The following is a 92,320-nucleotide window of genomic DNA, read 5'->3' as shown; positions in this document are numbered from 1 at the left end:
CGCCGACGACGCACCGCGCGCCCTGGCACCCGACGCGGGCTGGGCATCGCAGGAAGAACCTCCCTCAGGCCTGACGCTTCCCGAACCCGTCGCGGGCTGGTCCGCAACAGACGACGCCCCCCGCGTCCTCGCACCTGAGCAGGATGCCGTGGACGCCGACGGTCCAGCCGTCCGCACCAGCGCGGACGGGGCGCCGGGAGCCGAGGACACGCCCTCGGCTCCCGGCGCTGTGGCCGAGGGGTGGGCGGCCGACGACGACGCGCCGCGCGTGTTGAACATGTCCGCGACGAAGACGACATCCCCGACCGTGCCGGGCACTGGTTGGGCGGCGAACGCGGAACCGCCGTCGGCCTTGGCCGGTCCCGACGCGGCCCCGGGCTGGTCCGCAGCGGACGATGCTCCTCGCGTTTTCGCGCCCGGGCATGACGCCGGGGAAGTAGACGGCCCCGCCGCAACGAGCAGCGCGGGTGCCGCTTGGGGTGAGGAGGACGCACCGTCGGCTCTTGGTGCTGTGGCCGAGGGGTGGGCGAGCAACGAGGACGCGCCGCGCGTGCTGGACATGTCCGCGACGGAGCCGTATTCCATGATTGCGACCGGTTCCGGCTGGACGGCGGCGGAGGATCCACCGTCAGGGTTGGCTACCCCCGCATCAGTCCCGGGTTGGTCCGCAGACGACGACGTGCCTCGCGTCCTCGCACCCGCACACAGGCCTCCGGGCGGATCCGAACGCCCCAACCCGCCAGGTCAGGACGGGCCCCTCGACACCCGCACTACAGCCCAGACGAATGGTCGTGCGGCCGCTGGGACTCCCCGCGCCGCGGCGCGCAGCCCCCGCACCACCGGCAGCCAGGGGACGGACGCGGACGCACGCGGTGACCCAGACGCACCTACCCGCTCCACCGCGCCCGGGACTGCCGGCGACGACATCCCCGAACGCAGCATCCCCTCAACTCGCCCGGCGTCACCTGACGTTGCCGCAGCAGGCACTCCGCCGAGAGAAGGGGCGCAGGGGGAGGCCCCATCCGCGCTCGGGGAACCGCCTCAGCATCCCTTGGCGGATGAGAGTGGCGAGACGCCTTTCGCCTCGGACACCGAGCTGGATGGGCAGGGCGCCGCGCCGAAGCAGCAAGCCGATGCCCACCAGGCGCAGCACACCACCCCCGTGGCCACCGGCCCCGGGGAGGGGAACGACGTGCCCTCAGCTCTGGGCCAGGAGCCGGAAGACCTCGACCACGAAGGTCACATCGCAGCTCTCATGGACGTAGCCGACCGGGCCTTCCAGTACGCGGACGAGGCAGCCAACAGGGCGCAGCGAGCCGCGGCACGGGCCTCGCTGCGGAACGAGGAGCGTCTGGAGGCGGTCATGCACGCCGCCCACGCTCACTGGCTCGACGCTGAACGTCATCACGGCGGGGCGCGGCAGGCGCACGCCGACGGAGAGAAGTCGCGACTGGAGTACCACGCGTCCCAGGTGATCAGTGCAGCGGTGGAGACCCAGCGGGCGGCTGGCGTCTCCACGACCGCGGATGCCCTGCAGGAGGTTCTCGAAGGGCTCAAGCCGGCTACAGAGCGAGCCCGGCAGGCGGCGGCGCGTGAACAGCTGGAGGCGGAACTCGCCGAGCTGAATGCGGAGCGCGACAGGGAACTGACCGCTGTGACACGTATGGACGCTGCCAACCGTGAACGGCTGCAGCACGCCCGGTGGCGTGCCGAGAGCGCGGTGCCCGAACTGGGCTGGTGGCCGGCACTCGCCGCGGACATGGCGCATGCGTACCAGGGTCGCTTGTGGCTGGACGAGACCGGCACCCCGCGTCTGCTGAAGAAGACCGCTGACGATCGCGCCCCGGCGGGGCGGAAGGTGAATGCTGAGCGGGTTGCGATGCTGCGCGCGGCCGGGTTCCTGGTGACCCGTACGGACAGTGCGACCTCGACGCCCTTGCGCCCCTCGGACATGGGGCGAGAGGCGTTGTACCTCGCGACGCTGTACCCGGAGGGGCTGCACGCGGACGAACGCGCCGCCTATGAGGCCCGGTACCAGGCGTCGCGTCGGCCGCGGATGAACAACGAGGACCGCAAGTCAGCGGCGCGGCGGCTGCCGCCGCTGGACCCCTACACGATACGGGCCGTGCGTGAGAAGCCGGTGCTGCTGGAGGACGACCACCTCCCCCAGATCAGCACGGAGGATGTCGCCCGGGATGCTGACATGGAGGAATTGGCGCAGCGGCTCTGGCGCTGGGCGGCGATGAGCCACGGCGAGAGGCCCGACGTCATCCCATCCCCGGGCACGGCTGGGGTCCAGAAGCCAGAAGCGCTGGCCGGTGAATTGGGGCGCGACGTCGGCGGCGAGCGTGCAGCTGCGGCGTCCTCGAGTGAACCGTCGCCGGCGCAGGCCCAGAACGTCCCACTGGCGGGCACAGCCTCTTCCACCACGCCTCCCGATGGGGCGAGCGAAGACACCAGCGGCCTGCCCGCCGCCGACGTGACGCCCACGCAACCCCTCACCCAGGAGCCCGGCGAGGAACCCGTCGAGCCGGAGGGATGGTCGGCCGACGCCCCCTCCGCCCTGGCAGAGGCGTCCTCGGTGGCGTCCTGGCACGATGACGAGGCTCCCGCGGCGCTCCTTGAAACGCCCGGGACGCAGGACGATCCCGCCACCGCCACCGCCACACCGCAGCCCAACGTCCGGGAACAGACCGAGCTGTTCTCCGTGCCGACACCGGCTCCGACGCCGACCCAGGAGGGCACGGCAACTGAGGCGACCGCGGCCGAGCCGGAGGCAGAACTCCCGCGCTTCTCCCAGGCGCGCAAGCAGATCCTTGACGAGATTGTGCGCGGCAACATCAGCGAAGTCGACGGCCGGTTCATGCAGCGAGTCCCCCGGCGCTCGGAGCGCCCCGTCGGCTCCCCGCAGCGCATCATCGCCGTGCTGGACGAGGGGCTGGCCGAGCGCACAGGTGAGCAGATTCAGCTCACCGAGCGCGGATTCGCCTGGTACGCCCATCACAAGTGCCCCCTGCCCGCCGTCCCCCGGGACGTCGCGACCGTCGAACAGGCACCCCTCCCGCCGATCGACTACGCGCCCCTGCATGCCCTTCCCACGATCGAGGAGAGCGGTGAGGCCCCGCAACCGCCCGCCCCGGTACCCCTGCCCGACGACTGGTACAGGAGCGGGGGGCGCCCCAGCGAGGAGAGCATCCGGGGCGCCTACGCCATGGGCGCGGAGGCCGCTGAACGAGCTGCACGTTCGACGGCCCGCGACGTCGCGAGCATGGCGGCAGGCCCCGACCACAGATCCTGGACACACCAGCATCCGCTGGCCCAGTACGACGAGAACGCCGCCGCGGCACTGGAATCCCTCGCCGATCCTGTCACCCTCACGTACGCGGCCCGCGCCGTCCGGAACCTGCGCGGCGCGCTCGAGGAGGCAGGCAAGGAGGCGGCTGACCACTACGTGCAGAACGTGCGCAGCCCGCAGTGGAAGACCGGCGAGGGCTCGCAGTCGGATGACGTCCACCGGGACCGCGTCCGCGGCATCGTCATCACCTATTGCCTCGCGGTCCGCGACCACGCCACGGCGTACGGTCTCGATACCTACTCCATCGTCAACGTGCTGGAGGACGCTGCCGGCTGGACGGGCAGGTTCCGCCCGCTGGGCAACAAGGCGGTCGAATACCCGTATCTGCCTGCGGCGGAGAACGTGGCGGAGGCCGCCCAGTACGTAGCCAACGCCCTGCGCCTGTACGCGCTGGGCAGGACCGACATGGTCGACGCCTCGGCCGACCGCCGCAGCACCTGGCGCACCGTCGAGCCCCGCCCGGTCCCCGCCCCACCCACTGCCGTCGAAGAAGCCGAGCGGCACAGCGCCGACGTCGCCTCGGCCGCCAGTGCGGGCGCCCAGGACGACCCCGCTGCCGCGCCCGCACCTGCGCAGGCGGGGGATGACGCGCCACGCGGCCCGGCGGCCGTCGGGCCGCAAGCACCGGGTGCCGACGGCGCTCCTGCGGAGGCGAGCCCGTCCGCCGATGGCGCACCGGGCGCCGAGAGCGCAACACCTGCCCCTACTGCGGCGGACGACACCACGCGCATGCAGCAGGGTGACCGTCAGGGCCCGGACCAGGACCAGGGCCAGGAACGAGGCGAGCAGGCCCGATCCGGCGCGGGCGAGCGGGCCGTGGAAGCGCCCCAGCAGATGAGCCGCGAGGACGACGGCCCAAGGATCCTCCCCGCGGCATCAGCCGTTCCGATCACGGCAGAGGGCGCCACCTCCGTGGCCGCCCCCGGTGAGCCGATCCCGGCCGTCCCCGGGCTCCGGGACGGCGACAGCGAACCGGCGGACGGGGGGCTCGGCGCCCCCGTCCCGCCGGCCGAAGCCGCACCCGCGCCCACCGGCCCGGCCGAAGACCGCCAGGAGACCAGCACCGGCCCGGACATACGGGCAGCGAAGGTTGCCGCCGACGGCAACCGGCCGCAGAACGCCCTCCCTGTTTCCCAGATCCGCCCGCAACCCCGACCGGCCGACGTACGTGAGGAGGGCACCGTGGCCACCAGTGCTCCGCCGAGCGCGGCCTCAGCCGAAGAACCCGCCGCCCCCAACCAAACCATTCCGCGCGCCCCACAGTTGGCCCCGGAGACCGCTGCACCCTACCCGGACGCGGGCGCGTACGCCGCTGCCCACGAGGCCTTGCTGGCAGAGCTCGACCAGCACGAACAGTGGCTGGTGCTCACCCCGGTAGCGGCGGAAGCAGCAACCACCCTGGCAGACACCGGCGACCTCGGCGTTCCCGGACTCGCCGCCCTGCTCGCCCTGCAGGCCGCGCTCGGCGAGAGCCCGGACGAGGACGGCCGGCGCGCGCACCTCGCGCAGCGGCTGGGCCACCACCTCCGGTGCGGGCAAATGACCATGGCGAAGATCTTCTTTGCCCGGGCCGCGCGCACCAGCAGCACGGACGTGCTGCGCGATCTGTACGAACGGGCCGCTGAGGGCCGCTTCCTCGCCTTCGGCCAGCAGACCGAGGACGGCCGACTGGAGCTCGGCCAGTACATCCCGGTCCGCGCCCAGCAGATCACTCAGCAATCCGACGGCGCGGAGGACCCTACCGAGCCGACACCCCAGGCGGCACAGGAGGCCACCACGATGGCTGCGGACCCGGACGACGAGATCCAACTGCCCGTCCTCGAACTTTCCGGCGAGGTCCCCCGCTTGACCGCCGAGGAAGCCGCTCCACGCCTGCTCGCCCGCGCCCAGACCCACCTGGCCGGCGGGCGCCCCGCCGTCGAGGCCTTCGCCCACATCCACGGCCGCCCGGTGTATGCGATGGTCCCCCCGGGCGAGCCACCCGCGCTCTACCTCGGTCTCACCCCGCCCGACACGGATGGTGACACCCGGGCCGTATCCATCAGCGAGGACGAACTGGCGGCGGTCACCGCAGAAACGCTGCTGACGGCTGTGACCGGGTGGCTGAACGGGAACGACACCGGCGCACGCCCACTCCTCGATTACGCGTCCGGCACACCGACACCCACGCCGGACACGGCAGAGCAGGAACATCCGGCCCCCGCCCCCACGCACTCGCCTGCCCCGGCGGCCACGCCCGCCGAGCCAACCAGGGCGAATGACACCGTCGCGAATCCGGGCACCCCACTAGCTTCCGCACCTGGGGCGCCTGCTGAAGGACCGGCGGCCGAGGCCACTCCGGCCGCCACGCCACCGGTGCCGGAGCCCGCTCCTGCCCAACCCTCTGACCATGAGGCCCAAGCGGCGCCTCCGGCCCGGGCGGCAGCCGCCTCCGCTCCGGAGGACTCCTCCCCGAATACGGAAGCCGACGAGCAAGCAAGGGCCGAGGACACCAGTCAGGAGACCATCGCAGCGCCGGCCGCGGATCCGAACCATGCGGCTCAGGCGGACCCCGTCGCCCAGATCACGGCACTGGTCCGCACCGCTCTGTCCGACGGCGGCGTCACGCTGGATGCCACGGCTGTGCTCACCGCCCCGCGCACCGTCACGATCACCCTGGAGACCAGCGGCACCCCCGAGCGCGACCGCGAACTCGCCGACATGCTCCGCACCGCCCTCAACAACTCGCTCCGGCAGCACCCCGAGCAGCAACTGGCCGCCTATCGCATTGACTTCGAGCACACCTCCCAGCCCGGTCAGGGCTCCCTGCCGGAGTCCACGAGCACCACGGTGGTGCCTGTCCCGCGTGACCGGCTGATCGCCGCGACCAACGCGGCAGCCAAGATCTTCGCCGAGCGGCTGCACAGCGACCCGAACGCGGAACTGGCCCGCACCTACCTGACCCAGGAGCGGGAGTTTCCCGCCGAGGTGCAGCAGAAGTGGGGTCTGGGCTACGCCCCGTCCGACCGGAGGGCGAAGCCGAAGCGCTGGGACATCCTGTGCCAGGAGCTCACGGCCCAGGGCTTCACCGAGGACGAACTCCTGCAGGCAGGACTCGCCAGGCGGAGCAGTCGCGGCACGCTCATCGACTACTTCGACGACCGCATCATGTTCCCGATCCACGACGAGAACAGAGAAATCGTTGGTTTCACCGGGCGGCGTATCGACCGTCCCGGCGAGACGGAGGAACAGGCCGAGGAACGCCAGAACAAGAAGTACTACAACACCTCGAACGACGCAGTCCTGTTCAGCAAGGGCGACCTGGTCTTCGGCCTTTACCACCCCGCCCAGACCGAGGCCCTAGCCGGGAGCAGCGGGCCGCGGGTCAGCGTCGAGGGCCCTACGGACGTGCTCGCCGTCGCCGAAGCCAGTGCCACCCTGCCCCTTGAGCAGCGGCCCGTGGTTGGCGCCCCGATGGGCACCGCGTTCACCGAACGCCAGCTCACGGTCCTGCGGGGACTCGACACCGACAACCCGCGCCCTCACATCGCGTTCCTGGACGCGGACGACAGCGGCCGCAAGGTGCTGCTTGACAAGTGGAACCTGCTGGTGAGGGCCGCCGGCCCGACGACGGTGACCACCGCCCCGGACGCCAAGGACGCGGCGAAGCTCTGGAAAGAGGGCATCAAGGCTGACGGCGACGGCGCCGCGCCCGTGCTGCGCGCCCTGGAACAGGGCAAGCCACTCCTCGATGCCGCCGTTGAAGCGGTCCTGCTGAAGCACGCGGACGAAAGCGAGCGCGCCAACCACGCCTTCGACTCCATCAAGGACTTCCCGCGTAGCCGGTTCATCGCCGCCGAGGCCGCGCGCTACATCCACCAGGCGGTGCAGGTCCAAGCGCCCGGCGACACGGCCGCGCTCGAGCAGGCCGCGCTCACCTGGGCGAAGCGGCTCGATCAAGAGTGGGGCATCCGCGGGTTCATGACCGCCACCGCGGTGCTGCTCGGGCCGGGCGAGCACCACGAGGACCACGAGAACGAGGTCTACGAGCAGGCCCTGGACCTGCTCGCAGCCGACCCCGAGGGGTACTTCGCGAACGACTCCCACGTCCGCAGCCGCCAATCCGCCTCCGAGGCACGGGCCATGACGGCATCCGGCGCAGAAGCCGCAGCTGCCCGGCGGCCCGGGCAATGGCCCGCGGGGACACGCGCGAGCGGCCCCATGGCCTCCACCAGTGAGCCCGCCGGCGAACCGGCCCCCAAATCCGGGGAACTGGTGCTGAGCATGGTCCTGCCCTCGCCGGTCGACGGGCAGCCGGTCGAGCACACCGACCGCACCACCGCGGCGTACGCCCTGCACACGGCCGTGCACGAACGCCTCGGCCAGCACACCACCGAGAGCCCCGAACCCGACCGGCTCCCGCAGCCCTTGAAGCTGGGCACCGTCTACGGCGTCGATCTGAGTACGTCAGGGGACGACCAGACCAGCGAGGACCCCACCGTGGTGGTGTGGCTGGGCTCCGCCCGGTCCGACTCATTGCGCATGTCCTACAGCCGCTTCGTCGCGATGACCGGCCCCGAACTCCTGGCCGCCATCGAATGGCGGGCCGCCCAGGCCGCCGGACGGCTCGGCGCCCCCCTGAGCCCGACCTGGCGCACGGCGGTGCGCAGCATCCTCCCACCGCAGTTCCCCGCCCAGCCGACCCCCGCCCAGCTCGCCGACCTCCTCGACACCATCGCCCAGGGCCCCGACGGGACCAAGAACCGAATCCGGCGCCGCGCCGAGCAGGCGGTAGCCCTGTACACCGCAGGACACCCGGACCTGGCTCTCAATGTCCTCGCCGCCGACGACCACATCTGGGTCCTGGGCAACGACGGCTCCTGGATCCAGGAAGAGGCCGTCGACACCGAACTGAGCTGGGAGGAACTCGACAACGGATTCAGCCAGGAAGCAGCCGAGCTCGAGAACATCGCCCAGGCCGCCACCGCCCTCCCGCCCGCCGACGGGACGCCGATGGCGGCCGACCTCACCGTCGCCCACCACAGCGCGCACGAAGCCCTCGCCGCGCTCCGCCCCTACTCCATCGGCCTGCCCGGCACCCTCTACGAGAAGATCACCGACCTCGTGGCCCAGATGGACGCCGGCGAGCCCGCGATGCGCCGGCTGCACGGGCCCGGCGGCGAGCAGCTGATGAACCGGGCCAAGACGTCCTTCGTCCGCATCCTCGAAGGCCTGGCCACCGTCGCCTCCAAGATCCGGCTCACCGGCCTGAGCAACCGCCTGGAACGCACCGTCGCCCGCCTGCGCGGCCAGGACCTGGACACGCTGCCCACCCCGCGCGCCGTGCGGGGCGACCGGCGCATGCAGGACCTCGCCCACATCGAGCGCGACCTCGAGCGCCGCATGGCATCGCCCACCACCGCGCTCGGCGAACGCGGTGAACTCCAAGAGCAGTGGATCATCAACCGGGCCCGCTGGCGCGCCCGCTACGAACAACTGCACGGCCAGCCCCCGGGAACGGACTTCCTGCCCGACAACGGCCTTGTCGCAGGCGCCCCACCCGTCCCGAACCTGATCGCCGCACACGACCTGCTGCTGGACCGACTCGCCGCCCGCGTCGCCGAACTACGCGACACCGACCCGCACACCGGCGAAGACGCCAACCCCTACGAGCCCACCGCCGACCTCCTCAACGGCGTGGCCTGGGCCTACCAGCAGCGCCTGATCGGGATCGTGCCCACCGGAGACGACCCGCAAGGCCCCATTCCACCGGCCCAGTTGCGGCAGGCCGCCCTGATGGTCACCTCCCACCAGAACGCCTCGCCGCTCACGCTGAGGCGCACCATGAACGTCACCGCCGAGCGGGCCGACCGCCTCCTGCACCGCCTGGAGGAGCAGCAGATCCTCGGCCCCTACCGGGCCGATGCACCGCGCACCGTCCTGGCCCGCACCGCTGACATCGACACCCTCCTCGCCCGGCCCGTCACCCCACCCAGCCCCCGCACCCCACCTGCCGCACCTGCCCCCGCGCCCACCGCCAAGAGCCCCGCTGCCGACGCTGCGGAACCTAAGGGAGCGGACGCCGACGAACTCGATACGGCCCGGATCCAAGAGATCGTCAACAAGATCCTCGCCGACAAACAAACGCGCAGCGAGACACACGGCGAGCCGGACCCTGCCGACGGCGCCGCGCCCGCACCCCGCGTGCGCAAGAACCTGCGCAAGACCGCGCACACGGAAGCCGAGGACAACGCCCTCGCCGCAGGTCAGTCCACCTCACTCGCACAAAGCCAGTCCTGACGCGGAGATCGTGATGACGACACCGACCCCAGTCCAGACCGAACCGACACCGCCCATACCGAAGTTGTCCGCCGACGTGACCGCGGGCATGAACGCGGAAGCACTCGAACGCTACGCGCGCTTGGTGAATCTTCAGCGCGGCATGCTCCGTGCCCGGGCACTGGATGCCGCCGATGCTCCCCCCGAGGCGGGCCCCCGCGATCTGGCCGGCCTCGACGCCGCGATGACCACCGCGCAGAACAACCAGGCCTACTACTTCAGCCACCCCGACTGGCATGCCATCGGTAACATCCGTCAGCAGGTCGACGACGTCCTGGCACGCCTGAACGAACAGGCGGAGCTCACCCCCCAGACGGCGATCCAAGCCGCCAAAATCACCTCCCTGGCCGCGAGCCTCATCGCCCGCCATGCCGCCAAGGTCGGCGCCCACCTCGACAAGTGGGAGCAGCGCAGCACACCGGGCGGGCAGGCCATGCGGACCCTCACCCGTGTCGCCGAGGACCACGCGGCCCGGGCTTCCGGGCTCGACTCCGTACAGGCCCTGGACAGTCCGCGTCTGATGATGGCGCATGTCCACAAGCTCAACAGGGAGTTGCGCAGGGCCGAGCCGGACGACCCGGAGACGGACCTGGGTCTGGACGACGTGGACGACCCGGAGCTGGAGAGCGCGCTGTCCACCGGAGCCAAGGCCGACCCGGAGCTGGCCGAGGCATCCCAGCTGATGACCGCCCTGACCGAGATGGCAGGCCGGGCCCGCCGGGCCGGACACCGCCTCACCCTCGACGTGCGCCTGCACGGCATGGTGGAGACCGCTCAGCTCCGCGGCTTCGAGATGATCTCGGGGATCGCGCGGGCCGTCATGCGGCGCTACGACGACCAGGGACAGGGCACCTCCGGGCGCCGCAACATCGCCGCCATGGTCTTCCACTACGCAGAGCAGCGTCTGGAGCGCATGCGCGGCTCCCTCGGCGCGGAGGAGCAGCGGGACTTCGGCCACTACGAGGCGCAGCCGCCCGAGCGGTACATGGACACTCTCTTCGAGGAGTCGCGTACCGTGGGTCAAGAACTGCGCGCGAAGAATCTGCGGCCTCAGGACCGCCCGGAGCTGCAGATCCGCTTCCTTCTCGCTCAGAAGGAGATCGCCGCTGCGGGAGCCGATGGAGACCAGGAGTGGGGCACCCAGGCGGTCTTTCCTCCCAGCGATTTCGTAGCCGGCCTGCAGACCGACAAGCCGGTCGAGACCCGCCTCGCGCTCATCAAGGCGCTGCGCCGCCAGGTGGACAACAACCCCTTCGACCGCAACGCCCAGTTCCTCAACAAGGTCGCCGACCGCCTCGCCCAGGAGATCGCCGGGCCGCCCGAGCTCACCGCTCAGGCCCTGGAAGCGGAGCTCAGCGCCGACCAGGTCCGCGCGGTGGCCGCGCACGTGGTCGAGCAGGGCACGGTTGCCTCGCCGCTCGTGCTGAGTGAGACCGCCGAGCTGAAACTCACCCACGCGCAGGCGGAGCGGGCCCTGACCGTGCTCCAGACCCTCAATGTGGTCGGCCCGCCCAACGGTCTCAAGCCGCGCGAGACCCTCACCGGCTCCCGCAACGATCTGCCCGGCCAGCTGGAGTTGCTCGAGCAGCGCCTGCCGAACCTGCTCGAAATGCAGGAGGGCGCCGCGGCCATCTCCGTATCTTCGGCGCCCGAGGCACAGGCCCCGGCGGTACAGCCCGATGCTGCCGCACCCGCACCCGCACCCGCACCCGCACCGGCAGTCACGGCGCCGGAGCAGGGACTGGCACCGGACGCACCCGCGCCGCCCGCGCCCGCCGAGCCGGCCACGGCGCCGGAGCTGCCGCGCCGGGACCGCTCCGCCGAGCGCCGCCACCCGGGCAACCTGAGCGCCCAGCCCGCTCCCGCGGCGGAGACCCCGGGCGACCAAGAGCTCGCCAAGCTGTTCGAGGGCCAGGAGGACCGGCTTCTGGAAGTGAGCCAGAAGCTGAAAGCCGGGACCGAGGCCCGGGCCGCCGCCCATCCGGCACCCGCCGAGGCCGCGCCTGCCAAGTCCACCACCGTGGACGAGGCGCAGCAGAACGCCCAGCAGGCCCAGCCGACCGTCGGCGTCGGCGTGCGCTGACGCCGACCGGCGCACAACACCACCGGAGAGGACGCACCGAATGCAAGACGAACGGCTCGAGGAGTTCCGGCGGCAGTCCAGGCTGCGCGAGCAGGAAGAAGAACGCCGCAGGAGGAAGGCCGAGTCGGAGCTTCGGCTGCAGCAGCAAGTAGACCAAGCCCAGGACGAGGCGCGCCTGGCCGAGGCGCCTCCCGCAGAGGACCAGCACTACGCGCAGCTGCCCCGCCACTCCTACACCGGCATCCGCTGACAGGGGGCGGCCGGGCAGAACCAGCCGTGGTTCTGCCCGGCCGCCCCCGCGGCCCGTGTTGCCACAGATCAGGCGCGGCCCTGCGACCCCACCCGCACCCAGTGAGCGATGCCCTCATAAGCGTCCAGAATCCGCACGTCGTGCGGGCCAAGCTGCTCGCGCAGATCCTTGGCAAGCTGCTCGTACAGCGCGATCGCCGCGCGGGGATATCCGTTCTTCCCCGTCAGGGCAGCCACCGCCATCCACTGCTCAATGACCTCCGGGTGGCTGGTGGAATCGTGCTGGGACAGCAGCTCCTCCAGACACTGCCGTGCGGCCCGGAGGTCGTCCTCGCTGCCGGACGTCGCTGCAATCTCTGCCTCACCCTCACGGGCGATTTCCACCGGCACGGCCCCGGGGCGGTCCGGGAGCGGGCCGCCCACCGCCGGCTCGCCGGCACCGATCACGGAGCGAGGAGCATCTGTGACCTCGCCCAAGTCGAATGCCGAGCCTGCGGCGATGACGGCTTGAATGCCCTCGACCTCGCTCAGCAGCTGCGTCAGACGGTCGATGACCGGCCCTTCGCGGCGAAGACACCGGACCGTCACACCAGGCCAGTCATCCACGGGAGCGAAGGCCACCTGCGCCGGAGCGCCATCGGCACCGGTGTGGACCACCAGCGGCGACAGGCCCAGGGGCTGGGCACGCAGGAACCGCCGCGCGGCGTCCTCGACGGCCGGCCACCAAGTGGCCCGCTCCGTACGCCGTGGGGCCAACGCCTCGTCCTCCAGCACGCTGGCGTCTGCGAAGACGAGCCGGGGCCAGTAGCGGACCGACTCCCGGGCTTCGTACTGATCGAACCAGACCTGGGTCACCGCGCCGTGCAGCGCGTTGGCATCCAGGACTCCGGTGTCCATACGCAGCGCGGTACACACCGCCTGCAGGAAGTGCGCCGCTGGATCCTGAGCCATGAGAGTTCACCTTTCAAGAGTTGGGAAACAGAAACACGCCCCACACGGGGCCCTGTGCAACAAGGACCCCGTCATGACGTCAACCGAGTCAGCGCCGCCGCTGGGGGAGCGGTCCCGGTATCCATGGGGTGACGGTGGTGGTGCTGCCAGGGTTGCAGGGTGCCTCGATGAGGTGGACGACCGGTGTTCGAGCCCGGCGGGTGCCCGTGCGGCGCTACCCTCGGCAGGCACGGTCCTGGTGGACCGTGCCGTGGGTCTGGGGAGGCGACTGCGGTGGTGTCCGGAACGTCGGCCATGACGACTGTGGACGGCGGCTCGGCCGCTGCCTCCGCCATGACCGCGGTCAAGCCGGGAGAACTCACGGCGTGCGCCGCGCTGTTCGTGCCGTCTGATCCTCCCCGCGCGGGACAGATCGCGTTCTGGCGCCCCGACGGCGTGCCCGTCCCGGCAGCAGCCGATCAGCTGACGGTGGTGCGCCCGCACGGGGTGTCGGTCCGCCGCCGGTCGGTGCAGGCCCGCCTCGTCCCAGTGAAGGACGCGCTGGCGGTCCTCACCGAGGCCCGGCGGACGGCCGGAGCGGATCCGGCGGCCGTGTTCTGGGGCGCGGCCACCGTCCTGGCCCTGCACCTGGTGGGCCGGGGACGGCTGCTGCCCGGTGTCAGCCCGCGAGGATTCGACGCGTGGCGGGTCGGCCCGCTGGACCGTGACGATGTGGTGCGGGTACAGGAGCTGGCCGCCGCCATGCCGCCCGAAGCCCGCGCCGCACCGCTTCCCGGTGAGGGGCCCCTGGAACTGCCCCAGGCCGAACCGCTGGTGCGCGCCTTTCTCGACGCGGTCGCCGATGCGCTGGCCCGCACCCCCGCCGGCACGGTGGCCGCGGGCTCCGAGACCTGGACCGCACCGGCCGCGAGCAAGGTAGAAGGGCCACCGCTGGAGTGGGCCCAGAGCGTCGCCGCCGGGCTCGATGCGGGCGTCGGCCTCTCCCTGCGCATCGAGCTCCCCGGCCCGGACCACACGCCGCACGACTGGGCAGAGGAGACCAGTCTCTCGACGAACCTTCCGTACGCGGAGGAACGGTTGACGGCGGTTGTCCAACTGCACCACCTCGCCGACGGCTCCCTCGCCGACGCGGGGGACATCTGGTCAGGCAGAGCAGGGGCGGCTCTGTCCGCGCCGGACGTGCGCGCGCAGGCACTGCGGGCGCTGCGTCGCGCCGCCCGGACCTGGCCGCCGATGGACCGGCTGCTGCACATGCCGGCCCCGACCCAACTAGTCCTGTCCGACGACGAGGTCAGCGACCTCCTCGGCGACGCGGCGCAGACGCTGGCAGCGGCGGGCATCCAGATCCACTGGCCCAAGGAACTGGCCAAGGAACTCCTGGCCCGCGCCGTCGTGGAGCCGGCCGAGAAGACCGCATCCGACCTTCCGTCGCTGCTGTCGGCAGAAGCCCTGCTCTCGTTCCGCTGGCAGTTCACCCTCGCCGGCCGCGAACTCGACCAAACCGAACTCGACCGGATCGCCGAGGCCACCCGGCCCCTGGTTCGCCTCCGCGATCAGTGGGTCCTGATCGACCCCCGCCTCCTCGCCCGGGCCCGCAACCGCGAACTCCGCGAGCTCACCCCGGTCGAAGCACTCGGCACCGTGCTGGCCGGCAGCACCGACATACACGGCGAACACGTACCCGTGACCGCGCGGGGCTGGCTCGCCGACCTCAAGGAGCGCCTGGCCGACCCCGAAGCGACCGCCCGCCGCACCCCGCTGCCCGCACCGGCGGCACTGGCCGCGACCCTGCGGGACTACCAGGTACGCGGCCTGACCTGGCTGCACCAGATGACCTCGCTCGGCCTCGGCGGCTGCCTCGCCGACGACATGGGCCTCGGCAAGACCATCACCCTCATCGCCCTGCACCTGCACCGCGCCAGCCTCCCCGGCACGGCTGGCCCGACCCTCGTGGTCTGCCCCACATCCCTGATGGGCAACTGGCAACGAGAGATCGAACGCTTCGCACCCGGCACCCCGGTGCGCCGCTACCACGGCACCAAACGCAGCCTCGACGACCTCGACAACCACACCGGCTTCGTCCTGACCACCTACGCCACCATGCGCCTGCGCCAGGCCGAACTCTCCAAACCCGTCTGGGGCATGGTCGTGGCCGACGAGGCCCAGCACGTGAAAAACCCGTTCTCGGCGACCGCGAAGGCCCTGCGCACCCTGAACGCCCTCGCCCGCATTGCCCTCACCGGCACACCGGTCGAGAACAACCTCTCAGAACTGTGGGCCCTGCTCGACTGGACGACCCCCGGGCTCCTGGGCCCGCTGCGCGCCTTCCGCGCCGCTTACGCGCGCGGCGCAGAGAGCGGCGAGGACCCCGAAGCCGCCGCCCGACTCGCCGCCGTGATCGCCCCGTTCCTGCTGCGCCGCAAGAAATCGGACCCTGGCATTGCCCCGGAACTGCCACCCAAGACCGAGACCGACCATCCGGTCCTCCTCAGCAAGGAACAGGTCGGCCTGTATGAGGCGCAGGTACGCGAGACCATGGCCCAGATTCAGCAGAGCGACGGCATCGCCCGGCGCGGCCTGGTCCTCAAGCTCCTTGCAGCGCTGAAGCAGATCGCCAACCACCCCGCGCAGTTCCTCAAGGAAGACAACCCCTGGAAGACCGCGGGCAGGTCCGGGAAACTCGACCTCCTCGACGAACTCCTGGACACCATCCTCGCCGAGGACGAGTCCGCCTTGGTCTTCACCCAGTACGTCGGCATGGGCCGGCTCATCGAGGACCACCTCGCCCGGCGCGGCATCCCGGTCCAGTTCCTGCACGGCTCCACCACCGTCCCGCGGCGCGAGGAGATGGTGCGCCGCTTCCAGGACGGACAGGCACCAGTGTTCCTGCTCTCCCTGAAGGCCGCCGGGACCGGCCTCAACCTCACCCGAGCCGGGCACGTCATCCACTACGACCGCTGGTGGAACCCCGCGGTGGAGGAGCAGGCCACCGACCGCGCCTACCGCATCGGCCAGACCCGGCCCGTCCAAGTCCACCGGCTCATCGCCGAGGGCACAGTCGAAGACCGCATCGCCGAACTCCTCCAAACCAAACGTGCGTTGGCCGACGCCGTCCTCGGCGGCGGGGAGAGCGCGTTCACCGAGTTGAGCGACGCCGAGCTCGCCGACTTCGTCCAACTGCGGATGGTGCGCCGATGAACCACACCCCCAGCAGCGACCGCCACCGGATCTTCTCCCCGCTGGCCCCGTCCCGCGGGCGCCGATCCTTCGCCGACACCTGGTGGGGCAACGCCTGGGTCACCGCCCTGGAAGGCCCCACCCTCGCCTCTACCGGACGCCTCGCGCGCGGACGCACCTACGCCCGCGCCGGCAACGTCCGCGAGATCACCATCATCCCCGGCCGCGCAACCGCCCAGGTCAAGGGCAGCCTGCCCACCCCCTACCGCACTTCTATGCAGATCCCCCAACTCACCACCCAGCAGTGGGACGCACTGCTCGACGTGGCCGCAGCCCAAGCCGGACACCTCGCCGCCCTGCTGGACCGCGATATGCCGACCACGTTGGCCCACGACGCCGCCCAGGCCGGGGTGCGGCTCCTGCCCACCAGGGGCGAACTCGTTCCGTACTGCTCGTGCCCCGACAACGGAAACCCCTGCAAGCACGCCGCCGCTCTCTACTACCAGGTGGCTCGGCTCCTGGACCAGGACCCATTCGTCCTCCTGCTCCTGCGCGGGCGCGGTGAGAGCGAGCTCTTGGCCGAGCTCCACCGGCGCAACGTCGCACAGGCCGCCGCGGCTACGGCCGCAAAACCCGCTGCGGCCGCGCCACGCGGGGTTGCCGCCCGCCAGGTCTTCGCAGCCGCGCAATCCGGTCTCCCGCCCCTGCCCGCTCCACCACTGGCCCTCCACCAACCGGGACCGGTGGCCCAGTTGGCGGCTGTCGTCGACCCCGTGTCTGGAGTCGACGCGGAGGCACTGGAATTCCTGGCCGCCGACACGGCCGCCCGCGCAACGCACCTGTTGCGCCAGGCCCTGCTGCCACAGGGGGAGCCGATCAGCCCGCCCGAACTCAGCGTCACCGACGACGCAGCCCGGCTCGCCGCAGCTGACCCGGTACTGGGGATCTTCCAACGCCTGGCCTGGGGCACCCGCCGTACCCCCAACGGGCTGGCCCGGGCCGCCGCGGCCTGGCACTACGGCGGCGCCGCCGCGCTCGCCATCCTCGATGAACCCCAGGAGGGCGACCCACTGTATCTGCGAGCGGTGCGCGAGGAGATCAAGCAGAACTGGGACGGAGAACATGCGCCCCGACTACGGGCCGACGGCAGCTCCTGGCTCACGGTGCTCGGACACGACGCCCAACTGCGCCTGGGGACCGATGGCCGCCTCTGGTATCCCTTCCGCAAGAAGTACAGCCTCTGGTGGCCGGCCGGATTCCCCCAGCATGACGTCACAGCCGTGCTCGCCGACCTGGTCGCGCCGGACGGCGAATAGGTCGAAGGGCGGGACTGGACCGGCAGCTGCGAATTTCCTCGGCAGCGAGGCAGTTAGTGCGACCGCCGTGGGCCAGGCACGGCGCGCAGACAGGCCGGCACAACTCGCACGAGTCCTCACGCTCGTTCACCCGGCGCGGCGCGGCCGCGATCTGCCGCGCGGTCTCAGGCCGGGCGGGGTGCTTCTCCAGCAGCCGCCGCATCGTCCCTCGTACGGACGTGCCGAACGCGTTCGCGGAGCCCAGCGTCGAGTCCCGCTCCTCCTTGATAGTCCCGTCTCGCTTCCCCCGCCAGATCCGGACGCCCTTCCTCGCGCCCCCCGGATGCGAGTCGCACAGCACCACCATCGCCCCCACCGGCAGCTCGTACGAGGCGCCGGCCTCCAGCCAGTCCCCGACACAGGCCCGGGCACCGAACTGGGACTCGTCCAGCCGTTGGAGCCACTTCCGCCACGGCTTCACCGCCCCCTCGTCCGGAGCCGGGATATGCACCGTCGCCCTGCCCGTCATCGGGTCTCCCCCGCCCATGCCTCCTGGGCCGCGGCCTCGTCCAGGTAGAGGTCCTCTCGGTCCACGTCGAAGTCACCGCCGGCCGCGGAACCGGTGAACCACGCCACGGCCCACAGCACGCACTCCACGCCATTGGGCAGCGGGTACGTCCTCTCGATGAGCGACATGCGCTCCCCGTCACACTCGTCGAGGATCACCTCGCCCACGCAGCCGCCAGCCGCGCGCCGGGCGTCCTCCTCGCTCAGCCCCGGCACCTTCTTCATGAGGAGCGGTACCGGGTCGTCGACCATGTCGGTCATGCTTCGTCCTTCCAACAGATAGGGGCATGGTGCCGGGCGGCGCTGACATCGCCCGGCCGATCAGGCAATCTCCATCCCGCGTGACACGCCGAGTGGTCCCAGTCCGCGGCAACGGGGGTAGCCGCAGAAGCACGTCCCCTCAACCGCGGGCAGGCCCCGCGTGCGGCGCTGCAACGCGACCATCAACTCGGTGCGGTGAACCCACCCGCGCTCGCAGACCATCGTGGTCAGCGCGCTGCACCTCGTCGAGCTCGTCCCAGCGCCAGATGTTCCGGTCGGCGTTCTACCACCAAGTCGGCTGGAACTGCAGGTCCGACCAGTGGTCCACGGACTGCCGACGGCCGTGCAGGATCTCGAAGGCGTCGTCGAACCACTGCTCCTCGACGCAGAAGGTCGACGTCACGCGCCGCGGCCTCCTGCCGTATCCGCGCTCGGCCAGGTCGGCGGCGGCCTTCATGATGGCGATGCCGTCAGGGTGGTTGTAGATGGCCCGGACGACCGCGTCGTGCCACGCCTGCTGACCGAGCAGCGCCCGGCCAGTCGCGGCGTTCTTGCGGCGCGCGGCCTGGGGCTGCTGCTCGATCGTGGGGGTGGCAGACCTCGACGTCGGGGTTCTCCACGCGCGCGTCGCACCCCCGGGTTGACGTAGCGACCGCCGTGCTCGTCCTGTCACCAGTGGCAGACCAGGATGCGCTCCTCCGCCCGCTCACCGGCAACTGCTCGGCTCCGGGAAGGCGTCGTGGGTGCGGCCGTCCAGCACGCGGCCCGCGGCCGCCCGCCCGACTCGGACCGCGATGGTGTCGACGTCGAGCATCACGGCCCGGCGGGTGCGGTCTCCCGGCCGCATGAGCCGGGTCGGCCCGCCGCGGAACGTCCGGCTCGGCCCGAGCTCGCGCAGCGTCGCCGAGGAGCGCCCACCGAGCGGGTTGTCGTACGCCCGGCCCCCTGCGTAGTTCGGATCGTCCTCCACTACGGCACATACGTACTCGCCATGCTGGGTGAAGAAGAACGGCACCCCGGCGGCCGCGCACTCGTCGCGGAGAGAGCGGGCCCATCCGGGGTGCATCGGGTGTGCCCCGGGGCCGCACGTGCCCCCGGCGACCACCCAGTGCAGCCGCTCGACGCGTACCCACTGATCCCCGCGGCGCTCCATGCCCTCGACGACGGCCCCGTCCGGCGCATCCGCGTAGGGGTCGGTGACATCGCGGCCCTCGGCGAGGTACTTGTGCAGTTCCACGGGCCCGGCCAGCGGCGCGCAGTACACGAACCGCACCGCGGCCGGCGTCTCCAGCAGGTCCGGGATGCGCCGGTCCGCTGTTCTCTGGTCCTCGACACGCACGCCGAACCAGATGTTCTCCGGGCGGCGCCCAGCACGCTCTGGTGCGTCCTGAGCCGCAGAGCCGGTCCGCAAAGCCTCGGTCGGACAATCGTCGAGCTGCGCCGCATACCGCTGCTTGCTCGGCTGCCGGGCCAGCATGAACAGCAGCATCCGCTCGGGGAACCTCGTCAGGATCTGGAAGGTGTGCCTGCCATTACGCTCGGCCTCCATCACCTCGAACGCCCGCGTGATGGCCTGATCAGAAATGCGAGGGTGGAAGAGGTCGGACTCGGCGTTCACGTGGACGCGGGCCGCCTTCCTCCAGCGGAATGGCTGGGCGAGGCGCTCCTCGTGCACGCCAAAGTCAGGGCTGACGGGGCTCCACAACCGGTCGGTCCAGGACGGGGCGGTCTGTCGAGCGGTGGGCATGTGGTCCTCCCGGGAGTTGGGGCGGCGGCAGTCAGGCAGGCGAATGGTCATCAAGCGGCTTGGGTACCCGTCGAGTCGGGCACGAGGTGCAGGTGACGCGGGCGGGAAGCGCGCTTGCGCGCACGGTCTCGCCGCGAGCGCACGTCCGGCAGGAGCCAGCCGCGTTGCGCCTCGTCCAGCGCGGCGCGGCGTGCGGCCTGCTGCCGGGGCGTCGACGTCGCCTCCTCGCTGGCCTGGCTGTCAACATCCGGGCGGCCGAACCTGCCCGTCGGGATGGCCTCGGCCATGAAGCGTTCGTACTCGTACGGCGTCATCTCGCAGCTCCTGCCGGGTGGGGCGGGTGGTGAGTAGGGACCGGGCGGGAGGCGCCCGGCCTGGGACGGCTACTCGCCAGCGGTCACTCGGTGTTCGCGTCCGGCTTGGGGTTGCCGCAGTGGATGCATGCGATCGGGGAGTCGGCGAGAGCGCCCTTCTTGAAGAAGTGGCGGCCGACGTTCCCGTCGATCACGTTGTGGGGGCAGCCTTCCGGTCCGGCCAGAGCGGCAAGCACGGCGTCGGCGTCGGCGTCACTGGTGATGCCCACGACGCGCAGCGTTCCGCATGGCCACGACTTCCGATCGAGGCCGTGGTCGCTGCTACGGCACTCCGGCCCGTGACCGTTGCACGCCTTCGGCGGTGCGCAGCATCCATGCGTGGGGTTCGCGGTCTTCGGGTGGAGCTTGAGCAACGCGGCCTTGATACGGAGCTCCGCCAACTGGGCTCCCTCGGTGCGGGCCGCGTCCTCGTGGGCGTCGAGCATCGCCTTTGCCTCGTCGGGGAACACGAGCCCGCCGGCGACTGGGGCGACGAGGTGGTTGAAGAGGGGGCGCCGGGTTTCGCGCAGCGTCGAAGCCGGGCCCGAGTTCAGGTTGTCGGCCTGCTCCTCCAGCGCCAGAGCCGCGTGGAGGACACCCTCCCGGTGCTTAGGGTCTGCGGTGCCCGGCAGGTCCATTTCCAGGCGGCGCAGGAAACGCGTGGTCTTGTGCAGCGTGGTGGCTTCGCGTGTGGTGAAGACGATGGAGTTCATCGGTGCCCTTCCAAGGACGTGGGGGTGGGAAGTTGCCGGTCGCATGCGGGGACTCGTGCCCCGGCGGTGGTGGTTGTTCGTGGTGCCCTCGCCGCGGCTCGAACGCGCTCTGTGCGGCTATGGGCCGCGGGCCTCTGCCGGTTGGGCTACGAGGGCGGGTGCCCCCGACCCGTTGGGCCGGGGGCGTGCCGGAGGGGCCGTCAGCCGCCGACGGGGATGGGGCCGCCGTTGATGTTGCGGGCGAAGTCGGCGTTTACGTATCCGCGGACCACACCCCAGCCGCCGTGGCCGCTGGTGGTCTGGACGACCATCACGCGGTGAGGGTTGGTGGGGTGGGCGCCGAGGACGATGGCGCGGTCTCCCTCGCCCATGAGGCCCCGGACGTTGTCGCTGGTGTCCCGCAGGAACAGGCCCCCGCTGCCCGGGACGGGCTTGATAGTGACCCAGTTGCCCTCGTACGGGACGAAGTCGGTTGCGACGATCTCTCCCTTGGGGCTGAAGGGCTCGGCGGTGGCCGGTCCGGCGAAGGTCAACGCCATCGCCGTGCAAGCTGCGACGGTGACCGCCGTGCCGGTGGCTGCGGTGGTGACGAGGCGCCCGGTGCGGCACTCGGCCTGCTGGCCGTCGGTGGCGTGCCGGCGGGTGCTGGGCTCAGGGAAGCCGAAGTAGGAACGAATGGTCATGTGCGATGGCTCCTTGCTCGATGGTGACCCGCTGTGGGCGGGGGTGGCCGGTCGGCCCGGGGCCGCCCTCGACCTCCGTTGGAGGCGAGGTCGAAGGCGACACCGGTCCGGCCGGTCAGGTGTTCATCGAGCCGTTGCGCTTGGCCTTGTCGGGCACCGGCTTGCCCTGGACGGGTGCTTTGCGGGCATCGCTGATGCGCTTGTTCAGTGCGTTCTGTCCCTGCTGCTGCTTGCCGGTCCAGGCCATCAGAGAGCACCTCCCGCGAGCTCGGCCTGCTCACGAATGCGGCGGGCGCTCTCGGCGCCCTTCGCCGCTTCCTTGATCCGGCCGATACGCCAGCAGGTGTCCTCGATAAGCTTCTTCATTGCTGCGCTCCCAGTTGTGACTTAGCGGTTGGGCTGGGTTGCGTGGTGCCTTGGCCCTGGCTGGCGGTTGCACCCGCCGGTCAGGGCTTCTTCTTGTTTCGGCCGGTCGGCCGGGGCCGTCGTCACCCGCTCCTGGTGCTCTTCCGCGTGGTGGTGCGCTGCGGTGTCTGCGCCTGGAGCGGATGACGGCGACGCGGGCCGGTCGGTCAGGGGGAGGGGCGTGACCCGGTTCGGGCACGGTGCCGGATGCCGGTGTCGCTGTGAGGGGCGGTGTCGCAGATGACGGCGGCCGGTGGTGACAGCGTCGCGGCTCGACCGGCTAGGTCCGCAACCCGGCAGAGGTGTACCGGTCGCGTCCGCGCGCATGACGCACGCTCCACGCTCGAGCAACCGTGAGCAGTGACCGATCGTTCACCGGTGACTCAAGGGGGGTGATCGATGGCGGATGCAGGTGATCAGCCCGAGCAAGGCGCCGGAGTAACGCTTTGCTGGGCACTCCGGTCAGCGGTGATGTCCTACCGCCAGGGTCCCCGCGTCAGGATGCCAACGAGCAAGAGGGGGATCTTTGAGCTCAGGGGGCAGCGGCAGCCGGCGGTTCGGTGACTGGGCCTGTCCACACTCGCACGTTGGGTTCGACGCCGTGGTCTGCACGGCAGTCTTCGGCGAGGGCCTCTGCGAACTCCGCAGCCGTTCCGTTGAAGTTGGTGGTCTTGATGGGGAGGCCAGGGGCGGATTGATAGTTGTATCGGGGCACGAACTCTCTCCTCTAAACGGATGTGTTGGGGCAGCCCACGGAGGCGGAACGAGCGCCACTCCTTGTGTGTGTGGGGGGGCGGGTAGTACGGGCCTGGAGCCGGAATGCCCGGCGGCAGACACCCTGGTGGCGCGAGTGATCACATGCCGAAGGGCTCCGGGGTATCCGGTAAGGGCCGACCCGTGTGAGGCAGGAGGCCATCGACATCGACGACAGCGGTGCCGCGCTGATCGAGACGGCGGCCCCGACCGGGAGATCGCTCACCAGGGCACCGCTTGCCTCGCCACCCGTGCACCCGTTATCGCCGGCTGCGCACGAGAGCCTCCCGCGGCATTCTCAACCGGTCCTGCGGAGCCCCGGAGGCTCCTGGACGGCGTCGTGGCATGAGTTCCCGGGGCGGGATCTAGGGGGCATGGGCAGGACGTGACTCACTGGGCACGCACGAACTGACGCCAGCACACGACACACGGGGTGCTGTGTGTCGCCTCCTGGGGTCAGTTGGTCAACGCGTGCCAAACACTCCAGAGGACGAGAAGGACGGCGACAGCAGCAGCAATAACGTCGCCCTTCGACGGGTGCCAGGCGACGGCTCGGGTGAGCGGGCTGACCCGAGCGATGTGCTGAATGCTCTCTCCGACGGGATAGTCGCCGTCGTGGCGCCGGTTGCGGTGACGTACGCCGTGCCCTTCCGCGCCGGAGCGGAAGGTGTAGCTCCTGGACCTTGTGCCGCACGGTGGGCAGTTGTACGTGTACGGCACGGCCGCCTCCTGATCCGATCGGTGCTTAACCGGATGGTAGAGGCCAGTTGCGGCTGCCGTGGACGGGAGGCGCTTTCTCGCCGCGGTGGCGAGCTAGCCCCGTATGGAGTCGGGTGGTTGGGAGTTGGAGTGTCGACGGGCCGTAGATGCGCGTGTCGACGAAGGTGAGACGGGTGGTAGATGCCCTGGTAGATGGGGGTGTAGATGGCATCTACGTCCCTACGGGGCCGCGTTAGGCGGTGGCCTCGGGGGAGGGGTCGGAAACGGCTTGGAGGTGGGCCTGGGCGGGGGTGCTGTGCCCGGCCGGTACGGGGCCCTCGGTAGGGGGTGCGGGGAGTGGTGTGGCGGGGCTGTTTTCCTCGGGCTGATCGGGGGTGGCCGAGGGGCCCTCGGAGGGGGGTGCGGTGGCGGGCCGGGAGAGGGTCTCGACAGCCTCGTCCAGGGAGGTGCCGAATGCCTCCTGCAGCTCGTCCGCGCGGACCCCCCAGGTGGGCCCCTTCCCCTTGGCGCGGACGTTCCTGCTCACGGGGATCCCCGCGGCCGTGCACCACTCCCGCAGCTGGAGCTGCTCCCAGTTGTCGAATCCGTGTGCCTCCTTCTGCAGGCGATCGAGGAGTTCGGCGATGTGAACGCCCATGTGCTCGGGAGCCGCGTCCCGGACGGCGGCCACGATGAACCGGACCAGCCCGCGGGTGAACCGTTCCTGCTCGGTTTCCTGGTACTGCTCCCCCGCAGGTTTTTCATGATCGTTTTGGGTGGTGCTCTCCTGCACCGGGGGAGCGATCATCCATGCGGCGATGATCCACACCACCGCGAGGACGGCCGAGCCGATGGGCACGAACGGCGCGATGTAGGGCCAGGCAAGCCACATGAACAACCAGATGAGCCCCGCGATGACGGCCACAGCGAACAGGATGATCAGGCAGCCCAGGCCAACCCGCTCGATCGTGTCATCGGAGGCCGCCCGAGCCGCCTTCTTACCGACCTCGGTGGTGCTCGGGCCGGACTCACTGGCGGGGCCGCCGTCTTGGCCCGTGGCGGTCGGTGCGCTCTGCGCGGGCGGGGTGTCGAGGTTCATGGCCGCGCTCCAGCCGAGCTTGAGGACACGGCCGAGTCCGCGCAGCAGGAACGAGGCGATGAGGCGTGACCCGGTCAGCAGCGGGAGGAGGAGCAGCCGCGGCGCCTGCCTGACACCCTTGAAGGGGACGCTGACTTCCTTGAGCAGCGCCTTCATGCCAGCTTCTCCAGCATGGAGCCGATCACCTTGAAGAGGATGCCCCACAGGGCGCCGGCGAGGCCCCATGCGACGCCCGCACCCAGACCGAAGAACGCCGGAGGAATCCGCCGCTGCCACTCCGGCAGGAAGGCCAGAGTGGTCAGGATCAGGGCCATACCTGCAGGCGAGGCTCCGGCGACGAGGTTCGGATCGGTGAGGGTCGAGGCCGCCGTGCCGTGGATTCCCAGGGCCAGCATCCGCCACGTGCCCCCGGCGATGATGAACAGAACGCCGGTCACGGCAGCGAGCCCGGCGAGGTAGCGGCGGTCATCGAAGTACTTCCTGGTGATCTTCGAGCGGTTGCGGATGGCGATGATCAGGACAATGAACCCAGCGGCCGCGAGGGACGAGAGGCCGACCGCTCCCAGGCCCTGGGTGAAGCTGGCGCCGGAGGCGGGCGCGGCGAGCACGGTGTTCATGACGTTCACGGGTGTGGTGCCTTTCAGAAAACAGGGCCGTTGGAGTACAGCGCGCAGACGAGGAAGGAGGTGGCCAGCGGGATGCGCGCCAGCCAGCGCTTGGGCAGGCTGCCGTGGCGCGTGCGCCACACCAGCCAGCCCGAGGCGCCGCACATGGTGAGGGCGACGATGAGCAGGGAGGTGTCGGTCTGGTTCAGGCCGACGTAGCGGTCGATCGTGGCGGCGGTGTACGGGAGGACCGCCTGGCCGAGGCGGCGTCCCACCTCGGCCGAGACGAACACCGCGCCGATGCGGCCCAGCGCGCCGAACGGCACGAACGGGGCGAGCAGTTCACTGCCCGCGGCCTTCCACGCTGCGAACGCCCCGGCGAGGGCCATGCCCGCCCCGAGCAGCCCTCCGGCCGCAGTGACGGCGGCCGGCAGGAACTGGGACAGGTACGCGTTCAGCCCGATGGCTGTGCCCACCGCCGCAGCGGAGCCGTTGAAGATGATGACCCGCCAGAACCTGGAGAGCCGCCGCCGCTTCGCAGGCTGCCGGCGGATCTGGAGGGTCGGCTGCGGCTTGTGGACATCGGCGAGCCGCGGGCGTGCCGGAGACTCCTCGGGCGCCTCGTCTTCGTCCTGGTCGGGCGCCTCGGGCTCGGGGGTCTTCTGGACCTGGATGAGAACCGGTTCGCCATCGGCGGGGACGGTCAGGATGTGCCCGGTGTGCGTGTCGAGGTCGGCGTCCTGGTCCTTGTAGAGGCGGTCCCACCAGCCGGACTTGGCATCGCGCGGCGAAGCCTTCGAAGGGGCCGCGGTCTTCGGTCCGTCCCGGGAGACGCGCCACCAATGCGTGTCGCTTTCCGGCGTGGCGGGCGGTGTGCTCGGCATGGGCGGAATTTCAGGCTCCGCCCCGCTCCCCCGGGGAGCTGGCACGCCCCCTTCTGGGGCGCTGACCTGGGCATCTACAGCATCTGCGGGGGCGTCTACACCCTCATCTACAGGGGTCGACGATGCTTGTTCCGCCGGTGCCGTGCCACCGTCAGGATCAGCTGACTCCGGGCGCGGCTCCGGGCCTTCGTGCACCGGTGCCTCGTCCGGCAGCGGCACGTGGAACGGGTCGGACTTCTCTTCTGCGGTGGTCACGTTTCCTCCCTCCTCGGAGGCTCCGGTGATCCGCTCTCCCTCCAGGGCGAGCTGGATCATCAGGCGGATGAACTTCTCGTCGTCGTCGATGACTTGGCAGGGCGGCGGCGCCCCGCGGTGGTTCTCGGCCGACGTGCCGGGGCCGGCCGAGAACCGGGGCGGCAGGTGCGTGACGGTTCGGAGGTCGTCGCCGGCAGGCTCAGCCATCCGCTGTGCCCCCTTCGGCTTCCAGTGCCTCGGAGATCGCCTTGCTCAGCCAGGCCTCCGACTTTTCGATGCTTCGTGCGAAGGCCCTCTGGGTCAGCTGCGGGTCGGCCTGCTTGGCGGCGAACCACTCGGCCGCACGCCTCGCCCGCTCCGCCTTGTACCGGTTGGGCCGCCCGACTGTGGCGTGAACGGCTTCACGCCTCGTGGCACCGGCCGCCTGTGCGCGCGGCGGGCGGCGTGAATTCACGACGTCCTCGTTCACGCCCGCCGCGCCGTGATTCACGGCAGGCGTTTCACGCTCGTCGAGGTTTCCCTTCACGGTTTCGTCGGTCAGCGGTTTCACGGTGTCCAGCGACCCGTTCACGCCGACGGCTTCACGCTTTGCCGCGTCGTTCACGCGCAGCGTGAACGCGTGCTTCACGGTCCCGTCGGCGCGGTTCACGCTGACGCCTTCACGCGTGAATTCACGGAGCTTCACGATCGGCGTGAATCCGTTCACACCTGCTGTGACCTGCGACTTCACGGTCTTCACGGTGTTCACGTGGGCCTGGTTCACAGGGGAAAGGCGTGAACTGGTGCTGCCTTCACGGCCGTTCACCCTGGAGCGTGAAGCGCTCTTCCATGAGCCGTTCACGGGGTCGGCCGCGAAGGGCGTGAAGGGCGTGAAGGCGTGAACCGCCGGATCCACGTTCACGTCGGTGCGCGGCTTCATGGTTTCCCGTTCACGGTCGGGCGCTCGGTTCACGCCGTTCACGGCTTCTCGCTCGGAGCCCGGTTCCGCCGACGTTTCCGGATTCACGCTGGGCTCGGCGGCGATGGCCGCGGGCGGAGAAGGAACGTTCATGCCCGAGGAGGCGACGGTGGGCTGCGTGCCGGAGGCGATCGCGAGGGCGGCGGTGACGTGCGTCTCCAGGGTGCTGCCCTCGGCGGGGGGCGGTCCGGCTGGGGCCGCGAGGTCCTGGCCGTCGCTGAGCGGGACACCGTAGCGGGCGAGCCGCAACGGCAGCCGTGCCTCGATAGGGGCCTTGCGCCTCCACGCGCGGCCGAACCGGCTGTGCAGGCGGGTCTTATAGACCAGCCGCTCCTGTTCGAGCTTGACGGCTCGCTCGTACGAGCGCAGTTCCCACAGTTTCATCCGCCGCCAGAGCAGGAAGGTCGGGACGGGCGAGAGCACCCACCGGATGAGGCGGACCGGCTCGATGTCCTGGCCGGCCGTGATGTTGGCCAGCCGGCCGACCGCGTGCCGGGCGGCCTCGACGGCCACGACGAACAGCAGCGGGATCACGCCGTGCATCCCGACGCCCAGAGGGTCGGGCCAGGCGACTGCGCCGTTGAAGGCGATGGTCGCGCCGGTCAGCAGCCAGGCCGTGTGCCGCAGCAGCGGAAAGGGGATCCGCAGCCACGTCACCAGCAAATCAAGGGCCAGCAGGACGACGATGCCCGCGTCGACCCCGATCGGGAAGACGTGTGCGAACGTCCCGAATCCTTTGCGGACGGCCAGGTCGCGGACGGCGGCGTATGAGCCGGCGAATCCGATGCCAGCGATCACGACCACGCCGCCGATGACGACGCCGACGATGACGCGCTGGGCTCTGTTCAGCTCAGGCCGCCGGACCCCGGAGTCAGGGGTCGGCGGGGAAGTCGTCGTGGGCGGGGTGGGAGTGGTGGTCACCGTGCTTCTCCTGTGCGAGGCGGCTCCGGGCGGCGGAGGCGCGGGGAACGGCGGAGGGCTGTCCCCCGTGGTGGGCTTGCTCTATGGCACGAGCCGCTCTTGCAGCGCCGCCGTACGTGAAGGGACCGCCGGACGCCGTGGACGGGCCGGTCCGGGGGCCGGTGCTGCGGGTGGGAGCAGATGATCAGGGCCTGAGCAGCCAGTGGGCCTTGCTGATCGACTCCAAGAACAGGAGGAGGAACAGCGGGGCCGACACGGCCCCATACCAGGGGTGCTGTCCCAGGAGGAACAGATACGCGTCCACGGCGCTGGTGGTGCTGGCGTAGGCCGTGACAAACGGGGCAGCAAGCGTCGCGGTGATCAGCACACCGAGCGCGGCCCGAACGGGGTGTTTCAGGGCGCGGTGCAGGATCTGGACCGTCATGCCGAGCAGGATCGTCAGGCTGATCACCTGCGTCGTCTGCAGTCCGATCGCGTACACCTCAGTAAGGCATCTGCCCAGTGCGGCGCACGTCGCCGTCCACGCGATCGGCGGCCACAGGACCCACGCGAACAGCGTGGAGCTTTGGGCGCGGTGCCCGCTGATGCTGAAGACGAGTGCGGTCAGCGCTGCAGCGGCGGCGCCCCAGGGCAGGAACGGCAGTTCGAGCATGGGTGGGCTTCCTTCCTAAGCTGTCTCGGGGGGCGATCTGGTCGGATGTGCTGGCGGTCTTGGGGTAAGGAGTGCCGCCCTGGCGTTGATCACTGGTTTCCGCCGCACATGCAGGTGCTCTTCGGATGCGCGACGACGTTCGGGCACGTCGGCCAGTCGTCGCCCCTTCGTGCCGCGGGAACAAGACCGCGGCCCTCGCAGTCGGGGCACTCAAGCGCTGCCTGCCGGTACGAAAGGTCCACTCGGAGCCGGCCGATGAGCGCGAGTGTGCGGGCCCGCTCGAGGTCGCCGCTGCGCATGGCGGCGGTAGCCGCGTGCTCAGCGGCCTTAGCCTGGGCGAGCAACTCCGCGGCGCTGCGGTCGGATAGGGGTGTGTTCTGCATGGTCATTCCCTTCGGCCGATCCGCTCGGCTCACGTGCAGGGGCGGGAGGCGCGCGCGAGGCCGCCAACCGGCATCCGATATGCCAGCCGTTGGCGGCCTGGGGGATGAGGCCGGGGGGGGGGGGGGGGGGGGGGGCGGGCGCCCCCCCCCCGCGGGGGGGGGGGGGGGGGGGGCGGGGGGGGCGGGGGGGGGGGGGGCCCCCGCGGGGGGGGGGGGGCGGGGGGGGCGGCGCCCCCCCCCCCCCCCCCCCCCCCCCCCCCGGCGACTGTGAGGCGCCTAGGTGACGGACTGCATTCCGGGCGCGAGGCGCACCACTGCTCGGGTGTGTACCGGGCCGCTTCGTCTCTGGCGCGCCCGGCTCGGCGCGCTGCCGGAGTTGAAGTAGGGGTCCCAGTTCATCTCCCGGACCAGCCGCAGGTGCCGCGACGGCGCAACCCCCTCACGGGAATCCGGGCACGGACGGCCGCCGGAGTTGAAGTAGTCGTCCCAGTCCCAGGTCATCAGCGACTGCCGCTGGCGCGCTGGATCTGCTCACAGCCGTGCCGGGCAAGCTGAGCGCCCGCGGCGGCTTCGCGGATGCGCTCCATCCGCCGGTAGACGTCGGCGATATGGTTCTTCACTGCTGCGTCCTCCAGGGTGGTTCTGGTAGTTGCGTGGCATGCGGGCTGGTGTGTCCTCACTGGCCCGCGCCGGTCGTCCGGGCGGTGCGTTTCCCTACGGGGTGGCCTGCTGGCCCGGGCGGCCGGGGCCGTGTCCGACCCCGTTAGAGGCGGGGTCGGACACGGCGCCCAGCGGTCCCGGTCAGCCGGTCATCCGCCACACGGCACCGGAAGGTTGTCCTCGGTCGTGGCGTAGGCATACCGGACGAACCCCTTGTAGGTGCCCCATCCGCCGTTGCCGTGGGTGATCTGGACCACCCACGCCAGCGTGGGGTCGTTGGGATGACAGCCGAACACGCTGGCCTCGTCCTTCTCACCCATGAGGCCCTTGATGTGCCCTCCCACATCGCGGAGATAGAGACCGCCGGTACCCGGCTTGGGGTGAATGTCAACGGTCGGGCCCTCGTAGCCGACGTACTTGTCGGCGGCGGTGGCCGGGGTGGCGAGGGTTCCCCACATGAGGACGAGGGCGGCGGCGGTTGCCGCCGTGCCAGTGGCGGCGACGGTCACCAGGCGGCGGGTCTGCCGCTGTTCGGTGTTGGCGTGCTTGGAGGGCTCGGCAAAGCCGAAGTATTCACGCACACGCAGGTCCATAGGAATCTTTCCTCAATGACTGGTTGGAGGTTGGTTGCTGGGGCATGTCGCGGACGAAGCGGCTGCCCCTTCGACAGGGCCGGTAAGGGCCTCCGGCCAGCGCCGGAACGGATACGCGCAGCGCTCTCGTCTCTCGCGCAGTTGCGCGAAGGCGCTCGGACCGGTCCGGACGGGCACGGCGGGCCCCTGCCGCAGCTTTCGGAGGGGCAAGGGCCGTGCCTGATCGGCGGACTGCTCAAGCCGAGCCCTGGCGCGCCCGGTTGCGGGCGGCCCGGCGCTTCATCGCACGGCGCTCGTCCTCGCTGAGACCGCCCCAGACGCCGGAGTCCTGACCGAACTCGAGCGCCCATTGCAGGCACTGATCCATGACGGGGCAGCGACGGCAGAGGGCCTTGGCCTCCTCGATCTCCAGGAGCGCGGGGCCGGTGGTGCCGACCGGGAAGAACAACTCGGGGTCTTCCTCGCGGCAAACGGCGTTGTGACGCCAGTCCATGGCGTACCTCCCAGGTTGGGTGCTGTTGGCTGTAGTCCGGCGCGCAGTGAGGCGCCGGTTCGGAGTGAGCGGGTGGTGCGGGTGCACGTGGTGTGCGGTTGGCGGGGGTGGCTGGGCCACCAGCAGCCGAGGCCGTCGGTGCGCGCCGAGTTGAGCGGCTCGGTGGGCACCGGCGACGTTGGTTGCTGGTTGGTTGGTTGCGTGGCAGTGCCGCGCGGTGATCTCTGGACGCGAGGCTGCTTCCCCCGGGGAGATCCGCCCGGGCGTCGTTGCAGCGTCAAGGTCGGTCGCGTCGTTCTTTGAGCCGGTTGCGCGGTACGTCGTGGGCGTGCGCCCCTTCTCGGCCGGCTGGTCTCCACTCGCCCCAGCCGGCGGACCACGGCTCTCGATGGCGTGGTCACGGCTGTCGTGCGTGCGGTGGATCGCGCTGTGCAGTTGTTGGACGTTGTCGGCGTCGCCGCAGGACATCGGCGGCGAGTCCGACGTAGTGGTGCAGTTGTCTGCCGGCGTGGTGCCGCATCCCGTACTGCTCGTGGGGCGGTTGGCGCCGCAGGCGGGGAACCGCAACTGCCGCTTCTCGCGCGTGTTGGGCCTGGATGTGCAGGCGGAGCACGCGAGCAGAAGTGGGCAGTCGTGCAGCCCCTAGGTGCTGGGCTGCTCGGTGCCGATCACAGCTAAGCAGAAGTTCCGTAAGGAACTCAAGTTGTTCCGTAAGGAACTTTCGGGTGTTAATGGTTCACGCGCCAGAGTCTGGCTTCGTCCCACGCCGTTCCGCCCCGTACGATCAGGGTCCGACGGGAGAGCTAAGAGGAGCGGAATGACTGACGCGTCGAGCGCGCAGCGCGTGTTTGTGGACATCGCTGACCAGCTCCGGTCGGACATCGCGCAGGGCGTCTACGCGGATGGCGAGCGACTGCCCGGCGAGGATGAGCTCGCCGCGAACTTCGGGGTGGCGAGCCGGACCATCAACCGCGCCGTCGACCTCCTCAAGAACGACGGGCACGCAATCGGACGGCGTGGATCCGGCGTCTACGCGCAGACCCCGCTGGCGATCAGGTACGAGCCCTGTCCTGATCCCGCCGAGCCCCAGGGGAGGGCAGGCGCCTGGGCCGCGGGCGAGCTCCGGGCTTTCGATATCGACCTGATCGGTGTCACCTCCGAGCAGCCGCCTGCGGGAGTCGCATCCGTACTGGGACTCGGCACGAAGCAGGCAGCTCTGACCTGGAGGGCACGGTTCTCCGTCCAGGGCCGGCCGGTGATGCTGACGCGCACGTTCGTTCCTGCCGAGCTGGTCCCCGCGACCTGCGCAGCCAAGGACGATGCCTCTCCGCGCAGGTTGACCGTCCTGCTGTCCGACCTCGGGCTTTCTCCCGCGGAGGGTGTGGTGGAAACCCGGGGCAGAGCTCCCTCCAGAGAGGACTGCGACCTTCTCGAGATCCCCGTCGGACGCTTTGTGCTCGACTCCCGCGTGACCGTGTGGGACGCGCAGATGCGCCCGCTGGCCGTCGAGCAGACCGTGATGGACACCGCAGCCTTCGTCGTGGCCCACTCCATCAAACTGGGCGAAGCCGGGTAACGGGCCCTCAGCCCACGGCTGTTCACCACTGACGGACGTCCGGTCGGACGCGAGGCCGGTGTCTTCGGGCAAGTTGGAGTCCCGACAGGGCTACAACAAGGGCCCTGCGTACGCTGCGTTGTCAGGGGTGCGCCTTGCCGATTTGATCGAGTAGGCTGCCCACCGGAAAGATCTCTGATCGAAGAGACGCCCCTGCCTTGAGCAAGCACGGGAGCTGCAAGCGGGATCGCCGTGACGATGCCCAGCTGACCGCCACCTCCATCACCAAGAGTCAGGTGACGACATGCTCAACTTCCAAGAACGCGCAGGGCGCTTCGGGGTACGCACGCTGTCACTCGTGCGTACCCCGAAGCGCCCTGGCGTGACGGGTGCCGGCACCACTTCCCGCGAAGGAGGGGCCGCCATGACGTAATCGTAACCGGCGGCGCCCGCTGAGCGGGTCTTCGAGCCGCCGGGGCGCCCAGCCACTCGGTGATTTGCCGTCACCGGGCTATGGCGCCCCACCTGCCACCAGAGGGTTTGCCGACCCTCTGAAGGGATTGTTCGTCCGGTTAGCAGCCGGTCGAACGGTTCGATCTTGGTTCTGGCCGAACCAGCGAAGCGCCAGAAGGCCCTTCGTTATGCCCTCCTCAAAGATGAAGCGAGGCATGCCTCAATGTTGCAGCATCACGCTGCCCTTTGTCAGCCCACTCATGCCCGATTGATGATTATTGCGCCATCTGTCGGGTCACAGTTTCTCCTTGAGTCAGCCACTCCGCCATGCGAGCGGACGTGGACGGCGTCCCGCGCGCGATTCTCCCGGGCGCGCTCGTGAGCGCGGCGGTCAAATCCTCTGCCCAGTCGCAGGACGCCCGGGAGGCGGAGCCCTCGGTGGCGGTGGTGCCTGGCGACGACCAGGTGGTGGGGCGGACACGGGCTCGACGCTCTGGCCCCCGGCGATGGCTGCGGTCGGTCGAGTGGCTGATCGGGCAGGGGCTCCATCCGCGCGCGTCGGCGACGACGCTGACGGTTGCGCGGGATCTCGCGGCACGGATGGACTACAGCAGCGGTGAGGTCAGGTACTGCCTAGCGGGCATGGTGGACCGGCTAGAGCTGTCGCGAGCGACGGTCAGCCGGCATGTGGCGTATCTCCGTGAGATGGGCGCACTGGTGTGGGTGCAGCGCGGTAGCCGGGCCAATGTGCGTCGTGCGCGTGGCCTGGCCGGGTATGCAGCAACCGCGACGGTGTACGGGGCGGTGATCCCGGCCGCTTACGACCGCGCGCTCGGTCACATCATCGTCGGGTCCGGGTACGCGGCTCGGATCATCGTGGATCAGCGGGGCACTGCACGGGTGGCGGCTGTGGATAACTCGCCTGTGGATAAAGCGAGTTCGGATGCCTGTGAGACCCCTTCCCGTGCCGGGGTTAAGGAGGTGGGTCAGGCGAAGGTAGTGGGTGGTTGTAACTACACCTCGCGCCAGCGCGCGAGCCGGTCAACGGCACGAAGGTCCCCCCAAGGCGCCCCGGTCAGAGGCCGCTGCCGTACGGCGAGCGATGTGCGCCGGGCCGAGCGGACGGTCCGGCTGGTGCGGGCCATGGTCCCGTGGACGCAGCGTGTGCCGCTGCGGCGGTTGGAGTTCGTGCTGCGTCCCCTGACCGACCGCGGACTGGACGCCCGCGAGATCGTCGCTGAGCTCACGGCGATGTGCTCCGGCATGCTCTGGCGCCCCCGGCGCCCGGATTTGTTCATCTCCCAGCGGCTGAAGGCCATCGCGGCGTACGACCAGCAGCTTGTGCAGGTGTCGGAGCCCGCGCTGTCGCCCGGCGAGCACACGGTTGCGCCGATGAGTAACCCGGAGTGGGCGGCTTACATCAAGCTCAAGCAGCGCCTGGAGGCCGAGACTGCCGCCGCGCGGCCGCGTACCGATACAGACCGGGCAGCCGCTCAGGCCACGTGGAACAACTGGCCGACGGTCGCCGACCACTATGCCGAAGACCCCGATGACGCCCTCGACCTCTACGGGCTCCGTTTGTGCCAGTACGCCATTGCTCAGGCAGCCCGCATCCAGAACCTGAGCTCAGTGTGACCTGTTGGTGCCTGGTCTCGCTTCGATCGGGTGGGGCCCGGGGAACGCGGGCCCTGATGGGGAGTGGCAGCGCGAGTCCATAGGGTTTGTCCAGATCCACATACTGGTTGCCATGCTGAACGATAGGAGGCCATGTGCCGAAGAAGAAGCAGAGGAAGCGGTCACGACGAGGAGGGCATCAGCCGGTGGCGAAGCGGAAGTTGGTGCCCCAGCCTCGGTTGAGCGCGCCCGCGCAAAACCTTCGCCCGGACGACGATCTGATCTGGGAACCTGATCCTGCACCGGAGTTCTCAAGCGGCGGTGCTGCGGTGGACCTGAAGTTCGCCACTGGAGTGATCCCAGCCGTACGGCTGGGATTCGGTGAGCTGTTCGCACAGGAGCGGCGGAGCCCTATCCGTGAGGGTTGGGGCTACACCGTTGAGCTGCCGGCCGTGCTGGAGCTCTTTGAACGGATCGGCGACGGACGGGTCACCGCGGACGATGCCCGCAGTGTGCTGCTCAAATCGGCCGACCTGCTGTACGACACATTCCGGTGCTGGGAGTCCGAAGACCCCGACGAGCTGCGCAACGCGTGCCGGGAGGCCGGGGGATGCGTGCTGTGCGAGCAACGCCGCTCATGGTTCGACGCCTTGCTCGACCATGCAGACGATCGCTGGAAGCGGCTGCAACAGCCGGAGATGTATCCGTTCGCCGCAGGCCGACAAGGCCTTCACGAGACGTCGTGTTCCGTCGTCACGCGTGAGATGCCATCGAACTACGCCCGGCCCACAGGCGATGACTATCTGGCAGCGCTCAATGACTTCAGCCACACGGTCGACCCGCACTACGGCGAGTGCTTCGAGGGATCCCGCAGCTACCCCCGCTTCGACGTCATGACCACGGACGAAGCCCGGGCGTGGATCGCCGAGCGGACCGGCCCGAAGGGCGGCCGCAATTACAAACGCTGCCAGCGATGCGCCCCAGCCGTGTGAGTGCCCCTGCGCCCGCACGCCCGCCGGGCGGGAAGGCAACGTGAGCTAGGGATCCCCTCGTGCACAAGGGGGAGGTTTCAAGATGAATGGCGCTGTACGGCAACCTCTGGCAGGCCCGGGTGCGGCGGAAGCCGCCGCAAGGCCCGGCGATTCCGTCGCTCATCGCGGGCGGCGCGCCGCTGCCGCCGCCGCACTGCGATCGCGCGAGTGATCAAGCGCTGACGCGCAGCTTCACGTAGTCGCTCGTCCACCATCGCGTACACGAGCGCCTCCGGAAGGGAATGCATATGGGCAAGTCCTGTTCTGTGGCGGGTTTGGACCACTGCTGCTGGCATCGCTGCGCTGGCCCACGAGCATGACGTTGCATGGTGCTGGCCGGTCGCTGCAGCGGGGCGTCCACGTGGCCAACATGGATCCCTGCTTTGACCGACTGATACGAGCCTGTGCGCCCCAAGCAGGCCGATCCCTCTGCGGCAGCGAAAGACTGCGTCACGCGGGAAACGACTTGGCGTCCTGTGCCGTTGAGTGGGACAGGCGCTGAGGGACAAGCCGGCTTGGTCCTGCGGGTCGAGGGCGACGGACAGCCGCGGGGGCACCGCCAAGGCGGGGTTGAAAGCCGCTGGATGTGATGTCCGCATGGCGACTCAGCCCGGTGCTCACTTCGGGGATGGGAGCCCATGGAGCGGTGCGCGGCGCGTATGGTCAGTTCTGGAGCGTGATCGTTCGGACACGTTCCGTCCCGCCCGGTCGCTGCTGCCAGGCCGTACGTGTTTCCTTCCTCAGAGAAAGAAGCGCCATGACTCCCGCCGTTTCCGATCTCGACGCCGTCTCCAGCCTGCAGGTGAGTGGGACTGGGCCTGCCCGTGGCTCGCTTCAGGTGCCCGGCGACAAGTCCATTTCGCACCGGGCTGTTCTGATGGCGGCGATGGCCCACGGCCCCAGTGTGATCACGGGCCTGTCCCGGGGGCAGGACGTGACACACACGCTGCGGGCTATCGAGCGGTTCGGGGTGACCGTGGCCGAGGGGGGCGAGGGCCGCGTGCGGGTGGAAGGCCCGATCCGCCACGAGCCGGACGACGTCCTGGACCACGGCAACGCGGGCACCGGCATCCGTTTGACGGCCGGGGTCTGCGCCGGGCTGGACGGTATTTCGGTCCTCACCGGGGACCGCTTCCTGCGCAGGCGGCCGATGGACCGGATCACGGGGCCGCTGCGCAGCATGGGCGCCACGGTCGACGGCCGCGAGCGTGGCCGACTGGCACCGCTGGTGATCCGCGGGGGCAGCCTCACCGGGATCACCTACGCCCCGAAGGAAGCGTCCGCGCAGGTCAAGGGCTCGGTCCTCCTGGCGGGTCTGTCCGCGAAGGGTCCCACGACGGTGGAGGAGACTCACCCGACGCGGGCGCACACCGAGGAGATGCTCGCGCAGTTCGGCGCCCGGGTGAGCATGGACGGACACCGGGTGACGGTTGAGGCGTGCGAGCTGACGGGCACGGACATCGCGGTGCCCGGCGACCCGAGCCAGGCCGCGTTCTGGGCCGTGGCCGCGCTGCTCGCCGACCAGGGCGGGGTGACCGTCGAGAGCCTCTACCCGGGCTTCGGGCGCTCCGACTTCGTGGGTGTCCTGCAGCGAATGGGCGCGGACATCGACTTCGACCTGACCATCGGGACGCTGGCCGTCCGGGCGTCGCGGCTCCACGCGGTGGAACTCACCGCCGAGGACATCCCTGGCATCGTGGACGAGGTGCCCGTCCTGGCAATGGCGGCCGCCACCGCCGAAGGAACCACGGTCATCTCCGGCGCCGGCGAGCTGCGGGCAAAGGAGTCGGACAGGATCGCCTCGACCACGCGCATGCTGCGGGCGTTCGGAGTACGGGTGACCGAGACCGAGGACGGCATGATCATCGAGGGCACGTCCCGGCTGCGCCCTGGCCGGGTCGACAGCCACGGTGACCACCGGATCGCGATGACGGCCGCCGTTGCCGGGGCGTGCGCGGCCCAGGGCACGACCATCATCGACGGCTGGGACTCGGTGGCGACGTCCTACCCGGCCTTCGCTGCCGACCTGGCCCGGCTGACCGGAGCGGTCGCCGAGCCGGCCGCGTAGTCGCAGCCGACGGCCCGCCCCTCCCAGTCACGGGGAGAGGCGGGCCGTTGCTGTTGGCGCGCGCTACCAGATGTAGCCGTGGCGGTCGAACTCGGCGGCGTACACCTCCTCGACGGCCTTGCGGGCTGCGGGGGCGAGGACCTGGTAGTAGTCGCTGCCGGGCGGCCGGAACTCTTGCCTGGCACCGGCACCAGGCATCTGGGGAGCATCGCCGTCACACCGGCCCCGAGCCCGCCCGGGTGTCTTACTCGGCCGCATCACCGGCGGACTCGGCATTCTCCACCGGCAATGTGGCCCAGCGACTTTGCTGCCAGGCAGTTTGATTCTCATGCGCGGATCAGCTGGCACTGGGCACCGGCTCGTACGTGGTCTGCTACTGCTTCAGGCTCCGGCGGGCTCGGAAGAGACGGACCGAAACGGGGTTGCCGTCATCGGGCGCGTCGAGGACCTCGACTGCGTCGACGAGGAGGCCGTTGTCGACGAGAAGGTCCTCCCACAGCGTCGGTGAGAGCACCCACATCTGGACGGACAACGGATCACCGCCGGCGAGCGGCAAGACGCCCGGTCGCGCGGCGACGGTAGGTGAAGGCCCGCGGCCCTCGGAGTCGGTGTGAAGGACGGAGAAGATCAGGAGCCCACCCGGCTTCAGCGCGGTTCGCAGGGCCGCCAGCAGACGGTGCGGGTCGATGTAGCCCACGCCGTGGATCGAGTAGATCACGTCATACGGCTCGGCCCTTTCCAAGTGCTCGACGGCGTCGGCGTGGATGAGGTTGAGTCCTGGCAGAGCGCCGTACCTGGCGAGGGCGCGTTCGTGCTGGGTGGGGGAGGCCTCGACGGCGTCGACCACTGCGGCGTGCTCCCGCACCAGGTGGGCGGCGTACTTGCCCATGCCGGAACCGAGGTCGAGGACCCGCTTGCCGGATAGATCGCCGAGAACCTCGGCGCCCGGGCCGATCGGCCAGAAACCCCAGCAAATACGGGGGGCATCGGGGATCTTGGTGGCACGGTCGATGTGATGCCTTCCGTACGCCGTCCATGCCGTGCGGTTGGTCTCTTCGCTGCTCAACAGCGTGTTCTCCGATCGGGGTGCGGTGTCACGGCGTAGGGCGAAGCAGGCCAGCCGGTCGAGGTCGACGGCCTGCACGGTGGACCAGCATGAGGTGAGGAGTTCGACGTCGGACGCGGTGATGCCCAGGCTCTTGCGGCGATCGTTGTCGGCCCGCCGCTCGGCGAGTTCGGTGACCACCCAGAAGGTCCCGCCCGGAGCGAGGAGCTGGCGGACCCGGTCCACGAAGGCGCCCTTGTCGCTGATGAACCGGTAGACGAGCCGGCAGGTGATGACCGCGAACGCCGGCTCAGGCAGCTCGCTCAGGTCGTCGGTGGCGAAGTCCATGACCTGGAATCGGAGTTGATCCGTGCCCGGGCCGGCGTCGGCGGCGGCGAGGGTGATGGCGCTGGGCGCGCAGTCGATGCCGGTGGTCCGATAGCCGAGGCGATCGTGCAGATGGCGCGACAGCGAACCATCGCCGCAGCCTACGTCGAGGGCTGGCCGGCCGTGGCCTGGACCGAGGTGCCTGGCCAGGAGCTGCTCTTCGGTGCCGGTGATCTGCCGGTAGCGGCGGCCGGATGCCCACAACGGCTCCCAGTAAGTCAGGGGGGGGTCGATCACGCGTCTGTCCCTTCGGTCCGGAAGGCAGCACGGTCCTGCTGGAGGAGCCACAGCTCCTGCATCAGCCCCGGCTGATTGACCAACTCGTGGAAGGTGCCCTCTTGCACGACGCGGCCTTCGCTCATGACGACGATGCGATCGGCCACGGAGGTGTTCGCCAGGTTGTGGGTGACCAGGACGACGGCCCGGTCGCCGGCCATCTCGCGCAGACCGGTGAAAATCCGGTGCTCGGCCCGCGCGTCGAGGTCCGAGGTGGGCTCGTCCATGACGAGCAGGCCCGCGTCGCGATGCGCCGGCCTGGCCACTGCGATCCGCTGCCACTGGCCCGGCGACAGGGCCACACCGCCCCACCACTCCCGTGCGAGCAACGTGCCCAGCCCCGACCGGAGTTTGCTGATCACATCGTCGGCGCCGCTGGCCTGCGCCGCCCGCCTGACGGCCGCGTCGCCCTCGGCGCGGGGCTGGCCCAGGGTGATGTTCTCGCGCGCGGTCATGGGCCAGCGCGCGAAGTCCTGCGGCACCACGGACGTCTGCCGCCACAGCGCTTGCGGATCAAGGTCGGCGACGCTGACGCCGTCCCAAGAGACGACGCCGCGGGTAGGCAGATTCAGCCCGGACAGCAGTTTCATCAGGGTCGACTTGCCTGAGCCGTTCTCCCCGACAACCGCCACGATCTCGCCCTGGCGGACCTCGAAGTCGACGTCGTGGAGGGTATCCTCCTCCACCCCCGGATAGCGGAAGGACACGCCCCGCAGGGCGATGTGGCGCGGTCGCGGGGGAGTGATCGTGCCGCGGGCCATGCGCTGGCCGGCCGCCTCCGTGACGAACCGCTCCCAGTCGTCGAGGTAGAGCCCGGTGCGCAGCAGATCACGGCCGTAGCCGACGAGTCCTTGCAGTCCGGTGGCCGCGGAGCGCAGCGCGAACACGGCGGTGCCGGCCGCTGCCGCCGAGATCCGCCCGGTTCCCAGCAGCACGAAGACGGCACCCCACAGCACCGCCGACGCCAGCCCCGTCGCGGCGGCCCCGATAACGGCGATCTTGGCCCGGTCCCAGGCGGCGGTGTCGCTGGTGGCCTCCACCCGCTGCGCGCTGGCGCGGTACTTGGATAGCAGGTAGGGGGCGATCGTGTCGGTGCGGACCTGGTCGGACTGGTCTTTGGCGATCAGATGCCAGCGCAGCATGGTCTTGACCCGCCGGTCCTTGTGGGTGGCGACCACCGCCAGGTAGGTGACGCGCTCCCCGCGGATGGCTGCGATCGCCTGTGGCACTGCGGCCATGAGCAGCAGAGGCAGAAGCAGCGGGTAGAGGCTGGCGATGACCACGGCGGCGGCGGTCAGGGTGGCCAGGGAGGCGATGTAGTTCTGGGACTGGCCGATCATGTCCCGGCTGACGTCGACGCCCCGCTCGGCGGCGTCGAACCGGTCGTTGAAGCCGGGGTGGTCGTAGGCGGCCTGTTCGGCGTTGGTCGCCGCTTCCAGCATCTTGTACTCCGCTTCGCGGCAGACGCGCGGGGAGAGCTGGTTGGACAGGGCCTGGATGGCGATTCCGAGCAGGGACCGCAGTGCGGCTGTCCCGGCCAGTACGGCCACGGCCGGGATCGCCTCGGGCAGCCGGCTCGTGTCGTGCGCCGTCTCGATCAGAACGGCCAGCGCCTCGGTGGTTGCGAACAGGCCGAGCGCCCCGGAGAGCCCGGAGACGATCTGACAGGCCAGAAGGGCGATGACGGCCTTGCGGTCGACTTCCCAGGCCAGGGAGAAGGTCCTGCGGATCAGTGAAGGAAGCCGCCGGGCCATGGTGCGGCCGGTCAGCAGGTCGGCCAGCTCCAGGCTGTCCCCGCCGGGGTGGTTGAACGCCAGTTCCTCCTCGGTGGCGGGCGCCGCCTTCACCTCGTCGGTGTCTTTGCTCTCGTCATGCAGTCGGTCGGCGGTTTCCGTCACAGCATGTCTCCTTCCTTCTTCAGCGGGGCACGCTCGTGGGCGGGGGCAGGAACGGCGGCCGGGGCCGGGGGATTGCCAGCGGGATCGGGTGACGGAACGGGGAGGGCGCGCAGGGAGCGCACCGGGGAGAGGGCCAGGACGGCGACCGGGACGAGCAGGAGAACGGTGCCGACGAGCAGGGCGCTGCGGACCCCGTGCAGGGTGCCGATGGCGCCGGCGAGGGGTGCGGCGAAGGGCCGCGAACCTCCCGTCAGCCAGCTGCTTACCGCTTGCATACGTCCCTGTAGCCGCGGCGTGGTGATCATCTGCCGGATGGACCGCTGGGTGGTGCCGGCCGCCGCCGCGCAGAAGAGCTGGACGGCGAGCGCGGCGCCGATGGCGATCTGCCAGGAGCGCCCTGGGGACGCGATCAGGAGGGGAATCTGGGTGAGCGGGGTCAGGATGAGCGCGGCGAGCATCACCGGGCCAGGACCGAACCGCCGGGTCATGCGCGGGGCGAGCAGCGCGCCGGCGCAGCTGCCCAGGGTGGCGGCGCCCATGACGAGTCCGAACGCCGTTGCGGTGAAGCGGAGTTCACGCAGCAAGTACAGCGCCCACACCGTGTTGAGCACGCCCAGGGCGAAGCTCACGGTCGAGTTGGTGAGGGTAAGGGTGCGCAGGGTCGTCTCCGCGAACACGTACCGCACGCCTTCCGCGATCTCCGTACGCAGCCGCGCACCTCCGGTCCGAGGAGACGACGGCGGTTCGGTGATGCGGATCCGCGTCGTGCACCAGGCGCTGACGGCGTAGGAGAGAGCGTCCGCGATCAGGGCGTGGACCGCCCCCAGGACAGAGACCAGCACCGCGCCGAGGCTGCTGCCGGCCGTGGCGGAAAGGGAGAACAGTCCCCCGATCCGGGAGTTTCCCTGCTGGAGCAGCGATCGGTCCAGCAGGGTGGGGAGGTAGGCGATAGCAGCGGCATCGTGCACGACCCCGGCGGTGGCCTGGACGAAGGCGACCGCCACCAACTGCTGGAAGGTCAGCCAGTCGAACGCGGCGGCGAGCGGCAGTGCGAGCAGGACGATCACGCACACCAGGTCACCGCCGATCATGAGCGGGCGTTTGGGATGCCGGTCGGCCAGCGCCCCGGCGTGCAACGCGAACAGCAGGCTGGGCAGTTGCGACAGGAACACCAGCGCCGACACCTGAGCGGTGGAGGCGTTCAGCTCGACCACGGCCAGATAGGGCACGGCCACGCTGCTTACCGAAGATCCGGCCACACTCAATGCTTCGCCTGCCACGTAGAGCACGTACGGGCGGTGACGCCACAGGGCCCGGGGATCAACCTGTTCAGGAGCGGAGACGGGAGCCGGGCGCGGAGTGGGCTCAGGGGTGGCCGTCATACCACACCCCCGTTCGCCGGGACGGTGATCGTCCCGTACAGCCGCCCCGCCACGAAGTTGGCCAGGACCTCACGGGTGTAGGGGTGACAGTCGGCCGGCGGATTACCGGGATCGATCCACAAGATCGCCTCGTGTTTGAGCGGTTCGGCGTTGCACGGCTCGCCCTGCCACCGCTGCGCGGTGAACACCACGCCGATCACCCGCAGGCCGTCGGGCCCCCGGTAGTGCACCGTCTGACAGAACTTCAGGTCCTCGGGGGCGACCTGGACGCCGGTCTCCTCGTGCAGCTCGCGCAGCGCGCCCTCGTCGAGGAACTCGCCCCCCTCCAGCTTTCCGCCGACCACGGTGACCTGGCGAGGAGAAGTCGTGGACTTGTCGTTGTTCCGCACCGCCAGGATCCGCCCGTCGTCACGCTCGAGCAGCACGATGACGTGCGCCGGGCTCAAGTACTGCTCGCTCACGCCGCCTGCACCTCCAACCGGGCCAGCGTGGCCCGCCCGCGGGCGACGATCTCATCGTCGCCGTTGGGTACTCCCCACGAGATGGCGCTCGCCGCATCCAGCACGGACAGGCAGCGCAACGCCCACTGCTCCGCAGCGGTGAGCAGACGGCCGTACCCCTCGAAAAACGCGTTCTGAAGGTCGCGGCGGCCGACCCAGGATCCGCAGGCGAGGGGGACGAGGTCGGCGACTGCGGCGTGCGGACGGGCGCGTTCCAGGTCCACCACCCCGAACACACGGGCTGCGGGGCCAGCATCGAGCAGCCAGTTGCGTTCCTGGAAGTCGCCGTGGATATATCCGGCGGGCAGCGGCCCGAGCCGGCCGAGCGCGGCGGCATGCCACCGTACGGTCCGGTGTCCTTCCGGACCGATCAGCCCCTCGGCCCGGCCCAGGTGTTTCTCTGCGCCGGCGGCGGCGCGGGCGACCTCGGCGGCGGCATCAGTACGGTCCTGGGGCGACAGCTCCCCGGGTCCGCCGTGGAAGCGCCGCAGCCAAGCTCCGGCATGTCGGTGCACAGTGCGCTGTGCGGCGTGGGTGAGGGAGAGTGACTTCACCATGCGACCGGGCACCGGGGAGAGCAACAGGGCCTGCTGGAGCGGGTCGGCCGCCAGCAACAGGGGCGCGGTGCCCGGCTCCATGCCCGGCGCTACTTCCCGCAGGGCGCGGGTGTCGCGGGCGAATGCCTTCGGGCTCGGCGCCACCTTCGCGAAGACAACTCCTGTGGCACAACTCAGCTGCCACACCAGGGAGTTGTCGCGGTCGTGGGAGACGTCGCGGGGGAAGTGCACCGGGCCGACGACGCTCTGGGCCCACCCCAGCAGGGCGGGCGGAATCGGCTTTGCGACGCTCATGCCCCCCACCTCGGTTCCGGGCGTGACGGATCCGCGGCGAACGGACGGACGGCGTCAACCCCATGCGCGAGGTGAGCCAGAGGGAACAGGGAGAGCCGGACCCGCTGTTCGAAAGCAGGAGGAACAGCGGTAGGGGCGGGGACGGGATTCATGAGTTCCTCCTGGGAAGGGTGAGCGGCTTGGCGACACGACAACTCGGCTGCTGGAAAGGGCGTTACGGGCAAGAGCAGGCGACGTGTCGGTCAAAAGTTCGAGGATGCGGGGCGTCCCTTGCGAGGACTGGGTGATGCGACTGTGATCCGCTGTTCGATCACTCACTCAGGGGGCCGTCACCTGATCGAGCGATTGCTGTGGGCGGCCTGCATCGCGTCCGGTGCATGCGTCGGCTGTGACCGGTGCGCGCGCGAAGGCGGTAGCCGCAGCAATGTGCCAGCCGCCGGGTCTGCCGGGGAGCTGGTGGGGCGCGGCCAGCCGTCTCAGTGAAACGGCGGCGGCGGCGATCTCCTGCGCGCGGGTGCCAAGAACTCTTCGTTGCCGCGGCGGCCGTCAACGGGGTCCTCCGGATCTGCGGTGCCGTACTCGGGGGAATGGGTCTGCTGTCCCGGACGGCAGTGAGATGTGGGTGGGGGTGCGGAAGGAACCTTCGGGCACGGCACTGACAATCGGCGGGGCCCGGGGCTGCGATCCGGACAATCCGAGCGACCGTTCGACAGCGGGCGGGACTGCGGCGCTGTGGCCCGATGACCTGGGAAGACCTCAGAAGAAAGGATTCTCGAACTAAGTCGCGGCACCGCGAAGTTGAGCGCCGACCAAGATGGCTGGAAGTACCCGAACCGGGTGCCGACCAGCGCGCCGACCGGGATGGCGGACCCCTGGACCGGCTCGTCGACGGCTAGCATCAGCACCTTCGAGAACGGACGCCGACACGGGAGTTGTTGGTGCAATCCGTTCCTCGTCGAGTCGACGCGCCTGCATGCCGTCGAACGGCCGTGAACGGACGGGACGGCGGTCATGGGGGAGTTGACGGAGGAGCAGCATGGGCATTCCCGCATCGCACATTCAGGATGTTGTGACGGCCTACCTGTGTCGCCATCCCGAGGAACAAGATCTTCTCCGGCCCCTTCTCGACCGCATCGAAGCTGGGAATGACCTCACTCGGCGCACCGAATTCGGCGGTCACGTGACGACCTCGGGTGTCGTGGTCAACGACGCGGACGAGGTGCTGCTGGTCCACCACCGCGCGTCGGGGCTGCGCATCCAACCCGGCGGCCATTGCGAGCCGTCCGACAGCACACTGTCGGACGCCGTGCGGCGCGAGATCGCCGAGGAGACAGGCGTCACCGAGCTCGAGCCGTGTTGCGGGGGCGCCCCGATCCAGATCGATGTCCACACGATCGAGGCCCGTCCCGCCAAGGGAGAGCCGCCGCATATGCACTTCGACATCCGCTACCTCTTCCGGACCCCGGGAACGGCCGAGGTGACACTGCAGGCCGAGGAGGTGGCGGGGGCTGAGTGGTGCGGTCCCTCCCAGCTCGGTGACCCGGTGCTGCGGGCCCGAGTTCTTGCCGCTCTGGGACGGCCGCAGCCAGATCGACCCGCCGCCGACGACCCGTACGGCACCTTGGTGGTGATCACGAACTGGGCCGGCGAGGTGCTCATGCATTTGAGGGACTTGAAGGACGGAATTTGGGCCCCTGGTACCTGGGCACCCATGGGCGGCGGCGCCGAGCCGCAGGACGCCGACCCGCACGCCACCGGAGTACGCGAGCTCCACGAGGAAGTCGGCCTGCACGAGGTCGAGCTGACCCGCATGTTCACCGTCGACTCCGACGGCTACCCCGTCCACGTCTTCCACGGCCGGTGGGACGGCGACCCGGCCTCCCTCGTCCTCACCGAAGGCACCGCGCTCGCCTTCATCGCACCAGCGGACTTCGACCGGCTCCCGATGAACACGTCGGTGAAGGCCGACACCCGGCGCGTCCTGGACCTTGTCACACCCAGGGCGGCCCCGTACGGCTACGGAACCCTCGCACTGATCCGCAACACGGCCGGCCACCTGCTCATGCACCTGCGGGACACCACGGCCAGCTGCTGGCCCGAGACCTGGTCACCCAACGGCGGCAAACCGGAAGCCGAGGACGCCGGCCCCTTCGCCACGATCCGCCGAGAGGTCCGTGAGGAGACCGGCCTCGACGTCCCGCTCGAACACCTGCTGACCCACACCGCCACCGACGGGCACCTCACCTACATCTTCCGCGGCAACTGGGACGGCGACCCGGCCTCCCTCGTCCTCACCGAAGGCACCGCGCTCGCCTTCGTCGACCCCACAGACATGCGCGGCCTGCCGATGAGCCCACTGGCCCGGTACGCGGCCCTCAGCGGACTGTCCGCCGACCTTGAGGAGCAGGCCCGCGCGGATGGTATCCGCGACCTGAACGTCGCAGGGATCATCGTCCGCGACGGAGCCTTCCTGGTCGTACGGCGCAGCCCGGACGACTACCCCGGAGGCACGTGGGAGCTCCCCACCGGACAGCGAGAGAAGAACGAATCCATCCTGGACTGCCTCCTCCGCGCAGGCGTCGAGGAGACCGGCCTGGCCGTCCGGTCGGTCGACCAATACGCCGGCCACTTCGACTACACCCGCGCACGCGGCGGCACCAGCCGCCAGTTCGTGTTCACGATCACTCCGGAGAAGCCCGGTCCGATCACCCTGGCCGAGCACGACCGTCACCAGTGGATCCGCGGCACCGACACCCTTCCCTCCACCACCACGGAGCTGAGGGCATTCCTGGACTCCCGCGAGCCGCTGTCGTGACGCATCCCGTGGCGGCCACGTCGCGCGTGAGAGGGCGCCGGCTCCTGGACGGCACGAGTTTGTGTCTCGCCGAGGCCGACAGCAGGGGACGGACTGGTTGATCCGTCTACCCGAGGAGTTCGTACGGAGCACCATCGCCCGTGAGGGCGATCGCGGCGCCGCATGGCTCGCCGAACTACCCGCCATCGTCGATGAGCTGCTCGCGAGCTGGGACTGCGAGCCGGATGGCGAAGTGATGTTCGGAGGCGTCGGCATCGTCGTCCCCACGCTTCGCAAGGCGAGCGAGCCGACCGTGCTGAAGGTGTCCTTCCCTCATCCGGGGAACCGGTACGAGCCCGACGCCTTCACGGCGTGGGGCGGCCGCGGAGCCGTCCTGCTGTATGAACGCGATGACGAGCAGTTCGCGATCCTGCTGGAACGGGCCCACACAACCACGTTGGCACGGACCGGAACAGGCGATGAAGTGGCGACGATCGCTGGACAGATCAGCCGACGCCTCGCCATCCCCGCACCCCCGAGCTTTCCCCGGCTGCAGGATCAGGCCGGGACGTGGGAGGAGCAACTACGCCAGCACACGGCGGAGATGCCCCACGCGCTGGACCCGAGGATCGTAGACGCCGCTGTTGCGACCGTCCGTGACCTGGCGCAGGACCAGCCGGACATCCTTGTCCACGGCGACCTCAACGCCCGCAACATCCTGCCGGCTGTACGCGAACCCTGGCTCGCTGTAGACCCGAAGGGCTGGGCCGGCGATCCGGCCTACGACTGCGCCACGCTGATCAAGTCCCGCTCCGTGGTGCTCGTCGAAGAAGGAGACCTGCGCAGAGCGATCCGCCGCACACTCGACGTCTTCACCGAGGCCGCCGAGCTCGACCGCGACCGCGCGCGGCGCTGGGCGCAGCTGGGCGCCGTCCAGTCCGCGTTCTGGGGCCGCCGCCGCGGCTACCGGCGCGCCCGGAAGGGAGCAGAACTGGAACGTCTCATCGCCCTGGTCGACGAACTGGCGGCCGTCCTCACAGAGGGCTGCGGCTCTTGACGCAGCAGTAGTCGCGGCATCCTGGCTCTCGAAACGGGTCAGAGAGCCCTGCGCAGCGCACGGTTGATCTGTGGGGTGCGGCCCTCCCGGTACGCCGGTATCGCCGCGTAGCCACGTCGTTCATACAGCGCAAGGGCCGCGCGGTTGAGGGCCCCCGTCTCGAGCTGCATGTAGTCGAGGCTCTGATCGCGAGCGTCGGCTTCCAGGAGCTGGAGGATCTGGCGGCCAAGGGCACGGCCGCGGGCCTCCGGCCGGACGTACATCCGCTTGATCTCCCCGGTGCCCGGGCCAAGGACATGCCACCCACCGCAGCCCAGCGGGCGCCCGACGGGATCTCGGGCCAGGAGAAACAGCCCGCGTGGTGGCACGAACTCGCCCGGCGGCGTGTCGGAGGGGTCGTCGGCATACCCGTAGAGGGTGACCTGCGATGCCTGGAACTCTCGGAGCATCTGCTGAACGGCCGGGGAACCGTAGGGCGCCGGAGCGATGGACCAGGTGCAGCCCGGCGGGGCAGGGCCGGAGTGCGCCGTCATGCCGCGAGGACCTGGAACTCCTCCACGCCGAACTTGCGGCCATTGACCTGGAGTTCGAGGGTGTAGCTGCCGGGCATGAGGGCGACGGTGGCCGTGGACCGCAGGGAGTGCCGTTTGCTGAGGGCGATGGTCTGCCCGGCCGCGATTGCGGTCGTCTTCAGTACGTACACCTTCACCCGGCGCTTGGCGGTCTTGGTCGGCGAGGAGATCACGTAGTTCACGCGCAGTTTCGCTGCTGCCGATGCCGTCAGGTCCGCGGCGAACGACAGGGTGTCGCCGATGCGTACCTGGTTGTGCTCAAGCCGGATGGGGGTGAGCCTCACCGGCGGGTTGCTCGGGTAGCCGAGGAACCCGTACGCGGCGTCATCCCCGTTCTTCAGACGGGTGCGAAGGGCCTGCCGTGCGATGAAGTCGAGGTCCGTCTGCCTCACGCGGCAGACCGCCTTCCAGCGGCCGAGCGTGTCGAGGACAAGGTCGAGGTCGTCCTCGGCGATGTCGTGAAGGTGGTTGGCCACAGAGGTGGTGACGTACCGGCTGGAGTCGGCGTAGAGCTGGTCAAGCACGGGTAGCGCCGTGTTGGACTCCAGCCGGACGCGGATGGATCCGGGGAGCCTGGGGCGCGTGGACTCACTTGCAAGGCGGCGCACTCGGTAGTCGGAGTCGTGAGCCCAGTTGTTGACGGCTTTGAGCGTCTCTTCGGGGAAGTCGCTGAGGAATTGCCGGACGGCGTTCTCTGCCGTGAAGTACCGGGTGAAACGCGCGAGTGCCGTCAGCGCGTGCTCGAGGTCCTCGTACCGTCGGCAGTAGCGGGCGACGAAGTCGCCGTGGGGGGAGTAGATGTGCAGGCCGGAGCCATTCGTGATCCCGGCGGCCTCGGGCGTGGCGGGCAGGGACCGCAGCAGGATGTCGACTGCCTCGGCGGCGGTCCCCGGAAGGTGGGCCCGAAGAGCCTCGCTGGTACGCGCGATGCGTGCTTTCAGCTCCAGGTCCGGCAGATCGGCGACCACCTCACGCGTGAACGCCTCGGCGTTGAAGCGAGGGCAGACCGACCGCACCTCTTCACTGATCCTCGTGATGCGTGCGGGGCTGATCGCATGTTCCTTCTCGGCCATGCCGGAACTCTAGTGACAATGCGCCGCCGACCCGCGCAATTCGGCCGTAACGCGTTCGCAAACGAGGGGGCTGGTGCTCCGCTCGCGGATGGAGGTGCAGACAGCAGCCGCTGGTGGCGGGAGCTGTCGCAGGGCGAGGCGGTGCGGGCCCGCGAGGCGGCCGGTCGCGGCACATGGCTCTCGAGTCCTACTCGTAGTCCGTTCGCAGGGCTGGTTGTAGTCAGGCCCGAGATGCCAGTCGCTCCATCAGAGCCTGCCCCTCTGGATTGTTCGATAGCCGAGGCAGGCGTGCGCGGATGTTGCTGATCCCATCGTTGATGCGTACGGACTGCACGCCTTCCGCGCAGTTGAGGAAGCTGTGCCAGGTTGCGAGGGCCTCGCTGGTGTTCCCGCGCTTGTGCTGGACGTGGCCTAGATCGGCGAGGACGATCGCGCGCGTACGGCGCCTATCGAGGCCGTACGTTTCGAGCGCTTGGTGGAGATGGGCTTCCGCGGCGGGCAGATTACTCATCCTGGCGTGGATCATGCCGGCCTCGTGAGCCCACCTGCCGTGGCTGTAGTGGCTGGCCCAGGATTCGCCCGGCTTCACTGGCGCGTTCTCGATCGCCTTCTCGGCTGCCTTCAACAGATCCGCGGCGCGGGTGCGGTCGCCATCGGCGGCAGCTGCCCGGGCGTAGGTGTTGCGGTAATAGGCGAGGGCCTTGGGGTTGTCCAGCTTGCGGCCGCGCTGTTCGCACGCCTCGGCGAGCCGTACGGCGACGGGCATGTGGCCAAGATCGATAGCCTGGTCGGCCAACCCGCGCAGGGCTGTGGCGGCGAGTTCGTTCTCGCCGGCCTCCGCTGCGAGCCGGTAGCTGTAGAGGTGGTAGCGCTGACACAGGCCGTCGAGACCTTCGTCGCGGGCCATCCACCCGATTAACTGGACCAACTGGCTGGTCGCGGCGAAGAGTTCACGCCCCACTGGGTCTGTGCACCTGCCGTCGAGCCAGCGCCGTACGTCGATGGTGAGGTAGCGCACGGCGAGGTGGCGGGCATGGCCGCCACCGGTTTCGGAGGCGGCGTTCCCCAGTTCGGTGGTCATGGTCCGGACGGCAGCGACCTCACCCATGCCGACCGCGACAGGCCCGGGCCGGTTCACCCGTCGGGTGAGCGCCTCGGCGTCGGGCAGGTCGAGTGCGGCGAGGCCGATTGCCGCCGAGGCCGTCAGAAACTGCCGTCGATCCACGTCCGCGCCTCCCAGATGCATGACTGAGGCCACGGTATCGCCGAGCGCCTGCTGGTTCCCATCGGACAGATCGGGGCCTCCCGGTCCGTCCGCGCTGCCGGGGGTGAGAGGGGCCAGCTCGCGCCCTCGGCGGGCGTTCGTGCTCTCACCTTCGGCGGTGAGTCCGAGCATCACACCAGGGATGGACAGACCTGCGGCGATGCGGCCGAGAACGTCCAGGCTCCTGGCCTGGCGAAGCTGCCTTTCGAAGGCCGAGACGTCGGACTGGCTGAGCCCGGTCAGACTCCCCACCTGTGTCTGGCTTGCACCGGTGTGCTGTCGGAAGAATCGGAACAGTGCGCCGGCGTCGCGCCTCACCAGGGCCTGCGCGATCTCGGGACGGCTCCAGAGACCTTCAGGAACGGTTAATCGAGTAGGAGCGCTGGGCCGCACGGTGACCCCCTCAGAGGGGCGGACGACATGGCGCACTCAGCGTAGAGCGGTCGTTGACGTTCTGTCAGCGATACGTGCTCGTCCTATAGGGCCTTCGTCTGGAATCGCCCGCAAGGTGCCTCGACTCTGGCTGGGCAGGACAGCCGCTCGGCGCTGCGGGCGGCGCCCGCCGATCGTACGGAGGGTCGCGTTGTCCGAGGTCCACGACATCCAGCCGAGCGCGACAATCGCGCGTCATCTGCTCGGCCACGAGCTCCACCAGCTGCGCGCCGAGCGCAGCTTGACGCTCCAGACGGTCGCGAGTGCGCTCTACCTGAGCGCGTCGAAGCTGTCGCGGATCGAGACCGGGCGCCACCGGGCCGCGCCGGCGGACATCAACCGGCTGATCGACTTCTACGACGCGCCGCGCGCCGTACGGGAACGGGTGCAGCAGTGGGCTGTACGGGCCATGGGCCGCAGCGGCTACCACTCCTTCGCCGATGTCACCGACGCCGCGATGCGCGACTACCTCGACATGGAGCCCTCGGGGCTCCGAGCCGTGTACGCGCCGGGCGTGATCCCGGCAGTCCTGCGTACCCGCCGCTACGCCGGCGAGTTGCTCGCCACGGCGGGGGAGGCGGAACGGGAGCGGAGGTTGTGGCTGCTGGCCTTGCGCCAGCAGCGCTTTGCCCAGCTCGCCCGAAGGCCCGTGCGGGTGCTGCTCGCCGAGAGCGCACTGGACAGCCGGATCGGTGGCCCCGAGGTGATGCGCGAGCAGGCAGCGCTGCTGCGTGAGGCCGAGGGTCTCGGGTTCGAGATCGCTGTTCTGCCGTCGGCCGTGGCAGCGCGGGTGGCGCCTGGCGGGGCGTTCGCGCTGACGGTGCTCGGCGACGCCCCCCTGACCATGGCGGCTGCGGAGGAGCCTGGCGGGATCCTGCGGCTCGTCCCTGACCGAGGTGGCCGGGCAACGGGCCGGTTCGAAAGTCTGTGGCACGCGGCCACGGCCGGCTCGGCTGGTGTGGCCGCGTAGGGGATCGTCCACCCGTTGGAAGCGTTTCACGTCGAGTCCGCGGCCAGGACGGTGCGGTGCTCGCCCCGGTGTACGGGGGCGACCTGCCAGGCAAGCCAGCCCGGGACGAGCACGAGCGCGCCGGGAACGGTGGGCACGGTGACGGGCCGGCCCCAGGGCAGGCCGGGCAGGCCGACGTTGGCGGCGCCCGCCCGAGGGTCGTGGAGGATCAGCGCCCCCGACGCCTCGGCGGTGTCGTGGGCGAGCGCGTCGAGGACGACGAGGGCGCACCACGTTCCGGTGCCGTGACGGAGGGCAGCGTGGAATCCGCCGTCCCATGCCTCGGTTCGCGAGGTCCATGGCACGTCCCGGCCGGGATGCCCGGCAGGCAGGAGACCGGGAAGCTGAGTGGGATCGTCGGCGAGGCGGGCCAGGTCGTGGTCGGCGAGCAGGGCGGTGTGAACGGGGGTCGGCCACAAGGGGGTGATGGACATGGGCGCTCCTTCGGCTTGGAACGAGATCAGCTGCGGTGGAAGCCGACGTTGAAGGCGATGACGACGCGCTCGGCGTCGCCCTGGTAGGGGGTGACCCAGTGCCGCAGCCACGCGGGGAAGGCGACCAGCAGTCCGGGCTCCGGGGTGATCGTGTGCAGGGGCGCGCGGTCGGTCTCGCGGGCGGCCGCGGCGGGCCGAGGGTCGACGAACTGCAGAAGCCCGGTGCCCTGTTCCATGTGTCCGGTGGAGATGTAGTAGACGCCGGACCAGGCGGCGTCGTGGTGGCTGTGGAGCTGGTGGAGGCCGTCGGGCCGGTAGACGACCGCCCACGCCTCGGCGATCATCGGCGCTTCCTGGCCGTCCGAGGCCCGGCCGGCACCGACGTGGTCGTTGAGAGTGCAGGCGGCGTCAGTGATCCAGCCCCGGAGCTGCTCGATGGCGGGGTGCTCCCAGCGCAAGACGTCGGAATAGGTCTTGTCGGCGTTCTTCACGCCCACCTGGGAGGTCGGCGCGGTCTGGGTGTGGTCGAGGATGAGCGTGTGCAGGGCGTCGTTGACGGCCGGGCCGTCGTCGACGGTGCGGGTGTAGAGGGGAGTGCTCCAGAAGCCGCGGGTCAGGGGCACGGTCGGGGTGGGGGCGGCGAGGGTCATGAGGTGGCCTCCAGGATCCGGTCGGCGAGGGCGTGTCCGTCGGCGGTGAAGTAGGGGCGGTTGTCGGCGATGAGGCCGCGGCAGCCGCGGGTGTAGGCGGCGAGGTGGGAAAGGCGCCGGTCGCGGACGGGGCCGGGGACATCCAGGAGCGGCCACAGGCGGGCGAGTCCGCAGGTTACATGGGCGGCGCCGAGGAGTTCGGCGGGGCTTCTGCCGCTGGTGCCGGAGGGCAGCGTGACCCGCTGGGTGCAGCAGGGCTGCTGCAGCGGGGTGAGCTCCTCGCACAGGTAGAGCCACTGGTGGAAGGTCTCGTGCAGGGTCTGTTCCGCGAGGACGGCCGGATCGTCGAAGGCGGTGTCGGCGAACAGGATGTGCTGGGGCCAGGCGAAGCAGGAGGCGCTGACGCTGGCGCGGCCGGCCGGCATCGGGAGATAAGTGAGGGGCAGCGCCATGAGGAGAGGAGCCCACAGCGGCACGAGGTGGGCGATGACGTCCACCGTGGCCCGGATTGCCGCTTGCTGCTGAGGGGTGAGGGTGCCGGTGGGCAGGGGGCGGGGAAGGTCGAGGGCGCGGATTCGCAGGGCCTCGCCGGGATCCAGAACCGTTGCGAGGTCGTCGGGGTGGGGAACGGGGTGCGGGCCGTCGCGGCGGGCGAGCCGGACACAGGCCGCGGCGGTCAGCAGGCGTTGCGGGGCGTGATCGTCGTCGAGGAAGGGCCAGCCGCCGCATTGGGCGGGCACGAACGGGACGGTGTGGGTGGCTGTGTCCATGGTCGCTCCGTGAGGTAGTGGCGCAGGTCCTGGGTTTTCACGCGCAGACCCGGCAGGCGGGGCAGGTGCGCGCGGGCGGCCGCGGCGGCCGCGTCGCCGGCGGTCGTGCGGACGGCGTCGATGAAGGCGGGCTGCGACCGGTCGCCGAACCAGCGGCCCGCCAGGAGGCTGATGGTCGCGGCGGCTTGGTCGTAGCGGAGGACGCCGGCCTGGGTGAGATGTTCGGCGAAGGTGCGCAGGTCGACCAGGGCCTCGGTGAGGGGCCGGTAGTCGGGGGCGGGGCCGTGCAGGAGCGCGACCTCGTCGTCGGGTGCCTCGGTGGTCAGCAGATGGGTGAAGACCTGCCCGTAGCCGGTCATGCCGTGGGGGTGGAGTTCAGCGGCGCGCAGGGCGCCGATCGAGCCGAGTCCCGTCACAGTCCATCCGGCTGCCAGGGCGTCGAGGAGTTCGCGGTGTCCGACGGCGGGCACATCGTCGTAGCGCCCGTCGACCAGGGCGATGTGGCAGGGCGGTTCGCCGGTGATGAGCGCGTGGATGTGCCCGCGCCGGGCCGGTGGCCGCAGCTGTACGCCGTCCTGGTGCAGAAGCTCGGCGGGCAGGCCATGCCCGGTGGGCCCGACATACAGGTGGACCGAAGTGCCGGGTGGTGGGGTCATCGGTGGCTCCTGGCGTGCTCGGCGAGGCGGCGGCCGAAGCGGCGGGTGAGCGGGGTGAAGTGCTCGGCGTGGGCGACCACGACGCGCACCACGTGGAAGGGAGCGGCGAGCGGCGCGAAGCCGTGCACGCCGACCGGCCCGAGACCGGCGGCCTCGGTCGTGGAGAGCAGGTCCTCCAGCAGCGCCTTCGGTGTCCGGTCGCCGAGCTCGGGCGCGGCCGGCGGAAACGGGCTGGCAGGTGGGTGGGCGTAGCGCTCGAGCAGCTGGGTCCGGCAGGAGGCCCGCTGTCCGGCGCTCATCGCCGCGTAGGTGGCGTAGCTGTCGGTGAGGTCGTGCCGGGCGCCCTGGATGTAGGTGAGGCGGGACTGGGCGGCTTCGGACAGGGCCCGCACGGCGGCGATCTCCGGCAGGGGGTGGAAGCCGTAGCCGCCGTTGCAGTACAGAGGGTGGGCCCGGTCGGGGTCGTCGATCAGGCAGGCCATGTAGTGCCCGCCGTAGGCCGGGAGCCAGCGCAGCCACACGGCGAGGCCCGCCCGGCGGATCTGCGCATACAGCTGGGCGGGGCCGGGCGGCAGGGTGTCGGGGTCGATGAGTCGGGTGGTGTCGGCGACGCTCATCAGCGAGGTGAGATCGCGTTCGAGGACCTCGCACAGTCCGTGCAGGACGGCCTCGGTACGGGTGTTGCCCGAGGCGAGACCGGTGGTCGTGGAGCCGAACAGGCCGTTGCTGGCCTCGGGCGGGCAGGGGGTGAGGACGAGCTCGGCGGGGGCGGTGAAGTCCCGTTCCCCATCGGCGGACGTCACGGTGATCCACGCGAGCGGCTCATCGACGTCGACGGGCTGGTCCGGCCGGGGGCACCAGGCGCCGAGCTTCACGCCGTTCTCGGCGGCGATGGTCCGTGGGGAGGCCCACCGCAAAGGTGTGGAGGGGGCGCAGAGTTCGGCGACGGCCTGTTCGATGGCTTCCAGCATCGCGCCGGCCTGTGCCTCGTGCCGGTGGCGGCCCTTGCCGGCGGTCACGACCACGATGGCGGCGTGCGGGCGTACGGCGCTGAACACGGGGATGCCGATCCGGTCCAGCCACGTGGTCTCCGCCACGCGGGTCACGCCCAGGCGGCGCGCCACGGGCCACGCGCGGGCGCACGTGTCGGCCGCGGCGACGTCGCGCACGCTGCTGCTGAGCACCACCGCGCTGCTCACTGTCCCTCCCGCACTGTCGTCCAGGACGGCAGGAGGGGGTGGGGCCGCAGCGGGACTTCGGCGAACCAGGGATGCCTGGTGAGCGGGCTGTCGTCGAGCCCGCAGAGGATGATCCCGGTGCCGCTGCGGCGGCCGGTCTGCAGGCACGGCAGAGGGTAGGTGGCCTCGACGTGGCCCACGAACATCCGCTCCAGTCCGGGAAGGGTGTCGGCGACCAGCTGTGGCCCGCACACCTGGCCGTCGTAGGTGTCGTAGCCGAAGCGCGGGTGCCCGATCGCGAAGTCGTCGATGACGGCCACCGCGCGGTGCAGGGCGGTGAGTTCGGCCACCAGCGGCCAGTCGGGCCCCCAGTGGGCGTCCAGGAACACCAGGGGGCGCTGCATCCCCGACAGCAGGGCGGGCAGAAGGTCGGCTGAGTCGCCGTGGCGGACGTCGACGTTGGGGAATGCCGCCAGCCGGTCGCGGGTGAACGCGGCGCGGCCGGCGTCGATGTCGGCGGCGCGCACGGGCAGGTGGGGGTAGGCGCGGGCGAAGTACTCCGTGGTGTCCCCGAGGTGGCAGCCGCTCTCCACGACCCCGTCGCACCCGTAGTGGCTGATCAGGGCCTGAATCTGCAGGGCCGTCGTCACGTCAAAGCCCAGCGGGCCGCCTCCGCCCGCGAGACGGTCGAGCCCGCCGGCGCGAGCAGTGCCATAGAAGGCCCGGAGCAGTTGCGTAACCGCCTGGTCGTCCGGCAGCCGCAGCGGGTGCGTGGTACGGGTCGCGGGCATGGACACGCCTCCCTCTCCCCGGTCGCGAGCGGGCCGGGCACCAACCGAGCATCACCCGGCCCCCGTCCTGGAGTGGAGTCCCACCGCCCCAGACGCAATTGCACATCCGCCCGGCAAACTGCCCCAAATGCGTTGCTACGGCGGCGAATTGTGCCTGGGCTGCGGCATGGCAGCGGTTCTACGGTCTCGGCATCCACCCCCGCTGAGCAGAGGGAGGCAGGCATGGACGAACCGCAGAAAGAGGCGGTGACCCGCTACACCACCCCCGAGGAGAAGGCGAACATCTCGGGGATCGAGCTCAACACCGACGACGTCGAGCACGTCATGGACCTGGTGGGCAAGGGCCTGGTCGGCGCGGCCGCGATGCACGAGGGCGCCGTCCAGGAGGACATGGCCCTCACGGCCAAGGTGACCGTCACCCTGACCCGTGGCGGGATCGCCGGTGACGACGGCAAGGTCGGAGAGCTCGTCGGCACCGAGGAGGTCGGCGGGACGATCCGCGCCCGCAAGCAGTTCCTCGACCCCGCGCTCGCCCCGAAGACCGACGGCTGACCACCACCGGCAGGTGCTGCCCGGGCCGGGCTTGCCCGGCCCGGGCAGCACACCTCGCTTCGACGATTACTCCCGGGAGACCGTGTGACCGACTTCCGTGTACAACAGGAGCAGTTGTGGAACCAGTGGGCCGCCCACTACAACGAGGAACACCAGGCACGCGATCCGGCCCCAGCCGCCGACTTCCTCGCCTCGCTCGCCGACGGCGGCACGGCCCTGGAACTCGCCGTCGGAACCGGTCGGATCGCCCTCGCCCTGGCGGACCGCGGTGTGAAGGTCACCGGCCTCGACACATCCCCCGCGATGCTCGAAGAACTGCACCGCCACCGCGGCGGCCGGCCCGTCGAGACGCAGCTCGGTGACATGGCCGAACTCGACACGGGCGGGCAGCGCTTCCCGCTCATCTACGTCGCCTTCTCCAGCTTCTTCTTCCTCATGACCCAGCAGCGGCAGGCAGCATGCCTCGCACGCGTCACCCGGACTCTGACGCCCGGCGGACGGTTCGTCATCGAGGCGACCGTCCCCCGCGCCCCCGGACTCCTCGCCGGCCGCCAGCAACTCGCCATCCGCGACCTGACCGACACCCACCTGGCCCTGTCGGCGCACACCCACAACCCCATCGACCAGACCATCCACTTCCAGGAGATCCGCTTCGACCAGAGCGGCACCCGCCTTCTCCCGGTGACCCTGCGCTACGTCCACCTGTCCGAACTCGACCTGCTCGCCGCAGCCGCCGGACTCACCCTCACCGACCAGTACGCCGACTGGCACCACACCCCGCTCGACGTCACCTCCACCCAGCACATCTCCGTCTACACACCCACCGGAGAGCCGGCATGAGCGCGCCGACGGCACTGCCGGGCACGTGGGGCGTCCGCGGCGCTCCCCAGCAGCTGTGGCCCACCCGGATCTACCGGCAGACCACTCCCACCGGCCCGGACACCGACACGCTCGCCCAGCAGGTCCTCGACCGCGAGCAGACGGACCCGTCGCTGTCGCTCGGCGTGCACAACGCCCGCAAGTCCTCTCCTGACATCCTGAGTTGGGACCTGCCCGCCATCGCCGTGCTCAACGGCTGGATCCGGGACGCGGCCCTCGCCGTCACCGACGCCGGCCCCGACACCGCCCTGAGCCTGTCGGGCTGGGCCGTCCACTACGGGCACGGCGGATTCCACGAGGCGCACGCCCACCACGACAGCGCCGTCTCCGGCGTCTACTACCTGCACACCGACGCCCGTACGAGCGGAGCCCTGGAACTCTTCGACCCCCGCCTCGCCCGCCTCGCCACCACACCCCCCGACAACGCCATGCTCATGGACGTCCAGCCGCACCCGGGACTGCTGATCGCGTTTCCTTCCTGGCTGCGTCACGCCGTCGCCCCCCACACCGCCGACACGCCACGGCTGTGCATCGCCTTCAACGTCACCGTGGAGCAGCCATGACCACCGTGCACGCAACTCCCGTCCCAGCCCAGCAGGCCGCTGCCGTCGACGTGTGGAGCACCTCCGTCTGGCTCGGCACGATCCGGCCCGTCCTCGACCACGACCTGCTGCGCGCCCAGATGCACCTCACCGGCCAGGTCGCCCGGGAGATCGCCCCCCAGAGTCTCCTCGACGTCGCACAGGCCCGCTCGGTGTTCACCACGCTCGCGCAGACCGTGCTCCCGCACGACGTCGGCAGCGAGGTGCGGGTGGCCGTGCAGATCTGGGGCGCCGGTCACCGCATCCCCCTCGCCTACGGACACGGAGCCTGGACCGCCTGGTGCTACCTGGCCGTCGACGGCCAACCACCGCACGACCGGTCCGGCGCCCTGTGCCTGCACGACCCGCGCGCGGGCTGCGACGCCGCCAGCGTGCCCGGACTCCCCTGGGGAAGGGCAGTCACCCTCAAGGCCCAGGCAGGACTGACCGCGCTCGCCCCCGGCTGGCTCGCCCACTCCGTCCTGCCGGTGAGCCCCTGTCACACCCTCGCCGTCCTCACCGCCCAGGCCGACAGCACGCCGACGGGTGGCGCGCCGCCGTGATCAGGCGGCTCCCGCGGTGACCGGCGCCGTCTCCTGCTGCGGGCGCGGAGTGCCGGGGAGAGTGCGGATGTCCCGGGATGCCAGGGCGCAGCCCACGGCCGCCAGCACGAACAGCGCACTGGCGAACGCCACCCGGCCGGGGCCGAACGCCGCCGCGAGCGGGCCCACAGCGGCGAGCGCCACCGGCGCCACCGCCAGGCAGCCCAGCAGATCGATGGAGGACACGCGGGAGATCGCGTCGTCAGGGACCTCACGCTGCAGGCAGGTCCGCCACATCACCATCGTCACGTCCCACAGCACCCCGTACACGGCCGCGCCCACCAGCACCACCGGCAGCGGAGCGTGAAGCGACAGCAGGAACGCCGGCAGAGCGGCGCCTGCCGTGCACAGCGTCGCCACCAGCATCGGGCGGGCCGGGCGCAGCTTCCCCGCCCACCCCGCACCGCCGACCTGCCCCGCGATCTGAGCCACCATGACCAGCGACCACGCCCACGCCCCGCCCAGGTATGCCTTGGCGAGCATGGGCCCCAACAAGCCTGCGACCGAGTTGACCACCGCGATCACGATGGTGAGTTGGCTGGTGGTCACCCACAGCCACTCGTGGCGCACGAACTCGCGCCAGCCCTCGCGCAGATCGTGCACCGCCGAGGTCTTGTAGCGCACCGGCCGGTCGGGCGTGGACCGGCCCAGGACACCGAACAGGAGGGCGCAGGCGGCGAACGAGACCGCGTCCAGTGCGAGGGCGATGGCCGGGCCGGCCACGCTGACCACGACGCCGGCGAGCATCATGCCCATCAGGCGGGCCGTGTTGATGGACACCTTCAGAAACGCATTCGCCTGCTGGCGCTGGCTTTGGTCCTGGACCACGTCCACGACCACGCCCTCAAGGGCCGGGGAGAACAGGCCCCGAGTCACCCCGCCAAGCGCCGCAAGGACCGCAATCCACACCACCGGCCCGCCCTGCGCGAACAGAAGAGCCAAGGCCGCCCAGATGGCGGCGGCCGCCGTCTCGGTCACGCAGACGAGGCGGAAACGGCTGCGGACGCGATCTCCGAGGACACCGCCCCACAGAACGAACGCCAGCTGGGGCAGAGCCTGGCAGGCCAGGACCAGCGACAGGTCTCCCGGTGAGGCGCCGGGCAGCGCCAGGACGCCGAAACTCAGCGCGATCGGGCCGAAACTGGACCCGAGAACCGAGACGAAGCGAGCCGACGCGAGCAACCGGAAACGCGGCTGGGACAGGAGTGCAGAGCTGGTACCTGAGAGCACCCGGGGACCCTATCGACGCGGCCCCCAGACCCGCCCGGGAATGACGGGAATTCAGCCAAAGGAGAGCGTTCCGCACGCCCTGCTGAAGACGAGCGACCGCCGATGCCCGCAGGCCGTCCCGGCACCCGGTCACCGCCCGTCGAACAAGGTCCCCTGCACGGGAGCGGTAGGCAGGTACTCGGCCTCGACCGGCGGCGGCCGCTTGCCCACAAGATCCTCAATCTGGCGCAACGTTGCCCACCGCCCGGCAGCCACACCCTGCGCCACGGCTCGACGGCAGATCTCGGAAGTGGCCCAGACCGCCCGGGTGACCGGCGCCTGCCGATCCGGGAGCTCTACACCGAGCGCGGACGCCAGCGCGGAGTCCGAAGGTTCGGCCACCGAGGGACAGGCCATCTGCGCGAGGCGCAGGGCATCCCAGATCACCTGGGACGCCAACCGCGGACAGGACGCCCGGTGAACGCGGAAGATCCCCGCCTCGACCTGGCCCAGACGGGCCACGACCACGTGCGGATCAGACGTCAGCCTCCGCTCGACGGCCGCGAGCGCGTCCGCTGCCGACTCCACCCACACCACGGAGGCGCGTTCCGCTCCCGCTTCCACCCCCGGCGGTGGTTGTGGCGCAGAACCCACGCGAGCGTGCACACGCCACTGGGGCGCCCAGTCCTCACCCTGCACGGCGAGCGCCGCGACACCGCTCACGTCGAACTGACCGGCCCGGCGCGCGAGTTCCAGGCCCACGACAACGAACCTGCACGCGATGTACTCACGATCCATCCGCACCGCGCCACCGTACCGAGGACGCAGCCCCCGCCGCCCGGAATCACCGGCACAGGACACCAGATTGCCCGTCGGTGATCGCAGTCGCCCCGGGACCATGCTGATCGTCACCTTGACCACGACTGTGGTCGTGCGCTTCATGCTGAAGCGGTTCGTGCGCCAGGTAGAGCAGAGGTGGATGCGGCACGGTGGGGAGGCGACATCTAGCCGAGCGGGACCTCATCGACGACGTCCCACGTGTAGTAGCCCGGGTCGGAGGGCTGGTACTGGTTGACGAGGTGGACCCGGTCGATCGTGATATCTACCCGCAGGGGTCGCAGCGCCCGCAGCGCGCGGTTGAGATTCCGATCAGGGGCGTCCTGGCGCGAATACGCTAGGGACGCGTGGGCTCAAAACCGCAGCTCAGGGGGCAGTTGCCTCGCTCGGTGCGTGGCGGTTCATTCACCTGGGTCGGGCTTTCGGTGCCTGCCGGGGCCAGCTCTGAGTGGCTGGCGCTGAGGCGCTGACGCGGTCGGCGGTTCCTCGGCCTGCGGGTGCAGGATGCGTTGAGCCTCGGCGAGGTTGGCTGCAAAGCCGTGCGGTTCCCAGGCGTACCCGTTCCACCGTTGGATTGCGCGGGGCGCGTCCCGGTTGAGGTGTGAGCCCTTGGGGCCGTCGCCCGATACGAGCGGCACCGCTCGGAGTCGTCCGATCTTCGCGTCGCGGCGCTCAGCCCAGTCCGCGAGCGGCTCGTCGTCCATCGTGCTTCCCTGTGCTCCGAAGACTTCTGCCTGAGCAGCGTAGTGCGCGTGTGAATGCGTCGCTCTCGAATCAGAGAAGGTGATGCTGCCAGCGCAACGCCGGGTGTCCGTCGACCCAGTAGGTGTGGCTCTGTTGGGTGACGTGCAGCCGTACTGTGGTGATGTCGGGGCTTCCGGCGTCCTGCCATGCGGTGAGGGCTTGCTCGATCGTGTCCCACAGCGGCAGCGGGCCGCCCTGGCGCACCGTCCATGCCGGCCCGTTCTCCGTGAACGAGGCGAACGACTCGCGGTCCGGATCGAAGATGTACAGGAGCCGCTGCCCCTCCAGGGAGGTGGCGCGGGTGAAGCGCGCTCCGGGGGCGGCGAGCTGGGCGAGGAAGGCGGGCATCCACTCCTCCAGCAGCAGTGGGGGCACCTTGGTCTCCCGCTCGCTGTCGGCGTAGGCGGTGCGCGCGGACAGGTCGCCGGTGATCGGCACCTCCGCCTGGGAGCGGGCCTGCATGAATGAGGAGCGGCCGATGATCGAGCCCTCGGCGGTGCCGTCTTCGGCGACGGTGACCTTGGCGAGTCCGGTGCCGTAGTGCCAGGATCCGCCGACCGTGGCGAGGACGATGCCGCCCGGCTTGGTCTGGCGGATCCAGGTGTAGGGGATGCGGCGCACCGCGCACGTGGCGATGACGCGGTCGTACGGTGCGCGGCGGGGGTGACCGAGGAGCCCGTCTCCGGTGACGGTCCAGGTCGAGTATCCGGCCGTCTCCAGCGCGGCATCCGCGCGGGCCGCGACCGCGGGGTCCACCTCGACCGTGGTCACGTTGTCTTCGCCGAGTCGGTGGCACATGAGTGCGGAGGAGTAGCCGGTTCCCGTACCGATCTCCAGTACCTGATGCCCGTCTTCCACCTCCAGCTTCTCGATCATGTCCAAGACGGTGACCGGAGTGGTGGACGACGAGGTCGGGGAGCCCGCTACGGGGTCGCTGATCTGATCGGCGGTGAGATGCCCATCGAGCTGGGTGGTCAAGGAAGCGTCGCGGTAGGCGATCTGCGCCCACTCGTCTGGGTCGCATCCGACGGCCGTGACCGGGCGCCACCGGCCGCCCTCGGCGGGCAGGAACACGCCCGGGTTCAGGAACAGCTCCCGGGGTACGGCCTCCACCGCTTCCCGCCACTGGGGGCTGACGAGGACGCCGGCCTCGGTCAGGCGGCCGGCGAGCGCACGTCGCTGTGGGGCGGTGTCGGTCATGGGGCAACTCCTTGCGTCAGCAGTTCAGCGAAGGCGGCGGACATCGCAAGACCGGTGGCCTCCTGCAGCCACCCCCACTGCCCGTTCGGATTCAGCTCCAGCCACCAGAGGCCGCCGGTCCTGTCCACGGCGAGATCGAAGCTCCCCGAGACCAGCCCGAAATGGTCCAGGTAGGCCAGGAGCGCCTTCTCCGTCGGGCCGGGCAGGTCCACCACGCTGTAGGACAAGGCCGAGTAGTCCCGGCGCCAGTCCAGCATCCCGGACTCGATCCGGACGGCGAACACCTGTTGGCCGACCACCAGCACACGGATATCAGCCACCTTGTCCACAACCGCCTGGAACAGGTGAGGCACCACGCGCACGCTCTCGTCGATCTCGGCTGCCGTGACCGGGTCGGCCCACCCGGTCACGGGAACGCCGTCACGCTGGTAGCGCGTCCAGCGGAGCGTCTTGAAAATCACCTGATCGTGGCCGGCGACGAACTGCCGTGCCTCATCCGGGTCGTTCGTCACCAGCGTCGCCGGAACGGCGAGCCCAAGACGCTGGGCAACGGCGAGCTGGGCGGGCTTGTAGTCGGCGGCGGTGTTGCGCAGGGGATGGTTCACCCACAGTGGCCCGTCGAAGGCGTAGAGGATGCCCCCGAGTCCGTAGCGGACCTGCGCTGTCGCGAACCGCGCGTCGTCGACGCCTAGGTGGTCGAAGACGGGCCACACCGGGCGGCGCCAGTACACCGACCGTACCGTGGCCAGGTCGACAGCCCGCGAAGGCGTACGGATCTGCCCGGCAACAGGGGCCGAACAGGTACCGAACCGCGCGGAAACCGTCAGGTCCGCCCCGATATCAGCGGGGTTGAACCTGGCCACCGGCACGCTTCGACGGTTCAGCTCGGCGATGACCATGTCAGCGGTGAGATCGTCCGCCTCGGTGGCCACGAGCACCGGCTTTTCGTCAGTCACTGGTCAGTCCTGCTCTGAGTCCTGGTCGTGTCCCTCGTCGGGTTCGGAGTCCGAGTTCGTGGTCGTCTTCGTCTCGGTGCCCTTGCTGGTCCCGTGCTTGCCCATGTCGATCACCTGGCCGGCGTGGTCCAGGTAGACACCGAGCTGGGTGTCAGCATCGAGTGTGACCGATGCGTGGGGGCGGTAGGTGACAGTCGGGTACGGGGCAAGTCGACCAGCCCCCCAAGGACGTGCGGCGGTCGTGACTGCGGTACACATCGTGCCTGCCTCCTTGTTGACGGTGGCTGTTGCGATCCAGAAGCTACGTTCACTGCGGATGGCGTGGGACTGACCGTGAGTACGGGTTTCGAGGACCGAGGGCGCAGGGGGCGGTATGGCCGGGAAAGGAGCGGTACGAAGGCGTGCGGCGACGGGCACGATCGCCGGCTTCGTCCTCCGTATCGCCCGGGAGAGCGCGCGCAGCACACAGGCCGGGATGGCCGAAGCCGTCGAGGTCGACCTCGCCACCTGGCAGGGCTGGGAGACCGGGCGAAGGCCGCTCGCCAACGTGAAGGCCAGCGCACTCCTGCACATGAGGCGCCGTCTGCTGGCGATGGGGGCAGACCCTCACGTACTCCGCCTCCTCGATCCGGCCATGGACGCGGACCTCGTCATCTCCGCGACGGTCTACCCGGAGAACACCGCACCGCACCCTCTCGCCGACTGGGTGCACACGCGCGAAACCGCCGACATGATCGTATGGGCGCTGAACGGAACCGTTCCACCCGTCCTTGCCCGCCACTCAACGCCGGGACGCCGTGGGCCCGTCGCCAAAGCCCCGTTACTGCCCGCGCCCGACCGCAGACTGTTCTTCACGCAACTCCGCCAGACAGCGGAGTCGGCGGTACGCGCGGGCGAAGCCGGGTTACTCCTTCACCGGCAGGCGCTCTACCTGTGCTCGTACGACCGGACGCCGGAAGCGACATCGTGGATGGCCCACGCCCTGCACACCCGCCGCGACCTCATCACCGTCCGTGGCTGGACACCCCACTGGGCCACAGCGCGCTCAACTGCCGTGGCACTCGCACGACTTGGCGACCCCCAGCCCCTTTTGGACTTCATCGACAGATCCCTGGCGGACGAAGACGCCGCGGAGACAGCCAACCTCAACTACTGGGCCTACTGGTTCGGATCGATCCAAGAGCCTCAGCGGAACGACGGATTCATGCGGCAGAGGCAAAGCAACTGGGAACCCGTACGCCTCCTGAGAGCACTCACCGTCGGTCTGCAACAGGCGCCGGCCTACCAGGACCTGTACATCCACTCGCTCTGGGCCCTGCTGACCACCCACCGCTGGCTGCCCCTGGCGGATCCCGGACTGACGGACACGCTGGACGCGCACACCAGTGGACTGCTCGACCGCACCGCAATCTCCCCGCGCTCAAGGCGGGAACTCGGCTCAGTGCACTACGTTCTACGCGAGAATCGCGCATGACTCACCGGAGGACGCATTCCATGGCGGACGCAGGGCAGGAGCAGGCGAAGGGCACGGCAGGCTTCCTGTTGGAGATGGGGATGCTGAAGCGCGCCAAGAGGTCCGGGTGGTGGATTGCCGGGGTGAAGGACCCCGAGACCATCGCGGAGCACAGCTTCCGAGTCGCGCTCATCGGCTCCGTACTCGCCATGATGGAAGGTGCCGACCCGGCGAGAACGGCTCTCCTCGGGCTCTGGCACGACACGCAGGAGACTCGCGTCAGCGACATTCCGCACATCGGCCAGCGCTACCTCGAAGCCGCCAGTAACGAGAAGGTCACCGCAGACCAGGTGTCGGCCGCACACCCGGCCGTGAAGGCTGGAGCCCAGCGGATCGTGGAGGAATACGAGAACGGCGATTCTCTCGAAGTGATCTGCGCCCACGACGCGGACAAGCTCGAATGTCTCCTCCAAGCCGTTGAGTACCGCGAACAGGGCTGCTCGAACGTGCAGCCCTGGATCGACAGCAGCCTCGAAAAGCTCAAGACGCCCTCTGCCCAGAGCCTCGCCGAGGCCGCGCTCTGCATGACCTCGATCGAGTGGCAGCAGACATACCTTCCCTGAGCTTGTCATCGCGTCCCGGCAGACCGGCCCCGGAGGAGACGTGTGCTCAGGCCTAGTCGGGGCCTACCCCAAAGAGCTTCTGGATCGTCTCCTCGGCGGCGTCCCGCTCGGCAGGCAAAACGAACGGTGTGCCGGTTCGGTCAGGACCCACCTGAACTCTTTGTGTCCTGCGTCCTGTCCGGCCCAGCCGGCGCTCCCTCGCAGGACACGCGACACCAGGTGTGCAGTCGCGAGCGACGGCTCCAACAAGCCGCCGCCAAAAGAACGGAACGCCCGCCCGAGGCGCCGGGCGGGGCCGATAATCGGGGGCTTCGGTTGTAGTGAGGTACAGGCCAGCAGTGGGGCGGAAAGCGGTGACAGGCGACTTGAGCGACGAGCAGCCGACTGAGATCGTCCTGACGGGAGGCCGCATGGCCACCAGAGTGGTCTGGACGGGCGACACCGTGCGCAAACCGTCGACCGATACATCGCCCTTCGTGGCCGAGCTCCTGAACCTGCTGGAGACGAAGGGCTTCCAGGGTGCACCGAGGTATGTGGGCCAGGCCGAGGGATCCGACATCTTCACCTTTATCGACGGGCGTGTACCAGCCCGTTTCCAGGCCTGGTCGGACAGCCAGGTGCAGGCCGCTGCGCGACTGCTCCGCCAGATGCATGACGCCACCAGCGGGAGCACACTCGCCGGCCACTCCGAGGTCGTCTGCCACCACGATCCGGGCCCGAACAACTACGTTTTCCAGTGCAAGGTGCCCATTGCGCTCATCGACTTCGCTGAAGCCGCGCCCGGCAGTCGGCTCGAGGATGTCGCGTACCTGGCCTGGACCTGGAGCATCTCGTCGGCGCTGCGCCTCCCGCTCGAACGGCAGGCCCAGCAGGTTCGGCTCATCGCCGATGCCTACAGCCTTCAGGAGGCTGAGCGTCTTGCCCTGATCGACAGCGTGATGGATCGCCAACTGCGCAATGTGCGCTTCTGGGCCCGGTTCCTGGCTCACCCGGCGACCGCGCCGGCCGCACCGCAGGTACTGAACGATCGGATCGCCTGGAGCCACCGAGAGCACGCCTTCACCCTCCTCCACCGCGAGGTGTTCGACACGGTGCTGCGCTGAGTGGCTCCCGGTTCCGGTCGTGCCTGGCAGCGGGCAGGCCGCGGTGGATGCCGCAGCGTCCAAGGCCTTCCCGCCCTCGTGAGGCACTTCAGTGAAAGTCGTCTGAGCGGGCGTGGACAGCCGCCAGCTATTCGGCGGCAGGGGGACCCCAAGTGAATGAGTTCGGCAGGCTGTTCAGGGGCAAGGAGACGGATGTAGGTCTCCCTCCGTAGCTGGGCCCCGCCGGGCTGAGCCCACGCTGCGAACGGCAGCCGCCATCCGTCCGGCAGCGGTGGCGCTGGCACCTGGGACCGCGATCCGGATGTGCGCTACTTGGCAGACAGGATCGACTGCCAGGTGTTCCGTGCCGGGCCGTCAAAGATGTCTGCCGCTCGCGGATGGGAGCTGCGCCAGCGTGTGAGCCGCGCGCGAATGGCGGGTTCCGCGTAGGCTTCGTGGGCGTGCTCCATGAGGTGTCGAACGCGCGCTCGGGCTCGCATGATGTCGCTGTCCTCGCGTGCGCAGGCATCGATGGCGGCTCGCTGGTCGGATCCCGGATCCGTGCCTTCGATGCCTCTCAGAAGACGTGTTTCGGTGGCGCGGTCCGTTGAAATCTGTGTTTCGTACCAGGGCCGAAGCTCCTGCAGTGCCCAGTGGTGATAACGGCTGGAGAAGTCGTACGGACCCTCTTCATCGGCGGCGTGCTCGGCCACCCACTGTGCTGTGCGCAGTGCCAGGGCAGTGCCTTGGCCCAGGGTCGGGTTGGTGTGGACGAGCGTGTCACCGATACGGACGATGCCTGTGACCACCGGGCCCGATCCGTCGGCCAGCGGTGTCCACGTGTTGTGCAGCCCGCCCATGGCGAGGACGGGGGAGAGGGGGAGGGGCCGGTTGGCGAGCCAGGCGTTCATCGCCGGAAACGTGCGGGCCGCCGCCTCAAAGGTGGCCGGATCGCGGAGGGCGCTTCTGGTCGGGTCCGCGGTGGACAGAATGAAGGAGAGGGCGAAGACCTCGTTGTCGGAAGGAAAGACGCCGCCGGTGGCAAAGGGGGAGGCCGATCCGGTGCTCACGCCGCGTGCAGGCCGCGGCGCTCCGTGAGCCGATCGGTACCAGCGGCAGTAGTAGGCGATGCCCGTTGGGCTGCTCTCGAGCAGGGGCGGCCGGCAGCCGGCGTTGGTCAGCCAGCGCGGCACGGGGGAACGTTGGCCGGCGCAGTCCAGGACAAGATCTGCTGGATGGCGGCCCTGTGGCGAACGAACGCCAGTGACGTGCGGAACGTTGCGGAACGGGACGGCTTCGATTCCGGTGGCCGGGTGGCCGATCAGGAACACGGCCGTGCGTTCGTTGAGCAACGCGCGTCGCAGGGCGATCTCAAGTACCAGCCGCCTCGCCTCGATGGTGATCAGGCGCTCATCTCCCGGGCGGTACGCAGGGGGCTGGGTGAGGCAGTCGAAGGCGTGGCGCTCACGGGCTCCCAGGGCGAGCATGGCGCTGTATACGTCGGGGGCCTCCTGCAGCAGGACATCGCGGACGGGTCCCAGGAGGCCGTGAGGCTGCACCGCGTGAGGGACCCGCGGGCGACGCCATGCGAGGAAGTCCTCCTCAAAGTTCACGCTGAGGCAGTGACTGTCCTGTTCGAGGACCGTGACGTGATGTCCCCGTCGGCACAGGAACAGAGCGGAGGCGAGCCCGCTGATACTTCCCCCGATGACAACGACGCGCGCCATATCGCCTCTCCACCTGTGGTGATGTTCCTTCCTATCCTCTGTCGGGATCTTGGCTGAAGCGTGGTGGCTTGTTCGTAAGGGTGACCGGATGAACACGTCGAGTGCGGTACGATCCCGTATGGCGTAATGGAAGTCAGCGCCTGTGCAGCATCGTGCGAATTCGGGTCTGCAGTGCTTTCGCTGTCGATTCGGCCGCGCGTGCGAGCACTGCCCCGCCGGGTGTGCCCGCTCTCAGGAACTCCAGAGTGAATTCTTCCAATAGTGCGCTACCGGCAGGCGTCGATCTGCACTGCCCGCGCGAGCCTCGCCGATTAACCGCCATCGGTTTGCAGGCTCCTTTCTGGAGACGACGTGAAAATCCTCCCCGAGATCTCTCGTACGCTGAGTGAGTACCTCCTCATCCCGGGCCTGACCACCGAAGACTGCACGCCGGACAATGTGGATCTCGGGGCGCCCTTGGTGCGTCACCGGGTCGGCGAGGAGTCGGCCATCCGGGTCGCCACCCCCATGGTGAGCGCCATCATGCAGGCGGTGTCGTCACCGGCGCTGGCAGTGGCCTTGGCGCAGGTCGGCGGGCTGTCGTTCGTTCACCAGAACCAGCAGATCGAGGACCAGGCGGCGGACGTACTGGCGGTGAAGCGGCACAAGGCCGGTTTCCGGACCAGCGACGTCACCGTCGCACCGCAGACTCCTCTCGGTGAGGTCGCCCAGCGGCTGGCCGAGACCGAGCAGGGCGTGGCCGTCGTCACGGAGAGCGGCACAGCGGATGACGAGTTCCTGGGCATCATCAGCCTCGACGACTTCCACCTGGAGCGCCACGGAGCCTCTGAGACCGTCCGCAACCGGATGCGGGGCCGTGACAACCTGGTCACCGCGCTGGCCTCGGTCTCGCTCTCGGATGCGAACGAACTGATCTGGCAGCACCACCTGGATGTCCTGCCGGTGATCGAGGATGGCCGGGTCGTCTCCTTGGTCCTCAAGAGGGACTATCAGGCCCACAAGACGTATCACCGTGCGAGCGTGGACAGCGAAAAGCGGCTGCGTGTGGGCGCCGGCATCAATTCCCGCGACTTCAAGGACCGCATTCCCGCTCTGGTGGAGGCCGGCGCGGATGCGCTGTGTCTGGACTCCTCCGACGGCTATTCCGAATACCAGGCGAAGACCCTCGAGTTCGCCCGGGAGACGTACGGGGACGACGTTTTCGTCGGCGCCGGAAATGTGGTCGACGGGAGGGCCTTCCGGTACCTGGCCGATGCCGGTGCGGCGTTTGTGAAGGTGGGGATCGGCGGCGGCGCGATCTGCACCACGCGGGAGCAGAAGGGCATCGGCCGCGGCCAGGCTTCTGCGCTGCTCGACGTGGTGGAGGCGCGCGACGACTACGCCGAGCGGACCGGGGAGTACGTGCCGCTGTGCTGCGACGGCGGTCTGCTCAGCGACTCCCACATGGCGATGGCCCTTGCGATGGGGGCGGACTTCATCATGCTCGGCCGGTATTTTGCCCGGCTCGACGAGAGCCCGTCGCGGAAACTGCAGATCAACGGCCAGTGGTACAAGGAGTACTGGGGTGAGGGTTCGAGGCGGGCGCAGAACGCGGCCCGTTACGGCCAGGGCGGTCAGATGGTCTTCGAGGAGGGCGTCGACGGCTACGTTCCCTACGCTGGCAGCCTGTACGACAACGTGGAGCGGACCCGGGCGAAGCTGACCTCCACGATGATCAGCTGCGGGTCGACGAACCTGCGGGACTTCCACCGGGATGCGGTGCTGGTTCCCGTATCTGCGGAGTCGTTCAAGCAGACCGGTGCGGAGATCCAGGTACGCCGCCCCGCCATCGATGCCGCAGAGTGACTGACCGTCCAGGCAGTTGCCTGGACTCCGCGGCCCCGTGCGGTCGACTGGATGACCGTCGACGCGCTCGGGGCCGTGTGGTGTGACGGGACCGCGTGCAGGACCGCTTGGGTGGCGACGCGGGCGGCGGGTCCAGGCTCGGGCGGGTGATTTCCCCCTGCCGATGGGGCCGGGGTCAGTCCAGTTTGCTGCGCACCCAGGAGAAGAAGGCGTCCCCGACTTTGGGCTCTTGGTCGGGGAAGCTGCCGAATCCGGTACTCCATTCGTCAAGGACGGGCCCTGAATCGGTCAGCAGCCAGTCCACCGATAGGAACGACGCCCGAAGGCTCGTCGCGATTCTGAGGCACTGCTCTTCTACGTCCTGCCAGCCGCGCAGAACATTGCCGACCCCTCCCTGGCTGACGTTCGTCATGTAAGCGCCAGCTCCGGTGGCCCGGTGCAGTGCGGCGATGATTTCCCCCTCCAGCAGGTAGACGCGGATATCGGCCGTGTGAGGGAGGTAGGGCTGCACGAGGTATCCGGTACCAGCCTGGGCGACCATGTCGACGGCGGAGGAGAGCTGCGGGAAGGTGTCGATCTTCTGCACCGCGAACCCCATGCCCATTTCACGTGGCTTGAGGATGTAGGGACCCTGCCCCAGGAGGTCTTCGACGAGAGGCAGCACGGACCGGGCGTGGCGGCCGTACGGAACGGCGATGCTCTCAGGGGTGGGAACTCCGAGTATGGCGGCACGCTGGGCGATGGCGAGCTTGTCCGTCGCCAGGTAGTCGGGCCCGTCCATGGAGCGGTTCAAGAGGAGAGAGTCGCTCTCCTGAACGGTTCGGGATATCGCCTTGAGGAAATGCGATGCCTGGGGATCCCAGCTGAAATCGTCTACTTGGAAGCACTGTCTTGTACGCAGCAGGTCTTCGCCTTGGTACCAGAGTGTGGGGCGGCCGGCCGATGCCGGTACCAGCTCATGGACGGGGATGAGCCGCATGGTGAAGCCGGCACGCTCGGCGGCCCCGGCGAGGGTCGGCTTCTTCCTCGTGAGGATCTTGTCCGCGAGGCCGGGGAGGAAGTCGTCAGGCCGGTACACAAGGTTGACGGTACTTACCAGTTCAGACATGGCGCTCTCTGTAGGCATTCAGATCCGCTGTACGGGGATCTGTGGTGAGGTCTGATGATGGGCGCTGGCGTGGTGCAGACGGATGGTGTCGAGATCCGCCCTGCGTGTGCCGCGGTGCCCAGCCGGTAGCGGGTAGTGCGCCGGGGCGCCGTTTCGCAGATGGCCCCCTTGCCGGTCACGGCGGAAGTGCTCGACTGCCGGGCCGGGGCGACGATCCGCATGAGGGCCGGGCAAACGGATCGGACGTGATTCTCCTCGGCGGACTCGGTTGGGTGCTGTCAGGCGGGCGCCGGGGTGCGGGCGGTGGCGCGGAGCTTGTGATGCCAGCGCCAGAGCGTGAGCAGCGGCCACAACGTTTCCGGGCCGACGGACGCCGGGTCGGCGGGGATGGCGAACAGGCTGCTGACCAGCGGGTCGTTGCGGAGTTCGGCGTGATGTTCGGTGACCAGCGCGGCCAGTGCCGCCTGGACGGTGCGCATATTCGGAAAGGGGAAGACGGCCTTCGGCCGGCGCAGAAGCGCGGGGGGAAGGTGGCGGCGCATGGCTGCGGCGAGGTGCAGCTTGCCACGGCGTGCGGGCGCGTCAATGTGGGTGGCGAACGGCTGGGTGAAGGCCCATTCGACGAGCGGGTGGTCCAGGAACGGGAAGCGTGCTTCGACGCTGGCGCGCATGCCGAGGAAGTCCTCGAACTGCACGACGCGGGTGAGCTGGGTGGTGAACAGCAGGCGGTGGGCGCGTTCGACGGGATCGCCGGGCAGCGAGGCGTGAAGGTCGAGGACCTCCTGGTGGGCATGGTCACGAAGCGCGAGTGCGTCGCGGGACAGTCCGGGGATCTGGCGGGAGGCAGCCAGCGTGCGTGCGGTGTCGTACGCGGGGTGCTGGACGTCGACGAGGTGACGGATCGTTGCGGGGCGGCCGACGTAGCCGCCCATGATCTCGTCGGCGCCCTGGCCGTTGAGGACGACGCGCAGTCCGAGGTCGTGGACGGCGCGGTAGTTGCGCCAGATCGCCAGGTGCCGGGGGTCGTCGCCGACGGCGGCCAGGTCGCAGATCGCGTCCAGGTCCTCCAGGGTGGGCGTGATCGGCTGGGCGACGACATGGTGGAGGATCCGGCCGTTGAAATGGTCGGCGAGCAGACGGCTGTGACGCAGGTCGTCGTCGGCTTCCGGTGAGGGGGGTGTGGTGTAGGTGGTGGTGATGCAGGGCAGAGGGGCGTGCTGGGCCGCCAGGGCGGTGATGGCGGAGGAGTCCAGGCCGCCGCTGAGGAACGCGGCCACCGTCACGTCGCCCATCAGCATCCCGCTCACGCTCTCCTCCAGGAGCCGGCTGAACTCCCCTGCTCGGATAGCTCGGTTGGCGCTGGGCCGCCCGGCTGCGGGGGGGTGGTTTGGGTGGGGGAGGGTCCAGTAGGTGCGGGTGTGCGGCCGCGCCCCTGGTCGCAGGGTCATCACGGTGGCGGGTGGCAGTGCCAGGACCTGGTCGACGGGCGTACGGGTGGGGTCGGCGGGCAGGGTGGTGGAACACAGCAGCTGCCGGGTGAGGGTGTCCAGGTCCGGGCGGCGTGGAACGTGTCCGCTGGCCAGGAGGGCTTCGATCTCGGAGGCGAAGATCACGAATCCGTGACCGTGGTGGTAGTACAGCGGCTTGATGCCGATGCGGTCGCGCACCAGGGTCAACTGGCGGGTGCGGGCGTCGAAGGCGGCGAAGGCGTACATGCCGCGGAGCTTGTCGAGGGCGCCGTCACCCCAGTGTTGCCAGGCCCGCAATACCACCTCGGTGTCGGTGTGGGAGGTGAAGCGGTAGTGGGCGGCGAGTTCGGCGCGCAGTGCGGGGGCGTTGTAGACCTCGCCGTTGTAGACGATGGTCAGGTGGTCGCGGGTCATCGGCTGCGCGCCGGACTCGCCGAGGCCGGTGACGGCCAGCCGGCGGTGACCGAGGATCACGCCGTCGCCTTCCCATAGTCCCTCTCCGTGCGGGCCGCGGTGCGCGAGGGCCTGGGTCATCCGCTGCACCGCCACCGCCCCGGGGCGGGCCCCGGCCGGTGGGGGCGCGGTGAGGTGAAAGACGCCGGCGATGCCGCAGCCGGAAAACCTCAGTGGCCTGCTCATGACGGCCTGCGAACGCTGTCGCGGTACACGGCGGCCAGGTGGGCCAGGGCGTTGTCGCGGAGCATGGTGTGGTGGTCGCCGGGCACGACCGTGCGCGCGACGGTGCGGCCGTGATCCATCCATCCGTCGAGGTGGTGCCCGGCGGTCGCGTTGGGCTGGACCAGGTGCAGGCTCGCCACGGCGCCGTGCGGCGTCCAGGTGGTGAGGGCGTGGTGGTGGCGCAGCAGGACGGGGAGGCGCTGCATCGCGAAGGTGTCGGCGGGCTCGGCCAGGGCGAGACGGTCGGTGAGGATGGCGTACTGCGTCTGAGGGCCGGCGTCGGTGGTACCGGCGATGGCTGCCCGGATCTGCTCGATGTCGCGGTCGGGCAGCAGCGCGGCCACGTGCCCAACCAGCACCCCCGCCCCCGTCCTTCCGTTGGAGCCGGGACGGGGCGGGGGCGGGTCGAGCAGCACGAGCTTGTCGACCCGCTCGCCTGCGTCCTCCAGAGCGCGGGCCATGGCGAAGGCAACCGTGGCGCCGAAGGAGTAGCCGGTGAGCGTGTACGGTCCGGTCGGCTGCACGCGCCCCAGGCGCTCCAAGTACTGGGCAGCCAGGGCGTCGATGGTGGTGGCCGCGTCGGGGCGGGTGTCCGCGGGCAGGCCGTAGCAGTCCCACCCGGCCGTGTTGAGGACCGCAGCGAGCGGCCGGTAGCAGTCCACCCGGCCGTCGACGGGGTGCACCAGGAAGTGCGGGCGAGCCCCAGGGCGGGCCGGTGCGGGGGCGAGCGGTACCACTCGGGCGGCGTCCTCTACGGCGCCCAGCATCCTGGCGGCGGCCTGCTCGGCCGTGCCGGACGGAAGGAGATGCGGGTCAACGGAGAAGCGCACGCTCAGGACGCCGTCGGTGATGCGGGCGGTGACGTGCACAGCGGTGGGCAAGACGTTGCCCGCGCCGATCCCCTCGCCCGCTGGCAGGGGCGCTCCGCCGGTGAGACCGCCGGTTTCGGTGTGGCCGAGGTAGTTGAAGGTGACCTCCGGCATGACGGTCTCGGCCAGCAGCGTCCCGAGCGGTGAGGCGGGCGCGAGGAAGCGGGCAGCGGCAAATCCGGCGCCCTGGCGGGGCACCCTCTCCAGCTGCCGGGTGAACGCCAGTGCGGTGTCCACCAGCCCCCGCTCCAGGCGACCAGGGACCAGGTGCACGGGGTAGAGGCTGGTCAGCCAGCCCACGATCTGATCCCCGGCCGCGAGATCGTGACGGCCGTGGCCTTCAACGAACACGTACAGGCCGTCCCCGCCTAACAGCGGGGCCAGGGCCTGATGCAGGGCGGCCAGCAGCAGCCCCGGTACGGAGGCGCCGTCACGCTGGGCGGCGTCGAGGAGGTAGGCGGTGGCGTGGCCGGACAGGTGGCCGGTGTGGTGGTCGAGCTTGCCGTACGGGGCCCGCTCGCCCCCGCCGTCACACAGGCGCGGCGTGGGGGCGCCCGCCAGTTCCTCCCAGTAGGCGGCCTCGTCCGTCTGGGGCGGGCGGGCGACGAGGTCGTCGGTGATGCCCGGCGCGACGGGCAGAGCTCCGGGGCCGCGGCTGTAGGCGGTGCTGAGGTCGCGGGCTAGGACCTCCCAGGAGACCGCGTCCGCGATCAGGTGGTGGGCGACCAGGTGCAGCCTGCGGCGCCCGTGCGCGGGGTCGGTGAACAGCACGGCCCGCCACAGCGGCCCGTGAACGAGGTCGAAGCCATGGTGGGAGCGGTTGAGTATCTCCGCGTCGGGGCTGGGGGCGCCCGGTTGCACGAGGTGTTCCTCCAGTTCGACCGGGGCCGTCGACTCCTGCAGGACGGCGCTCCACGTGCCATCGGGGCGGCGGGCGAACCGGGTCCGGAAGGCGTCGTGGCGGGCTGTCACCGCGTCCAGCACGATCTGCAGGTCTTCCGGCCGTTTCGGCGCGTCGTCGGGGAGGGGGAAGAGGCGGGCTTGGTTGAAGTGGGTCGGTTCGGCGAAGGACTGTGCGAAGAACCAGGCCTGTGCCCCGGTCAGCGGCAGGACCGTCCCGCCCGGGCGGCGCTCCACTTCCCGACCGTGGGCGGGGGCGGCCTGGAGTCGGCCGGCCAGCGCTCGGGGTGTGGCGGACTGCAGAAGATCGGCGACCGACACTGGCAGGCCATGCTCTCGCAGGGCGGCGATGGCCCGGATGGCCATGAGCGAGTCCCCGCCGAGCGCGAACCAGTCCTCATTCAGCCCGAGGGTCTCGCGGCCGAGGATCCGGCTCCACACCGCGAGCACCGTGCGCTGTATGCCGCTGAGCCCTTCACCCTCCGCGCCATCCGCCTCCCTGCTGCCTTCCTGGTCTGGAGGTTGGGGGGCGGGAAGGGCGGTGCGGTCGACCTTGCCTGCCGCCGTCAGCGGCAGCGCCTCCAGGGCCACGATGTCGGCCGGCACCATGGCCGCGGGCAGCCGCTCGGCCACCCAGGCCCGAACCTCGGCTGCGAATCCGGGCGTGGCCGCCGGTGCGGCGAGATAGGCGATCAGTCGGCCTGCCGGATTCGCCGTGTGGTCGGCGATCACACAGGCATCGGTGACGGCCGGATGCGCGGCCAGGCAGCGCTGGACCTCGCCGAGCTCGATCCGGAACCCGCGGATCTTCACCTGGTCGTCCACGCGGCCCACGAGGTCGAACTGCCCGCCGGGCAGCAGGCGTCCGACATCGCCCGTCCGGTACAGCCGCACCCCGGCCAGCGGCCCGGCGTGCGGGATGACGAACTGCCGTACGGTCAGCTCCGGCCGGTCCAGGTATCCGGCCGCCACTCCGAGCCCGCCCACGCACAGCTCCCCGCGCGCGCCGACCGGTACCAGCCGAAGGTCTGGGTCGAGGACGTACAGCTGGTAGCCCGCCAGCGGCCGGCCGATCGTCACCCGACCGCCCTCCGCGAGCTGTTGGGGGGTGTGAAGGCGTGCGGCCGCGCACCACACGGTTGCCTCGGTGGGCCCGTACTCGTTGTCCAGGACCACGCCCGGCAGGCTGGTGGCGTGGGCCTTGACGAGTTCGCGGGTGCAGCGCTCCCCGCCGATCGCGACGGTGGCGAGCTCTGGGGTCCAGCCGTCGGGCAGGGCGGCCAGGAAGTGCCGGTAGAAGGAGGCCACGAAGTTGACGCGGGTGACGCCGTGCGTGTCGATCAGGCGGCGTACGACGGCGGGATCCCGGACATCGTCCTGCGCGTCGGGGAAGACCAGGGTGCCGCCCATCCACAGGGTCCAGAAGATCATCGAGGCGGCGACGTCGAACTGCAGCGGCAGCGTCACCAGCGTGCGCGCCGCTTCGGCGCCGGTGAAGGCGGTGCGCGCGGTGAGCGCGGTGACGGCGCCCGCGTGTGTGGCGACGACGGCCTTCGGGCGGCCGGTCGAGCCGGAGGTGTACACCAGGTAGGCCGTGTCGCTGGCCTGCACTGCGGGGCGGCGCAGTCCTACGTGCGCGGGCGTGCCGGGATCCTGTCCGGCCACCACCAGGGGGCTCCCGGGGGCGAGTTCGCGGACGCGGGGGGCGGTGCGGGGCGTGCAGATGACGGCCGTCGGCTGGGCGTCGGCGAGGATCGCGGCGGCCCGCTCCGCCGGCTCGTGCGGATCGAGGCAGACGTAGGCGGCGCCGCGCCGCAGGATGGCCAGGAGGGCTGTGACGTGCTCCGGGCCGGGCCCGCAGGCCACCGCGACGCGGCCGCCGGGGCCCACTCCCAGGGCGTCAAGCTGGGCTTCGATCGTGGTCGCGGCGTGGTCGAGGTCGGCGTAGGTGAGCGTGCGGCCGGACTGGACCACGGCCACCGCCTGCGGACACTGCTTGATGCGCGCGCCGACCCCTTCGTGCAGCGTCGCCGGGGCCGAGGCGGTGGCGGGCCCGGCAGCCAGGTCGAGGATGCGGGCCGTCTGTATGGGATCGAGCGCCTCCAGCGTGGTGGCCGGCTGCTGCCACGCCTGCGGGTCGGTGAGGGTGTGCACGATGCGGACGAAGGAGTCCAGCAGGTGCTGGGCGGTCTGTGGGTCGAACAGGTCCCGGTTGTACTCCCACAGCACCTCCACCCCGTCATGCCCGGCTGCCGAGCCGGGGGCGGGAGGGCGGGGGACGCAGACGACGTTGATGTCGTTCTTCGCCGACCCGTTGTGGTCGATGTGCAGTCTCCCGCGCACCCCGGCCGCGTCGAAGGCGGGGCGGGGGCTGTCGTGGAAGGCGAACATGACCTGGAACAGCGGGTTGTGTGCCGGATCCCGGCGGATACCGAGGTCCTTGATGATCTCGGGAAGCGGGAACTCCTGGTGGTCCTGCGCGCCGAGCAGGACGTCCATCGCGTGCGTGGCCGCCACCGCGACGGTGTCGCCCTCCCGGATCTGCAGCCGCAGCGGCAGGGCGTTGACGAACATGCCCAGGAGATGTTCGGTGTGCTTCTCGCGCCGGTTGGCCAGCGCCGAGCCGATCACCAGGTCGCTCGCACCGGTGTGGGAGCGCACCAGCAGCGTGAACGCGGTCAGGAACGCCGCGAACCGGGTCACGCCGTGCTGGGCGGCGAGCGCGTCGACGGCGTCGACCGTCGCGGCCGGGGCGTCGGCGCGCAGGCAGGCGCCGTTGAAGGTCTGCCGGGCAGGACGCGGGAAGTCCTCCGCGAACGTCACCCCCTGTTCCGGGGCGCCCTGGAGCATGCGCCGCCAGTAGGAGCGCTGGCGCGTGTAGTCCGCCGTCTGTGTCCAGGCGTGCTGCCAGGCGGCGAAGTCGCGGTACTGCACCGGCAGAGCGGGCAGTTGGGGTGGCCGGCCCGTGGCGTAGGCGGCGTAGGCGTCACGGATTTCGCCCAGCAGCCGCACCGCCGACCAGCCGTCGTGCACGAAGTGGTGCTCGGCCTGGAACAGCGTCCACCGCTCGGGGCCGAGGCGGTACAACGTCCAGCGCACCAGCGGCAGTCGGCCGACGTCGAAGATCTGCTGGCTGTTGTCCGTGACGTGCCGCGCGAGGGCCCCTTCGCGGTCCTCCTCGGGAAGGCCTGTGAAGTCGACTGTCTCCAGGGGCACCTGCCAGGGCTCGTGGACGGTCTGCGCGGGGCCCGCCGGGCGGTCGTGGAACGTGGTGCGCAGGATCTCGTGCCGGGCCACGATCAGCGACAGCGCCGCCTCGAGCGCCGCAGCGTCGAGCGGGCCGTGAAGGTGCAGGGAGCACTGGGTGTTGTAGGCCAGGGAGGTGGGGGCGAGCTGGCCCAGGAACCAGATCTGCCGCTGCTGGGCGCTCAGCGGGGTGCCATCGGGGTCGTGGGGGGCGGGAACGAGCGGGGGCCGGTCGGTGGGCCGTGCGCTTCGCACCTGGTCGGCGATCTGCCGGATCGTGGGCTGGGCAAACAGCGTGCTGACGGGGACGTCGACGCCGAACTCGGCGGTGATGAGGGCGGCGAGACGGATCAGGGCCAGGGAGCTGGCCCCCAGCCGGCGCAGGTCGCAGGTCATCGCCGGCACGTCACCGAGGAGGCTGGCCGCAGCTGAGGTCAGCACGCGCTCCACGTCGTCCGCCGGTCCGTCACCGTCGCTCCCGGAACCTGTCGGAGCGGAAGGGGCGGGCAGGGCGTGTTCGTCGATTTTCCCGGCCGCGGTGCGCGGCAGTTCCTCCAGCACCACCCACACGCCGGGCACCAACGCGGCCGGCAGCCGCTCGGCGGCGAAAGCGGCCACCTCCGTGGCCTCTGGCGGCGGGCCGTCGGCGCGCGCCGTAAGATAGGCCGCCAGGACCGTGCCCGACGCAGGATCGCGGCGGGCGGTCACATGGGCGAGGCCCACGTGTGGGTGGGCCATGAGGACGGACTCGACGTGAGCCGGTTCGATCCGCTGCCCCTGGATCTTGAGCTGCCGGTCGGCGCGCCCGGCGAAAACGAACTCGCCGCCATCTGCCGTGAGTTCGGCCAGGTCGCCGGTACGGTAAGCGCGCGTGCCGTCGGCGAGCGTGACGAACCGCTCGGCGGTGAGCTCGGGCTGTCCGAGGTAGCCGATCGCCAGCTGCGCGCCGGTGATGTACAGCTCGCCGTGTCGGCCGGAGCCCGTGACCGGCCGGCCGTCGTCGTCCAAGAGTCGGTAGCCGGTGCCCTCGACCGGGCGGCCGATCGTCAGCGGCGCGCGTCGGCCCGTGCCGTCCCACACACAGGTGCCGCTGCTCCACACCGCTGTCTCGGTGGGACCGTACTCGTTGTGCAGTTCCACCCCCGGCAGCAGCCCGGTATGCCGGTCGATCACGCTCTCGCCCCAGCGCTCGCTGCCGATCATCACTCTGCGCAGCCGGGGCGGCGGGCCTACTGCGTCGAGGCAGTCCAGGAGGACCGGATACAGGGAGGAGAGGTAGACCAGGTCGGTGATCTCCTCGTTGTGCAGCAGCCGGGCGGTGGCGGGCACCTCCCGCAGCCCGGCCGGGACGATGACCAGGGTGGCGCCGGACAGCAGCGCCCAGAACAGGGTCCCGGTGTATACGTCGACGGCCGGGGAGTGCAGCAGCGGCACCCGCTCCGGGGTACCGTAGGCGTCGATGCGGGCAGCGGTGGAGTGCAGCAGGGCCGTGTGCGGCAGCAGCACGCCCTTGGGACGGCCGGTGGAGCCCGAGGTGAACACGGCGTACGCCGGATCCTGGGCCTTCGCGGCCATCCCGTACTGGGGGATGGTGCCGTCGCGGCTGCGGGCGGCCAGCTCGTCGATGTCCAGGACGGCCGCGCCCGGGGAGCTGATCTGCCGGCCGCGGGTGATCACGGTGTGAGGGCGGGCGTCGGCGAGGACGTCGGCCAGGTAGCCGTCGGGTGCGGCCGGATCCAGCGGAAGGTAGGCGCGGCCTGCGGCGAGTGCGGCAAGGACAGCGCAGACGGCGTCCGTGCCCGGCTCCAGGACCACCGCGACCAGGCCGCCGCGGGCGGGCACTGGGGCAATGGAGGCCAGGCCCACGGTGATCTCCTCGGTCCTGCGGGCGAGTTGGCGGTAGGTCACCGACTGTCCCCGGTCGCGGATCGCCACCCGGTCCGGGTGGCGGCGGCAGACCTGCTCGAACGCGGCCGTCAGGTTCGGCGCCTGCCGCACGGTGGTCGCGCTGATGGTCACGGGGCTGCCTCCGAGGCGGCGATGGATGCATGGATGCGTTCGCGCTCGGCGGCCGGGAGCTGGTCGCCGAGGTGGTCCAGCAGGTGCTTGAGGTACTGGACCCGCTGATCGGGTGGGGTGTCGGGGCGGTCCAGGAACAGCACGTCGTGCCGGGTCAGGGCCCGCACGGCGAGCATCGGCACCGGGCAGCGCATCACCTCAAGAGCCGGATTGCGCACGCTGGTCACGGTGCTCAGGGGGTGGAACTCGCCGATCATCAGGCCGCTCGCCACGAAGTCCATCCGGAGACGGGCGTGCCCGACGTCGATGAACTCCGGCGCGGCTTCGGACGGAAGGCCGGGAAAGAAGGCCAGGAGCGCACCGACCCGGAAAGCCTCCGGGTCGGTGAACAGCTCCTGGTACAGGCCGACCAGGGCCTGGCCCTTGAACACCGCCTCGTCCACCGACCCCGTATCGGTGCGCATGGCGACCAGGTGGACGAGGTTGCGGCGCAGCGCCGGAGCGAGACGCGGGCACACCGCGCCGGGCCGGCCGAGTTCACGGTGGGGCTGGGTGACGAACTCGTCCAGCCAGGCCATCGCCTGGCCGTACGCCGGGTAACGGTCGAACAGCGCCGGTGCGCCTTCGGTGTCGGTCAGGGATCCGGGCTCGAACGGGTAGCCCACAGGGTGCGGGCACACGGCAACTCACCTCTCAAGACAGGGCAGGCAGGCGTGGTGGGGCCGGGCCGCCCTCTGGGATGGGGCGGCCCGGCGTTGCGAGGTCCTCCGGTGCGGTGGCATCTGGCGTGTCACCGGGGCAGGTCAGGCCGGGCAGGCGGCGAGCTCCCGGCCGGTGGTCTGCGTGGAGGTGAAGCCGTCCGGGCCGACCGGCCGGTCGCCCAGCAGCGTGACCCGGTGCATCACCCGCGCCTCGCCGGTGTGCGCGTAGTCGCCGAGCCCGATGTGGGCGGTGGAGCGGTTGTCCCAGAACGCGACGCTGCCCGGCTCCCAGCTGAAGCGCACTGTGTACTCGGGCCGGGTGACTTCCCGGAATAGCAGCTCCAGCACGTGCCGGCTCTCCACCGGGCTCAGATCGATGATCCGGCGCACTCGGGCGGGGTTGACGAACAGTGCCTTGCGTCCGGTCTCGGGATGCACCCGCACCACCGGGTGGACGGCCACCAGCGCATCACTGTTGACCCGGTCCAGGATCGGACCGTCGATCTCGTCGTAGGGGCTCATGTCGTACGCGGCGAAGAAGGTGTGCTCCGCGCGCAGGCCGTCGACGAACCGCTGCAGGGTCGGCGGCAGGCCTTCGTAGGCGGCCTCCAGGTTGGTCCACTGGGTGTCGCCGCCGTGCGAGGGCACCGTCTCGGCGCGCAGCACGGAGCCCGCTGGCGGGTTGACCGCGTGGGACATGTCGGTGTGCCAGGCACCGATGCCGTGATGCAGGCGGGAACGGTAGTGCTCCTCGTAGTCGAGCCCCAAGGCGTCGATGTCGATCTGCGGTGAGATCGTCAGGATCTGCGGGAAGTTGTCGAGCGCGCCGCCGCTCTGCGGCCGGGATCGCCCGGTCAGCTCCCCGAACCGGGAGGTGAAGGCCACCTGAGCTGCGTGGTCGAGGCGCTCCTGGCCGCGGAAGAAGAGGACCTTGTGCTCCAGCAGCGCTGCCCGGATGGCGGCGACGACCGGCTCCGGCATCGGGGCGGCCAGGTCCACGCCGCTGACGAGGGCGCCGATGTGTCCGGCTACCTGGGCAACCGTGAGTGTTTCGGTGGTGGTGGTCATCAGAGGGCTCCCTCGCGGACGGGCAGGGCGGCGAACGGCTGTCCGGCGATGGCGCGGGACGGCTCGCCGTCGGGGCCGACCGGAATGTCGCCCAGCAGCGTGACCCGGTAGAGCGTGCGCTGCTGTCCGGCCGGCCCCGCATCCGCCGGGCCCAGGTGCGCGGTGCTGCGGTTGTCCCAGAACGCGACGTCGCCCGGCGACCACCGCCAGCGGACCGTGAATTCCGGCCGGGTGATCTGCTCGAAGAACAGCGCCAGCAGGGCGCGGCTCTGGGCCGGGGTGAAGCCGGAGATCCGGTTGGTGGAGGCGGGGTTGACGAACAGCGACCGGCGGCCGGTCTCCGGGTGCGCCCGCACCAGCGGGTGCTCGGACACCAGCGGGTGTTCCTGGGCCAGCTTCAGCACGTCGGCGTCCAGCAGGTCGTGCAGCAGCATCTGGCAGCCGGCGAAGAACGCGTGCTCCGCGCGCAGCCCGTCGGCCAGCGTCCGCAGGGGATCCGACAGGTGCGCGTAGGCGGCCTCCAGATTCGTCCACTGCGTGTCTCCACCGAACGACGTGACGGCCTCCGCCCGCAGGATCGACGCGGCCGGCGGGTTCACCGCCGGGGTCAGGTCGGTGTGCCAGCCCGCGGTGTAGTCCAGCCACCGCTGCCGGTAGTGCTCCTCGAAATCGACTCCGTAGCGCGGATCGACCGCGGCGGTGTCGATTTCGAGGATCTCCGGGAAGCCTTCCGGGGCGGCGCCTGCGTGCGGGGCCGGGCGGCGGGTCAGTTCCCCGAACTGGCGGGCGAGTGCCACGTGTTCGGCGTGCCCGAACCGCTGGCTGGGGAAGAACACCACCTTGTGTTGGAGGACCGCCGCCCAAATCTCGCGGCGGACAGGCTCGTCCAGGACCTGCGACAGGTCGACACCGGTGATCTTCGCACCGATGTGACCGGCTAGCGGCTTAACGGTCAGCGTGGTCAGCGTGCCAGGAGGATGCACCTCGTGACCCTTTCGAGAAGTCAGGGCCCCATCGCGCCGCTCTACCCGTGCGCGAAGACGGGCCGAAGGGGGCTGGAACCAGGAGAGGTCTGCTCGGGCCCCGGAAGCACATCGCACACGGCTGTAGCGGATCCAGATGCAGAGCTGTCGCGGTCCGTCGCGGAATGCGCGCGACAGTTCGTCGCGCACCCGTCGCGCGCTGTCGCGAATCAACTCTTCGTGGCCACACGGGAGTTCGAGCCCGCTACGGTGTGTGCCACCACCGCTGCGCCATCCGCACCGGAGAGGAACCTGAGGTGACCCATCCTCGGCGGCGCCGACCGAAGTCCCCCAACGCAGCCTTACAAGGCTGGATCAGCCGGTCCGGAAGGAGCCTCGGCGAGTTGGCTCTCGAGATGAAGAACGACCTGTTGATCAAGGGCTGCATCGGCATCAGTCCGCCGCACCGCACCCGCATCGGCCACTGGGCCCGCGACGGCGAGATGCCCCGAGACCCCCGGCTGCCGGAGGCCCTCGCCTACACCCTCACCCGCCTGTGCGGCCTCTCCCAGGCTCTGACCCCTGCGGATCTGGGTATGGACCCCAACGCGGCATCAGACCGCAGTCCCGACCATCCCGCGTCGCCTGCCGCGACGCCCGGCGAAGCAGGTGATGATCCCACGAAGCGACGCACCGCCCTTGCGCTGATCGGTGGCACAGCTCTGGCCCCGCTCATGACGCCAGGAGCCGCCAGCGCCGACACCGCCCGCGCCTACGCCCACCATGCCACCCTCACTCAGCTCGACCCCGCCGACCTCACGAAACTCGAGACGACCGTCGACCGCTTAGGCACCACGTACTCCTCCAAACCGCCGCGCGAACTGTGGCCCACAGCCGCACGCCAGCGCCACCGCGTCTTCACCCTCCAGCACGAACGCCGGCACACCCTGCGCGAAGCCCGCGAACTCGCCCGCCACGCCGGCATGCTCTCGGTCATCCTCGCCTGGATCGCCCACGACCTCGGCGAAGGCGACCTCGTCCAGGCCTACTGCGACGACGCCTGGACACAGAGCGAACAAGCCGACCACCCCGAAGTCGGCGCCTGGGCCGAAGACGTCCGCAGCACCCACGCCCTCTACGCCAACCGGCCCCTGGACGCGCTGGTCGCGGCGACCCGCGGCATGGCCGTAGCCCCCCGCGACGGCAACGCCGCCGTCCGCCTGTCCGCCCAAGTCGCCCGCGCCTACGCCCGGCTCGGCAAGGCCGCCGAGTTTGAAGAAGCAGCCGTCCGCGCACACAGGTACCAGGAGCGGCTGCCCCTCCACGCTGCGGGACTGTTCGCCGTCGACGCGGTGCGCATCACGTCCTACGACGCCTCCAGTCACGTCTGGCTCGGACACGCCGACCGGGCACGCGCCGCCGCCGAAGAAGCCATCGGCCACTACCGCGCCTTCCCCGGCCCCTTCCAAGCCCCGACGAGACTGGCGATCGCCCAACTCGACCTGGCACAGGCACACTCGGCGCTTGGTGAACCGGACGCCGCCATCGCCACAGCCCGCCAAGCCCTCACCAGCAGCCGCCTCGTCGACTCCATCCGCGGCCGCGCCCAGCAACTCGACCGCACCCTCCAGCGGCGCTACCCCGAGGACTCCGCCGTCGCCGAGTTCGGGGAGGAACTGCACGTTCTCCTCGCGGCCTGAGACGATCCGATCACCAACTGGATGTCACGTACGGGCGCACGTCGACGGCGTCCATGCCAGCCGCCCGCGCTGCCGCCAGCCCCTCCTCCGCGTCCTCGACCACCAGACAGCGCTGCGGCGGCACCCGAAGCCGCCGCGCCGCCTCCAGGAACAGATCCGGAGCCGGTTTGCCGCGGTCCGCGTCCTCCCGGGTCACCACTGTGTCAAACAGGTGTGCCAGCCCCGTGGCCTTGATGCCGGCCCGGACAACGGCACCCCCTCCGCCGGACGCCACCGCGCAGGCCAGGCCACGCGCACGCGCGTCCTCCACCCACCCGACGACGATCTCGAACGGTCTCAGCGACGGCAGATCGCGGATGATCAGCTCGCCGCAGCGGTCGAGAAGGTCCGCCAGCGGCACCGAGACGCCCAGGTCCTCCAGGAGTCCGTCCACCGAAGTCCCAAGCCGCTCGCGGTACCAGTCTTCTCGTAAGTCGACAGCGTGCGCCTTGAGCGCCTCTGCCAGGCTGCGGTAGTTGATGGGCTGGGAGTCGACCATGGTGCCGTCCCAATCCATGATCAACGCCTCGTACCCGTCGAGATTCAGATCCATGAGCGAACACCTTCCCGCGGGCAGGCCGAGCGACCCACGACTATGCGATGCCCAACCGGCGTGCGGGGCTGGATATAGAGCCATTCTGATCAACGTGCAACACCGGACACCGTAGAGTGCAGACAGCCAACTGCCGTGAGATGGGGGCCAATGGCCGAACAAGCAGACCAGCCGCTTTCGCCCGACAGCACCTCGCGGCTTGACCGCATGTGGGTCGGCCTGGACCTGCGCGAGGCCCTGGTGTCCGATGGAGGGAATGTCGTCTGTGTGTTCGATGAACACATGCGGCTCCCTGCCCCTGTGTTGCGTCGCCCACCCAGCTCGAGGACGAGGATTGACATCACAGGCCTGGAACGGGCCGCCGTCCTGGCTGTGCTGTACAACCACACGAAGCCGTCCGGACAGGGTGGGGGGTCCGTGCCATTCGCGCAGCAGCCCCTCACAACCGAGGATGCTCAGGGCTTCATCGACGTAGCGCAGCAGCGGGATGTTGGTGACTTGCCGAACCGGGACACTATGTACCTGGAATCCGACGGCAGTCTGTCCATCGGATACTTGTGGGGGCATTCGCTCAAGCTGATCTTCGACGGCGATGTTGTCGATGTAACCGTCTACGACATCGACAATGGGGCACTTCTCGGGGCGGAAGCCATCGCACACCTACGGGCCACCGGATCGACAGTTCCAGCGGCGGGGTGACCGCAGTCGACGCATGCCCCGAGCGTCGGCGGTGAGCGCCTGTATGTGCGTGCGGCCCGCGCTCGCCGACCAGCGCGGGCACCCCCGGGGGCTCAGGATGCGGCGGGCCGGTAGCGGGCGAACAGCGGGCCGTACACGGTCAGCGCGCGGTCGCGCTCCAGGAGGGGATAGTCCAGGAGCTTCTCGACGATGCGATGCTCGGCGAGGAGGCGCTCGGTGTGCTGGAGCAGCACGGTGTCGCCGAGTTCGGTGAGGTGGACGCCGTCGCTCCACACTCCGCCCGTCGTGTCGTCGGCGGGCAGCTGGCGGGCGACGGCGGTGAACGGGGTCCACACGTCCAGGAACAGAGCGCCGTGCGCGGCGGCGGCCTTACGGGCGGCCTCGTTGTAGCTTGCGAGCTCGGTGTTCATGGCAGCGACGGTTGCGGGGTTCTCGATCGGCCCGAACGGGGTTTCGCTGATGACGACGGCCTGGCGGGAGTAGCCGGTTAGTTGCTCCAGCATGGTGTTGATGCGCTGGGTGTACTCCTCGATGAGGACTGCCTCGGTCAGGCGGTTTTGGAAGCGGCGCCAGACGTCGTTGATGCCGCAGCCGAGGAACACCAGGTCGTAGTCGACGCCGGAGGTCGCCCGGTCGGCTTCCACGAGGGAGGCGATGTCCCGGCTCGTGGCACCGCCCTCGCCGTGGTTGCGGATGTCGAAGCCGACGTGGGCGTGGGCGGCGCGCAGCGAGAGCGCCAAGCGGTGTACCCAGCCGCGCTGGTGCCAGCCCTCGACGGTGACCTTGGAGCCGACCTCGGGCAGGTTGGCCTGGGTGGCCATCTGGGCGTTGAACGCTTCGAGGTGTTCCATGATGCTCGTCCCGAAGAACCCCACAGTCAGGGTGCGCCGGTCATCGCCCGCGACGGAGGCGCCGTCGAAGTGGCGGCGCACTGCGGCCGGGACGCTGGCGGCGCCCGTGTCGGGGGCGATGCTGTGGGAGACGACCGCGTTGGCCCCGACCAGGACGTTCGCCCCGATGCGGACGCCGGCGGTGACCGTGACCTTGTTCAACAGGGTTGCGCCCGGCTCGATGATGATCGGCGCAGCCTCGAAGCCGGACGTCCACGGCACGAGTTGCCCGGTGGGTACGCTCGCGGCGGAGCGCACGCGGTGGCTGTGGTCGCGCAGATCGACCCCGTTCGACAGGGCCGCGCCGTCGCCGAGGCTGATGCCGGCCATGGCGGAGATGAAGGTGTGCTCCCCAATGGCGACGTCGTTGCCGATGATGACGGTGGCGCCGCGGTGGACCTGGATAGAGGACCCGCGCCGGATGCAGACCCGGTCGCCGGTCGTCAGGTGAGCGCCGGTGTCGAGCTCGATCACGAGGTCGTCGGGCAAATCGCAGTCCTCCCCGAGGGTGAGCGCCGCGCCGTGCTGGGCGCGCAGCCGGTCAGCTACCGGCACGTCAGAAGGGGCAGGGGTGGTGCTGGTCATCGCGAATCGGTCCTGTTCGCTCGCTGCGGACGACGGCCACGGGCCGCACCTCAACCTAGCGCCGGTGAACGGGTAGTGTCGGACAGCCAGCTCGGCTAGTCCCTGCGGAAGAGGAGCGGACCTATGGCGAACGCGGCCAGGGAGCTCGCAGCGAAGGCAGCGACCTCGTAACGGGGCGCACGATCGGCTTGGCTTCGTTGTGGAGTCGCGCTCGCCGAGGCGTCGTCGCGGACGATGGTCTGCGGGCGCAGCGTGCCGTCGGTGTGGACGGCAGCCGGATCACCGCGTCAGCCGCCCTGACCACCTGCCGGGAGACGAGGACCGAGGCGAGGACCGCTACGGCTTCCGGATCCGGCTCGGGCCAGCGACGTCACGGGACCGGGCGTACGGGGCGTAGGGCGGACATACGCATGCAGCCGGTGTCCACGCGGAAGCTGAACCGCTCGTACAGCGCCGCCGACTCGCCGACCGCATAGACCTCAAACAGCGTGCGCCCCGGCACCGCGGAACCAGCCGAGCAGGACGTCGAGAGTGGCCGTGGCATAGCCGCGGCGCTGGTGGGGGAACAGTGGCTACGGCAGGGATCTGGGCGGCGAGTCCCTTCGGGTACGTCGGGGCGTTGACGAACCGGTCTCGGACGGCCAGGGCCCGTTGCGCGAACATCGGGCCCAGGAAGGACCGGAGCGAGATCTGCTGCGAGCCGATCCTCGTGCTCGGCGTCCACCGGGCTGCGCAGCCGGACGAGCTCGTGGGCGTCGTCGGCCACCGCCCGGTGCACGGCCTGAGGTAAACCCGGGCTGTCGATCACGCGGGCGTCGCCCCCGTCCTGACTGCGAAGTCGCGCAGCCCGACCAGGTTGGGACGGTGCGTGAGGATCTCGCTGGTCAGGAGGCGCAGCGACGGGCGACGCGCTTCTTCGGGCGCAGCCGACTCGACCGCCAGGAGCTCCGTGAATGCCTGCTCGTAGTCTCCGAGGGCGAGCAGGGCGCGGGCGGTGTCCGTGCCCAGCCGGGCCCGGCGCTCGCCTGCCGGCAGCGCCCGGGGATCGATCTGGCGCGCGATCCGTACGGCGACGGCGTCCTGCCCGAGGAGGTGATGGACCCCCACCTGGTAGAGGTGAATTTGATGCGCTGACAGCTCGCCCGTGTACGGCCGCCGCTCCCTCGCGAGACGGGCTGCCGCATCCTTCGCGATATCCACCAGAGACAGTGCGGTCGTCTCCCGGCCGGCGAGGGCGGCACAGTATGAGGCCGTGAGCGCGAGTGCCCCGGCGGCGCCCACGTGCGCTGGCTCGGCCTGGCTGGACTCGGCATCCAGTTGCCCGAGGGTGTCCCGAAGCAACTGCACCGCGTCCTCGGACCGCCCCTGCCGCCGCAACGGGGTCGCGCAGATACGGGTGGCCTCGGCCAGCACCGTCGCCTTCCCGGATACCTCGGCGGCGGACACGGCGGCACGCGCATGGGCCCATGCCGCCTGGCTGTCGCCGTTCTTGACGCCGAGTTCGCTGGCCAACATGTGAACCTGCGCGAGGACGCCGCTCGCGGCCCGCCCGGGGGCGCCGGTCAGCAACTGCCGCACGGCCAGCGCATCCCGCCGCAGCGCCGGAAGACGCTCGGTGAGATCCGCGTACCGGGCCGCGCGAAAGGCGGACCGACCTCGCGCAACCCGGCGCCGGAGCTGAGTCAGGTCCGGCGCCGACGCGGCGGCCGCGGTGTCGGACAGAAGCAGCGCGGTGCCGAGTCCCACCCCGATGGACAGCAGATGGCGACGGTCAGTCAAGGCGCACTCCTGTGATCCCGACCCGATGTAACGAGTTGCGTGACGGCTACTCACAGTAGAAGAGGCCGAGGAGCTAGGGAAGGATGCCTCGGTGAGTGGGCTGCCGAGGAACCGCAGCGGTCAGCGGTTGCCAGCGCTGTTGGTCCGGGGACCAGAGCGGTTCGGTCGGCGTTCGGGACCCTACGCCGGTCGCGTGGGCCGTTGAACACGTCCCGGAGCAGGGGAGCGGGGGCGGTGCTGAGCGTCTCGAAAACCTCGAGGAAGAGATCGTCCCCTTCTGGGCGCCGTCCTTGCTCGCCTCGGCGAACGCGGCCACCATCGCCTTCGTGCCCTGACCGCCGTCGTTGGGGTCACCGGGGCCGAATTCGCCTCGGTGCGCGTCGAACCACTCGGCGGCCCACAGGGCGGCGTGTCTACCCGGCGGAGGACCGCCACCGCGCTGATGTACGGATGGTCGTTCCGCAGGCTCCCGTTGCGCCCGGCGACCGCGCGGAACTCGCCGAGTGCGCCGTCGGGCTCCACCGGGGCTTGCAGGGTGAGGCCGCCGTACATGGCCGAGAGGACCAGGTACGGCGAGTCGAAGGGGATCGGCTGCCCGCCGGGGTTGTCCAGCACGACTAGATGGACACGATGGTCTCGGTGATGGGCATGTCCACCCCGTGGCGGCGCGCGAGGGCGAGCACGGACTCACAGGATGTGACCCCTTCCGCGGTCTGCCGGGTCTCGGCAGTCGTCTGAGCCAGCGTCATACCGCGCCCGAGGCAGGCGCTGAGAAGTGGTTACGAGACAGCGGCGAGGAACACGTGGCGACGAGATCACCGAGGCTGGCCCGGCCCCAAACCCCCTCGTGAACTCTGCCGTGGCCGCACGCCTGGGCCTCCTGCTGTACCTTCGTGGTCCCGAAAACCAGAGGCTCGTCGCTGCCCAGATCCGGCAGGGAACCTCGCTCACGATGCCGGCGGAGAGGCGGCGGCTCTCGCACGGCGAGCTCGTGACCGTGGGCGTCGGGAGCATGGGCGCTTACGGGGCTGCGGTCACCCCTCTCATCGAGCGCGGCGCGCTCGGGACCCGGGACCGTCAGAGCAGGTGATGAACCGGGCGCGGCTTGAGCGCGAGCCGTCGCATCACCTTGGCCTGGGCGACCTCCGCCTTGACCTCTTTCAGCCTCCGCCGATCCTCGATCAGCATGCTCCAGGTGTTGAACAGCGCGCGCAGCATGGCAGTCAAACTCTCGTGGCCGACCTGCATGTACTCGGCTGGAAAGGTCCCGTACGGAATCTCGTGCTCACGGTCGTAGTTGTTCCAGCCCAGTACCGGCACCAGCTTCCGCTGCTCGCCTTCGATACAAGCCCAGAACGCCACCCACGTACCTTCACGGCCTTCGGTGGGACCCCAGTGCGCCGCAACCACAGGGGTGCCTACTCCCGTGCGGGCGATGGGCCGGGACCAGGTCACATACCCCGATTCGGCTGGCAGTTGATCAGGGCTCAGGTCACGGCGGGCGAAGAACTCCGTACAGGCGATCTCACTCCGGTGTGGCGAGAGGTGGAACAGGTCTGCATGCGCCACGCGTTCGGCCTCTGCAGCCGCGAGGTGAGCGGCCTTGTCTGCAAGAGACTCCAGGAGATCGGCGCCTGCAGACTGCCGAAATGCGCTGGCCCCGCTAATGGCCATGACATCCGCCCAGTTCTCGGCCGCGTTGGTGATGAGAAATTCATAGGAAGTCATCCAGGTTTCGCGGCACCACTTCGGCGAAGTGACGTCGCGCAGGATGATCCGGTCCTGGCCGACAGAAATGAGCGGATTCACGCTGCGAGCCTAGTGTTGCGTGTTTGAAGTAGCTTTACGTCTGTGCTTTCGGGACAATGGGGCTGTGTATCTGGCCGCTGCGTTGCAGCTCCGCGAGGGTGACA

Annotated in this window: 74 protein-coding genes, 1 tRNA gene and 1 pseudogene; 23 read left to right on the top strand and 53 right to left on the bottom strand. The window is 70.2% G+C overall.

The genetic code is table 11. The features are described 5' to 3' along the window. Positions 1-1,051 precede the first annotated feature (1,051 nt). Genes ACIBEI_RS22750 through ACIBEI_RS22740 form a run of 3 tightly spaced genes read left to right on the top strand, consistent with a single transcriptional unit; the run spans position 1,052 to position 12,006 of the window. Entirely contained in the window at positions 1,052-9,634 is an 8,583-nt protein-coding gene (locus ACIBEI_RS22750; RefSeq protein WP_398891572.1) for a DNA translocase FtsK, read from the top strand. A gap of 13 nt (positions 9,635-9,647) precedes the next feature. Then, entirely contained in the window at positions 9,648-11,756 is a 2,109-nt protein-coding gene (locus ACIBEI_RS22745) for a hypothetical protein (protein WP_398891570.1), read from the top strand. A 40-nt stretch (positions 11,757-11,796) separates the two neighbouring features. Then, the gene (locus tag ACIBEI_RS22740; RefSeq protein WP_398891568.1) at positions 11,797-12,006 is read left to right on the top strand and encodes a hypothetical protein; all 210 of its coding nucleotides are present in this window, start codon (positions 11,797-11,799) and stop codon (positions 12,004-12,006) included. 68 nt (positions 12,007-12,074) lie between these two features. On the opposite strand, the gene ACIBEI_RS22735 is transcribed toward ACIBEI_RS22740, so the two are convergent. After that, on the bottom strand, positions 12,075-12,956 hold the full coding sequence (locus ACIBEI_RS22735) for a hypothetical protein (RefSeq protein ID WP_398891566.1): 882 nt from the start codon (positions 12,954-12,956) through the stop codon (positions 12,075-12,077). Positions 12,957-13,250: 294 nt separating this feature from the next. Between ACIBEI_RS22735 and ACIBEI_RS22730 the strand changes: the two genes are divergently transcribed. Both ACIBEI_RS22730 and ACIBEI_RS22725 read left to right on the top strand, forming a co-directional pair. Then, positions 13,251-16,154 (top strand): SNF2-related protein, encoded by a 2,904-nt coding sequence (locus tag ACIBEI_RS22730; protein WP_398891564.1) that lies wholly within the window; start codon positions 13,251-13,253, stop codon positions 16,152-16,154. After that, positions 16,151-17,449, top strand: a complete 1,299-nt coding sequence (locus tag ACIBEI_RS22725) for an SWIM zinc finger family protein (RefSeq protein ID WP_398891562.1) — start codon at positions 16,151-16,153, stop codon at positions 17,447-17,449. The genes ACIBEI_RS22730 and ACIBEI_RS22725 overlap by 4 nt, the downstream gene beginning before the upstream one ends. Here the strand turns inward: ACIBEI_RS22725 and ACIBEI_RS22720 are convergent. From ACIBEI_RS22720 to ACIBEI_RS22635, 18 genes are all read right to left on the bottom strand, one after another. Continuing rightward, entirely contained in the window at positions 17,406-17,957 is a 552-nt protein-coding gene (locus tag ACIBEI_RS22720; RefSeq protein WP_398891560.1) for a hypothetical protein, read from the bottom strand. The genes ACIBEI_RS22725 and ACIBEI_RS22720 overlap by 44 nt on opposite strands. Continuing rightward, positions 17,954-18,256 (bottom strand): hypothetical protein, encoded by a 303-nt coding sequence (locus ACIBEI_RS22715; protein WP_398891558.1) that lies wholly within the window; start codon positions 18,254-18,256, stop codon positions 17,954-17,956. The genes ACIBEI_RS22720 and ACIBEI_RS22715 overlap by 4 nt, the downstream gene beginning before the upstream one ends. Positions 18,257-18,539: 283 nt before the next feature. Further along, positions 18,540-18,929 carry a hypothetical protein gene (locus ACIBEI_RS22710; RefSeq protein WP_398891556.1) on the bottom strand — a complete coding sequence of 130 codons (390 nt, stop codon included), beginning with the start codon at positions 18,927-18,929 and terminating at the stop codon, positions 18,540-18,542. A 33-nt stretch (positions 18,930-18,962) separates the two neighbouring features. Further along, the gene (locus ACIBEI_RS22705; protein WP_398891554.1) at positions 18,963-20,003 is read right to left on the bottom strand and encodes a DUF5131 family protein; all 1,041 of its coding nucleotides are present in this window, start codon (positions 20,001-20,003) and stop codon (positions 18,963-18,965) included. 50 nt (positions 20,004-20,053) lie between these two features. After that, on the bottom strand, positions 20,054-20,317 hold the full coding sequence (locus ACIBEI_RS22700; protein ID WP_398891552.1) for a hypothetical protein: 264 nt from the start codon (positions 20,315-20,317) through the stop codon (positions 20,054-20,056). A gap of 83 nt (positions 20,318-20,400) precedes the next feature. After that, positions 20,401-21,069 (bottom strand): hypothetical protein, encoded by a 669-nt coding sequence (locus tag ACIBEI_RS22695; RefSeq protein WP_398891550.1) that lies wholly within the window; start codon positions 21,067-21,069, stop codon positions 20,401-20,403. An 80-nt stretch (positions 21,070-21,149) separates the two neighbouring features. Further along, positions 21,150-21,225, bottom strand: a tRNA-Met gene (locus ACIBEI_RS22690). Between the two features lie 44 nt (positions 21,226-21,269). Further along, on the bottom strand, positions 21,270-21,752 hold the full coding sequence (locus ACIBEI_RS22685; protein ID WP_398891548.1) for a hypothetical protein: 483 nt from the start codon (positions 21,750-21,752) through the stop codon (positions 21,270-21,272). Between the two features lie 115 nt (positions 21,753-21,867). Then, positions 21,868-21,999: a hypothetical protein gene (locus ACIBEI_RS22680; RefSeq protein ID WP_398891546.1), complete on the bottom strand. Its 132-nt coding sequence runs from the start codon at positions 21,997-21,999 to the stop codon at positions 21,868-21,870. Positions 22,000-23,366: 1,367 nt separating this feature from the next. Continuing rightward, complete coding sequence (locus ACIBEI_RS22675) at positions 23,367-23,630, bottom strand: hypothetical protein (protein WP_398891544.1); 264 nt, start codon at positions 23,628-23,630, stop codon at positions 23,367-23,369. A 232-nt stretch (positions 23,631-23,862) separates the two neighbouring features. Then, positions 23,863-24,864, bottom strand: coding sequence for a hypothetical protein (locus tag ACIBEI_RS22670; RefSeq protein WP_398891542.1), 1,002 nt, complete (start codon positions 24,862-24,864; stop codon positions 23,863-23,865). Further along, a complete protein-coding gene (locus ACIBEI_RS22665) occupies positions 24,861-25,325 on the bottom strand; it encodes a hypothetical protein (RefSeq protein ID WP_398891540.1) in 465 nt (154 codons plus the stop codon). The genes ACIBEI_RS22670 and ACIBEI_RS22665 overlap by 4 nt, the downstream gene beginning before the upstream one ends. Before the next feature lie 23 nt (positions 25,326-25,348). After that, complete coding sequence (locus ACIBEI_RS22660; protein WP_398891538.1) at positions 25,349-26,659, bottom strand: hypothetical protein; 1,311 nt, start codon at positions 26,657-26,659, stop codon at positions 25,349-25,351. After that, complete coding sequence (locus ACIBEI_RS22655) at positions 26,652-28,259, bottom strand: DUF2637 domain-containing protein (RefSeq protein WP_398891953.1); 1,608 nt, start codon at positions 28,257-28,259, stop codon at positions 26,652-26,654. Before ACIBEI_RS22655 ends, ACIBEI_RS22660 begins: the two co-directional genes overlap by 8 nt. A 256-nt stretch (positions 28,260-28,515) precedes the next feature. After that, the gene (locus ACIBEI_RS22650) at positions 28,516-28,983 is read right to left on the bottom strand and encodes a hypothetical protein (RefSeq protein WP_398891536.1); all 468 of its coding nucleotides are present in this window, start codon (positions 28,981-28,983) and stop codon (positions 28,516-28,518) included. Between the two features lie 89 nt (positions 28,984-29,072). Further along, entirely contained in the window at positions 29,073-29,366 is a 294-nt protein-coding gene (locus ACIBEI_RS22645) for a hypothetical protein (RefSeq protein ID WP_398891534.1), read from the bottom strand. 809 nt (positions 29,367-30,175) lie between these two features. Further along, the gene (locus ACIBEI_RS22640) at positions 30,176-30,619 is read right to left on the bottom strand and encodes a hypothetical protein (protein ID WP_398891532.1); all 444 of its coding nucleotides are present in this window, start codon (positions 30,617-30,619) and stop codon (positions 30,176-30,178) included. A 235-nt stretch (positions 30,620-30,854) separates the two neighbouring features. Continuing rightward, the gene (locus tag ACIBEI_RS22635; protein ID WP_398891530.1) at positions 30,855-31,112 is read right to left on the bottom strand and encodes a WhiB family transcriptional regulator; all 258 of its coding nucleotides are present in this window, start codon (positions 31,110-31,112) and stop codon (positions 30,855-30,857) included. An 817-nt stretch (positions 31,113-31,929) separates the two neighbouring features. Here ACIBEI_RS22635 and ACIBEI_RS22630 point away from each other — a divergent pair. From ACIBEI_RS22630 to aroA, 5 genes are all read left to right on the top strand, one after another. Further along, the gene (locus ACIBEI_RS22630; protein WP_398891528.1) at positions 31,930-32,688 is read left to right on the top strand and encodes a GntR family transcriptional regulator; all 759 of its coding nucleotides are present in this window, start codon (positions 31,930-31,932) and stop codon (positions 32,686-32,688) included. Positions 32,689-33,447: 759 nt separating this feature from the next. Further along, complete coding sequence (locus ACIBEI_RS22625) at positions 33,448-34,755, top strand: hypothetical protein (protein ID WP_398891526.1); 1,308 nt, start codon at positions 33,448-33,450, stop codon at positions 34,753-34,755. Positions 34,756-34,940: 185 nt separating this feature from the next. Next, positions 34,941-35,726, top strand: a complete 786-nt coding sequence (locus tag ACIBEI_RS22620) for a hypothetical protein (protein ID WP_398891524.1) — start codon at positions 34,941-34,943, stop codon at positions 35,724-35,726. Positions 35,727-35,812: 86 nt separating this feature from the next. Then, positions 35,813-35,965 (top strand): hypothetical protein, encoded by a 153-nt coding sequence (locus ACIBEI_RS22615; protein ID WP_398891522.1) that lies wholly within the window; start codon positions 35,813-35,815, stop codon positions 35,963-35,965. Between the two features lie 557 nt (positions 35,966-36,522). Continuing rightward, complete coding sequence (gene aroA / locus ACIBEI_RS22610; RefSeq protein ID WP_398891520.1) at positions 36,523-37,833, top strand: 3-phosphoshikimate 1-carboxyvinyltransferase; 1,311 nt, start codon at positions 36,523-36,525, stop codon at positions 37,831-37,833. A gap of 63 nt (positions 37,834-37,896) precedes the next feature. Here the strand turns inward: aroA and ACIBEI_RS22605 are convergent, their stop codons facing one another. From ACIBEI_RS22605 to ACIBEI_RS22580, 6 genes are all read right to left on the bottom strand, one after another. Continuing rightward, a complete protein-coding gene (locus ACIBEI_RS22605; protein WP_398891518.1) occupies positions 37,897-38,031 on the bottom strand; it encodes a hypothetical protein in 135 nt (44 codons plus the stop codon). 175 nt (positions 38,032-38,206) lie between these two features. Continuing rightward, the gene (locus ACIBEI_RS22600) at positions 38,207-39,502 is read right to left on the bottom strand and encodes a methyltransferase domain-containing protein (RefSeq protein WP_398891516.1); all 1,296 of its coding nucleotides are present in this window, start codon (positions 39,500-39,502) and stop codon (positions 38,207-38,209) included. Continuing rightward, on the bottom strand, positions 39,499-41,439 hold the full coding sequence (locus tag ACIBEI_RS22595; protein WP_398891514.1) for an ABC transporter ATP-binding protein: 1,941 nt from the start codon (positions 41,437-41,439) through the stop codon (positions 39,499-39,501). Before ACIBEI_RS22595 ends, ACIBEI_RS22600 begins: the two co-directional genes overlap by 4 nt. Then, positions 41,436-42,821, bottom strand: a complete 1,386-nt coding sequence (locus tag ACIBEI_RS22590; protein WP_398891511.1) for an MFS transporter — start codon at positions 42,819-42,821, stop codon at positions 41,436-41,438. Before ACIBEI_RS22590 ends, ACIBEI_RS22595 begins: the two co-directional genes overlap by 4 nt. Continuing rightward, a complete protein-coding gene (locus ACIBEI_RS22585) occupies positions 42,818-43,282 on the bottom strand; it encodes an NUDIX domain-containing protein (RefSeq protein WP_398891509.1) in 465 nt (154 codons plus the stop codon). The genes ACIBEI_RS22590 and ACIBEI_RS22585 overlap by 4 nt, the downstream gene beginning before the upstream one ends. Continuing rightward, positions 43,279-44,172: an aminoglycoside phosphotransferase family protein gene (locus ACIBEI_RS22580; protein WP_398891507.1), complete on the bottom strand. Its 894-nt coding sequence runs from the start codon at positions 44,170-44,172 to the stop codon at positions 43,279-43,281. The genes ACIBEI_RS22585 and ACIBEI_RS22580 overlap by 4 nt, the downstream gene beginning before the upstream one ends. A 1,180-nt stretch (positions 44,173-45,352) precedes the next feature. On the opposite strand from ACIBEI_RS22580, the gene ACIBEI_RS22575 reads away from it, so the two are divergent. Beyond that, entirely contained in the window at positions 45,353-46,987 is a 1,635-nt protein-coding gene (locus ACIBEI_RS22575; RefSeq protein ID WP_398891505.1) for an NUDIX hydrolase, read from the top strand. A 97-nt stretch (positions 46,988-47,084) separates the two neighbouring features. Further along, positions 47,085-48,023 (top strand): aminoglycoside phosphotransferase family protein, encoded by a 939-nt coding sequence (locus ACIBEI_RS22570; protein ID WP_398891503.1) that lies wholly within the window; start codon positions 47,085-47,087, stop codon positions 48,021-48,023. A 38-nt stretch (positions 48,024-48,061) separates the two neighbouring features. On the opposite strand, the gene ACIBEI_RS22565 is transcribed toward ACIBEI_RS22570, so the two are convergent. From ACIBEI_RS22565 to ACIBEI_RS22555, 3 genes are all read right to left on the bottom strand, one after another. Continuing rightward, the gene (locus ACIBEI_RS22565) at positions 48,062-48,556 is read right to left on the bottom strand and encodes a GNAT family N-acetyltransferase (RefSeq protein WP_398891501.1); all 495 of its coding nucleotides are present in this window, start codon (positions 48,554-48,556) and stop codon (positions 48,062-48,064) included. Continuing rightward, positions 48,553-49,668, bottom strand: a complete 1,116-nt coding sequence (locus ACIBEI_RS22560) for a hypothetical protein (RefSeq protein WP_398891499.1) — start codon at positions 49,666-49,668, stop codon at positions 48,553-48,555. Before ACIBEI_RS22560 ends, ACIBEI_RS22565 begins: the two co-directional genes overlap by 4 nt. 220 nt (positions 49,669-49,888) lie before the next feature. Continuing rightward, the gene (locus ACIBEI_RS22555; protein WP_398891497.1) at positions 49,889-51,325 is read right to left on the bottom strand and encodes a helix-turn-helix domain-containing protein; all 1,437 of its coding nucleotides are present in this window, start codon (positions 51,323-51,325) and stop codon (positions 49,889-49,891) included. Positions 51,326-51,515: 190 nt separating this feature from the next. Here ACIBEI_RS22555 and ACIBEI_RS22550 point away from each other — a divergent pair, with 190 nt between their 5' ends. Further along, a complete protein-coding gene (locus tag ACIBEI_RS22550; RefSeq protein ID WP_398891495.1) occupies positions 51,516-52,334 on the top strand; it encodes a Scr1 family TA system antitoxin-like transcriptional regulator in 819 nt (272 codons plus the stop codon). A gap of 26 nt (positions 52,335-52,360) precedes the next feature. Here ACIBEI_RS22550 and ACIBEI_RS22545 read toward each other — a convergent pair whose 3' ends face one another. From ACIBEI_RS22545 to ACIBEI_RS22520, 6 genes are read right to left on the bottom strand one after another with little or no spacing between them, the layout of a single operon-like run. Beyond that, positions 52,361-52,807, bottom strand: a complete 447-nt coding sequence (locus ACIBEI_RS22545) for a hypothetical protein (protein WP_398891493.1) — start codon at positions 52,805-52,807, stop codon at positions 52,361-52,363. Between the two features lie 26 nt (positions 52,808-52,833). Then, positions 52,834-53,457 carry a TIGR02466 family protein gene (locus tag ACIBEI_RS22540; protein ID WP_398891491.1) on the bottom strand — a complete coding sequence of 208 codons (624 nt, stop codon included), beginning with the start codon at positions 53,455-53,457 and terminating at the stop codon, positions 52,834-52,836. Beyond that, positions 53,454-54,227, bottom strand: coding sequence for an aKG-HExxH-type peptide beta-hydroxylase (locus ACIBEI_RS22535; protein ID WP_398891489.1), 774 nt, complete (start codon positions 54,225-54,227; stop codon positions 53,454-53,456). The genes ACIBEI_RS22540 and ACIBEI_RS22535 overlap by 4 nt, the downstream gene beginning before the upstream one ends. Beyond that, on the bottom strand, positions 54,134-54,883 hold the full coding sequence (locus ACIBEI_RS22530; RefSeq protein ID WP_398891487.1) for a TfuA-like protein: 750 nt from the start codon (positions 54,881-54,883) through the stop codon (positions 54,134-54,136). Before ACIBEI_RS22530 ends, ACIBEI_RS22535 begins: the two co-directional genes overlap by 94 nt. Next, the gene (locus ACIBEI_RS22525) at positions 54,880-56,082 is read right to left on the bottom strand and encodes a YcaO-like family protein (RefSeq protein WP_398891485.1); all 1,203 of its coding nucleotides are present in this window, start codon (positions 56,080-56,082) and stop codon (positions 54,880-54,882) included. The genes ACIBEI_RS22530 and ACIBEI_RS22525 overlap by 4 nt, the downstream gene beginning before the upstream one ends. Beyond that, entirely contained in the window at positions 56,079-56,852 is a 774-nt protein-coding gene (locus ACIBEI_RS22520) for a hypothetical protein (protein WP_398891483.1), read from the bottom strand. The genes ACIBEI_RS22525 and ACIBEI_RS22520 overlap by 4 nt, the downstream gene beginning before the upstream one ends. Positions 56,853-57,074: 222 nt before the next feature. On the opposite strand from ACIBEI_RS22520, the gene ACIBEI_RS22515 reads away from it, so the two are divergent. The 4 genes from ACIBEI_RS22515 (at position 57,075) to ACIBEI_RS22500 (ending at position 59,427) form a co-directional block, all read left to right on the top strand. After that, positions 57,075-57,404 (top strand): hypothetical protein, encoded by a 330-nt coding sequence (locus ACIBEI_RS22515; RefSeq protein WP_398891481.1) that lies wholly within the window; start codon positions 57,075-57,077, stop codon positions 57,402-57,404. An 84-nt stretch (positions 57,405-57,488) separates the two neighbouring features. After that, the gene (locus tag ACIBEI_RS22510) at positions 57,489-58,244 is read left to right on the top strand and encodes a class I SAM-dependent methyltransferase (RefSeq protein ID WP_398891479.1); all 756 of its coding nucleotides are present in this window, start codon (positions 57,489-57,491) and stop codon (positions 58,242-58,244) included. Next, complete coding sequence (locus tag ACIBEI_RS22505) at positions 58,241-58,846, top strand: TIGR02466 family protein (protein ID WP_398891477.1); 606 nt, start codon at positions 58,241-58,243, stop codon at positions 58,844-58,846. The genes ACIBEI_RS22510 and ACIBEI_RS22505 overlap by 4 nt, the downstream gene beginning before the upstream one ends. Continuing rightward, positions 58,843-59,427: a hypothetical protein gene (locus tag ACIBEI_RS22500; protein ID WP_398891475.1), complete on the top strand. Its 585-nt coding sequence runs from the start codon at positions 58,843-58,845 to the stop codon at positions 59,425-59,427. The genes ACIBEI_RS22505 and ACIBEI_RS22500 overlap by 4 nt, the downstream gene beginning before the upstream one ends. Here ACIBEI_RS22500 and ACIBEI_RS22495 read toward each other — a convergent pair whose 3' ends face one another. The 6 genes from ACIBEI_RS22495 to tgmA form a co-directional block, all read right to left on the bottom strand. Next, complete coding sequence (locus tag ACIBEI_RS22495) at positions 59,428-60,696, bottom strand: MFS transporter (RefSeq protein WP_398891473.1); 1,269 nt, start codon at positions 60,694-60,696, stop codon at positions 59,428-59,430. Positions 60,697-60,825: 129 nt separating this feature from the next. Then, positions 60,826-61,617, bottom strand: coding sequence for a hypothetical protein (locus ACIBEI_RS22490; RefSeq protein ID WP_398891471.1), 792 nt, complete (start codon positions 61,615-61,617; stop codon positions 60,826-60,828). 296 nt (positions 61,618-61,913) lie between these two features. Then, positions 61,914-62,216 (bottom strand): DUF6087 family protein, encoded by a 303-nt coding sequence (locus ACIBEI_RS22485; protein ID WP_398891469.1) that lies wholly within the window; start codon positions 62,214-62,216, stop codon positions 61,914-61,916. 70 nt (positions 62,217-62,286) lie between these two features. Continuing rightward, positions 62,287-63,456 carry an ATP-grasp peptide maturase system methyltransferase gene (gene tgmC / locus ACIBEI_RS22480; RefSeq protein ID WP_398891467.1) on the bottom strand — a complete coding sequence of 390 codons (1,170 nt, stop codon included), beginning with the start codon at positions 63,454-63,456 and terminating at the stop codon, positions 62,287-62,289. After that, on the bottom strand, positions 63,453-64,412 hold the full coding sequence (tgmB, locus tag ACIBEI_RS22475; protein WP_398891465.1) for an ATP-grasp ribosomal peptide maturase: 960 nt from the start codon (positions 64,410-64,412) through the stop codon (positions 63,453-63,455). The genes tgmC and tgmB overlap by 4 nt, the downstream gene beginning before the upstream one ends. A 3-nt stretch (positions 64,413-64,415) precedes the next feature. Beyond that, a complete protein-coding gene (gene tgmA / locus ACIBEI_RS22470) occupies positions 64,416-64,670 on the bottom strand; it encodes a putative ATP-grasp-modified RiPP (RefSeq protein WP_398891463.1) in 255 nt (84 codons plus the stop codon). A gap of 115 nt (positions 64,671-64,785) precedes the next feature. Between tgmA and ACIBEI_RS22465 the strand changes: the two genes are divergently transcribed. From ACIBEI_RS22465 to ACIBEI_RS22455, 3 genes are all read left to right on the top strand, one after another. Further along, on the top strand, positions 64,786-65,886 hold the full coding sequence (locus ACIBEI_RS22465; RefSeq protein WP_398891461.1) for an XRE family transcriptional regulator: 1,101 nt from the start codon (positions 64,786-64,788) through the stop codon (positions 65,884-65,886). A gap of 20 nt (positions 65,887-65,906) precedes the next feature. Continuing rightward, positions 65,907-66,488, top strand: coding sequence for an HD family hydrolase (locus ACIBEI_RS22460; protein ID WP_398891459.1), 582 nt, complete (start codon positions 65,907-65,909; stop codon positions 66,486-66,488). Positions 66,489-66,853: 365 nt separating this feature from the next. Continuing rightward, entirely contained in the window at positions 66,854-67,591 is a 738-nt protein-coding gene (locus ACIBEI_RS22455) for a phosphotransferase (RefSeq protein ID WP_398891457.1), read from the top strand. 308 nt (positions 67,592-67,899) lie between these two features. Here ACIBEI_RS22455 and ACIBEI_RS22450 read toward each other — a convergent pair whose 3' ends face one another. Beyond that, on the bottom strand, positions 67,900-69,297 hold the full coding sequence (locus ACIBEI_RS22450; RefSeq protein WP_398891455.1) for an FAD-dependent oxidoreductase: 1,398 nt from the start codon (positions 69,295-69,297) through the stop codon (positions 67,900-67,902). Between the two features lie 351 nt (positions 69,298-69,648). Here ACIBEI_RS22450 and ACIBEI_RS22445 point away from each other — a divergent pair, with 351 nt between their 5' ends. Further along, complete coding sequence (locus tag ACIBEI_RS22445; protein WP_398891453.1) at positions 69,649-71,142, top strand: IMP dehydrogenase; 1,494 nt, start codon at positions 69,649-69,651, stop codon at positions 71,140-71,142. 175 nt (positions 71,143-71,317) lie between these two features. Here ACIBEI_RS22445 and ACIBEI_RS22440 read toward each other — a convergent pair whose 3' ends face one another. The 6 genes from ACIBEI_RS22440 to ACIBEI_RS22415 form a co-directional block, all read right to left on the bottom strand. After that, positions 71,318-72,250 carry a RimK family alpha-L-glutamate ligase gene (locus ACIBEI_RS22440; protein WP_398891451.1) on the bottom strand — a complete coding sequence of 311 codons (933 nt, stop codon included), beginning with the start codon at positions 72,248-72,250 and terminating at the stop codon, positions 71,318-71,320. 278 nt (positions 72,251-72,528) lie between these two features. After that, a complete protein-coding gene (asnB, locus tag ACIBEI_RS22435) occupies positions 72,529-74,358 on the bottom strand; it encodes an asparagine synthase (glutamine-hydrolyzing) (RefSeq protein ID WP_398891449.1) in 1,830 nt (609 codons plus the stop codon). Continuing rightward, entirely contained in the window at positions 74,355-81,431 is a 7,077-nt protein-coding gene (locus ACIBEI_RS22430) for an amino acid adenylation domain-containing protein (protein WP_398891447.1), read from the bottom strand. The genes asnB and ACIBEI_RS22430 overlap by 4 nt, the downstream gene beginning before the upstream one ends. After that, on the bottom strand, positions 81,428-82,111 hold the full coding sequence (locus tag ACIBEI_RS22425; protein ID WP_398891445.1) for a DUF6875 domain-containing protein: 684 nt from the start codon (positions 82,109-82,111) through the stop codon (positions 81,428-81,430). The genes ACIBEI_RS22430 and ACIBEI_RS22425 overlap by 4 nt, the downstream gene beginning before the upstream one ends. A 123-nt stretch (positions 82,112-82,234) precedes the next feature. After that, positions 82,235-83,200: a TauD/TfdA dioxygenase family protein gene (locus ACIBEI_RS22420; RefSeq protein ID WP_398891443.1), complete on the bottom strand. Its 966-nt coding sequence runs from the start codon at positions 83,198-83,200 to the stop codon at positions 82,235-82,237. Continuing rightward, positions 83,200-84,183, bottom strand: coding sequence for a TauD/TfdA dioxygenase family protein (locus ACIBEI_RS22415; RefSeq protein WP_398891441.1), 984 nt, complete (start codon positions 84,181-84,183; stop codon positions 83,200-83,202). Before ACIBEI_RS22415 ends, ACIBEI_RS22420 begins: the two co-directional genes overlap by 1 nt. Positions 84,184-84,566: 383 nt before the next feature. On the opposite strand from ACIBEI_RS22415, the gene ACIBEI_RS22410 reads away from it, so the two are divergent. After that, complete coding sequence (locus tag ACIBEI_RS22410) at positions 84,567-85,862, top strand: XRE family transcriptional regulator (protein ID WP_398891439.1); 1,296 nt, start codon at positions 84,567-84,569, stop codon at positions 85,860-85,862. A 10-nt stretch (positions 85,863-85,872) separates the two neighbouring features. Here the strand turns inward: ACIBEI_RS22410 and ACIBEI_RS22405 are convergent, their stop codons facing one another. Continuing rightward, positions 85,873-86,454 (bottom strand): HAD family hydrolase, encoded by a 582-nt coding sequence (locus ACIBEI_RS22405; protein ID WP_398891437.1) that lies wholly within the window; start codon positions 86,452-86,454, stop codon positions 85,873-85,875. 150 nt (positions 86,455-86,604) lie between these two features. Here ACIBEI_RS22405 and ACIBEI_RS22400 point away from each other — a divergent pair, with 150 nt between their 5' ends. Beyond that, the gene (locus ACIBEI_RS22400) at positions 86,605-87,153 is read left to right on the top strand and encodes a hypothetical protein (protein WP_398891435.1); all 549 of its coding nucleotides are present in this window, start codon (positions 86,605-86,607) and stop codon (positions 87,151-87,153) included. A gap of 92 nt (positions 87,154-87,245) precedes the next feature. Here ACIBEI_RS22400 and ACIBEI_RS22395 read toward each other — a convergent pair whose 3' ends face one another. The 5 genes and pseudogenes from ACIBEI_RS22395 to ACIBEI_RS22375 form a co-directional block, all read right to left on the bottom strand. Then, positions 87,246-88,628, bottom strand: coding sequence for a GDSL-type esterase/lipase family protein (locus tag ACIBEI_RS22395; protein ID WP_398891433.1), 1,383 nt, complete (start codon positions 88,626-88,628; stop codon positions 87,246-87,248). Between the two features lie 370 nt (positions 88,629-88,998). Continuing rightward, positions 88,999-89,172 (bottom strand): hypothetical protein, encoded by a 174-nt coding sequence (locus tag ACIBEI_RS22390; RefSeq protein ID WP_398891431.1) that lies wholly within the window; start codon positions 89,170-89,172, stop codon positions 88,999-89,001. A 260-nt stretch (positions 89,173-89,432) separates the two neighbouring features. Then, a complete protein-coding gene (locus tag ACIBEI_RS22385; protein ID WP_398891429.1) occupies positions 89,433-90,407 on the bottom strand; it encodes a transcriptional regulator in 975 nt (324 codons plus the stop codon). Between the two features lie 620 nt (positions 90,408-91,027). Further along, positions 91,028-91,242, bottom strand: a pseudogene (locus ACIBEI_RS22380) (NAD(P)H-dependent glycerol-3-phosphate dehydrogenase); the annotation flags it as partial. A 242-nt stretch (positions 91,243-91,484) separates the two neighbouring features. Continuing rightward, on the bottom strand, positions 91,485-92,216 hold the full coding sequence (locus tag ACIBEI_RS22375) for a hypothetical protein (RefSeq protein ID WP_398891427.1): 732 nt from the start codon (positions 92,214-92,216) through the stop codon (positions 91,485-91,487). Between the last annotated feature and the right edge of the window lie 104 nt (positions 92,217-92,320).

The organism is Streptomyces sp. NPDC050988, assembly GCF_044456225.1.
GTDB lineage: Bacteria > Actinomycetota > Actinomycetes > Streptomycetales > Streptomycetaceae > Streptomyces.
Note: the sequence above shows the minus strand (reverse complement) of the source record. Positions and strands in the feature narration are given on the sequence as shown.

Coding starts and splice junctions, on each gene's coding strand:
- ACIBEI_RS22745 (WP_398891570.1), top strand. CDS start 9,648: ATGACGACACCGACCCCAGTCCAGACCGAACCGACACCGCCCATACCG.
- ACIBEI_RS22740 (WP_398891568.1), top strand. CDS start 11,797: ATGCAAGACGAACGGCTCGAGGAGTTCCGGCGGCAGTCCAGGCTGCGC.
- ACIBEI_RS22735 (WP_398891566.1), bottom strand. CDS start 12,956: ATGGCTCAGGATCCAGCGGCGCACTTCCTGCAGGCGGTGTGTACCGCG.
- ACIBEI_RS22730 (WP_398891564.1), top strand. CDS start 13,251: ATGACGACTGTGGACGGCGGCTCGGCCGCTGCCTCCGCCATGACCGCG.
- ACIBEI_RS22725 (WP_398891562.1), top strand. CDS start 16,151: ATGAACCACACCCCCAGCAGCGACCGCCACCGGATCTTCTCCCCGCTG.
- ACIBEI_RS22720 (WP_398891560.1), bottom strand. CDS start 17,957: ATGACGGGCAGGGCGACGGTGCATATCCCGGCTCCGGACGAGGGGGCG.
- ACIBEI_RS22715 (WP_398891558.1), bottom strand. CDS start 18,256: ATGACCGACATGGTCGACGACCCGGTACCGCTCCTCATGAAGAAGGTG.
- ACIBEI_RS22705 (WP_398891554.1), bottom strand. CDS start 20,003: ATGCCCACCGCTCGACAGACCGCCCCGTCCTGGACCGACCGGTTGTGG.
- ACIBEI_RS22700 (WP_398891552.1), bottom strand. CDS start 20,317: ATGACGCCGTACGAGTACGAACGCTTCATGGCCGAGGCCATCCCGACG.
- ACIBEI_RS22695 (WP_398891550.1), bottom strand. CDS start 21,069: ATGAACTCCATCGTCTTCACCACACGCGAAGCCACCACGCTGCACAAG.
- ACIBEI_RS22685 (WP_398891548.1), bottom strand. CDS start 21,752: ATGACCATTCGTTCCTACTTCGGCTTCCCTGAGCCCAGCACCCGCCGG.
- ACIBEI_RS22680 (WP_398891546.1), bottom strand. CDS start 21,999: ATGGCCTGGACCGGCAAGCAGCAGCAGGGACAGAACGCACTGAACAAG.
- ACIBEI_RS22670 (WP_398891542.1), bottom strand. CDS start 24,864: ATGAAGGCGCTGCTCAAGGAAGTCAGCGTCCCCTTCAAGGGTGTCAGG.
- ACIBEI_RS22665 (WP_398891540.1), bottom strand. CDS start 25,325: ATGAACACCGTGCTCGCCGCGCCCGCCTCCGGCGCCAGCTTCACCCAG.
- ACIBEI_RS22660 (WP_398891538.1), bottom strand. CDS start 26,659: ATGGCTGAGCCTGCCGGCGACGACCTCCGAACCGTCACGCACCTGCCG.
- ACIBEI_RS22650 (WP_398891536.1), bottom strand. CDS start 28,983: ATGCTCGAACTGCCGTTCCTGCCCTGGGGCGCCGCCGCTGCAGCGCTG.
- ACIBEI_RS22645 (WP_398891534.1), bottom strand. CDS start 29,366: ATGCAGAACACACCCCTATCCGACCGCAGCGCCGCGGAGTTGCTCGCC.
- ACIBEI_RS22640 (WP_398891532.1), bottom strand. CDS start 30,619: ATGGACCTGCGTGTGCGTGAATACTTCGGCTTTGCCGAGCCCTCCAAG.
- ACIBEI_RS22635 (WP_398891530.1), bottom strand. CDS start 31,112: ATGGACTGGCGTCACAACGCCGTTTGCCGCGAGGAAGACCCCGAGTTG.
- ACIBEI_RS22630 (WP_398891528.1), top strand. CDS start 31,930: ATGACTGACGCGTCGAGCGCGCAGCGCGTGTTTGTGGACATCGCTGAC.
- ACIBEI_RS22625 (WP_398891526.1), top strand. CDS start 33,448: ATGCGAGCGGACGTGGACGGCGTCCCGCGCGCGATTCTCCCGGGCGCG.
- ACIBEI_RS22615 (WP_398891522.1), top strand. CDS start 35,813: ATGGCGCTGTACGGCAACCTCTGGCAGGCCCGGGTGCGGCGGAAGCCG.
- aroA (WP_398891520.1), top strand. CDS start 36,523: ATGACTCCCGCCGTTTCCGATCTCGACGCCGTCTCCAGCCTGCAGGTG.
- ACIBEI_RS22605 (WP_398891518.1), bottom strand. CDS start 38,031: ATGCCTGGTGCCGGTGCCAGGCAAGAGTTCCGGCCGCCCGGCAGCGAC.
- ACIBEI_RS22590 (WP_398891511.1), bottom strand. CDS start 42,821: ATGACGGCCACCCCTGAGCCCACTCCGCGCCCGGCTCCCGTCTCCGCT.
- ACIBEI_RS22580 (WP_398891507.1), bottom strand. CDS start 44,172: ATGAGCGTCGCAAAGCCGATTCCGCCCGCCCTGCTGGGGTGGGCCCAG.
- ACIBEI_RS22565 (WP_398891501.1), bottom strand. CDS start 48,556: ATGACGGCGCACTCCGGCCCTGCCCCGCCGGGCTGCACCTGGTCCATC.
- ACIBEI_RS22560 (WP_398891499.1), bottom strand. CDS start 49,668: ATGGCCGAGAAGGAACATGCGATCAGCCCCGCACGCATCACGAGGATC.
- ACIBEI_RS22545 (WP_398891493.1), bottom strand. CDS start 52,807: ATGTCCATCACCCCCTTGTGGCCGACCCCCGTTCACACCGCCCTGCTC.
- ACIBEI_RS22540 (WP_398891491.1), bottom strand. CDS start 53,457: ATGACCCTCGCCGCCCCCACCCCGACCGTGCCCCTGACCCGCGGCTTC.
- ACIBEI_RS22535 (WP_398891489.1), bottom strand. CDS start 54,227: ATGGACACAGCCACCCACACCGTCCCGTTCGTGCCCGCCCAATGCGGC.
- ACIBEI_RS22530 (WP_398891487.1), bottom strand. CDS start 54,883: ATGACCCCACCACCCGGCACTTCGGTCCACCTGTATGTCGGGCCCACC.
- ACIBEI_RS22520 (WP_398891483.1), bottom strand. CDS start 56,852: ATGCCCGCGACCCGTACCACGCACCCGCTGCGGCTGCCGGACGACCAG.
- ACIBEI_RS22515 (WP_398891481.1), top strand. CDS start 57,075: ATGGACGAACCGCAGAAAGAGGCGGTGACCCGCTACACCACCCCCGAG.
- ACIBEI_RS22505 (WP_398891477.1), top strand. CDS start 58,241: ATGAGCGCGCCGACGGCACTGCCGGGCACGTGGGGCGTCCGCGGCGCT.
- ACIBEI_RS22500 (WP_398891475.1), top strand. CDS start 58,843: ATGACCACCGTGCACGCAACTCCCGTCCCAGCCCAGCAGGCCGCTGCC.
- ACIBEI_RS22490 (WP_398891471.1), bottom strand. CDS start 61,617: ATGAAGCGCACGACCACAGTCGTGGTCAAGGTGACGATCAGCATGGTC.
- ACIBEI_RS22485 (WP_398891469.1), bottom strand. CDS start 62,216: ATGGACGACGAGCCGCTCGCGGACTGGGCTGAGCGCCGCGACGCGAAG.
- tgmC (WP_398891467.1), bottom strand. CDS start 63,456: ATGACCGACACCGCCCCACAGCGACGTGCGCTCGCCGGCCGCCTGACC.
- tgmA (WP_398891463.1), bottom strand. CDS start 64,670: ATGTGTACCGCAGTCACGACCGCCGCACGTCCTTGGGGGGCTGGTCGA.
- ACIBEI_RS22465 (WP_398891461.1), top strand. CDS start 64,786: ATGGCCGGGAAAGGAGCGGTACGAAGGCGTGCGGCGACGGGCACGATC.
- ACIBEI_RS22460 (WP_398891459.1), top strand. CDS start 65,907: ATGGCGGACGCAGGGCAGGAGCAGGCGAAGGGCACGGCAGGCTTCCTG.
- ACIBEI_RS22450 (WP_398891455.1), bottom strand. CDS start 69,297: ATGGCGCGCGTCGTTGTCATCGGGGGAAGTATCAGCGGGCTCGCCTCC.
- ACIBEI_RS22440 (WP_398891451.1), bottom strand. CDS start 72,250: ATGTCTGAACTGGTAAGTACCGTCAACCTTGTGTACCGGCCTGACGAC.
- asnB (WP_398891449.1), bottom strand. CDS start 74,358: ATGAGCAGGCCACTGAGGTTTTCCGGCTGCGGCATCGCCGGCGTCTTT.
- ACIBEI_RS22420 (WP_398891443.1), bottom strand. CDS start 83,200: ATGACCACCACCACCGAAACACTCACGGTTGCCCAGGTAGCCGGACAC.
- ACIBEI_RS22405 (WP_398891437.1), bottom strand. CDS start 86,454: ATGGATCTGAATCTCGACGGGTACGAGGCGTTGATCATGGATTGGGAC.
- ACIBEI_RS22400 (WP_398891435.1), top strand. CDS start 86,605: ATGGCCGAACAAGCAGACCAGCCGCTTTCGCCCGACAGCACCTCGCGG.
- ACIBEI_RS22395 (WP_398891433.1), bottom strand. CDS start 88,628: ATGACCAGCACCACCCCTGCCCCTTCTGACGTGCCGGTAGCTGACCGG.
- ACIBEI_RS22390 (WP_398891431.1), bottom strand. CDS start 89,172: ATGCCACGGCCACTCTCGACGTCCTGCTCGGCTGGTTCCGCGGTGCCG.